Annotated in this window: 108 protein-coding genes, 1 tRNA gene, 1 other RNA gene, 1 pseudogene and 1 CRISPR repeat array (2 of these 112 running past the window's edge); of the genes and pseudogenes, 48 read left to right on the top strand and 63 right to left on the bottom strand. The window is 53.5% G+C overall.

Annotated elements, in window-relative coordinates:
- Positions 1-369, bottom strand: partial view of an ABC transporter ATP-binding protein gene (locus DAQ1742_RS02635; RefSeq protein WP_035339613.1) — the beginning only. Its footprint begins 465 nt before the window's first position; only the first 369 of its 834 coding nucleotides appear in the window; its start codon is at positions 367-369; its stop codon lies off the left edge, out of view.
- A 181-nt stretch (positions 370-550) separates the two neighbouring features.
- Between DAQ1742_RS02635 and DAQ1742_RS02630 the strand changes: the two genes are divergently transcribed.
- Positions 551-793 carry a hypothetical protein gene (locus DAQ1742_RS02630; protein ID WP_371327837.1) on the top strand — a complete coding sequence of 81 codons (243 nt, stop codon included), beginning with the start codon at positions 551-553 and terminating at the stop codon, positions 791-793.
- A gap of 13 nt (positions 794-806) precedes the next feature.
- Here DAQ1742_RS02630 and DAQ1742_RS02625 read toward each other — a convergent pair whose 3' ends face one another.
- Complete coding sequence (locus tag DAQ1742_RS02625) at positions 807-1,433, bottom strand: HD domain-containing protein (protein ID WP_035339609.1); 627 nt, start codon at positions 1,431-1,433, stop codon at positions 807-809.
- Positions 1,434-1,989: 556 nt separating this feature from the next.
- On the opposite strand from DAQ1742_RS02625, the gene DAQ1742_RS02620 reads away from it, so the two are divergent.
- Positions 1,990-2,511 (top strand): 1,2-dihydroxy-3-keto-5-methylthiopentene dioxygenase, encoded by a 522-nt coding sequence (locus tag DAQ1742_RS02620; RefSeq protein ID WP_035339607.1) that lies wholly within the window; start codon positions 1,990-1,992, stop codon positions 2,509-2,511.
- Between the two features lie 95 nt (positions 2,512-2,606).
- Here DAQ1742_RS02620 and DAQ1742_RS02615 read toward each other — a convergent pair whose 3' ends face one another.
- The 8 genes from DAQ1742_RS02615 to DAQ1742_RS02580 form a co-directional block, all read right to left on the bottom strand.
- Positions 2,607-4,325, bottom strand: coding sequence for a methyl-accepting chemotaxis protein (locus DAQ1742_RS02615; protein WP_067487416.1), 1,719 nt, complete (start codon positions 4,323-4,325; stop codon positions 2,607-2,609).
- Positions 4,326-4,698: 373 nt separating this feature from the next.
- Complete coding sequence (locus DAQ1742_RS02610; protein ID WP_035339605.1) at positions 4,699-5,451, bottom strand: SDR family oxidoreductase; 753 nt, start codon at positions 5,449-5,451, stop codon at positions 4,699-4,701.
- Between the two features lie 127 nt (positions 5,452-5,578).
- Positions 5,579-6,298 (bottom strand): 4'-phosphopantetheinyl transferase family protein, encoded by a 720-nt coding sequence (locus tag DAQ1742_RS02605; protein WP_035345693.1) that lies wholly within the window; start codon positions 6,296-6,298, stop codon positions 5,579-5,581.
- 209 nt (positions 6,299-6,507) lie between these two features.
- A complete protein-coding gene (locus DAQ1742_RS02600; RefSeq protein ID WP_035339603.1) occupies positions 6,508-7,311 on the bottom strand; it encodes a TatD family hydrolase in 804 nt (267 codons plus the stop codon).
- 52 nt (positions 7,312-7,363) lie between these two features.
- Entirely contained in the window at positions 7,364-7,552 is a 189-nt protein-coding gene (locus tag DAQ1742_RS02595) for a CsbD family protein (protein ID WP_035345691.1), read from the bottom strand.
- Positions 7,553-7,661: 109 nt separating this feature from the next.
- Positions 7,662-8,285 carry a molecular chaperone OsmY gene (gene osmY, locus DAQ1742_RS02590; protein WP_035339601.1) on the bottom strand — a complete coding sequence of 208 codons (624 nt, stop codon included), beginning with the start codon at positions 8,283-8,285 and terminating at the stop codon, positions 7,662-7,664.
- Between the two features lie 293 nt (positions 8,286-8,578).
- Complete coding sequence (gene prfC, locus DAQ1742_RS02585; protein ID WP_035339599.1) at positions 8,579-10,168, bottom strand: peptide chain release factor 3; 1,590 nt, start codon at positions 10,166-10,168, stop codon at positions 8,579-8,581.
- A 327-nt stretch (positions 10,169-10,495) separates the two neighbouring features.
- Entirely contained in the window at positions 10,496-11,176 is a 681-nt protein-coding gene (locus DAQ1742_RS02580) for a YtjB family periplasmic protein (RefSeq protein ID WP_035339597.1), read from the bottom strand.
- Between the two features lie 129 nt (positions 11,177-11,305).
- Between DAQ1742_RS02580 and serB the strand changes: the two genes are divergently transcribed.
- The 3 genes from serB to nadR all read left to right on the top strand — a co-directional run bounded on the left by serB (position 11,306) and on the right by nadR (position 15,159).
- Complete coding sequence (gene serB / locus DAQ1742_RS02575; RefSeq protein ID WP_035339595.1) at positions 11,306-12,283, top strand: phosphoserine phosphatase; 978 nt, start codon at positions 11,306-11,308, stop codon at positions 12,281-12,283.
- A gap of 61 nt (positions 12,284-12,344) precedes the next feature.
- Positions 12,345-13,733 carry a DNA repair protein RadA gene (gene radA, locus DAQ1742_RS02570; protein WP_035339590.1) on the top strand — a complete coding sequence of 463 codons (1,389 nt, stop codon included), beginning with the start codon at positions 12,345-12,347 and terminating at the stop codon, positions 13,731-13,733.
- Between the two features lie 178 nt (positions 13,734-13,911).
- Complete coding sequence (gene nadR / locus DAQ1742_RS02565; RefSeq protein ID WP_035339588.1) at positions 13,912-15,159, top strand: multifunctional transcriptional regulator/nicotinamide-nucleotide adenylyltransferase/ribosylnicotinamide kinase NadR; 1,248 nt, start codon at positions 13,912-13,914, stop codon at positions 15,157-15,159.
- 7 nt (positions 15,160-15,166) lie between these two features.
- Here the strand turns inward: nadR and DAQ1742_RS02560 are convergent, their stop codons facing one another.
- From DAQ1742_RS02560 to zapA, 3 genes are all read right to left on the bottom strand, one after another.
- Entirely contained in the window at positions 15,167-15,799 is a 633-nt protein-coding gene (locus tag DAQ1742_RS02560; protein ID WP_035339586.1) for a 5-formyltetrahydrofolate cyclo-ligase, read from the bottom strand.
- A gap of 47 nt (positions 15,800-15,846) precedes the next feature.
- A non-coding RNA gene (gene ssrS / locus DAQ1742_RS02555) (6S RNA) lies at positions 15,847-16,029 on the bottom strand.
- An 82-nt stretch (positions 16,030-16,111) separates the two neighbouring features.
- Positions 16,112-16,441: a cell division protein ZapA gene (zapA, locus tag DAQ1742_RS02550; RefSeq protein WP_035339584.1), complete on the bottom strand. Its 330-nt coding sequence runs from the start codon at positions 16,439-16,441 to the stop codon at positions 16,112-16,114.
- A 267-nt stretch (positions 16,442-16,708) separates the two neighbouring features.
- Between zapA and DAQ1742_RS02545 the strand changes: the two genes are divergently transcribed.
- The 9 genes from DAQ1742_RS02545 (at position 16,709) to DAQ1742_RS02505 (ending at position 27,585) form a co-directional block, all read left to right on the top strand.
- Entirely contained in the window at positions 16,709-17,296 is a 588-nt protein-coding gene (locus DAQ1742_RS02545; RefSeq protein WP_035339582.1) for a YecA/YgfB family protein, read from the top strand.
- A 54-nt stretch (positions 17,297-17,350) separates the two neighbouring features.
- A complete protein-coding gene (gene pepP, locus DAQ1742_RS02540; RefSeq protein ID WP_035339581.1) occupies positions 17,351-18,676 on the top strand; it encodes a Xaa-Pro aminopeptidase in 1,326 nt (441 codons plus the stop codon).
- Between the two features lie 32 nt (positions 18,677-18,708).
- Positions 18,709-19,887 carry a 2-octaprenyl-6-methoxyphenyl hydroxylase gene (gene ubiH, locus DAQ1742_RS02535; RefSeq protein ID WP_035339580.1) on the top strand — a complete coding sequence of 393 codons (1,179 nt, stop codon included), beginning with the start codon at positions 18,709-18,711 and terminating at the stop codon, positions 19,885-19,887.
- Positions 19,888-19,909: 22 nt separating this feature from the next.
- Entirely contained in the window at positions 19,910-21,121 is a 1,212-nt protein-coding gene (ubiI, locus tag DAQ1742_RS02530; RefSeq protein WP_035339579.1) for an FAD-dependent 2-octaprenylphenol hydroxylase, read from the top strand.
- A 514-nt stretch (positions 21,122-21,635) separates the two neighbouring features.
- The gene (locus tag DAQ1742_RS02525) at positions 21,636-22,178 is read left to right on the top strand and encodes a YagU family protein (RefSeq protein WP_035339578.1); all 543 of its coding nucleotides are present in this window, start codon (positions 21,636-21,638) and stop codon (positions 22,176-22,178) included.
- Between the two features lie 198 nt (positions 22,179-22,376).
- The gene (locus DAQ1742_RS02520; protein ID WP_035339577.1) at positions 22,377-24,008 is read left to right on the top strand and encodes an ABC transporter substrate-binding protein; all 1,632 of its coding nucleotides are present in this window, start codon (positions 22,377-22,379) and stop codon (positions 24,006-24,008) included.
- The gene (locus DAQ1742_RS02515; protein WP_035339576.1) at positions 23,986-24,951 is read left to right on the top strand and encodes an ABC transporter permease; all 966 of its coding nucleotides are present in this window, start codon (positions 23,986-23,988) and stop codon (positions 24,949-24,951) included. The genes DAQ1742_RS02520 and DAQ1742_RS02515 overlap by 23 nt, the downstream gene beginning before the upstream one ends.
- Positions 24,941-25,837 carry an ABC transporter permease gene (locus DAQ1742_RS02510; RefSeq protein WP_035339575.1) on the top strand — a complete coding sequence of 299 codons (897 nt, stop codon included), beginning with the start codon at positions 24,941-24,943 and terminating at the stop codon, positions 25,835-25,837. The genes DAQ1742_RS02515 and DAQ1742_RS02510 overlap by 11 nt, the downstream gene beginning before the upstream one ends.
- The gene (locus DAQ1742_RS02505; RefSeq protein WP_051123996.1) at positions 25,837-27,585 is read left to right on the top strand and encodes a dipeptide ABC transporter ATP-binding protein; all 1,749 of its coding nucleotides are present in this window, start codon (positions 25,837-25,839) and stop codon (positions 27,583-27,585) included. Before DAQ1742_RS02510 ends, DAQ1742_RS02505 begins: the two co-directional genes overlap by 1 nt.
- Positions 27,586-27,713: 128 nt before the next feature.
- Here the strand turns inward: DAQ1742_RS02505 and rhaR are convergent, their stop codons facing one another.
- Positions 27,714-28,568, bottom strand: a complete 855-nt coding sequence (rhaR, locus tag DAQ1742_RS02500) for an HTH-type transcriptional activator RhaR (protein WP_035339574.1) — start codon at positions 28,566-28,568, stop codon at positions 27,714-27,716.
- Positions 28,569-28,633: 65 nt separating this feature from the next.
- Positions 28,634-29,458 (bottom strand): HTH-type transcriptional activator RhaS, encoded by an 825-nt coding sequence (rhaS, locus tag DAQ1742_RS02495; protein ID WP_035339573.1) that lies wholly within the window; start codon positions 29,456-29,458, stop codon positions 28,634-28,636.
- A 382-nt stretch (positions 29,459-29,840) separates the two neighbouring features.
- On the opposite strand from rhaS, the gene rhaB reads away from it, so the two are divergent.
- The 5 genes from rhaB (at position 29,841) to DAQ1742_RS02470 (ending at position 35,944) form a co-directional block, all read left to right on the top strand.
- Positions 29,841-31,328, top strand: a complete 1,488-nt coding sequence (rhaB, locus tag DAQ1742_RS02490; protein ID WP_035339572.1) for a rhamnulokinase — start codon at positions 29,841-29,843, stop codon at positions 31,326-31,328.
- Positions 31,325-32,581, top strand: coding sequence for an L-rhamnose isomerase (locus tag DAQ1742_RS02485; RefSeq protein WP_035339571.1), 1,257 nt, complete (start codon positions 31,325-31,327; stop codon positions 32,579-32,581). Before rhaB ends, DAQ1742_RS02485 begins: the two co-directional genes overlap by 4 nt.
- A 9-nt stretch (positions 32,582-32,590) precedes the next feature.
- A complete protein-coding gene (rhaD, locus tag DAQ1742_RS02480; protein WP_035339570.1) occupies positions 32,591-33,421 on the top strand; it encodes a rhamnulose-1-phosphate aldolase in 831 nt (276 codons plus the stop codon).
- 162 nt (positions 33,422-33,583) lie between these two features.
- Positions 33,584-33,898, top strand: coding sequence for an L-rhamnose mutarotase (gene rhaM / locus DAQ1742_RS02475; protein ID WP_035339569.1), 315 nt, complete (start codon positions 33,584-33,586; stop codon positions 33,896-33,898).
- 447 nt (positions 33,899-34,345) lie between these two features.
- Complete coding sequence (locus DAQ1742_RS02470; protein WP_035339568.1) at positions 34,346-35,944, top strand: methyl-accepting chemotaxis protein; 1,599 nt, start codon at positions 34,346-34,348, stop codon at positions 35,942-35,944.
- A 151-nt stretch (positions 35,945-36,095) separates the two neighbouring features.
- Here DAQ1742_RS02470 and DAQ1742_RS02465 read toward each other — a convergent pair whose 3' ends face one another.
- Positions 36,096-36,914 carry an IclR family transcriptional regulator gene (locus DAQ1742_RS02465; RefSeq protein ID WP_035339567.1) on the bottom strand — a complete coding sequence of 273 codons (819 nt, stop codon included), beginning with the start codon at positions 36,912-36,914 and terminating at the stop codon, positions 36,096-36,098.
- A gap of 591 nt (positions 36,915-37,505) precedes the next feature.
- Here DAQ1742_RS02465 and DAQ1742_RS02460 point away from each other — a divergent pair.
- Both DAQ1742_RS02460 and DAQ1742_RS02455 read left to right on the top strand, forming a co-directional pair.
- A complete protein-coding gene (locus DAQ1742_RS02460; RefSeq protein ID WP_035339566.1) occupies positions 37,506-38,750 on the top strand; it encodes an MFS transporter in 1,245 nt (414 codons plus the stop codon).
- A gap of 335 nt (positions 38,751-39,085) precedes the next feature.
- Positions 39,086-39,616 (top strand): chorismate mutase, encoded by a 531-nt coding sequence (locus DAQ1742_RS02455; RefSeq protein ID WP_180706223.1) that lies wholly within the window; start codon positions 39,086-39,088, stop codon positions 39,614-39,616.
- A 115-nt stretch (positions 39,617-39,731) separates the two neighbouring features.
- Here the strand turns inward: DAQ1742_RS02455 and DAQ1742_RS02450 are convergent, their stop codons facing one another.
- Positions 39,732-41,069: an MFS transporter gene (locus DAQ1742_RS02450; protein ID WP_067486558.1), complete on the bottom strand. Its 1,338-nt coding sequence runs from the start codon at positions 41,067-41,069 to the stop codon at positions 39,732-39,734.
- A 283-nt stretch (positions 41,070-41,352) separates the two neighbouring features.
- Between DAQ1742_RS02450 and DAQ1742_RS02445 the strand changes: the two genes are divergently transcribed.
- Both DAQ1742_RS02445 and DAQ1742_RS02440 read left to right on the top strand, forming a co-directional pair.
- On the top strand, positions 41,353-42,132 hold the full coding sequence (locus tag DAQ1742_RS02445; RefSeq protein WP_035339562.1) for an HNH endonuclease: 780 nt from the start codon (positions 41,353-41,355) through the stop codon (positions 42,130-42,132).
- Between the two features lie 187 nt (positions 42,133-42,319).
- Positions 42,320-42,946: a LysE/ArgO family amino acid transporter gene (locus DAQ1742_RS02440; protein ID WP_035339561.1), complete on the top strand. Its 627-nt coding sequence runs from the start codon at positions 42,320-42,322 to the stop codon at positions 42,944-42,946.
- A 20-nt stretch (positions 42,947-42,966) separates the two neighbouring features.
- Here DAQ1742_RS02440 and DAQ1742_RS02435 read toward each other — a convergent pair whose 3' ends face one another.
- On the bottom strand, positions 42,967-43,770 hold the full coding sequence (locus DAQ1742_RS02435) for a hypothetical protein (protein ID WP_035339560.1): 804 nt from the start codon (positions 43,768-43,770) through the stop codon (positions 42,967-42,969).
- Positions 43,771-44,472: 702 nt separating this feature from the next.
- Here DAQ1742_RS02435 and DAQ1742_RS02430 point away from each other — a divergent pair.
- Positions 44,473-44,841 carry a hypothetical protein gene (locus DAQ1742_RS02430; protein WP_051123995.1) on the top strand — a complete coding sequence of 123 codons (369 nt, stop codon included), beginning with the start codon at positions 44,473-44,475 and terminating at the stop codon, positions 44,839-44,841.
- 204 nt (positions 44,842-45,045) lie between these two features.
- On the opposite strand, the gene DAQ1742_RS02425 is transcribed toward DAQ1742_RS02430, so the two are convergent.
- The 15 genes from DAQ1742_RS02425 to DAQ1742_RS02355 all read right to left on the bottom strand — a co-directional run bounded on the left by DAQ1742_RS02425 (position 45,046) and on the right by DAQ1742_RS02355 (position 55,447).
- Positions 45,046-45,447 (bottom strand): membrane lipoprotein lipid attachment site-containing protein, encoded by a 402-nt coding sequence (locus DAQ1742_RS02425; RefSeq protein WP_035345685.1) that lies wholly within the window; start codon positions 45,445-45,447, stop codon positions 45,046-45,048.
- A gap of 280 nt (positions 45,448-45,727) precedes the next feature.
- A complete protein-coding gene (locus DAQ1742_RS02420) occupies positions 45,728-46,750 on the bottom strand; it encodes an IS110 family RNA-guided transposase (protein WP_027711197.1) in 1,023 nt (340 codons plus the stop codon).
- Positions 46,751-47,315: 565 nt separating this feature from the next.
- Positions 47,316-47,711, bottom strand: coding sequence for a DUF6088 family protein (locus DAQ1742_RS02415; RefSeq protein ID WP_035339559.1), 396 nt, complete (start codon positions 47,709-47,711; stop codon positions 47,316-47,318).
- Between the two features lie 36 nt (positions 47,712-47,747).
- A complete protein-coding gene (locus DAQ1742_RS02410) occupies positions 47,748-48,023 on the bottom strand; it encodes a type II toxin-antitoxin system RelE/ParE family toxin (RefSeq protein WP_012883161.1) in 276 nt (91 codons plus the stop codon).
- 3 nt (positions 48,024-48,026) lie between these two features.
- The gene (locus tag DAQ1742_RS02405) at positions 48,027-48,275 is read right to left on the bottom strand and encodes a CopG family ribbon-helix-helix protein (RefSeq protein WP_012883160.1); all 249 of its coding nucleotides are present in this window, start codon (positions 48,273-48,275) and stop codon (positions 48,027-48,029) included.
- A 110-nt stretch (positions 48,276-48,385) separates the two neighbouring features.
- Positions 48,386-49,219: a DUF4942 domain-containing protein gene (locus tag DAQ1742_RS02400; RefSeq protein ID WP_180706222.1), complete on the bottom strand. Its 834-nt coding sequence runs from the start codon at positions 49,217-49,219 to the stop codon at positions 48,386-48,388.
- A 115-nt stretch (positions 49,220-49,334) separates the two neighbouring features.
- A complete protein-coding gene (locus tag DAQ1742_RS02395; RefSeq protein WP_180706221.1) occupies positions 49,335-49,655 on the bottom strand; it encodes a TA system toxin CbtA family protein in 321 nt (106 codons plus the stop codon).
- Between the two features lie 25 nt (positions 49,656-49,680).
- On the bottom strand, positions 49,681-50,082 hold the full coding sequence (locus DAQ1742_RS02390; RefSeq protein ID WP_051123994.1) for a type IV toxin-antitoxin system YeeU family antitoxin: 402 nt from the start codon (positions 50,080-50,082) through the stop codon (positions 49,681-49,683).
- Positions 50,082-50,555, bottom strand: coding sequence for a RadC family protein (gene radC, locus DAQ1742_RS02385; RefSeq protein ID WP_035339555.1), 474 nt, complete (start codon positions 50,553-50,555; stop codon positions 50,082-50,084). Before radC ends, DAQ1742_RS02390 begins: the two co-directional genes overlap by 1 nt.
- Positions 50,556-50,628: 73 nt before the next feature.
- The gene (locus DAQ1742_RS02380; protein WP_051123993.1) at positions 50,629-51,096 is read right to left on the bottom strand and encodes a hypothetical protein; all 468 of its coding nucleotides are present in this window, start codon (positions 51,094-51,096) and stop codon (positions 50,629-50,631) included.
- Between the two features lie 28 nt (positions 51,097-51,124).
- Complete coding sequence (locus DAQ1742_RS02375) at positions 51,125-51,691, bottom strand: hypothetical protein (RefSeq protein ID WP_035339554.1); 567 nt, start codon at positions 51,689-51,691, stop codon at positions 51,125-51,127.
- Positions 51,692-51,758: 67 nt separating this feature from the next.
- A complete protein-coding gene (locus DAQ1742_RS02370; RefSeq protein ID WP_035339553.1) occupies positions 51,759-52,469 on the bottom strand; it encodes a transcriptional regulator in 711 nt (236 codons plus the stop codon).
- A gap of 201 nt (positions 52,470-52,670) precedes the next feature.
- Complete coding sequence (locus tag DAQ1742_RS02365) at positions 52,671-53,504, bottom strand: DUF932 domain-containing protein (RefSeq protein ID WP_180706220.1); 834 nt, start codon at positions 53,502-53,504, stop codon at positions 52,671-52,673.
- Positions 53,505-53,594: 90 nt separating this feature from the next.
- Complete coding sequence (locus tag DAQ1742_RS02360; RefSeq protein ID WP_180706219.1) at positions 53,595-54,461, bottom strand: GTPase family protein; 867 nt, start codon at positions 54,459-54,461, stop codon at positions 53,595-53,597.
- Positions 54,462-54,595: 134 nt separating this feature from the next.
- Entirely contained in the window at positions 54,596-55,447 is an 852-nt protein-coding gene (locus DAQ1742_RS02355) for a CopG family ribbon-helix-helix protein (RefSeq protein WP_232046580.1), read from the bottom strand.
- A 705-nt stretch (positions 55,448-56,152) separates the two neighbouring features.
- Between DAQ1742_RS02355 and DAQ1742_RS02350 the strand changes: the two genes are divergently transcribed.
- From DAQ1742_RS02350 to DAQ1742_RS02340, 3 genes are all read left to right on the top strand, one after another.
- A complete protein-coding gene (locus tag DAQ1742_RS02350; RefSeq protein WP_027711459.1) occupies positions 56,153-56,782 on the top strand; it encodes an inovirus Gp2 family protein in 630 nt (209 codons plus the stop codon).
- Positions 56,783-56,902: 120 nt separating this feature from the next.
- Complete coding sequence (locus tag DAQ1742_RS02345) at positions 56,903-57,115, top strand: helix-turn-helix transcriptional regulator (protein ID WP_027711460.1); 213 nt, start codon at positions 56,903-56,905, stop codon at positions 57,113-57,115.
- 79 nt (positions 57,116-57,194) lie between these two features.
- Entirely contained in the window at positions 57,195-57,770 is a 576-nt protein-coding gene (locus DAQ1742_RS02340) for a hypothetical protein (protein ID WP_035339549.1), read from the top strand.
- Positions 57,771-58,073: 303 nt separating this feature from the next.
- On the opposite strand, the gene DAQ1742_RS02335 is transcribed toward DAQ1742_RS02340, so the two are convergent.
- From DAQ1742_RS02335 to lptF, 11 genes are all read right to left on the bottom strand, one after another.
- Positions 58,074-58,988: a restriction endonuclease gene (locus DAQ1742_RS02335; protein WP_012883150.1), complete on the bottom strand. Its 915-nt coding sequence runs from the start codon at positions 58,986-58,988 to the stop codon at positions 58,074-58,076.
- Positions 58,989-59,151: 163 nt separating this feature from the next.
- Positions 59,152-59,874 (bottom strand): M48 family metallopeptidase, encoded by a 723-nt coding sequence (locus DAQ1742_RS02330; RefSeq protein ID WP_035339548.1) that lies wholly within the window; start codon positions 59,872-59,874, stop codon positions 59,152-59,154.
- A gap of 30 nt (positions 59,875-59,904) precedes the next feature.
- Positions 59,905-63,189 carry a type I restriction endonuclease subunit R gene (locus tag DAQ1742_RS02325; protein WP_180706218.1) on the bottom strand — a complete coding sequence of 1,095 codons (3,285 nt, stop codon included), beginning with the start codon at positions 63,187-63,189 and terminating at the stop codon, positions 59,905-59,907.
- A complete protein-coding gene (locus DAQ1742_RS02320) occupies positions 63,186-64,235 on the bottom strand; it encodes a virulence RhuM family protein (RefSeq protein WP_035339545.1) in 1,050 nt (349 codons plus the stop codon). Before DAQ1742_RS02320 ends, DAQ1742_RS02325 begins: the two co-directional genes overlap by 4 nt.
- Positions 64,232-65,389: a restriction endonuclease subunit S gene (locus tag DAQ1742_RS02315; protein WP_035339544.1), complete on the bottom strand. Its 1,158-nt coding sequence runs from the start codon at positions 65,387-65,389 to the stop codon at positions 64,232-64,234. The genes DAQ1742_RS02320 and DAQ1742_RS02315 overlap by 4 nt, the downstream gene beginning before the upstream one ends.
- On the bottom strand, positions 65,379-66,902 hold the full coding sequence (locus tag DAQ1742_RS02310) for a type I restriction-modification system subunit M (protein WP_067486550.1): 1,524 nt from the start codon (positions 66,900-66,902) through the stop codon (positions 65,379-65,381). The genes DAQ1742_RS02315 and DAQ1742_RS02310 overlap by 11 nt, the downstream gene beginning before the upstream one ends.
- Before the next feature lie 6 nt (positions 66,903-66,908).
- Positions 66,909-67,487, bottom strand: coding sequence for a restriction endonuclease subunit S (locus DAQ1742_RS02305; RefSeq protein ID WP_035339543.1), 579 nt, complete (start codon positions 67,485-67,487; stop codon positions 66,909-66,911).
- 576 nt (positions 67,488-68,063) lie between these two features.
- Positions 68,064-69,311, bottom strand: a complete 1,248-nt coding sequence (locus tag DAQ1742_RS02300; RefSeq protein ID WP_035339542.1) for a tyrosine-type recombinase/integrase — start codon at positions 69,309-69,311, stop codon at positions 68,064-68,066.
- Positions 69,312-69,497: 186 nt separating this feature from the next.
- A tRNA-Leu gene (locus DAQ1742_RS02295) sits at positions 69,498-69,582 on the bottom strand.
- A gap of 192 nt (positions 69,583-69,774) precedes the next feature.
- The gene (lptG, locus tag DAQ1742_RS02290) at positions 69,775-70,845 is read right to left on the bottom strand and encodes an LPS export ABC transporter permease LptG (RefSeq protein WP_035339541.1); all 1,071 of its coding nucleotides are present in this window, start codon (positions 70,843-70,845) and stop codon (positions 69,775-69,777) included.
- A gap of 1 nt (position 70,846) precedes the next feature.
- A complete protein-coding gene (lptF, locus tag DAQ1742_RS02285) occupies positions 70,847-71,965 on the bottom strand; it encodes an LPS export ABC transporter permease LptF (RefSeq protein WP_035339540.1) in 1,119 nt (372 codons plus the stop codon).
- Between the two features lie 283 nt (positions 71,966-72,248).
- Here lptF and pepA point away from each other — a divergent pair, with 283 nt between their 5' ends.
- The 3 genes from pepA to DAQ1742_RS02270 all read left to right on the top strand — a co-directional run bounded on the left by pepA (position 72,249) and on the right by DAQ1742_RS02270 (position 77,191).
- Entirely contained in the window at positions 72,249-73,757 is a 1,509-nt protein-coding gene (gene pepA, locus DAQ1742_RS02280) for a leucyl aminopeptidase (RefSeq protein ID WP_035339539.1), read from the top strand.
- Between the two features lie 115 nt (positions 73,758-73,872).
- Positions 73,873-74,322, top strand: coding sequence for a DNA polymerase III subunit chi (locus DAQ1742_RS02275; RefSeq protein ID WP_035339538.1), 450 nt, complete (start codon positions 73,873-73,875; stop codon positions 74,320-74,322).
- Positions 74,323-74,335: 13 nt separating this feature from the next.
- Complete coding sequence (locus DAQ1742_RS02270; protein ID WP_035339537.1) at positions 74,336-77,191, top strand: valine--tRNA ligase; 2,856 nt, start codon at positions 74,336-74,338, stop codon at positions 77,189-77,191.
- Positions 77,192-77,277: 86 nt separating this feature from the next.
- Here DAQ1742_RS02270 and DAQ1742_RS02265 read toward each other — a convergent pair whose 3' ends face one another.
- Positions 77,278-77,763: a GNAT family N-acetyltransferase gene (locus DAQ1742_RS02265; RefSeq protein ID WP_180706217.1), complete on the bottom strand. Its 486-nt coding sequence runs from the start codon at positions 77,761-77,763 to the stop codon at positions 77,278-77,280.
- Between the two features lie 402 nt (positions 77,764-78,165).
- On the opposite strand from DAQ1742_RS02265, the gene DAQ1742_RS02260 reads away from it, so the two are divergent.
- The gene (locus DAQ1742_RS02260) at positions 78,166-78,675 is read left to right on the top strand and encodes a GNAT family N-acetyltransferase (RefSeq protein WP_035339535.1); all 510 of its coding nucleotides are present in this window, start codon (positions 78,166-78,168) and stop codon (positions 78,673-78,675) included.
- Between the two features lie 145 nt (positions 78,676-78,820).
- Here DAQ1742_RS02260 and rraB read toward each other — a convergent pair whose 3' ends face one another.
- On the bottom strand, positions 78,821-79,255 hold the full coding sequence (gene rraB / locus DAQ1742_RS02255) for a ribonuclease E inhibitor RraB (protein WP_035339534.1): 435 nt from the start codon (positions 79,253-79,255) through the stop codon (positions 78,821-78,823).
- 162 nt (positions 79,256-79,417) lie between these two features.
- On the opposite strand from rraB, the gene argF reads away from it, so the two are divergent.
- Positions 79,418-80,434: an ornithine carbamoyltransferase gene (gene argF, locus DAQ1742_RS02250; RefSeq protein WP_035339533.1), complete on the top strand. Its 1,017-nt coding sequence runs from the start codon at positions 79,418-79,420 to the stop codon at positions 80,432-80,434.
- An 80-nt stretch (positions 80,435-80,514) separates the two neighbouring features.
- Here argF and DAQ1742_RS02245 read toward each other — a convergent pair whose 3' ends face one another.
- The 3 genes from DAQ1742_RS02245 to DAQ1742_RS02235 form a co-directional block, all read right to left on the bottom strand.
- Positions 80,515-81,951, bottom strand: a complete 1,437-nt coding sequence (locus DAQ1742_RS02245; protein WP_035339532.1) for a 6-phospho-beta-glucosidase — start codon at positions 81,949-81,951, stop codon at positions 80,515-80,517.
- Positions 81,952-82,169: 218 nt separating this feature from the next.
- On the bottom strand, positions 82,170-82,637 hold the full coding sequence (locus DAQ1742_RS02240) for a YhcH/YjgK/YiaL family protein (protein WP_035339531.1): 468 nt from the start codon (positions 82,635-82,637) through the stop codon (positions 82,170-82,172).
- Positions 82,624-83,037, bottom strand: a complete 414-nt coding sequence (locus tag DAQ1742_RS02235) for a hypothetical protein (RefSeq protein ID WP_145916148.1) — start codon at positions 83,035-83,037, stop codon at positions 82,624-82,626. Before DAQ1742_RS02235 ends, DAQ1742_RS02240 begins: the two co-directional genes overlap by 14 nt.
- Before the next feature lie 92 nt (positions 83,038-83,129).
- On the opposite strand from DAQ1742_RS02235, the pseudogene pyrB reads away from it, so the two are divergent.
- From pyrB to DAQ1742_RS02170, 13 genes and pseudogenes are all read left to right on the top strand, one after another.
- Positions 83,130-84,064: pseudogene (pyrB, locus tag DAQ1742_RS02230) on the top strand (aspartate carbamoyltransferase).
- 14 nt (positions 84,065-84,078) lie between these two features.
- Complete coding sequence (gene pyrI / locus DAQ1742_RS02225; protein WP_035339528.1) at positions 84,079-84,543, top strand: aspartate carbamoyltransferase regulatory subunit; 465 nt, start codon at positions 84,079-84,081, stop codon at positions 84,541-84,543.
- A gap of 99 nt (positions 84,544-84,642) precedes the next feature.
- On the top strand, positions 84,643-85,029 hold the full coding sequence (ridA, locus tag DAQ1742_RS02220; protein WP_035339527.1) for a 2-iminobutanoate/2-iminopropanoate deaminase: 387 nt from the start codon (positions 84,643-84,645) through the stop codon (positions 85,027-85,029).
- Positions 85,030-85,660: 631 nt separating this feature from the next.
- A complete protein-coding gene (locus DAQ1742_RS02215; protein WP_067486542.1) occupies positions 85,661-86,086 on the top strand; it encodes a GtrA domain-containing protein in 426 nt (141 codons plus the stop codon).
- 7 nt (positions 86,087-86,093) lie between these two features.
- Positions 86,094-86,909, top strand: coding sequence for a glycosyltransferase family 2 protein (locus DAQ1742_RS02210; protein WP_035339525.1), 816 nt, complete (start codon positions 86,094-86,096; stop codon positions 86,907-86,909).
- Between the two features lies 1 nt (position 86,910).
- Positions 86,911-87,792, top strand: a complete 882-nt coding sequence (locus DAQ1742_RS02205; protein WP_035339524.1) for a lysylphosphatidylglycerol synthase domain-containing protein — start codon at positions 86,911-86,913, stop codon at positions 87,790-87,792.
- Complete coding sequence (locus tag DAQ1742_RS02200; protein ID WP_035339523.1) at positions 87,785-89,254, top strand: hypothetical protein; 1,470 nt, start codon at positions 87,785-87,787, stop codon at positions 89,252-89,254. The genes DAQ1742_RS02205 and DAQ1742_RS02200 overlap by 8 nt, the downstream gene beginning before the upstream one ends.
- A complete protein-coding gene (locus DAQ1742_RS02195) occupies positions 89,247-89,636 on the top strand; it encodes an HAD family hydrolase (RefSeq protein ID WP_035339522.1) in 390 nt (129 codons plus the stop codon). The genes DAQ1742_RS02200 and DAQ1742_RS02195 overlap by 8 nt, the downstream gene beginning before the upstream one ends.
- 4 nt (positions 89,637-89,640) lie before the next feature.
- Positions 89,641-90,390 (top strand): glycosyltransferase family 2 protein, encoded by a 750-nt coding sequence (locus tag DAQ1742_RS02190; protein ID WP_035339521.1) that lies wholly within the window; start codon positions 89,641-89,643, stop codon positions 90,388-90,390.
- A gap of 312 nt (positions 90,391-90,702) precedes the next feature.
- On the top strand, positions 90,703-92,142 hold the full coding sequence (locus DAQ1742_RS02185; RefSeq protein ID WP_035339520.1) for a circularly permuted type 2 ATP-grasp protein: 1,440 nt from the start codon (positions 90,703-90,705) through the stop codon (positions 92,140-92,142).
- Positions 92,136-93,065 (top strand): alpha-E domain-containing protein, encoded by a 930-nt coding sequence (locus DAQ1742_RS02180; protein ID WP_035339519.1) that lies wholly within the window; start codon positions 92,136-92,138, stop codon positions 93,063-93,065. Before DAQ1742_RS02185 ends, DAQ1742_RS02180 begins: the two co-directional genes overlap by 7 nt.
- Positions 93,062-93,880, top strand: coding sequence for a transglutaminase family protein (locus tag DAQ1742_RS02175; protein ID WP_035339518.1), 819 nt, complete (start codon positions 93,062-93,064; stop codon positions 93,878-93,880). Before DAQ1742_RS02180 ends, DAQ1742_RS02175 begins: the two co-directional genes overlap by 4 nt.
- A 48-nt stretch (positions 93,881-93,928) precedes the next feature.
- A complete protein-coding gene (locus DAQ1742_RS02170) occupies positions 93,929-94,660 on the top strand; it encodes a proteasome-type protease (protein WP_035339517.1) in 732 nt (243 codons plus the stop codon).
- An 82-nt stretch (positions 94,661-94,742) separates the two neighbouring features.
- Here the strand turns inward: DAQ1742_RS02170 and DAQ1742_RS02165 are convergent, their stop codons facing one another.
- The 6 genes from DAQ1742_RS02165 to DAQ1742_RS02140 form a co-directional block, all read right to left on the bottom strand.
- Positions 94,743-95,210, bottom strand: a complete 468-nt coding sequence (locus DAQ1742_RS02165) for a hypothetical protein (RefSeq protein ID WP_145916147.1) — start codon at positions 95,208-95,210, stop codon at positions 94,743-94,745.
- 99 nt (positions 95,211-95,309) lie between these two features.
- Positions 95,310-96,905 (bottom strand): ABC transporter ATP-binding protein, encoded by a 1,596-nt coding sequence (locus tag DAQ1742_RS02160; protein WP_035339516.1) that lies wholly within the window; start codon positions 96,903-96,905, stop codon positions 95,310-95,312.
- Entirely contained in the window at positions 96,898-97,719 is an 822-nt protein-coding gene (locus DAQ1742_RS02155) for an ABC transporter permease (protein ID WP_035339515.1), read from the bottom strand. The genes DAQ1742_RS02160 and DAQ1742_RS02155 overlap by 8 nt, the downstream gene beginning before the upstream one ends.
- 31 nt (positions 97,720-97,750) lie before the next feature.
- On the bottom strand, positions 97,751-98,728 hold the full coding sequence (locus DAQ1742_RS02150; RefSeq protein ID WP_256388386.1) for an ABC transporter permease: 978 nt from the start codon (positions 98,726-98,728) through the stop codon (positions 97,751-97,753).
- Between the two features lie 37 nt (positions 98,729-98,765).
- Entirely contained in the window at positions 98,766-100,292 is a 1,527-nt protein-coding gene (locus DAQ1742_RS02145; RefSeq protein WP_035339514.1) for an ABC transporter substrate-binding protein, read from the bottom strand.
- 94 nt (positions 100,293-100,386) lie between these two features.
- Positions 100,387-101,298: a homocysteine S-methyltransferase family protein gene (locus DAQ1742_RS02140; RefSeq protein ID WP_035339513.1), complete on the bottom strand. Its 912-nt coding sequence runs from the start codon at positions 101,296-101,298 to the stop codon at positions 100,387-100,389.
- A gap of 402 nt (positions 101,299-101,700) precedes the next feature.
- Between DAQ1742_RS02140 and nrdD the strand changes: the two genes are divergently transcribed.
- Positions 101,701-103,839, top strand: a complete 2,139-nt coding sequence (nrdD, locus tag DAQ1742_RS02135; RefSeq protein ID WP_035339512.1) for an anaerobic ribonucleoside-triphosphate reductase — start codon at positions 101,701-101,703, stop codon at positions 103,837-103,839.
- Between the two features lie 92 nt (positions 103,840-103,931).
- Entirely contained in the window at positions 103,932-104,396 is a 465-nt protein-coding gene (nrdG, locus tag DAQ1742_RS02130) for an anaerobic ribonucleoside-triphosphate reductase-activating protein (protein ID WP_035339511.1), read from the top strand.
- Between the two features lie 59 nt (positions 104,397-104,455).
- On the opposite strand, the gene DAQ1742_RS02125 is transcribed toward nrdG, so the two are convergent.
- A complete protein-coding gene (locus DAQ1742_RS02125) occupies positions 104,456-104,911 on the bottom strand; it encodes a YhbP family protein (protein ID WP_035339510.1) in 456 nt (151 codons plus the stop codon).
- 859 nt (positions 104,912-105,770) lie between these two features.
- Between DAQ1742_RS02125 and DAQ1742_RS02120 the strand changes: the two genes are divergently transcribed.
- Positions 105,771-107,462: a methyl-accepting chemotaxis protein gene (locus DAQ1742_RS02120; RefSeq protein WP_035339508.1), complete on the top strand. Its 1,692-nt coding sequence runs from the start codon at positions 105,771-105,773 to the stop codon at positions 107,460-107,462.
- Positions 107,463-107,532: 70 nt separating this feature from the next.
- Positions 107,533-109,330: a CRISPR direct-repeat array (repeat unit 29 nt; unit sequence CGGTTTATCCCCGCTGGCGCGGGGAACAC).
- Positions 109,331-109,414: 84 nt separating this feature from the next.
- On the opposite strand, the gene cas2e is transcribed toward DAQ1742_RS02120, so the two are convergent.
- The 7 genes in view from cas2e to casA are tightly spaced (at most 13 nt apart) and all read right to left on the bottom strand, a layout consistent with a single transcriptional unit that may run on beyond the window.
- Positions 109,415-109,708, bottom strand: coding sequence for a type I-E CRISPR-associated endoribonuclease Cas2e (gene cas2e, locus DAQ1742_RS02115; RefSeq protein ID WP_035339506.1), 294 nt, complete (start codon positions 109,706-109,708; stop codon positions 109,415-109,417).
- Complete coding sequence (cas1e, locus tag DAQ1742_RS02110) at positions 109,705-110,628, bottom strand: type I-E CRISPR-associated endonuclease Cas1e (protein ID WP_035339505.1); 924 nt, start codon at positions 110,626-110,628, stop codon at positions 109,705-109,707. Before cas1e ends, cas2e begins: the two co-directional genes overlap by 4 nt.
- A gap of 13 nt (positions 110,629-110,641) precedes the next feature.
- Entirely contained in the window at positions 110,642-111,289 is a 648-nt protein-coding gene (cas6e, locus tag DAQ1742_RS02105) for a type I-E CRISPR-associated protein Cas6/Cse3/CasE (protein ID WP_035339504.1), read from the bottom strand.
- Positions 111,289-112,026 (bottom strand): type I-E CRISPR-associated protein Cas5/CasD, encoded by a 738-nt coding sequence (cas5e, locus tag DAQ1742_RS02100; RefSeq protein WP_035339503.1) that lies wholly within the window; start codon positions 112,024-112,026, stop codon positions 111,289-111,291. The genes cas6e and cas5e overlap by 1 nt, the downstream gene beginning before the upstream one ends.
- A gap of 7 nt (positions 112,027-112,033) precedes the next feature.
- Positions 112,034-113,095: a type I-E CRISPR-associated protein Cas7/Cse4/CasC gene (cas7e, locus tag DAQ1742_RS02095; RefSeq protein ID WP_035339502.1), complete on the bottom strand. Its 1,062-nt coding sequence runs from the start codon at positions 113,093-113,095 to the stop codon at positions 112,034-112,036.
- The gene (casB, locus tag DAQ1742_RS02090) at positions 113,092-113,826 is read right to left on the bottom strand and encodes a type I-E CRISPR-associated protein Cse2/CasB (protein WP_051123990.1); all 735 of its coding nucleotides are present in this window, start codon (positions 113,824-113,826) and stop codon (positions 113,092-113,094) included. Before casB ends, cas7e begins: the two co-directional genes overlap by 4 nt.
- Positions 113,819-115,343, bottom strand: the 3' portion of a protein-coding gene (gene casA, locus DAQ1742_RS02085) for a type I-E CRISPR-associated protein Cse1/CasA (RefSeq protein ID WP_035339501.1). 11 nt of this gene lie beyond the right edge of the window; only the last 1,525 of its 1,536 coding nucleotides appear in the window; the start codon falls outside the window, past its right edge — the gene reads right to left on this strand; the stop codon is at positions 113,819-113,821. Before casA ends, casB begins: the two co-directional genes overlap by 8 nt.

Genomic DNA, 115,343 nt, shown 5'->3' with positions numbered 1-115,343 from the left:
CCACGCGTGCTGTTGCGCGGCCGATGTGACACCCGCCTGCGGCAGACAGCCAAGCGCAACATATTCCGCGACCGTCAGCGCAAGACACGGCGTATCGTGCTGACTCATCAGCGCCATGTACCTTGCTCGCGTCAGACGCGATAACTGCGCCAGCGGCTTGTCATTGAGGCAAATACAGCCCGCAACCGGCGTTAAATCATGTAATAGCGCACGCAACAGCGTGGATTTACCGCTGCCATTCGGCCCGATAACCGCCAGACACTCACCGGGAGCTGCGTCAAAGTGAATATCTTTGAGCAAGACCTGTCCGCTGGCATCCGCAACGCGCAAATGCGTAACCGTTAATCGTGCAGAGGAAGACGTCCGCATTGATCCTCACTCCTTATGACCATTTTATATGTTATAACATAACAAAATGAAGTAAACGTAGTCATAATGAACTCATACTGGCAATGCGCAACATGATGGGGTGCCGGGTCGGGTGTGGTATAAAACGTGTCCATGACCTCGCTCGCGGATTGGGCAGGTCACAGGTCACTCACAGGGGGTTATGATGAAACTCAAACTGTCACTGGTTTTTCTCTCCTTCACGGCGGTGAACGCCAGCGCCTTTCAGGCCAAACTGGCACCGGCAGAGCCCGTCGGCACGGCACGGCTGGCGCAAGCGCAGGCCTCATTCAGCCACGGTTATAGTGCAACCGGTTTGTCAGCCGGGTTGGGACAGTGTGATGCCGCTTCGGTAAGTGGCTGCCTCTGCCCGTTTTGTACCCAGTTGAGAAGTATTGGCCGATAAAACCTCTCTGTTTCTAGGGGGTTAACGCATGGCGATGCGCCAGCACCGTTTGCAGCGGCAGGTGCGCCTCATACTGCTGCCAGAGGGTTTGATACCATTGCTCATCACCCATTTGCCGGTGAATACGCAAAATCGTGCTCTCGCACTGGCGTGTAGCGATGGCGTATAGCCGTGAGTCGCCCTGCGTCAGCACCGTCAACAACCGGCGCATTTCCACCATATAGCCACGGGCGAATATCGGGTCATGCTCCAGAATGTTGCGGCTGTTATCAATTAAATCGCACAGTTTGATGCTTTGCGCCTGTGGGCAGGCCTGTGCGCTGTGTAGCAAATTGGTATTCTTGCGATGAATGCGCTCACCGCCGGTGCTGCGGGTGAGCACATCGGTCAGCATCTCCACATAGGATGCAACCTGCGGCCCAAACGCCGTGTCGATGTCTGCAAGTGTAACGGCGGTATCCTCCACCGTGTCATGCAGCCAGGCAGCCGCGATCATTTCCGGCGATGGGCCGATGGACATCAGTTGCGCCACCACCGCTTGCGGATGAACAATATAGGGCTCTCCGGTATATTTACGTTTCTGGCCGCATGCGGCATGCGCTTCTGTCGCAAATATTCGTGCCTGTTCAGTCAGGGTCATGTTGTCACTCCTTCACGCAGAAAAGCTTACGGCACCGAACCATATACAGACTCGGCACACATGCGATTCCCTGATAAATAAATGAATATACTGCACGAGCAAATAGACGTTATCAGCAAGCCGACCCACTTAGAAAATATAAGAAATAGTATTTCTCATATTAAGATATAGGTATCTCTTTTCTCTAAATAGCGTTAATGAAGCCAGCCCTGGAAATAACATGAACATTGAATGGAATACACCACCGAAATAGGTATCCCCGCGTCAAAAAAACCATTGATACTTAATGCCGTTAAACAGGAAAACCGCGGTGCGCGGCTGTCGTTATTGTCTTAATACCCGCTGATACCGAATAAGCGTTATTGTCAGTATGGCACAACGTTGTCAGGCCATCGTGATGATCCTCTGTCATCGTGCGTAAAGCAAACGTTAAATATCAATTAACATAATGTATTAATTGAATTATCTGACATAAGATATAAATAATGCATCTTGTTTTTTAACCCTGCAAGTTGAATGGTTAAAGCCTCATTTCATCTCACACCGAGCAGACAAGATGACCACACTGGCAATATTTACCCTGCCCCACACCGCACAACCGCACCAGTTACTGACGGATTTTCACGAAATCAGTGCACGACTGGCCGCCGCCGGTATTTCATTCACGCGCTGGCCGGTCAGCGACCTTCCAGAGCCAGCCACCGAGCCGCACTTACTGGCACATTTTCAGCATGAAATCGCCAGACTCAGTCAGCAGGAAGGCTATCGCAGTGCTGATGTCATTACCCTGACACCCACACACCCGCAACGGGCAGAGCTGCGGGAGAAATTTTTACAAGAACATACACATAGCGAAGACGAAGTGCGTTTTTTTGTGCGCGGCAGCGGCACATTTTTTGTACCGGCAGGGGAGCAGGTGTATCGCCTCACCTGTCAGGCTGGCGACCTGTTGCGTGTTCCGGCACACACCGCTCACTGGTTTGATTGTGGCGAATCTCCTGACTTCACTGCCATTCGTCTGTTTACCAATCCCTCAGGCTGGGTGGGGCACCTGACCGGTCGTGCGACTTTTCACTAAGCGCCAATACCGCAACACAAACAGGTGGCACCAGAGCCACCTGTTTTCGCTGACTCACCGGTCATGACGAGTGACTTACATCGAGCCCCTCGGTATCAAAAGGTCTCCCAGTCGGCCTGGGTGTTTTTGGCTTTTTTGGCTGCCGGTAATGCACCAAGAGAGGTCGGTTGTGCCAGTGCCGATCGCGCCGGAGCACTCACCGCCCGACGCGGCTCCACATTATCGATACGAAACGCCGACACAGCCTCACTCAATCCAGCCGCTTGCCCGGCCAGTGATGCCGCCGCCGCGGTGGATTGCTCGACCAGCGCCGCATTCTGCTGGGTCACGTTATCAATGGAATTAATGGCTTGCCCGACCTGATCGATACCCTTGCTCTGCTCCTGCGACGCCACCGAAATCTCGGCCATAATATCCGTGACGCTGGTAACAGCATTGACGATATCCTGCATGGTTTCCCCGGCGCGGCTCACCTGACCTGAACCGGTTTCCACCAGCGTCACCGATTCGCTAATCAGCCCTTCAATCTCTTTGGCAGCCTGAGCGCTGCGCTGCGCCAGTGAACGCACTTCCCCGGCCACCACCGCAAAACCACGCCCCTGCTCACCGGCACGCGCCGCTTCCACCGCAGCGTTCAGCGCCAGAATGTTGGTTTGAAAAGCGATACCATTGATAATATTCGTGATTTCTGAAATTTTCTTCGAACTTTGGTGAATATTCCCCATGGTTTTCACCACGCCTTCCACCAGTTCGCCCCCCTGACGCGCCTTACCCGAAGCATCACCGGCCAGTTGACTGGCATGGTTGGCGTTTTCAGCATTATGGCGCACGGTTGACGTCAGTTCCTCCATGCTGGCGGCCGTCTGCTCCAGCGCAGAAGCCTGTTCTTCCGTGCGTGAGGAAAGATCGCTATTACCCGCGGAAATCTCCGTAATACCTTGATAAATGGCCTCTACACCGTGACGCACATTGCTGACCGTGCGCGCCAGCGACTGCTGCATATTCTGGAGATAATGCCCCAATTGCCCCACCTCACCGCGCCCCCACTGCGCCAGTGGCATCGTCAGATCGCCGGAGGCAATATGTTCAATACGCGCAACCAGTGAACGCAGCGGTTTGATAATGACCCGACGCAGGCACAGATAGGTAAACAGGGAAACCAGCACCGCCACCACAAAGCTTACCGCCATCACGCTATAGCCAAACACCGACTCCTGCTGTGCCTCGCTATTCAGCGCTTCGGCCCGCTGGGTACGGATAGCCACCACTTTCAGTAATACATCGTTATACGCCAGATCCAGCTTGCGAACGACTTTCCATTCCATACTGACCACATCATCATAGCGACCGGCTTTCACCGCTTCGAGCATCGGCCTGACGCCATTGTTAACGTACTCGTTGTAGCGCTGTTGCAGCGCATCTTCCAGCGCCAGGTCTGCCGGGGTTTTGACTTCCCGGTTCTGGTAGGTGGCAAAGCTGTCTGCCGACTGCTTCAGGCGGCCTTCTGCCTGCTGAACACTGCTGCTGGCGGTGTCTTTATCGCCTTCTTTGGCGGCAGCGGCGGCCTGAATCAACATCAGACGAGCCGTACGCAAATGGTTAGAACTGTTCGACACGCCGAGTCGCACCTGAATTTCCGCCGTCACATCATTCAGCGAGCTGTTGCTGCGCATCAAAAAATGCACCGAAAACCCTATCGCCAACGCAAACAAAATCAGAATGACGCCGATGATGGAACTGAACATCGGCATCAGCCGCCAATGGTGCCAAAAACTCACACCGGATGACGAAGAAGGCACAGCAGTGGTATTCATCATTCTTTTTCCTTTTAGAGGGCACACGATCGTTCAATACAGACAAAACATGACAATTGGTTATCGGCCTGTTAACTCAGGAGATTAATCCGTACAAAAGGGAAAAAATCAGCAGCAGATAAACCAGAAAGAAAAAAAGATCGCGAGAAAAAACAATGCATTGATATTTATTGAAAAAATTAAAATCAACACACATCGAATAAGGAAAAAGCCAGAAAATTAACCTGCAAACCAGGGCAATTGCACAACCTTAAAACATTAAAAAACATCAAATATTACAAAAAAATAAAGTAACAAAACGGAAATATCATAGACAAATATTATGTTACTCCGGTGTAAACAGTCTCATGCCACACAGGACAATGGTATGGGCTTATTCATTATCCTGCTCATTAACACGCTGAAAACGCTCGGCATAAACCCCATCACGCTCAGCAAAGCGCAAGTCACGGGCGCGGCTGACCACAATTTCCTGTGCTTCTGGCTGTTGCGCCAGCACCGAAAGGGTTTCATCAATAAACGCCGCCAGCGGCATGGCGCGCGGGTCAAAACCCCATTCGCCCTGTAAACCGGTTTGCACCCAGGGAGGGATTATCTCAATCACACGCACAGCAGAGTGACGCAGTTGACAGCGCAGCGCCTCGGTATAGGCATGCAGAGCGGCTTTACTGGCGCAATACGTCGGGGTGATGGCCTGTGGCAAAAACGCCAGCTCAGAGGTGACATTGAGTATTGCCGCCTGCGGCTGGCGTAACAAATGTGGTATCAGCGCGCCCGTGAGCCACAATGGCCCGGTCAGGTTCGTGGCCAGGGTATCGGTGATGGCAGGTAAATCAGGATGGGTTAAATCCTCACGCCGCTGAATGCCCGCATTATTAATAAGCACATTCAGCGCTGGAAACGCCTGCGTCAATTCGGCGACGAACGCCGTTGTCGCCGCGGTGTCACGCTGATCGAACACCCGCCAGGCCATGCCGGGAAATGCCGCTGCCGCCTCGCGTAGCGCAGCCTCGCATCGAGAAGCAATAATCACCTGATTGCCGCGCTGATGAAAAGCCTCAGCCAGCCCAAGCCCAATGCCTGTACTCCCGCCGGTAATCAGTATCGTATTACCCGTCATGTTCATGCGTCACCGTCCTGATTTTCTGCACGATGGATTAACAACCGCACGCTACGCCAATCGCCGACTGGCGACAAGCCACACACCGGGATACCGCCAGACGTGATTCTCTCTTCACACGCCACTGACGCGCTCAGACAAATAAAAAGGTGGTGATGTCACGCTCACGCCACAGATAGCGCCCGGCAAAACAGCGCCCGGCAGGGTAATCTGACGACAGGGATGAGCGCAGTTGTAACGTAAAACTCTGCTGTGTGGTGTCCAGGGCAATCATGCGGGCATCAAGAAAATCGAAATAGCACTTCACCTGTGGGTAGAGCGCCTTAAACAGGCTCTCTTTGGCAGAAAAATTCAGTGTCAGCATCTGGGCAAACCCCAGCGGGGCCTGGCTGTGCAGCCAGTCATACTCCATGTCATCGACGATACCGGGCCACAGGCTGTCAGCACGGGATTCATTCATCCAGGTTTCAATATCCAGCCCGACGCCACACACCCGGCTATCGCAGCGGTGTACCGCGCACAGGACGTGGTCTGCATTGTGGCTGATGGAACCCGCCATCCCCGCAGGCCATACCGGGGCGCGATCGGCGCTGCTGGCCAGCACATGTCCATGAATATTAAAACGTGCCAGCACATTTTTTGCCAGATAGCGCCCGGCAAGATACTCTGCCTGACGCTTTGGCACAGAACGCCGCACCTCAGCAGGCATCGCAATACCGGTGTGCAAGAACAGCCCTTCGTGGTAGGCCGCCACATCAAAATGACAGCGGGCACAATACCCAGGATAAGTGCGCTTGCTGCCGGGCATTGAAAACGTCAGCCACTCAATATTGCTGATAAATAAAGAGAACATATCACCACACTCAGTCACCGGATACAGCGCTATCACATCGTCCTTTTGTCTGTTCATATGCTTCCCTGTCTGTCGCTTTCACCTGACGTGCCCTGCCCACGCAAGGCACCTTCTGTTGAGAATAGCTGAATTAATACTAAAGAGAGCTAAATTCGTATTGAGGATAACGCCATACCTGAGAACACCGGCAGCCGGATACTGATGACACATCACTCCATCCCGGCAGGCGGCGACATCCCGGCAAACAGTCGCAAGGTGTTGGCCAACAAGGTTCCGGCAATCACCTCCGGCCACTCCGCACGTAACTCACACAGTGCGGCAAACACCGAGACAATGCGCTCCGGGCGATTCGGTTGCCCCTGAAAACCGCATACCGGCATATCCGGTGCGTCGGTTTCCAGTAACAGCCGGTCAAGGGGCAGACGAGAGATGGCCTGACGGGTTTTATTGGCGCGCGGGTAGGTAATTGTCCCGCCGACACCGATGTAATAGCCCAGCCGGATAAACACCATGGCCTGTTCATAGCTGCCCGCAAAACCGTGGATAACACCGGTACGAGGAACCGGATGACGGCGCAGCAGATGTGCCAGCAGATCGTGGCTGCGGCGCGAGTGCAAAATCACCGGCAGATCGTGGCGTGCAGCCAGCATTAACTGTGCGCCAAGAAAGGCTTTTTGCCGCTCAATCTGCGGCTGCGGCATATACAGATCTAACCCGATTTCACCCACTGCCACCAGCCGGGGGTGAGGCTGCGCCAACCGTTGTGCCAGACAGGCCAGATGAGATTCCTGATGTTGGGCAATATACAGCGGATGCAAACCGAGGGCGGCATATAACGCAGGCCAGCGCTGACTGAGCGTCAGTACCCGTTCAAAATGCTGTTCGGCAACGGCGGGGACAATCAGGTGATGCACACCGGCCTGCGCCGCTCGGGCGAGGCTGGCGTTTGCATCATCAGCAAACAGCGGAAAATCAAAATGGCAGTGGGTATCCACCAGCCTGGTGGCTGCCATCGCGGGATGCGCATGAGACGCGCAGGAAGACGATTCAGGCAAAACTCACCCCTCAGTGCAGCCTGTCATCCTCTAAGGATACCTTGTCTTGTGATTTTCCGTAATATTCCTGCATCACACCGGCCAGAAAATCGTGGTTGCCAGCAAGCCAGGCCGACTCGCTATCAACGTAGTCGGCCCACAGTGCCCACAACCCGCCTTTCCACTGCTTCCAGCGACCAATAACGATATCCAGATTCAACATGGAACCCCCTTGCAGATGTAAATCATGGTGGGATAAACCAGCGAATCCAGTGTAACGGCATAATATGACAGTCGCAGTACAGCAGAACGTCAATGGCAGAGGACGTTTAAGGTTTTACCGTCAGCACATTCTTGACCCGTTTTACACCGCTAACGGCCCTGGCAATAGCCTCTGCCCTATCTGCTTGCTGTTGACTGGTAACCTGCCCGCTGAGCAACACAATGCCATCATGGGTTTCAACCTTCACATGACGTGAGGGCACCTGGCTGTCAGCCAGCAATTTGGCTTTGACGGCACTGGTCGTCAGCGCGTCATCCGTGTATTCCCCTATTGACTGGCTGCGAGATTGTGCAACATCGTCACTTTTGACCTGCAACTGATTGATGACAGACTTCACACCGGGTATCTGGGTAGCAATCTTTACTGCACGCACAACCATCTGTGGATGACTCACGACGCCATTTAGCGACACAACCCCGGCCTCTGTCGAGACAGCGATATCATTACCGTCAATCGTTTCATCTTGCAGCAATGCGCCTTTCACCTGCGCCGTCAACGTGCTGTCATCCACAAATTCAGCCACCAGGGTAATCGAGCGGTCTATTTTTTGGCCTACACTTTCCGCAGCCCACTGTGCGGTTGCCCTCTGTTCCGCCCGTGCCGGTAAAAGAGGCAGGGCAACCGTTAACATCACTGCGCCCAGCCAACATGATCTTCTGATGGGATTCATCGGTAGACTCCTTCTGATGATTCAACTGACATTCACTCCGGCACCACCACCACACCGGAAAAATATTTAACACCAGCCAATAAAATAAAAAAAATATAAAAAACCAAAAATAAACTAAAAACAGCGCCACCAACTATAACTCAGGCGAAAAAAAAGCACAGACATCAGTCAGTAAGAGCGGGTGATTTCAGATTTGTCCGGCGCAGGCAGGCAAGGGATAGCGGATATCCGCATTGAAAGAATAGGGCAGGAAATACACCGCCCGCGCCAAATACGCAGGCGGTGGCGAGAGATTAGTGCTCGCGGGTTTTGTGGAATTTCACGTCTGGATAGCGTTCCTGCGTCAGATTCAGGTTCACCATCGTGGGCGCAACATAAGTCAGGTTATCGCCACCATCCAGCGCTAAATGCAGCTCATTTTTGCGCTTGAACTCTTCAAATTTCTTCACATCATTGCATTCCACCCAACGCGCGGTGGAAACGTTGACCGATTCATACACCGCTTCCACGTTGTATTCGGTTTTCAGGCGCGCAACCACCACGTCAAACTGCAACACCCCGACGGCACCGACGATCAAGTCGTTATTGATTAGCGGGCGGAACACCTGCACGGCCCCCTCTTCAGAAAGCTGTACCAGCCCTTTGAGCAACTGTTTTTGCTTGAGCGGGTCACGCAGGCGAATACGACGAAACAGTTCTGGCGCAAAGTTGGGGATACCGGTGAATTTCAGATCTTCACCCTGCGTGAACGTATCACCAATCTGAATGGTGCCGTGGTTATGCAAACCGATGATGTCACCCGGATACGCCTCTTCCACATGGGAGCGGTCACCCGCCATGAAGGTCAGGGCATCCGAAATCACCACATCTTTACCAATACGGACCTGGCGCAGCTTCATGCCCTTTTCATAGCGGCCTGATACCACGCGCATAAATGCCACGCGGTCGCGGTGTTTCGGGTCCATATTTGCCTGAATTTTAAACACAAAACCGCTGAACTTCTCTTCCCCGGCACTGACCGCACGCACATCCGTCTGACGCGGCATCGGGGCGGGTGCCCACGACACCAGACCGTCAAGCATGTGGTCAACGCCAAAGTTACCCAGCGCCGTACCAAAGAACACCGGCGTCAATTCACCGCTCAGAAATGCCTGTTGCTCAAACTCGTGAGAGGCACCTTTCACCAGTTCCAGTTCATCACGCAGTTGTGCGGCCAGGTCTTCACCCACCGCATCATCCAGTTCCGGGTTATCTAACCCTTTGACGATGCGCACGTCCTGAATCGTGTGGCCCATACCGCTCTGATACAAATAAGTTTCATCTTTATAGAGGTGGTAGACGCCCTTGAACAGCTTGCCGCAGCCGATCGGCCAGGTAATAGGCGCACAGGCGATACTCAGCTCGCGCTCAACCTCGTCGAGCACTTCCATCGGGTCACGAATATCACGGTCGAGCTTGTTCATAAACGTCAGGATCGGCGTATCGCGCAGACGCGTGACCTCCATCAGCTTACGGGTACGATCTTCTACCCCTTTGGCCGCGTCGATCACCATCAGGCAGCAGTCAACGGCAGTCAGCGTGCGGTAGGTATCTTCCGAGAAATCTTCGTGCCCCGGCGTATCAAGCAGGTTGACCAGACATTCGCGGTAGGGAAACTGCATCACCGAGGTAGTAATCGAGATACCACGTTGCTTTTCCATTTCCATCCAGTCTGATTTGGCATGCTGGTTAGAGCCACGCCCTTTCACCGTTCCGGCGACCTGAATGGCCTGTCCGAACAGCAACACTTTTTCAGTGATGGTGGTTTTACCGGCGTCGGGGTGAGAAATAATGGCGAATGTCCGGCGTTTGGCGACTTCGCGTGCGTATTCACTTGGAGACATGTTATTCAGGCTTCTTTAATAGTGAGGCGGGCCCCCATCACACAAGGGAACCACACCCGACAAAACAGAAAATAAAGACAGATAAAGCTGTCTGATGCCAATCAGTTAAGCCATCAGGACGCGCCATGCGCGCGGCCGCTCGGCCAAGAGGTTTAAGCACTTTTTTACACGCATTGTCCCCCACACAGGCTTAAGTGACAGGCATCGTAACGACAGATGGATAAGCGGAGCATTTTCTCCGATTTACCGGCCCGGCACAATCGATCATGAAGTAAACCCCTTCGATCATGACGTAAATCCCTGCGGCAATAACGCAAACCGTACCGCTCAGTTTTTGCGAGTGTTATCGCTATCCGGTGTCACAGGCTCACCATCGTTAGCCGGTTCATCCTCCTGCATTGGCGCATTGGCCGTCAGCAGATAAGGTGACTGCTGCCAGCGGGAGCGGTGGTGCTGCAACAGCGTACGGGCCAGAATGATACCGATGGCCAGCGCCATCATGATCATCAAACGCAGGATATTGGTGGTGTTATCCACCTGACGCGCTTCGGTTGCCAGCACATGGGTATCGAGCGTAATGCGCAAGAAACCTAGCGGCCCCTCTTTGCTGTTGACCGGCTCAACCAATTGGTGGTTGAAATAGCTGCCCGCCCGGCTGCCATCGAGCGCCAGCCGGTCACGCACCGTGATTTGCTCACCGGCGCGCGCCAGAAGTGTACCGTCCTGCTGATAGAGCGCGGCATCAAGGATCCGGTTGTTATCTGTAAGCTGGCGCAGCGTCTCTTCAATTCTGGCGCTGTTATCACCATTGCCCTCCATTAACGGAGCCAGGCTAAATGCCACCTGACGCGCCAGCGTGCGGGCCAGTTCATCAACCTGCTCGGAGCGCGCCATTTGATGGCTAAGGCTAAAGTAGGACGCGCCCTGCAATAACACCACCAGCAGCGCCAGACAGATAAGCACAATAGCCGTACGATGTAAGCGAAATTTTATCCGGGCCCGAACCATGGCAATACCTGCGCGATTTGAAGAGTTTCATGTTGCCAGAAGCAATAGCGATAGGATAGCTTGTTGCGTTGATTTATGACCATCCACCCCACCCGTTTATCACGACCCGCAGGAAAGGATATTTCACCCATGTCGAACCGTTTGACCTATAGCGATCTGCCCGATGAGATCAATTGTTGGCCAAATCTCCCGCTGTCACTCAGTGACGACGAAGTCATGCCGCTCGATTACCGCGCAGGCAATACTGGCTGGCTGATGTATGGCGACGTGCTCGATAAGTACCTGCTCTCCCGGGTTCAGCGCCGTCTGGATGACCCGCTGGTCGTGGTCAGCGCCTGGAGCGTGGAAGAGTATCAGGTCGTCAGGCTGGCTGGTACGCTGACGCCGCGTATCACCAAAGTCGCACACGACCTTGGGCTGGATGTCGCACCGATGGATAACACCCCCAGCCTGCGCGCACCGGGCCTGCTGGTCATGGACATGGATTCCACCGCCATTCAAATCGAGTGCATTGATGAAATCGCCAAACTGGCTGGCACCGGCGAGCAGGTGGCGGAAGTGACCGAGCGCGCCATGCGTGGCGAGCTGGATTTTGCCGCCAGCCTGCGTCAGCGTGTCGGCACCCTGCGCGGGGCCGATGCCAATATCCTGCGCCAGGTTCGCGATAAACTGCCGCTAATGCCGGGGCTGAAAACCATGGTCAGGCAGTTGCAGGAAGCAGGCTGGCAATTGGCTATCGCCTCCGGTGGTTTTACCTATTTTGCCGACTACCTGCGTGAAGAGCTGGGGCTGGTCGCCGCTGTCGCCAATGAAATGGGGATGCGTGACGGTAAACTGACCGGTGAAGTGATTGGCCCGATTGTCGATGCACAATATAAAGCTGATACCCTGCACCAGCTGGCGGAAAAACTCGGTATTGCCCCACATCAGACCCTCGCCATTGGCGATGGAGCCAATGACCTGCTGATGATCAAAGCCGCCGGACTGGGCATTGCCTATCACGCCAAGCCCAAGGTAAATCAACAAAGCGCGGTCAGCATTCGTCACGCCGACCTGACCGGGGTACTGTGTATTCTGAGCGGCAGTCTGCGGCACGAAAAAAGCTAAACCTGAGCGCAAGAGAATAAGAGAAGATGTGCAGTAAAGAGCAGTAAACCGGAGGGAATTCATGGCCAAAGCCGTCAAACGCGCGTTTGTCTGCAATGAATGCGGGGCCGACTACCCACGCTGGCAGGGCCAGTGCAGCGCCTGTCATGCCTGGAACACGATTACCGAAGTGCGCCTTGCCGCTGCCGCAAGCACCTCATCACGCAGTGACCGCTTCTCCGGTTATGCCGGGGACAGTGGCAGTGTGAGCCGGGTGCAAAAACTCGCGGACATCAGCCTGGAAGCTCTGCCGCGTTTCTCCACCGGCTTTCTGGAGTTCGACCGGGTGCTGGGCGGTGGCGTGGTGCCAGGCAGTGCCATCCTCATCGGTGGTAACCCCGGTGCCGGTAAAAGTACGCTGTTGCTGCAAACGTTATGCAAACTCGCCGAACAGATGAAAACGCTGTATGTCACCGGCGAAGAATCGCTCCAGCAGGTGGCGATGCGCGCTCACCGCCTCGGCCTGCCTGCACAGCACATCAACATGCTCTCTGAAACCAGTATCGAGCAAATTTGCCTGATTGCCGAACAAGAGCAACCCAGGCTGATGGTCATCGACTCCATTCAGGTGATGCATCTGGCGGATATTCAGTCCTCTCCCGGCAGCGTGGCGCAAGTACGTGAAACCGCCGCCTACCTGACGCGTTTTGCCAAAACCCGCGGTGTGGCCATTATCATGGTCGGCCATGTGACGAAGGACGGCTCACTGGCGGGCCCTAAAGTGCTGGAACACTGCATTGACTGCTCCGTGCTGCTCGACGGCGACGGCGATTCCCGTTTTCGCACTCTGCGCAGCCACAAAAACCGCTTTGGTGCGGTGAATGAACTGGGGGTTTTCGCCATGACCGAGCAAGGCCTGCGGGAAGTCAGTAATCCTTCGGCCATTTTTCTCAGCCGGGGCGATGAAATCACCTCAGGCAGTTCGGTGATGGTAGTCTGGGAGGGCACCCGCCCGCTGCTGGTCGAGATTCAGGCGCTGGTCGATCACTCGATGATGGCCAACCCACGCCGGGTGGCGGTCGGGCTGGAACAAAACCGGCTGGCGATTTTACTGGCGGTGCTGCACCGCCACGGTGGCCTGCAAATGGCCGATCAGGATGTATTCGTCAACGTGGTCGGCGGCGTGAAAGTGACTGAAACCAGCGCGGATCTGGCGCTGCTGCTGTCGCTGGTGTCGAGTTTTCGCGCCCGCCCCCTGCCACAGGATTTGGTGGTGTTTGGCGAGGTGGGGCTGGCTGGCGAAATTCGCCCGGTGCCAAGCGGTCAGGAGCGCATCACGGAGGCGGCAAAACATGGCTTTAAACGTGCTATCGTGCCGTTTGCCAACATGCCCAAAAAACCCCCTGCCAACATGCAGGTGATGGGGGTGAAAAAACTATCAGATGCGCTGGCAATCCTTGAAGAGTGGTAATTTCTGCCAGATTTCACCGACCCGAGTTTTAATATAGTCACGACGTGAATATCCTCACTGAGTTAATATCACGGCCATGTAAAAGCGTACCTAACCTGATGCGGCGTGCCGCCTGCGCGCCTGCTCGTTGACGTATGGCTGGTATCGCGCCTTATCCGCTGCACCGGAGTAGCAAAGCATGTCTCCCTACGATTACCTGAAAACCGCCATCAGACAAAAAGGCTGTACCCTGCAACAGGTGGCCGATGCCGCAGGCATGACCAAAGGCTACCTGAGCCAGTTGCTAAATGCCAAAATCAAAAGCCCCAGCGCGCAAAAGCTTGAGTCATTACACCGCTTTTTGGGGCTGGAGTTTCCCTATCAGCAAAAGAGTATTGGCGTGGTATTCGGTAAGTTCTACCCATTGCACACCGGCCATATTTACTTGATCCAGCGCGCCTGTAGCCAGGTAGACGAACTGCATGTCGTGCTGGGCTATGATGAGCCGCGTGACCGCCTGCTGTTTGAACACAGCTCCATGTCACAACAGCCAACCGTGAGCGACCGCCTGCGCTGGTTGCTGCAAACGTTTAAATATCAAAAAAATATTCATATTCACGCGTTTAACGAGCAGGGCATGGAGCCGTATCCGCACGGCTGGGATGTCTGGAGCCGTGGCATCAAGCAATTCATGGCAGAAAAAGGCATCGACCCGCGCTACGTCTACACCAGCGAAGAGCAAGATGCGGCGCAATACCGCGAGCATCTGGGCATCGACACCGTACTGATCGACCCGAAACGATCGTTCATGAACATCAGCGGTGCGCAGATCCGCAACGATCCGTTCCGCTACTGGGAATACATCCCGACCGAGGTCAAACCGTTCTTTGTGCGCACCGTGGCGATTTTGGGCGGCGAGTCGAGCGGTAAATCGACGCTGGTCAACAAACTGGCGAACATGTTCAACACCACCAGCGCCTGGGAATATGGCCGCGATTATGTGTTTTCCCATCTGGGCGGCGATGAAATGGCGCTCCAGTATTCCGATTACGACAAAATCGCCCTGGGGCAAGCTCAGTACATTGATTTTGCAGTGAAATACGCGAATAAAGTGGCGTTCATCGATACCGATTTCATTACCACGCAGGCGTTTTGCAAAAAATACGAAGGTCGTGAACACCCCTTTGTGCAGGCGCTGGTTGAAGAGTACCGTTTTGATCTGGTGATTTTGCTGGAAAATAACACGCCCTGGGTGGCTGACGGCTTACGCAGCCTCGGCAGCTCAGCGGATCGCAAAGCCTTTCAGGATGTACTCAAGGCGATGCTGGCAGAAAACAACGTGCCCTATGTTCATGTGACCGAATCAGACTATGACAGCCGCTTTCTGCGTTGCGTCGAGCTGGTGCAACAGTTACTCGGCCATGAGCGGCAGATCCCGAATACCTGAGTGAGGCTCACTCAGGTTCGGCAGACCAGCGCCAGTAGCGGGAGGGGGTTATCACTTCCGGCAATGGAATATCCCAGCTTGCGACGGGGAGCTCTGCTACCTGCTGGCAATCGTGCGCCAGCCCGATAGGGTAAGGCCCGTGAGTACGCCAGTGCTGTAAGGTTCTGTCATAAAACCCGCCACCCATACCAAGCCGCTGGCCGCGGGCATCAAACGCCACCAGCGGTGTGATCAACACATCCAACTGCCAGACCGGCAGCACATGGCGCACATCCAGCCGGGGCTCTTCTATTTTCAGACGGTTTCGCACCAGTTCGGTGTGTTCGCTATAGCGCAAAAACAGCAGGTGTCCGGCACAAAATGGATGCAACACCGGCAGGTAGACCTGTTTTTGTTGCTGCCACAGCGCGGCGATCAATGGCTGGGTATCAAGCTCACCATCAAACGACAAAAACAGCGCGACCCGGCTGGCCGACGCCACTCGCGGATGGGCCATCACCCGGTCAGCCGCCTGATGGGCAAACTCGCGTTGTTGCTGTGGACTTAAGCTGCGCCGCTGCGCCCGCACCTGCTGGCGAATCTGCTGGCGTAACAAAGAGATATTAATACCGGAATCGGAAGAAGCACTGGCTGAGTTCATGCGCAGTCACAGATAAGAAGAGGGAATGAGAACGGGAAAAGAAAGAGGGAATCTCCGAGATGCCGCCGCAGGCTGTAACCCTTGAACCCTTGGTTCAAGGTGAACGCAACGTCGTAGTCTTAAGGCTTCTCGGGCGAACCGAGCGTGCTCACCAACCACGGAGCATTACATTCTAAAAGTTGAAATATCGGCTCAGGGGACTTGCCCGCTGACGAACATCTCAGAGAAATTTTGTTCTTTCACCACTACCTTACCACGTCTGGCAGCGATGTGTTACTCCGAAAAACCGTACTTTTGTCAAAACGAGACGTGCTACTCAAATTGCGCGCCCTGACGCTCGGTAATACGTCCCTGTTCCAGCAACGCCTGTTCAATCGTCTGCTGCAACATACGGATGCGCTGCTCCATATTGGCAGCGTAATCACGGGTTTTCAACCGCTCTTGCGCCAGTTCATGGCACACATTCAGCGCGGCAATAAACACCAGTTGTTCGGTGTTCGTCACCCGTGTACGCACCTTGAGGTCGAGCAACCGCTGGTTAAGATCTTCTGCCGCCTGATTCAGCGCATCCTGCTGTTCTGGCGGACAATTCACTCTTAACGAACGGCCAAAAATCTGAATATCTACCGGTTGTGCAGACATGTCACCTTCCTGCCTTGTGTCATTTCACGCCCGCATGAGGCTCACCGCTGCGTGGCCCGTGACCGGGCCTGAAAAAGCGGGCGCTACTATATATATCCCAAATCGAAGATACAAGCCCTTTATCCCCGTTGCGGCAAACACCGCCACGGCCAGTTTGACGCACGGAAAAAGCGCCGGATGGCTTATCGGGCGATGGAGCTTGCTGGTATCACAACGGAGCTTGGTGGTAGCATAACACGAACCACCCGCCAACGACGATGAATGCGCATGTCCATACAGAATACACTCCCCGGCTACGAAGCCATCGACCAGTTGTTACACCAGCATCAGGTTGCCCTGACGGCCGCTGAAATGCACGGCCTGATAAGCGGCATGCTGTGCGGCGGCAACCATGATGAGAGCTGGAAGACATTAACCGTTGAACTGACCAATGATGGCCTGTCATTCCCGCAAGCGCTGTCGCAGCCCTTACAGCAGTTGTATCAGGCCACGCGCGATACGCTGGAAGAAGAGGGTTTTTTGTTTCAGTTATTCTTGCCAGATGACACGCAAGAAGAGGTCAGTGTGTTTGATCGCGCCGATGCGCTGGCCGGTTGGGTTAACCATTTCCTGCTCGGTCTGGGCGTCGTACAGCCTAACCTTGGCAAACTGAAAGGCGAGATTAAAGAAGCCATTGATGATCTTCGTAATATTGCCCAGTTAGGTTACGACGAAGACGAAGACAAAGAAGAGCTGGCACAATCTCTGGAAGAGATTATCGAGTACGTGCGGGTCGCGGCCATCATGTGCCATAACGAATTTATTCGCCCGGTGATGGCTGTTCCGCCGGAAAAACCCAAACCGACGTTACATTAATGCCTTTATTGTCATACCGATAAATACTGTATTGATGCCTTTCAGGAGCTGGCAATGACCCAACAAGAATATCTCCGCCGCCGTCTTTCCCTGCTGGACAAGATGGCACCAGGCAGTGCGGCTATCCTGTTTGCCGCCCCCGAAGCACAACGCAACGCAGACAGCGAGTATCCGTACCGACAAAGCAGCGATTTCTGGTATTTCACCGGCTTCAATGAACCTGAAGCGGCGTTACTGTTGGTAAAAAGCGATGAAAATCACCACCACAGCGTGCTGTTTAACCGGGTGCGTGATGTTACCGCTGAAATCTGGTTTGGTCGTCGCCTTGGCCAGGAAGCCGCCCCTGCCAAGCTGGGCATTGACCGGGCGCTGCCGTTTAACGACATCGGTGAACACTTGCACCTGCTGCTTAATGGGTTAGATGTGGTGTATCACGCTCAGGGTGAGTACGATTACGCCGACAAACTGGTGTACGCAGCGCTGGAAACCCTGCGTACCGGCGGCTCGCGTAAAGGCTTTAAAGCCCCATCGACCCTCACTGACTGGCGTCCCTGGGTGCATGAGATGCGGTTATTCAAATCGCCAGCAGAAATCGACATTCTGCGCCGCGCCGGTGAAATCAGCGCACAGGCCCACACCCGCGCGATGGAAAAATGCCGCCCTGGCATGTTTGAATACCAGTTGGAAGGCGAAATCCACCACGAATTCAACCGTCACGGCGCACGCTACCCGGCCTATAACACCATCGTTGGCGGCGGTGAAAACGCCTGTATTTTGCATTACACCGAAAACGAATGCCCGCTGCGTGACGGCGATCTGGTACTGATCGATGCCGGATGCGAATACCAGGGCTATGCGGGCGATATTACCCGCACTTTCCCGGTCAATGGCAAATTCACCCCGGCACAGCGCGCCATTTATGACATCGTGCTGGAATCAGAAGTGCGTGCGATTGAACTGTTCGCCCCCGGGCGCAGCATCCGTGAAATCAACGAGGAAGTGGTGAGGATCATGCTGCGTGGCCTCATCCGTTTAGGCATCCTTGACGGTGACGTTGACACGCTGTTCGCCGAACAGGCGCACCGTGCGTTTTTCATGCACGGCCTCAGCCACTGGCTGGGCATGGACGTGCATGACGTGGGTGACTACGGCAGCGCTGACCGGGGACGGGTGTTGCAGCCAGGCATGGTGCTGACGGTTGAGCCAGGCTTGTACATCGCACCAGATGCCGATGTTCCGCCACAATATCGCGGCATTGGCATTCGTATTGAAGATGATATTGTCATCACCGAAAACGGTAACACGGTGCTGACCGCCGGTGTCGTCAAAGACCCGGATGAGATTGAAGCGCTGATGGCGAACGCCGCCAGCAGAGCCTGACATTGCCTAGCACACGGGAGCAGCAATTCGCCATGAGTATCATCATTGTGGGCGGCGGCATGGCGGGGGCCACGCTGGCACTGGCCCTGTCGCATTTATCCGGCGGCAGCATTGCCGTTGATCTGGTGGAAAGCCATCAGCCTTCGCAATACCCGCACCCCGGATTTGATGCCCGCGCTATCGCACTGGCGCAAGGCACCTGTACGCAGCTCGCCGCCATCGGTGTGTGGCAGGCACTGGCACCGGTGGCAACCGCCATCACCGATATTCACGTCAGCGATCAAGGCCATGCAGGCCGGGTGCATTTGCAGGCCGGTGATTATCATCTGGCGGCACTGGGCCATGTCATTGAACTGCATGAGGCCGGTACGCGGCTGTTTTCCCTGCTGCAACACGCTCCCGGCGTGCGCCTGCATTGCCCGGCAACGGTCGTTTCACTCGAGCGTCAGGCGCAAAGCGCCAGCGTACTGCTGGATAACGGCACACGATTGCACGGCCAATTGCTGGTTGCTGCCGATGGTTCGCGCTCGGCGCTGGCGAAGCAGGCGGGCATCCAGTGGCAGTCATCGCCCTATACTCAAGTGGCCATGATAGCCAACGTCACGACGGCCGAGGCACACGGTGGCCGTGCCTATGAACGCTTTACCGCCCACGGCCCACTGGCTCTGCTGCCTATGAGTCAGGGGCGCAGCGCACTGGTATGGTGCCACCCGTTGTCCCGGCAGGCCGACATCGACAACTGGAGCGAGGCGCACTTTCGCCAGCAGCTCCAGCGGGCATTTGGCTGGCGGCTGGGCGAATTTAAACAGATTGGTGCCCGCCACAGTTATCCGCTGGCGCTGGTCAGAGCCAGCCAGCACATCAGCCATCGGCTGGCGCTGGTCGGCAACGCGGCACAAACGCTGCACCCGATTGCCGGGCAAGGGTTTAATCTCGGCCTGCGCGACGTGATGACGCTGGCGCAAACACTGGTAGACGCAGCCGCTCAAGGTGAAGACCCTGGCAGTCAGCGAGTATTGCAGCGTTATCAGCAGCGCCGCTTGCCGGATCAAGACAATACCGTGGCACTGACTGACGGGTTAGTTCACCTGTTCTCTAACCGCTTGTTGCCAATGGAAGTTGGCCGCAATCTGGGGTTGATGGCCATGAATCACCTGCCACTGCTGCGTAATGCACTGGCACGACGTACGCTGGGCTGGATCGAGCGTTAACACAGACAGGAATTCATCTTCTATGCAATCATTTGATGTGGTTATCGCTGGCGGTGGTATGGTCGGTCTGGCGCTGGCTTGTGGCCTGCAAGGCAGCGGTTTACGTGTCGCCGTGCTGGAAAAGCACACCGTCAGCGCGCCGTCCCTCAGCAGTCAGTATGCGCTACGCGTCTCGGCTATCAACGCCGCCAGTGAAGCGCTGCTGCGTAAACTCAATGTCTGGCCGCTGATTGAAGCGCAACGCCTTAGCCCCTACAACGACATGTACGTCTGGGATAAAGACAGCTTTGGGCAGATTCATTTTTGTGGCGAAGACCTCAGTTTTACCCGGCTCGGCCACATCATTGAAAATGACGTGATCCAATGGGCGCTGTGGCAACAGGCGGCACAGTCACGCGATGTCACGCTGCTCGACCATGCCCGTTTGCAACAGGTGGCATGGGGAGAAAATGAAGCCTTCATCACCCTTGAGGATGGCAGCATGTTGACCGCGCGACTGGTCGTTGGCGCTGATGGCGCGCACTCCTGGTTACGCCAACACGCGGATATCCCGCTCACTTTTTGGGATTACGGCCATCACGCACTGGTGGCGACAATTCGCACCGGGCAGCCCCACGCAGCCACCGCCAGCCAGGTATTTCACGGCGACGGCATTCTGGCCTTTTTGCCACTCAGTGACCCGCATCTGTGCTCAATTGTCTGGTCATTGCCGCCCGAGCGTGCGCAGGAAATGCAACATGCCCCGCAGGCTGAATTTGAAAAACAGCTGGCCATCACGTTCGATATGCATCTTGGACGCTGCACGCTGGAAAGCGAGCGCCAGAGTGTTCCGCTGACCGCACGCTACGCCCACAGCTTTGCCGCACACCGGCTGGTGCTGATGGGCGATGCCGCACACACCATTCATCCGCTGGCCGGTCAGGGCGTCAACCTCGGCATGATGGATGCGGCAGAATTAATCACTGAGCTAAAACGGCTGCAAGCACAGGGCAAAGACATCGGCCAGCATCTCTATCTGCGCCGCTATGAGCGCCGCCGCAAACACAGTGCCGCGATGATGCTGGCAAGTATGCAGGGGTTTCGCACACTGTTTGCCAGCCGCCATCCAGTGAGCGGCCTGTTGCGCGACATTGGCCTGAAGCTTGCTGATACCTTGCCGGGCGTAAAACCGACACTGGTGCGCCAGGCCATGGGGCTGCATGACTTACCGGCATGGCTGGGCCATACACGCTAGCGGTATGGTCGTGGCTGTTGTAGCAACGTATTGATCAAAAAGCCTCTTCTGGCAGAGATCAGGAGAGGTTCACTATAACCGCAGGTGAAATAGCACCGTCTTTCTGCATACGACCAGTTAAACACGAATAAAACCCACCCGTTGATAAAATCTGCTCCTATGCACGTCACGCATTTTTCCTGCCATCGTCTGATAATATTTATCAGGGACATTACCTTGTGGTTATTATTCTAAATTAATTATTCCAACCCGAACAATTTTGCTATTTTACGAAAAAAAGATAATTCCTAAAATAAAAATCAGCAATCACATTTTTATCTTATAAAATACAAAGCCATTACAAACACACATATTATTTAATAGTCATAGAAATAGCAAAATTATCATCTGCTTGTCTCGAATATCACATCACAAAAGCGTATGCTGTCACCGAAGGCAATCATAAACATTTATTTATAGTGAATCACCCATTCATTGATTGCTTTCATTTTTAAAAATATCAAGGAGATAAACCATGCAGACTCGGACTGTTAAGGAAAAAATTATACTGGCAGTGCTTATTGGGATTATTGCCGGCATAATTTGCGCCATTGCGAAATTTGGCTGGGAAATACCTTTTCCACCCCGAACTCCGGCAAGAGATCTGACTAATCCACCACAACAGCTATTACAACAACTGGGGATGTCATTTGATCTCTCACACCTGAGTTATCTATTTAATGGCAACCCGCGCCCGATTATGAGCTTTATTATGCACTTTGGTTTTTCAATTACCTTTAGCGTGCTTTATTGCGTGGCGGCGGAATTCTGGCCGCGTATCAAGCTTTGGCAAGGCGCATTCTACGGTTTGGTATTGTGGGCCGTCTTCCATGTTGTGCTGCTGCCGCTGTTCGGCACCGTACCCGCACCGTGGGACCAACCGTTTGCCGAGCACTTCTCGGAAATTTTTGGCCACATGTTCTGCTTCTGGGTCGCGGAGCTGGCACGGCGTGACTTGCGTAACCGCTTCACCCATCAGTCAGAAGACGATACGCTGACGACTCAGCACGCACACTGAATCTGGCCAGGCACTCTCACGTTCAACGCGCCCTTCCGCATGCGGGTTAGGGCGTTTTTTTCTGTCTGAGCGCGTTTTTTTATATTCTTTTAAGAATTAAAAATAATTTTTTATACTTTTACATCTTACCCAGCTCCCCCCTAGAGTGGTGCCATAACCACTATCCTTATTACAAGGTCTAGCTTGAGGACTCAGGGAATGGCAAAACGCTTTTCGGTATCAAAGACACACACACGCTCAACACACACCCCATTATTTACCGCCGGGCTTCTTGCACTGACGATAACAGCCACACCGTCTGTTTACGCGGCTGACACGCCGATACAAGGTGGTACGTTGACCATTGGCCTTGGCAGCGACACCCCGGTTATCGACCCGTCTATCACCGCGTTTTCTGTCGCAGCCCTGGTCGGGCGCAATGTGGTGGACTCGCTGGTCGGTCAGGCGGCGGATAACAGCTTTACGCCGTGGCTTGCCGAGCGCTGGGAGATTACCGACAACAACACCCGTTATACCTTCCACCTGCGTAAAGACGTCACTTTTAGCGATGGCACCAAACTGGATGCCGCCGCCGTGAAATACAATCTTGATCGCATCCTCGACCCGAAAACCACCTCCAGCTACTCCAAGTCGCTGCTGGGGCCGATAGACAGCATCACCACACCGGATGACTACACTGTGGTGATCAGCTATAAAACGCCGTTTGCCGCCTTGTTACAGGGCCTGAGCCTGCCGTATCTGGGCATCCAGTCTGCGACCTATCTGAAGAACACGCCGAACACCAGTAACACCGTCGTCGGTTCCGGCCCGTTTATTCTGGAGTCGTTTGTCAAAGGCAGTGGCAGCCAGTTGAAAAAACGCCCGGATTATCATTGGGGGCCGGGTTACGCCACTCACACTGGCCCGGCATACCTTGATCGCATTGAATTCAAATACCTGCCGGAGTCTTCGGTGCGCCTCGGCGCGTTGAGCAGCGGCCAGGTGTTAGCGATTGACGCCGTACCTCCGGCCAACGCGGGCAGCCTGAAAAGCAACCCGAAACTGGAGCTGATTTCACGCGAGAACCCCGGCGTTAACCGGGTGCTGTACCTCAACACTTCGCGCGGCCCGTTTCAGGACGTAAAAATCCGTCAGGCTTTCCAGAGTGCGGTGGATGCCGCCTCCGCCGCCAAAGTAGCGTTTTTTGGCACGGTGAAAGCGGCCGACAATATTCTCGGCCCGTCTACGCTCTATTACGACAAATCGGTCGCTTCGCTGTGGGGCTTTGATTTAAATAAAGCCAACCGTCTGCTGGATGAGGCGGGCTGGAAAAGCAAAGATGCCGAAGGGTATCGCACCAAAGAGGGCAAACGCCTGACGGTAAACTTCGTCTACAGTACCGCGTCGTCGGAATCCACAGACATCACGCTGTTCCAGGCCGTGCAGTATCAGGTGAAACAGGCCGGTATCGACCTGCAACTTAACCCGGTGGATGCCGGTGGTTTTACCAGCCGCACCAACGGCAATGATTACGACATCGCCTCCAACTACTTTGTGCGTGCCGAACCGGATATTCTGCGCACCGTGTTTGACTCCAACTACATTCCGCCAAATGGCAACAACTTCAGCCATGCCAGCGCGCTGGATGACAAGCTGAGAAAAGCGATTGGAGCCGGTGATGCCGAACGCCAGCAGCTCTATAGCCAAATTCAGCGTGAATTGATAGAACAGGCGTATGCCGTACCGTTGTTCGTACCGGCCTTCCAGTTAGGTCTGTCGAAGAAGGTGCAGGGCATCAGTTGGGCCACTAACGCAAAACCGAACTTCTATGATGTCTGGCTTAAACCGTAATCTGGCCGTCGCGGCCCTCCAGCGTCTTTTCACCATCGTGGCTGTGCTCTGGGGCGCAGCCACCCTGACGTTCATTGCCGTCAAGCTGGTGCCCGGCGATCCGGTCGCTATCCTGAGCGGGGGCGATAATGTGGTGGATGCCGCCTACCGCACCGCGCTGATTAAGCAATTTGGGCTTGATCAGCCAGTCTGGGTACAGTATCTGCACTACTGCGGGCAGGCGTTGCTGGGTGACTTCGGCACCAGCTATCAATACCGCCAGCCGGTTATCGGTCTTATCGGCGAGGCGATGGGGCAGACCGTGCAACTGGCGCTCAGTGCGCTGGTGCTGGCACTGCTGCTGGCTATCTTCAATGCGTTGCTGACAGCAGGCCGCCATCACCGTTTACGCGCACTGTTCTCCTGGCTGGAGCTCACCCTCCTGAGCACCCCGGTTTACTGGGTGGGGATTGTGCTACTGAGCGTCTTCAGCTTTCGCTTACAGTGGTTCCCGGTGATGGGAAATGACGGGATAATTGCGCTGGTCTTACCGGTTATCACCCTCAGTTTGCCGCTGGCTGCCTTACTAAGCCAGGTGCTGCGTGACGGTCTGGAAGAGGCGTTGTCACAACCCTTTGCCCTGACGGTTCGTACCCGTGGCGTGAGCGAAAGCCTGTTGCGTTTGCGTCATGCGCTGCGTCACAGTGCCCTTGCCGCCTCGACACTCACCGGAACGCTACTGGCGGGCGTATTAAGCGGCTCAGTCCTCACTGAAACCGTGTTTGGCCGCACGGGTATCGGACAGATAACGCTGCACGCCATCGAAAGCCGCGACATGCCGCTGGTGCTGGGGCTGGTGATGCTCTCGGCATTGCTGTTTGTGGTCATCAACCTGCTGGTGGATGCGCTGTATCTGATTATTGACCCCCGTTTGCGAAAAAAGGGGAATGCCTATGAGCAGTGAACCGTTAAACACGACCTCTTTCATGAACAATCCTTCACTGGCGCGGATTAACGCCTGGAGCCGCGCATTCTTTCGCAGCCCGTGGCGTGCTCCCGCCACGCTGCTACCGGCCATCGCGGTATTACTGCTGCTGCTGGCCGTGTTCTTCCCAACGCTATTTACGCCACTAAAACCCGACGATATCGACATCAGCGCGGTGCTTCAGCCACCCGGTGCCGGTCATTGGTTTGGCACCGATACGCTGGGGCGCGATGTGTTTACCCGCGTGGTGTACGGCACCTCGCTGTCGCTGAGTATCGGCGTTGGCGCAATGCTGATAGCCTGCGCAGGCGGCATTCTGCTTGGCACGCTGTCGGCGCTGGCTCCGCGTGCCGTGCAACAGGTGCTGGTGAGGCTGCTTGATATCATGCTGGCCTTCCCGGAAATGTTACTGGCCCTGCTGGTCATCGCCGTTCTTGGGCGCGGCCCGGAAAACACGTTACTGGCTGTCGGGTTTGCCGGGATTGCCGGTTATGCCCGACTGGTGCGCTCACAGGTGCTGCAAGTGCGCCAGTCCGGCTATGTGGAGCACGCCATTGCGCTGGGGGAAAGCTCGCTCTATATCGTGCTGCGCCATATTGTGCCCAATACGCTCCGGCCTTTGCTGATTCTGGCGACTATCGGTATCGGTAATGCGGTGCTCTCTGCCTCGGCGCTCAGTTTTCTAGGCTTAGGTGTCGTGCCGCCCACCGCCGAGTGGGGAGCACTGCTGGCTGATGGCCGCAGTTTTCTGGATATTGCGCCCTGGGTTAGCCTGTTTCCTGCCAGTATCGTCGCGCTATCCGTGATTACCATTACCCTGCTGGGGCGACGTATGCAAACCCTGCTGGCCAGAGGAGAAGGCTGATGAGCCAGACCGGCACCCCATTGACAGCGACCACCGCCACATCGCCGCTGCTGCGCGTTGAAGATTTACATGTGACGTTTCCCGGCCCGAGTGGGCCGGTCGAGTCCGTTCGCCACCTCTCCTTTCAGGTCAACCCCGGTGAGATTCTGGCGCTGGTCGGCGAATCGGGCTCAGGTAAATCCGTCACCGCCCGCACACTGGTCGGGCTTGCCGGTGAGCGAGCGCAGATTCAGGCCAATGTCATCGAACTGGTGCGTCACGACGGCAGCCTGTGTAACCTGCGCACCCTGAATGACCGGCAATGGCAGCAGATTCGTGGCCGGGAAATCGGCTTTGTGCTGCAAGATGCGCTGGTTTCGCTCGACCCGTTACGCCGCATTGGTCAGGAGGTGGCCGAACCGCTGCTTACGCACCGGCTGGCAAGCCGCCATGACGTTGCCGCCCGCGTCGCCCAATTGCTCAGCGAGGTCGGCATTCCTGACCCGGTCAACCGCGCCGCCCAGTACCCGCACGAACTCTCCGGCGGGCTGCGCCAAAGGGCATTGATTGCCTCCGCGCTGGCCGCTGGCCCCAAATTGCTCATCGCCGATGAGCCAACAACCGCGCTGGACGCCACCGTTCAACAGCAGGTGCTCAAACTGTTTACGGCGCTGGCCGAGGCCGGTCATGGCGTATTGCTGATAACGCACGATTTGGCGGTGGTCGCCCAGGTCGCCACCCGGGTGATGGTGATGCAAAAAGGCGCACTGGTCGAACAAGGCGATGCGCGCCAGGTATTATCCGCACCACAACATCCCTACACCCGTAAATTGCTGGCCGCCATTCCGACTGCCGCCACCCGCGGCAACTGGCTGGCGGGCGAGAACCCACTGAGCGCACAGGCCTCGGCACAGCTTTCCTCGCTGACAAAAGCGGATGAAACACAGGGGCTGGCATTAGAGGTGGATGGCGTATCAGTCAGTTTCCGACGCCCTGACGGCAGCCGCATGACAGCGGTCAACACCCTGTCGCTGACCGTTGAGCGCGGCGAAACGCTGGGCATTGTCGGTGAGTCCGGCTCGGGCAAAACCACGCTTGGCAAAGTGATGCTGGCACTGCAATCGCCAGATAGCGGCACGGTGCAGCTTGCAGGCCGGCTGTGGAGTGCGCTTAGCGAACGCGAACGCCGCCCGCTGCGCGCCCGCATCCAGACCATCACGCAAGATCCGCTCAGTTCATTCGACCCGCAATTCACCATTGAGCAGATACTGCTGCAACCGCTGCGGCTGCGGCGTGACCTCAGCGCGCAGGCCCGCCAGCAACGCATTGTCACGTTGCTGGAGCTGGTCGGGTTATCGCCCGCGCTGCTGCCACGCCGCCCGCGCTCGCTCTCCGGCGGGCAGCGCCAGCGCATTTCCATTGCACAGGCGCTCGCCGCCGAACCTGATGTGTTAATTTGCGATGAGCCGGTGTCTGCACTGGATGTCACCACACAGGCACAAGTGCTGGATTTACTGGTGGCATTGCAACAAAAGCTCCGCCTGTCGATGGTGTTTATCTCGCACGATCTGGGCGTGGTGCAGCACATGAGTCACCGCATTGTGGTGATGAAAAACGGCGATATTGTCGAGCGCGGTACGGTAGAGCAGATTTTCAATCAGCCGCAGCACCCCTATACCCGACAGCTCCTCGCCACCGTCGCGCCGGTGGTTATCACAACGCAACCGGCCAGTGAGGTGGGTAGCCTGTTGAGCGAAACCCTCGCCTGATATCGGCCTCGTTTATGGCACAGGACTTTCGCCGTGAGGAGAGTCCATAACAATATTGGCAGAGCGGGGATTGAACCGGTGTGGTCGCCTGAACAGGCAGGCTACACCGGGTCGTTATGCAACGTCCGTTACCCCTTCCCGATCCCCTGAAAGCGCTGGCGGTAGCCGCTTGGCGTCACACCAAACGCCTGATGAAACACCACCGAGAAATAATTGCTGTCATCAAACCCGCATTCAGCCGCCACTTCACTGATGGTTTGGCGGTTATAGCGCAGTAATTCCATGGCGCGGCACAGCCGGAGCTGGCGCAAATACTGCGCGACGCTCATGCCGGTTTGCTGTTTAAAGCGGCCGCGCAGGCTGCGCATACTGATGCCATGCAACTGGCAGAAATCCTCCAGCCGAAAAGGGTGGGCAATGCTGGCACGCAATGCATTCATCAGCAGGTCGAGTTGCTGTGCATCAGCCAGTTGGGGACTGTCTGGCGCATAGCGATAACGCAGCGCCAACAGCGCGATTTGCAACAACAGCACTTCACTGAGTTGCAAAGAGAGCGGATCGGACTTCATGCACTCCTGCGCCAGTTTTTCGACCTTTTCACGCAGCATCTCCATACTCTGCGTGGCAAGCCGCCAGTAGCGCTGCGACTGCGGCACGTCAGCGCCCGGCAACAGGTGTTGCCAGTCCGTCGGCAGGGTTAAGCGCTCACGAATGTAGAGGATGTTATCGAGCTCCAAATCGTGTACCGATTCGTAGCTATGGCGATCGCGTGCGGAAACATAAAACAGATCGCCACAGGTAATACGATAGGGCACATCATTCCACAGATGCAGCCCGTTACCGCGCCAGACTATCACAAGCTCGTCAAAGTCATGATGATGCAGCCCAAAAGCAGGCTGCGGGCTGCGTTCTGCAACCGTTACTCTTGTTTTATCGGTAAGAAAATAATCTTCCGTCAGTAATTTCAACCCACGCGATGTCAAGGCGCATACACCTATTGCTCAGTTGCCTATTGCTCAGTCGTTACCCGTATGCGCCTTGGGGTATATCACATCCGTTGGCGCAATGCTTTGGGAGCCAGCGAAAAGGCTTTACGAAACTGGGTAGAGAAGTGATTGCTGTCACTAAAACCACAGTCATGGGCGATGGTGGTGATGGAGTCATCACTCTGTTGCAAACGGCGACGTGCTTCCAGCAACCGTAACCGATTCAGATAGCGCTGAGGCGTCATTCCGGTATGTTGCTTTAATTGCCGGTGCAGCGTGCGTAGCGACAACGAAAAACGGTCGGCCAGTGTTTCCCAGTCCACGTCGTCACAGAAATTATGCTGTAACCAACCCAGCAACGCCTGAATACCCTGCTGTTCACTGCCATCGGCTTCGGTGCGAAAACATTTCTGCCTCAGTAACACCAGAATTTGCAAAAACAGGCTTTCACTGGTGGCCACATGCTCTGCCTTATCGCTCGCCGACAGCGCAGCCAATTGCATAATCAACTGTTTAACCTGTTGCTGCGTGGCGGTATTCACCTGCCACTGCCCCAGCCATTCGCCGTTCGCCCCGTAAGGCAAGAACGGGGCAATATCTGACAGAAAGCGAAAACCACGCGGCGAACGGTACAGCACATTGGTCAGGTGCAGTGACTCCACTTGCTCAAACAGGTGACGGTCATTATCCCGCACAAAAAACACCGCTCCGCTGCACAATGCAAAGGGCTGGTCATTAAAAACATGCACCCCTGCCCCCTGCTCCACCAGCACAATTTCCCAGAAATCATGATAGTGCTCGGGAAAAGCGCCTTGTGGCATCCGGGGTTCCACCGCTACCGTCGCTGCCTGTGAAGCAAAAAATTCATCGCCATGAAGTAGTGCCATGCCGCCTTCCCTCTTTTTTCCGCCACATTCGCCTGCCGATGTTGCATAGCAAGATAGTAGTCAGAAGGGCGACTCCCGCGCCTTAAAATAGCGCCGTGCAATCGCTACGGCGAGGTCATTTTTTCAAGATCGCGCCGCTAAATTGCTGAAATGCGTGCAGGATCACAGGCACAAAAACAAAGTATCACGCCCGTCTCCCGGCGGTTATTCGACCAAACTGTGAAGTACTTCACAGTCAACTTTGCCATTTTGCCAACCCGTTTTTACAGATGGCACTCACCAAAAGGTCATCCCCCGTTATCTTTTCTACACTGCCACTCACAGTCACAACGGGCCCGACAATGGGCACTATCACGAATGGGCACTATCACGGGAGAAAGGCATGGCTTTCAGACATTGTGTAGCTATCGACCTCGGCGCATCCAGCGGGCGGGTGATGCTGGCCACGCTGGACACCGATACCCGGCGTCTGACGCTGGAAGAGGTGCACCGTTTCAGTAATGCACTGCGTCTATGGCAAGGCCACCACCTGTGGGATCTCGATGAGCTGGAGCGCCAGATTCGCTACGGGCTACACCGGGTTGACGCACGCGGCATTCAGCTCACCAGTATCGGCATTGATAGCTGGGGCGTTGACATGGTGCCACTGGATGCCAACGGCAAGCGGGTCGGCCTGCCTTATGCCTATCGCGATCACCGTACCGATGGGCAGATGTCGCAAGTCATCGCCGAGCTTGGGCGTGAACGGCTCTATCAGCAAACCGGTATTCAGTTTTTACCGTTCAACACGCTGTATCAGCTACGGGCACTGCGCCAGCAAAACCCGGATGACTGGGCGCAAATCGCCCACCTGTTAATGATCCCAGACTATTTCCAATATCGGCTCACCGGGCAAATGGCGTGTGAATACACCAACGCCAGCACCACCCAACTGCTGAATCTAGCCCGTGGCGACTGGGATAATTCCCTGCTCGATTACCTCGGTATACCGCCGCAATGGCTGACGACACCGCATCAGCCGGGTTATCCGGTCGGCCAGTGGACTGCCCCCAGTGGTCGCACGGTGCCGGTCGTTACCGTCGCCACCCACGACACCGCCAGCGCCGTGGTTGCTACCCCGCTTCAGGATGCCGACAGCGCCTATCTCAGCTCGGGTACCTGGTCGCTTATCGGGATGGAAAGCCCGCAACCGCTGACCAGCCGCGCCGCGCTGGCAGCCAATATCACCAATGAAGGCGGCGTGGCCGGAAACTACCGGGTGTTGAAAAACATCATGGGGATGTGGCTGTTACAGCGCGTTTGCCAAGAGCAACACGTCACCGATTTACCTGCGCTACTGCGGGATGTCGCACAACAACCGGCGTTTTTAAGCCTGATTAACCCCAATGATGAGCGCCTGATTAACCCGGAATCAATGAGTGTGGCATTACGGACACTTTGCCGTGAACAGGGGCAAGTGGTGCCAGAGAGTACGGCGACTATTGTGCGTTGCATCCTCGATAGTCTGGCGCTCTCTTACCGTCAGAGCCTGATGACATTAGGGCAATTACGCGGCCGCGCTTTTGAGCGCCTGCATATCGTTGGCGGCGGCAGTTGTAACACGCTGCTCAACCAACTGTGTGCCGACGTCTGCCAGATACCGGTACTGGCCGGGCCAACCGAAGCCTCAACACTCGGCAATATCGGCTGCCAGTTAATGGCACTGGGCGATGTTGCCGATCAGGCCGCGCTTCGCCAGTTGCTGACAGAAAACTTTCCGCTGCAAACCTTCCTGCCGCAGCAGCGAGATAACAAACAACAGAGTGATTTTTCTGGTCATTACCGCCGCTTTGAGGCGCTGTGCCAGGTTAATGAGGAGCTTACCGTATGAATACCGCGATAGACACCGCCTGGCAGTTGGCCAGAGAACGTTATGCGCGACTCAATGTGGATGTGGATGCCGCACTGCGTCAGTTAGACAGCATCCCGGTTTCAATGCACTGCTGGCAAGGGGATGATGTTGCCGGTTTTGAGCATAACAGCGGCGCGCTGACCGGGGGCATTCAGGCCACCGGTAACTACCCCGGCAAAGCCCGTAACGCCAGTGAGCTGCGGGCTGACCTCGAACAGGCATTTCGTTTGATCCCAGGGCCTAAACGCCTGAACCTGCACGCGATTTATCTGGAGTCTGACACACCGGTTGCGCGCAACGCCATCGAACCGGAACATTTCCGCCACTGGGTTGAATGGGCCAAAGAGCACCAGTTAGGGCTGGATTTTAACCCTTCTTGTTTTTCACATCCGCTCAGTAGTGACGGCTTTACGCTGTCACACCCGGATGAAAAGGTGCGCCGGTTCTGGATTGAACACTGCCAGGCCAGCCGTCGCATTTCTGCCTGGTTTGGTAAAGAGCTGGGCACGGCATCCGTGATGAACATCTGGATACCGGATGGTATGAAAGACCTGACGGTAGACCGGCTGGCCTTCCGCCAGCGGTTGCTGGATTCGCTCGATGAGGTGATCGCCGAAAAATTCGACCCGGCTCACCACATTGATGCGGTGGAAAGTAAGCTGTTTGGCATTGGTGCCGAGAGCTTTACCGTTGGCTCCAATGAATTCTACATGGGCTATGCCGCCAGCCGCCAAACCGCCCTGTGTCTGGATGCCGGGCATTTCCACCCAACCGAGGTAATTTCCGACAAGATTTCCAGCGCCAGCCTGTTTGTTCCGCGCCTGTTGCTGCACGTCAGCCGCCCGGTGCGCTGGGACAGCGATCATGTGGTGCTGCTTGATGATGAAACACAGGCCATTGCCCATGAAATAGTGCGTCATCAGTTGTTTAACCGGGTGCACATTGGTCTGGATTTCTTCGATGCCTCGATTAACCGCATTGCGGCCTGGGTTATCGGCACCCGCAACATGAAAAAAGCGTTGTTGCGCGCGCTGCTTGAGCCCACCGCCATTTTGCGTGAACTGGAGCAAAACGGCGATTACACCGCCCGGCTGGCCTTGCTGGAAGAGCAGAAATCCCTGCCCTGGCAGGCCGTGTGGGAGCATTACTGCCTGCAACAGGATGTCGCCCCCGGCGGCGAGTGGCTGCAAGTAGTGCGTGACTACGAAAATACCGTTCTCTGTCAACGTTAAGGATTTAGCATGCAATCAATACTCTCCTCCTGGTTTGTGCAGGGAATGATCAAAGCCACCAGCGATATGTGGTTAAAAGGTTGGGATGAACGTAACGGCGGCAACATCAGCCTGCGTCTTGAGCAGGATGATGTCACACCGTTTGAAAGCGATTTTTATCCCCAGCCTCGTCATGAAGTGCTGTCGCAACCCATGCCACAACTGGCCAGCCACTGGTTTATCGTCACCGGCTCTGGCAAATTTTTTCGCAATGTCCAGTTAGACCCGGCAGACAACCTGGTATTGCTTCAGGTTGACCACGATGGTGCGGGCTACCGTATTTTCTGGGGGTTACGCAACGGTGGCCTGCCCACGTCTGAACTGGCGGCGCATTTTCAGTCTCATTGTGTGCGTATCGGTGTCAGCGGTGGGCGCGATCGCGTGATTATGCATTGCCACGCCACCAACTTGATCGCCCTGAGCTATGTGCTGGAACTCAACAGTGCCGCCTTCACCCGTGAATTGTGGGAAGGCAGCACCGAATGCCTGGTGGTGTTCCCCGATGGCGTAGGCATTGTGCCGTGGATGGTGCCCGGCACCGATGCTATCGGCAGCGCAACGGCAGAACAGATGCAACATCACTCACTGGTGCTGTGGCCGTTTCATGGCATCTTTGGCAGCGGCCCGTCACTGGATGATGCCTTTGGCCTTATCGACACCGCCGAGAAATCAGCTGAAGTGATGGTAAAAGTGCGTTCAATGGGTGGGAAAAAGCAGACTATCGCTACCGAAGAGTTAATTGCCCTTGGCCAGCGCTTTGGTGTCACGCCGATGCAAGCGGCGTTACAATACAGCGAATAACACGGCACATCGTTCAGGATGCCGTGTCGGTGGCCGCGATGGCGGGAATGTTATGGTGAATACCCGACAAAGCACCGTCTACCGATACGGCAAACAGGGATGTTGCCACCAGCCTGAACTCACGCCCATCGCCGGTTCAAACCGCAACAGGACGAGATAACCATGTTAAGAAAAGCCTTTGTAATGCAGGTCTTTCCAGACTGCCATGACGAATACCAGCGGCGGCATAACCCGATATGGCCAGAGCTGGAAAGCGTATTAAAAGCGCACGGTGCTCATCACTACAGTATTTTTCTCGACCCGGAACGCCACCTGCTGTTCGGTTATGTCGAGATAGAATCTGAAGAGCGCTGGAATGCAATAGCCCAAACCGACGTGTGCCAGCGCTGGTGGCGATATATGAAAGAGGTCATGCCTGCCAATACCGATAACAGCCCGGTCAGTACCGAACTCAAACCGGTATTTTGGCTGGAATAAGTGACCGGCGGGGAAACCTGCCGATAATCCTTAGCAGGCAAGCAATCATACCTTTATTTTTTTAGTGTGAAAAAACACCCCTGCGGCGCGAGAATTAATATCAAAACAGCGGCTGCTTCAGCAAATGAGGCGCAGTCACCCTCAGCAAATAATGGCCGTCTCAATCATTAGCAGAGTAAATCTCATGGTGATGAGAAAAAGAAAAATGCCATAGCCAAAAAATAATTTATTTAAAATAAAAACAATGTTTTATAAAACCATTGCTATTTAAAAACCACCAAAATCACAGTCAAAGACAAAATTCCTTCACAAAAATCACAAAAATACATCTCAGAAATAAAAAAACATTTTACCGAAATCACGGCCTGCTCTCATGCAAACCGTAAATTTTTGCACTATCCTGCCGTTATTAAAGACACTTTCCCTCCCAGATTAAAGAAAACAACTATGAAGAAATTTTCGCAATTAACCGTTTTCGCCAAGCTCCTGTCCGGGTTTTCGGTCCTCATCGCCATGATGCTGGTGCTTGGTGTCGTCGCTATCTATCAGCTCAATGCCAGCAATGACAATATTGGTCATTTCAAGAATGATCGTATGCCGGGCCTGCGTTACGCGCTGGAAATGCGCGGCGTGCTGTCTGAAATTCGGCTCCAGCAGGTGCAATACATTGCCTCAAAAACCCCGCAGGAAGTGGAAGGGCATCGCGTAGAGTTGCTGCAAAATCAGGATATCTTTCTGAATGCACAGGCTAACTATGCAAAACTGCTGAAAAATGCACCACAGGAGAAACAGGCGCTGTTTAACCAGGTGGTGGATAACTTCAAGAACTTTGTTGACGTTAACGTCAAGGTGATTGATGCCGTTAACGGTGGGCGGCTGGATGAGGCCAGTAAAATCAGCGGTGCCGTTTCGTCCAAGTACCGCACTCAGTTGATGAAAGATTTGGCACAACTGGTGAACAGCGAAATTGCAGCCGGAGAAGAAGCCGGTGCTATTTCGGAAAAAGGCTATCAGAGCGCATTCTATGTGCTGTGTGGCCTGCTGGTGCTGGCGCTTATCGCCACCGTTATCATCGCTACGCTGATAGCCCGCAACCTGTCTCGCCAGTTGGGTGGGGAGCCCACTTACGCGGCAACCATCATGCATGAGGTTGCATCCGGTAACCTGAACGTGCCCATCGAGCTGCGCGCAGGTGACACCACCAGCCTGCTGGCAACCATGAAATTCATGAATGACAAGCTGGCTGAAATCATTCACAGCATTGTCGAAGGCAGTGAGTCGATGTCGCTGGCAGCTGACGAAATCGCGCAGGGGAATAATGACCTGTCGCAGCGTACCGAAGAGCAGGCCGCGTCACTGGTGCAGACCTCCTCCAACATGCAGCAGATAACCGAAACAGTGAAACGTAACGCCGAGAACGCGCATCAGGCCAGTGAGCTGGCACGCCAGACCTCGCAGACCGCGGTACATGGCGGTAACGTCGTCGATGATATGCTCAAGCGTATGCACGAAATTTCCGACAGTTCGCAGAAAATTGTCGATATTATCGCGGTCATTGAAGGCATCGCTTTCCAGACCAACATTCTGGCGCTGAATGCCGCCGTCGAAGCCGCCCGAGCCGGGGAACAGGGTAAAGGCTTTGCCGTGGTGGCCGGTGAGGTGCGTAATCTGGCGCAGAAGAGTGCCAACGCCGCAAAAGAGATCAAAACCCTCATCGAAGGTACCGTGGAGAAAATTACCGATGGCTCCCGCCATGCGGATACCGCCAGCCATGCGATGGATGAAATTGTCAGCTCTGTTACCAAAGTTACGGATATTGTTGCTGAAATCTCGATGGCGTCTAACGAACAGCATCAGGGCATCCGCGAAATCGGCGTCGCCATTGAGCAGATGGACCGGGTGACTCAGCAGAATGCGACACTGGTAGAAGAAGCGGCGACCGCCGCCCAGTCGATGACTGAGCAAAGCGAGCAGTTGCGTGACTCGGTGCGCTTCTTCCAGTTGAAAAGCGCCAGTAACGCCTCATCAAGGCTGCGCCTTAACTAAGCGCTACCATAGTAACGCCACACTGCATTTATGCTAAAGGCCGGGTCAATTGACCCGGCCTGTTTATTTTTCCCCTGGTGTCTTGCTGTCAGTGCCGCCACCCGCATGTCAGGCCGCTGAGCGCGGACATCCAAAAAACAGGCTTATTGCATCAATTGCGACCATCAGGCTGCTGTTGTAAAGCCTGCGACAATGCCAGTGCCGTCTGGCGTAAGGGGTCCAGCAGCCGGGCTTCCCCTACCTGCCGGAGTTTGACTGCCGACATCGACAGCGAAATCGCATAGTGCACTTTCTGGTGCCTATCCAGCACCGGGGCCGCAAGACAGAACACCCCGACTTCATGCTCTTCTCTGTCAAACGCGACACCCTGCTGGCGTACCCATTCCAGCTCCTGGCTCATACGTGCCTGTTCGGTAATGGTATAGGGGGTGAGTTTGCGCAAATGTGGTTGCTGGCGCTGCCAGTAAGACAAGAATTCCGCCTGGGAATCATCTGCCAAAAACAGCTTTCCCATTGCCGAGCTGAACAACGTCATCTGCTGGCCCAGATAAGCGCGGGTGCGCAGCATGCCGGTAGTCGGCTCAAGCTTATGAATTAAAATACAATGATCACCATCACGCAGGGAGAAATTCACCGTCTCACCCGTGCTGGCATTCAGCCGCTGTAACAGCGGCACGGCCTGACTGATGACTGACGGGGGAGCCAGCGATTTTTGCCCGACGGCAATAAACTTGGTCGTCAAACGGTAACTGCCTGCCGCGGGAGCCTGGGTGACATAACCGCAGGCCTGTAGCCCTTGTAACAGACGATGTACCGTACTTTTATTCAGACAGGACCGTTCAGCCAGATGCGCCAGCGGGCATCCGTTCGGATAATTGCTCAGAATATCAATGAGCAGAAATCCTCTCACCAGACTCTGATTGCCGGAAGCTTTATCCTGGCAGGAACTTTCCTTTGTTTGCGCACTCATGCTCGCCTCTTCCTGACACCAAACGCACGCCTATCGATAACATGATTTCGTATTAAATGGCGTGATCTTGCGCCACTCCGCCAGGAAAAATTTACACGCTGTTATCTCCCTCATATTCCGCCACCTGCGGCCTCAGCGTTCAGGCCTGCTCAACCTCGCTCAACCACATACCTTGCTCAGGCAAAATTGCCGATTGCGCCAGATGCCAGCATTGCAGGTAATCCCGTCAGATATTATTTTGATACCACACATTCGGTTGCTGACAAGAAATGCGGCCACCATTAAATAAATATTTACTTTCCTGACAGCCGAACATTATATTTAGCCTGTTCTATTTTCTGGCGGCGTTTATTTTTTATTTATATTTACGTCATTTTTTTAATTTACAAAACGTGACCTGATATATTTTCACTCTGAATAACTCAAGTTGCCGTAATGCCATATCATTGCCACGCGATGTGACGGTAAGTACATACATATTGTCACAATGACATGATGAGCAAACCTGACGCGCATCTTGCGCTGTGTTCAGCCGGCGGTAGCACCGCCTTTGTAACTTGCAGAATGACAGAGATATCGGGGTATTATTCAATGAACCCTGTTCTGCTTTTTTTTCTTGCACTGGTATTTATTGCCGATGGCCTGATGGTGTTTCTGATCCCCGTCATGGTTTACGCCGAAACCCATAGCCTGACCTATTCTGGCTTCTCCTATGCGTTATGGTGGTTGCCGCGTATTGTGCTGATCCCGGCGCTGGGATCGCTCATTGACCGGCTGGGAATACGCCCGGTGTCGATAGCGTCAGATGCCACCAAAGCCTTTGGCTGCCTGCTGTTATGTCTGGTACTGAATTTTGCAGACCAGCCAATGACGCTAAGTATTGCCGCCGGTTTACTCGGTGCCTGTATTTCGATTGGTAATGCCCAAACCCTCACCGCTATGGAAAAGCTGATTGCATTACGCAGTCAACAGCTTGACCGCGATGCTAACCTGCTGACCCGGCTGGATCTGCTCGGTATGGTACTGGGGCCCATTATCGGGATGCTGCTATACGAATACAGTTTCATAACGTTATTATATATCGCTGCAACGCTCTATCTCTGCAATGCCTATTATTTCCTTACTTCACGTCTGTTTACTTCCACACCAGAATATTCACAGGATAATAAAGAAACCACACCCTGTTTAGCATCTGGCTCCCTATTCTCTTCCCTGATGATGCTAAAACGCCCGTTTATTATTTTGATGATCCTGCTGGCGATGGGAAATAATCTGTTTGATGGATTAGTCGAATCCAGCGGTGCTGCATTAATTGAAAATCAAATGGGCTTGTCAGTGAAATATTTCGGCTTTATCGATCTCTGTGCCGGTATAGCAGGATTTTTATCCACATTAATATATGCCCACGCGCTCAAACACATGCGCCGGGAAAGTCTGCTGGCTCTGGGTCTTGGGTTAATCGTTATCTCATCGCTGTTACTGACTCGAGCCCTGACACAGCCAGCGCTGTTTATCAGCTGTTATGCTTTGGGTATTGTTGGCAAGGTTTTTACCGGCAACATCATGCGCAGCCTGCGATTAAGGCTTATCCCCACCGATCGTCTGGCCAGCGTCTCTTCTCTGATAGCTATGTTGAATCAATCGGTGTTGCCATTGGCTGGCGGGTTGCTGTTTGTCTGCGAGCGCTATGGCTGGCCGCTGACCGGTTGCCTGTATTTTGCCATCGTGCTGTCGCTGCTGGCAGGCAGCGGTTTGCTGATTGGTTTGCGGCGCACACTGGCCGTAACCTCACTATCAGCAAACCGGCCAGACCATGCCGCAGAAAAAGGCGCGTGACACGTATCCATTCATGTCCCGGCGTATGAGGGTTTCATCCCTGCGCCCCCGCCCGGTCAGTGCGCCATTGACCGGGCGGGGGGCGCAGCACAGCCGCAAGCGCATCACGACAGGCAACCAGAAAAGTAACCAATAGAAATAAAATCAATTAGTAAAATAACCAAAATAAATCACTTAACGAAATGCAAAGAACCGCTACGTCTGGTTACGAATCTGTTATCGCCATTCCCCCCTCTGCGCTGCATACAATAGGAAGCCGTCACCACCGGGTTTAGCCTCATCAGCTATACGCCGTTTTTCTCTCGTACTGCACCTTTCTATTATCTGGAGACACTATGTTACGGACAATCTGTCTTGCCGCCTGCCTCATCAGTACCAGTGTGCTGGCCGCACAAAGCAACGATTTGGCCTCGCTGGTCAATCAGCGACTCGGCTATATGAAAGATGTGGCAGGCTATAAAGCGGCCCATCATTTGGCCATCGAGGACTTACAGCAGGAAGACAACGTACTGAAAGCCAGCCGCCAGCAGGCAACACAGTATGGGCTGGATGCAGACTCGGTCACACCGTTTATTCAGGCGCAAATGGACGCGGCGAAAGCCATTCAGTATCGCTACCGCGCCGACTGGCTCGCCACACCGGAAACAAACTGGCAACCCCGCCCGCTGGACGAGGTTCGGGCCAGCATCGCCACACTGAACGCCACCCTGCTACAGCAACTGGCTGATGCGCTGCACCAACAGGGGGTGGATTTAAAGCAGCTCAATCACACGGCCTTTATCCACGCCGTGACACAAAAACACCTCAGCGTTCATGACAAGGAACGCCTGTTCACCACGCTAAAGCAAGCTAAATTACAAAAATAACCCGTCGGTGCGCCAGGGTGGCGCACTGCATGTTCGCCGCCTTTCTCATCCCCGGGTGGCAAGCCGTTTTGTCATCATCCCGATAGGTACAGGCAGGATATGCCCGCAGCCACCGTTAACGTGGCGACAAGCGCGCAATGCGTTGCCCACTCACCAGCGCGGCCAGCGCGGCAAAACTACCCGCCGCCATCAAGGCAACCTGTGTGCCTTGCGTACTGAACAGGTTAAACATCAGCGCCACCAGCGCAGCGCCACTGGTCTGCCCGACCAGACGCGCCGTCCCCAGCATTCCGCTAGCCCCACCGCTGCGATGGCGCGGTGCCGCACTGATAATGGTGTGATTATTGGGTGACTGAAATAAACCAAACCCCGCGCCGCACAGCATCATACGTAACGCAATATCCCAGTAGCCGGGCGATTCAGGCAGCCAGGCCAGCGAGTAGAGCCCAAGTGAAAACATCATCAGACCAAGCGTACACAACACACCGGCATTAACGCGTTCAATCAGGCGACCGGCCAGCGGGGCAACGACCACCGTCGCCAGCGGCCAGGGTGTTAACAGCAGCCCGGTTTCAATCTCATTAAGATGCAGCATGTGCTGGAAATAAAACGGCAGCGACACCATCGCCAGCATCTGGGCGCAAAAGGAGCTTATCGAGGTGGCAACAGAGAGCGCAAACACCGGGATTTTCAGCAAATCCACCGGTAACAGCGGGGCATCCTGGCCGAGCTGGCGGCGGAAAAAGACGTACCCTACCAGCAACGCCAACAGCAGTTCACCCAGCGTCAGCCAGCCACTCTGTTGCTGGGCAAAACCGCCCAGGGCGATAAAGAACAGCCCAAAGGTGACTGCGTTGAGCAATGCACCAGAGGTATCAAAACGCTGAGCTTTAAGCCCCTCATTACGTGGCAAGAAGCACCAGCCCAGCCCCCATGCCACCAGACCTAACGGCACATTGATGGCAAACAGCCATTGCCATGACGCCACACTCAAAATACCGGCGGCAAGGGTTGGCCCCGCAGCGCTCGACACCGCTACCACCAGCGAATTAATCGCCATACCGCGTCCGAGTTTATCTTTTGGGTAAATGAGCCGAATCAACGCGGTATTCACACTCATCAGCGCCGCCCCCGCCAACCCTTGCAGAATGCGGGCAATCGTCAATGTAAGCAGCGAATCGGACAAGGCACAGATGAGCGAGGTCAGCGTAAACAGCACCAGCCCAACCAGATAAATACGGCGATAGCCGATGCGGTCGCCCAGTGAGGAGAGGGACAGTAGCGTCATGGTGATCGCCAGTTGATAGGCGTTCACAATCCAGATAGATGACGCCGGACTGGCGTTGAAATCAGCCGCAATACTGGGCAGCGCCACGTTCACAATCGTGCCATCCAGCACCGCCATGGCAATACCGAAGGCAATCGTCAGAATCGCGCCGATACGCGCTGGCATTGGCAAGCCATCCGCCGCCACGGAGGAGGCTTGTGAAGACGTCACAATAGTCAAGATAGAATCCAAAAAAACAGACAGAAAAGGGGATGGTTACACGTTATTGCTGCGTGTGTTGTTGTTTCGCTACCCTACTGTGTTTGCACCGATGAGGCAATTGATGCAGAACGCAATTTGTGCCTTATCACGTTGATGAGTTGCATGATTTTTTCTGCCTGACCTGGCATAGTTAACACCTCACAATAACGCGTTGTGTTAACAAACAGGGTTAACGAGCAGGAATAACATGGCCGCCACTTCACGCTGGACGCGCGAACAGCTCTTGGTTGCATTTACGCTCTACAGCCAATTACCGTTCGGCAAAATGCACGCCCGTAACGCCGAGATTAAGCAGTATGCCGCGCTTATCGGCAGAACCCCTTCGGCGCTGGCGATGAAGCTGGTGAATCTTGCCAGCCTCGACCCGATGATAATCGAGTCCGGCCGCAGTGGATTAACACAGGTTTCCAAAATGGACCGGGAGCTCTGGCAAGAAATGGACCGCGATCCCGATGCCTTCGAGCTGCAATGTCAGCAGGCGATAGCCGCACTCCCACAGCACTCGCCCTTATCCTGCACACCATCGGCCCAGGAAACGCCCGCCGACTATTACGGTCAGGAGCGTCAACATACGGTCAAAACCCGTATCGGCCAGCAACTGTTTCGCAAACGGGTATTGAGCGCTTACCACGAACGCTGCTGCATTACCGGGCTTGCAGAGCCCTCGTTATTGGTTGCCAGCCACATACTCCCCTGGCGCGACGCGCCAGAACACCGGCTTGACCCGAGCAACGGCTTGTGTCTTTCCGCCCTGCACGACAAGGCTTTTGATATCGGCCTGATTACGGTGAATGACCATCTGGAACTGATACTGTCACCACGGCTTAAAAAGCGTAAAGACCGCGCCACCACATCGCTGTTTGAAGCATATGAAGGCAAGCCACTGCAACTGCCACCAGACGCGCGTTATGCCCCCAACCCGGCTCACCTGCGCTATCACCGTGAACAGGTTTTCGTCAAACGCTAAGGGACGCTGTCTCGTTCTCCTCATGTTTCTTTAGCGATAAATGACGATCATTTTAAATTAGATATTCTAATAATATATTAAATTTATTGATTGGCCTTATACTAAAAACCCCGCCATTATCCACGCCGTGCTGCAATAACAGGCACCACACCCACTTCCGTGTTACCGCGTTTAGAGATAGCCAATCATGTCGATACCTGTTTTTATCACCGGCTTTATGAGCAGTGCCGGGCTTATTGTTGCCATCGGTGCCCAAAATTCGTTTGTGCTGCGCCAGGGGATGCGCAAGGAACATGTGTTCTGGGTCAGTTCGGTGTGTTTTTTATGCGATATGGTATTGATGACCCTTGGCGTACTCGGTCTTGGTGAAATGATCAACAGCAGTAAACCAGCCCTCGTCACCCTGACTCTGGCAGGCGTTATCTTTTTACTGTGGTATGGGTATAACGCGCTGAAAAGCGCCTGGCGCGGCAACAATCAACTGACGATGACCCCGGCCGGTGGAAATCTGCGTCAGCGGCGTAGCGTTATTGGCACCACACTCGCCGTCAGCCTGCTTAATCCCCATGTCTATCTCGACACCGTAGCGATTATCGGCGGTATTTCTTCTGCCATCGCGCCAGCACTGAAGCTGTTTTATCTGGCCGGAGCCGTCAGCGCCTCATTCGTCTGGTTCTACACCATTGGTTATACCGCTGCCGCCTGTGCGCGTTATTTTGCCAACCCGACCACCTGGCGCATTATCGACAGCCTGATTGGCAGCTACATGATTATCATGGCATTACAGCTTTGCCGTTTTTTGTATCAGGCATAGCCGATTGCGCCATAAGCGGTTTATGGATTGCCGGAATAGGCCGCAGCCCCCATCGTACTGACATAAACATTATGCGCCTGCCCGGTGTGTTTCATCGCCAGCCAGAAGGACGGCTCAGCCACAAGCACCGATAACGGCCGCCATTGCAGCACCGCCTCATCCGCGCCGGGGTAGCGGTATAAGCCAAACCAGCCGTCGAACCCTGTTCTGTCGGCAACGGGAGCCAAGACAACAACCGTGGTTTCAGGCTGACCATGAAGTTGCAGCATCCGCTCCAGCCAGCCGGTCAATTGCGCGCGTGACAGCGCTGCCCCGGCATGGCCGTGCAACACCCCGGCATACAGGCAAACTGGCTGGGGTTTCAGCTCCAAAAATTGGCTTGCAGACAGCGCTTTCCCGGTCAGGTGTGTATCGGCCCACCCTTGCGCGGCAGTACGCAGTGACAGTGCATCGCTGGCAGCGAAGAGATCCAGCCCCAGCAACAGGTAATGGCGGTCATCCAGAGGATGCTGCTCAGAGGCTATCACCGGCAAAGCCAGATCGGCACCTGACAGCCACTCTGGTGTAAACGCCTCTTTTTCTGAGAAAATCTTCTCAATCTGATGAATATTTTGCCGGGCATTGAAGTCACAGCGGTAGAGTATATCGAAAAAAGTTTCCCCTTCAATTTCACGCGTCATCACTGAAGGAGACACCGGCATCGACAATGCCAGCGCATTTAACAAATCCGGCAAGTAGCGCAACGCCGCCACTTCAGTATCGGTGCTCTCACTGCGCACCCAAGACTTACGGTGGTACTGTTCTTTTATATGGTAACCCTTCATGGTGTTCCTCCCGTCAATAAATGTCTTCACACCATAATGTCCGGCAGGAAAATCCCTTTGGTGCTAAAGCGGGAAAAACAGGCGAGGGATCGGAGATTACTGAAGCAAAGATTAAACCAATATTAGCGGCGGCCTTGGAATACAGGCCAGAAAAAATGGCAATCAGTAATTGGATTAACCGGACTACAACCCATATCAGAATACTAAAAAGCAAGAATAAAGTTAGTCCATCTCCAGAATAAAAAGAGAGAGTAAAACTAATCGAAAACATCAATGTCGAGTCAAAAAAAGCCGCATATATGCCGATTTAAATGACAATAATTTCATGATAACAATCAACAGCACCCTACTCAGAAAGTTACATGTAAAACGGGGGCCCACAATGGAGTATTGCTCTGTTTTGCGAGCAGTATTCCAAAACGCGCCACAACTCTACTGTAAATTTATCCAGCCCATTTCACCCAGTGAGCAGCTGGCGTAGAGTGTGTGTGCTGCGGCCATATCTGCAACCGGGCGTGGAACCCTGGATACCATCAATATTGAATCAGGGCTGTGGCACACTCATTGCGGTAGCTCAGGCAGGGAAACCGCTAGGTTGGCCGGTTTATGATGTGCCGGAGTTCCAACCCTTTCTGGGCTACCACCAAAGTCTGGAACTCTTTGACGATGGTTGATAACCATCCTCTTTAAGGAATGACGATTATGACAGACATCTACACGACTCCCGCTGACAGCAGCATCACCATTTTCCGTGACCTGATCGCCAGCCTGCCGCTCTACCAGCTCGATGAGGTTCAATTGTGTGATCTGGGTGCTATCGCCGCTGAAACTGTTTCCGGGCTGTGCCACGGCATCGGTGAACTCGGTGAGAGACTGCAAGACGATACCGACTTCAGCCATGAACAGCGCTACCAGTTCGGTGCCAGCCTAAATGCTGCCGCACACCTGATCCCGGCGCTGTTGGAAATCTGTGAACAGGCGGAACGCTATACCCGTGCGGTGCAGCAGGCGAAGGAACCCATCCCGCTTTATGCAAGAACGGGCACAATAGTACGCTGGCAACATCGCTGAAACACATTCGCCGCTCAAGGCAGGGTACATTATTGACATCGCTCAGTCCGATTGGTGATCGGTGACATTCGACGATAAATCCTATTGTTCACGTCGGACTGAGCGATTTTCAGGCTATTTGCATTTGTCGCGCCTGTTTATATTTTCTGAAGGGAAATAACAATGAGAATAGTGCATAACCGCTTCTCATCATGTACATATAAATTACGGCACACGCGTAATATTTACTTTTTCTTTTAGAGTGGGAAGCTCATGATATTGTCCATTAGAATAAATCATCATTACTTTCGTCGCACCCGCATAAGCACCAAATCCATTTTTAGCATTCACTGATACCGGAATAATCCAGCCAAACATTAATTGTTCTTTATCAACCGGAACATTCATTACCCACGAATAACCTTTGTAAGGTTCGAAAAATTTATAATGGGCACTGTAGGGATCTTTTAAGCGGTAATAAAAGTGATTTTTAACACCCTGTTTATAATCCTCGGGCAGCTTTCCATAATTTGCAAGCTGAACCTGTAACGGATCAGGTGCCTGTGATTTTGTTATACAGCCTGTCAACATGATTATCATGAAAAAAAACAGAATATACTTTCGCATGGATGACATCTCGATCAGAATAAAGGCCACAAAAAAATTTTTATTGCAGAGTTATGCTAAATAGCATATATGGACACCGACCCAGTGCAAGCACGGGCTGGTTTTTTCTGACAACGTAGTCACACACATATATCCGGCTTCGTGAGCCCTGATGAACATCCGTACTCTCTGGCCTCATTAACGCCATGGCCTGCTGTGGCCGAGCTATTTGCCAGGTTGACAGAGAGTCGGTTCTACCTGTCAGTACATCAACGCTTTGGACTTCTTATCAATCAGATTGTTACTGAATCCTATACTCTGTTCTCTGGTTTACCAATGCCCAGGCCACCCGGGCATTTTTGTTCGCCAGCGCCACAACGGCTTTATTCACGCCGCCGCGAACAATAATACCCTTCAGCCATCTCTGGAGGGCACTACACCGCTCATCCGGGAGGTTAACCGTACGATAAACCACGGAGCGGGCACCATGGATAAGCAAGCCGCGCAGATAACCATCGCCACGCTTCGTTATTCCCAAAAGTCTGGGTTTACCGCCGCTGCTGTGCTCACCGGGCACCAATCCCAGATAACTGGCAAAATGTCGGCCATTATTAAAACTTCGGCTGTCACCCAGCGCTATCGTCAGTGCTGATGCCCCCAGTGGCCCGATACCCGGTATATTTACCAGCCGGGCTGTATCCTCGTTCTGTGTACTTATCTGCTCCAGGCGTACATCCAGCGTTTTGATACGTTGCTGGCAGTCCTGCAGTTCCAGCCATATTTCGTGAAACAGTTGTCGGCTGAGAGCGGTAAGTTCATTCTCCGCGTCTTCCAGATAATCGGGCAGACAGGTCATGATTTTGTGTGCACCTTCCGGTATCGCAATACCGTATTCCAGACCCAGCCCCCTAATCTGATTAATCAGCGCCGTTCTGTTTTTCATCAACCGCTGGCGAACCCGGTGAATACACTGAATATCCTGCTGCTCAAGACTTTTTTCTGGTACATAGCGCATTCCCGGACGACTGTCAGCCTCGACAATAGCGGTGGCGTCATTTTTGTCGTTCTTATTTCCCATTCTGAAGGGCGACACATACTGCGGGCTGATTTGTCTGACGTCATGCCCGAATGTCTTAAACTGGCGGGACCAGTAATTGGCACTCCCGCACGCTTCCATCACAATTCTGGACAAGGGTTGCTGAGCAATAAAAGCCATCAGCTTTTCACGAGTGATCATTTTGTTCGCCTTTTTCTCGCCTTGTGCAGAAACGATATGAACCTGAAAAACTCGCTTTGCCAGATCAATTCCGATAATTTGTTCCATGGGACACCTCTTCATTGTGCTGTTGGATGACACTTACAGCATGGTTCACTGAAGCCAATATGGGGAGGTGTCCATTTCATTAACATCAATACTGCTACACCTGTCATTTACGGGCATTCAGCAGCCGAACAACATGCAACAAACCTGATGTCATGCCGCCTGACGGCGAAAGCGTCCAATCCCTTGTCTTAAAAAAGATGACTAAAAAAGTCGCACCATTCTGCTACGTCATTTAATACCACGCATCGGGCATAGTCTATATACCATTGATAAACAGATTGTTTATCGTCAGAAAAAATCATCACATCTCTCGCTATGTATCCTCACACAGGTTGATGAGGGGGTATCCAATTGTCTTCCGCTGACAGAAAAAGCCTTGTATGGTGCGAAGGCCGGACTCGCACATTGCATGTAACCTCATGATTTAATATTAATTAAAATAAAGACTAAAGACATTATACCAACACAGATACCAACGCTTGAAATTGTTAAATTTGGGACTCGAAGCCGCGCAGATGTTTTAGAAGGGAAGATTGGCACCTGACAATATCATTGCACCAGAGCATCATGCATTTAATTTACTGTTCCCTACGCTAAGCACTCTTTTAAAACTCAGCGGGGTTTCTATTTCCAGAGACACAGGAATCTGCGTGGATTTCCCGCTGTTATACGCTGCCGTTGCACCAACGAAACGATAAGGGACATTTAAACACTCTAAAGTTTCAATAATCACGGCTGAAGATCCCCCTGGTGCGGAAGGCATGATGTTGCCAGTAATACTATTTTGACGAGCTTTGGTGTATACCCCGTAGCCCACCTTCAGTAATACACCTTCACTGACCAGATTACGTAATACTTTGCCAACTTGGGCATAGCTGCCAATATCCTTGAAGTCATCACGAGTGAAGACATAACGCGTGGAACTCTTCAGCCTAGACTGAATACGATCTCTCATCGTCATGTTCTCCTTCATATACTTATCGAAGATAACGATAATTCAGCGATCTTCTCGTGTATGCCACAAATCGACGATATAAATAGTGTTGTGCTGAATTTCATAGTGAACCTCGTAATCATCAAACAGAATTTTTCTCACCTCACGGGGTTCATATCTTGTCTGAGATACACCGATTCTTGGATGATCAACAAGCTCTGTTGTTCCGATGAACAGGCGATCTAACACATCGTCAGCATGCTGCCGACTGTACTGGCTGGCAAACCGATAAATGCGCTCTAGGTCATCCTGTGCCTTTTGTGTCCAAAGTATTTCCATTGATTACGACTTTTTCAGTTTATTGGCAAAATCGAGAACATCAGCATGGTTTACCACCCTTCCAGCATCAACATCAGCAAGGCCTTGCAAAATCCGTTGATGCTGACGTTCTCTCTCTTCGATCATTGCGGTCAATGCTTCTTTAATCACCCAACTTTTCGACCTATCCAATTCAATAGCCAGGCTTTCAACCGCAGCAGCAAGCTCGGCGGGTATCTGAGCACTAATAGTCTGTTTTGCGGGCTGTCCCATGGAAATCACCTTTTAATAAAAATTAATAACACTTATTAAAATAGCATAATTTTGTTAGTACCACTACCAGTGACAAGTACAGCATCAAGCATCCCTGCTACGTCATACGCTCACCTCGCCGCCAACATCCCCGGATAATGTTTGGCAATAATGTCGTTCATCTGATCGATCAAGTCAGGGCGTTTAAAGATGAGGTGCCCGGTGCCTTTCTGAAAGTAACGCACACTAAAATACGCATCTTCGTATTCTTGCTGATGAGGATTATCGCGAATATGGTTCATCAGCCGGATAGTCACATCGCCCCGGTTATCAGGAATGGGTTTGCCATCCAGCAAGGACAGCATCCGCTCCAGATCGGCCAGTTGATCGCGTCGCCAGCCCCAGTTCAGGCCAAAACCCCAACGGTGGTACGTCACCAGATTACTGATGATGATTTTCTTACCGAAGTAGCAAGGATGGTTGGTTTTGTAATCCCATGATAACCCTTTGAATACGTTAATCACCCCGCGTTCGAATACCTCCCGCTTGCTCTGGTGAAGCTGTTCAAACGTGCTGAGAATATTGGCCTCGCTGATGGTCGGTAGATCGCCCTCGTCCAGATTCTTATGCCACTGGCTGCGGGCTTGTGCGTCCATCAGTGACAACATGCCGGATTTCAGCATCAGGTCGCGCCAGATATGGCTGTCCAGCGTGCGGATAATGGCTGGCATCGCCTTGTCAGGCGTTTCTGTCAGCCAGCAATCATAGCGATGCCCTGGCTTCAATGCCCAGTCTTCAGCGGTGCCGCCACCGATAGTCGCCGTTAGCGTTGAAATAGCCTGTAACCGGGTAATGAGCTGTTCTATCTGTTGCAGCGCGGCATCACGTCCAGTGACGATACGCGCAATGTTGGTCGAGCCAATCAGCTCGGTGTGGCCGGTTAACACCTCGGGTTCAGTTTGCATAGTGTGTTGTCCATACATCACAGCCAATGCGCCAGCCGGTAAGGCTGGCGCATTATGCATCGGGGGAAGGATTAATCGGTTTGGTGTTGTGTGACTGGAAAGCTGCTCGCAGTCTTTATGGCTTGAGCAGGCCGGTGGCGCGTCTGGCGCGGAGAATATCGACCGCGTTCAGAAACGGTTTTTGCTCCTGCCAGCTAAAACCGCTGCGATCGATACGCACCAGTTCATAGCGCTCCACCAGAAAGTTCACGGCGTCCGGCAGCGAAACTCCGGCGTCGAGGTGGGCCTGGATCTCGGCTTCCTCGCAAAACGGCGTGTCGTTGAGCGTCAGCCCGTAGTGCTTGTCCAGCAGGTAAGTTAATAACTGTTGCCAGACATTTACAGGTGACAGGCATGACGATGCCTCCCGCGCCGGGGAGGGGGATGGTGTTTCCATGGATAGGCTCTCTTAAGATAAACGATTAAGGTGAAGGGAATGCAGTTGCCGGTGTGGCCACCGTGGTCGGGTAAATCGTGATATAGACGTAGCCCGCACTGCCCAGTGTATCGGCCTCGCAGGTCAGTATGCCGTCATGCAGCGTGACGCGTTGCTGTCGGTAGGGATCGAGCTCACCGGTCACAAGCTTTTGCTCCAGTTGTTTCACCATCAGTGGGAAACGGTGTTCCAGATGGCAGGCCACGGTTGCACTGAAGGTGCCAGTCACACCGGCACGATCGGCGAGAAAATGCAGGTGACACCCTTCCTGTACCAGCCGGGCTCCAAAGCGCGGTTTCAGGGTGTGTTCAAGCCCCCATTCCGGGGCATCCGATAATGACAAGGTACTTTTCTCCTGACAGGTTAATGGAATGACAGCGAAAGGCATTACAGCCAGCCGCGTTCGGCGAACGACACCACCTGATTGCCGCCAATCACCAGATGATCCAGCGTGCGGATATCCACCAGCTCAAGAGCGCTTTTTAGCCGTTCGGTAAGCGCCCGGTCTGGCGTGCTCGGTTCGGCATGGCCGGATGGGTGGTTGTGCGCCAGGATCACCGCTGCCGCGTTGTGGCGCAGGGCCGCCTTGACGATTTCTCTGATGGGAATATCGACATGGTTGATGCTGCCCAGCGCCATGATTTCCCGGTCTATCAGGCGATGCTGGTTATCGAGAAACAGCACCATGAACACCTCCCGCTCCAGCGGAGCCAGATGCAGTTGCAGCCACATTCGGGTATAGGAGGAGGCGGTAAACTGCTCGCCCGGCTGGCGCAGGTGGCGCTCCAGCAGGCGCTGGGCCCGGCGTATAATCCGTTGTTCGTGCTCAGACAACGGCGAACTCGGTGATAATTCAGACATAACGTGATCCCTAAAAACAAAATGCCCCTGTTGCATGAGCAACAAGGGCACCATCGGGGTAGGCAAGTGACGTTTAAGCGGCAGTATTGATACAGTGGCGAATACCCTCCAGCTCCTGCTGTGTATTTTTAAGCCCTGGATTAAAGTGGCCTATTTTTTGGTCATTAACGTAAACATCAAACGTTGCGGCATGACTTAACGCGGTAATAAATCTCTCCCATGCATTATCTGCGTTACGCCACCCCAGAGAAGAAGGGAGCGGAAATAGCCGAGAGTCCACCACCACGGTTATAACTGTTTTCTCGTCATGCGAATCCGCCCCTCTACCATCAGGCAGCGTGATAAGCACATGGTGTTGTAATACATTTTGATTGTCTGGATTAGTCGTACAGTTGAGATTAAAAACGACCTTTTCCGGGCTGGTGATCATGTATTCTGAAACGCCCATCCCAAAGCCGCTGGTCCACATATTTGGTATGGCCTGAGCCGTTGTTGCAATACAAGATAATGCAAACAGCAGCGCGTGATGTTTATATTTCATATTTCCCCCAGATTTGAAAAAACTAATATCAACAATTTCCGTTACGACGACAGAGTTCTTTCATACTCTGTTGTGCTACCCATTGCTGTAACTGGCGATCCCTTTCTGATTGTCGGGCTTTAATGGCTGCCAGTTGTTTTTTATCAATGCACTGTTCAGGAAGGACCATTAACACCTGGGGGGTTGCTTTTTGATTGATGAGCTCAAGCTGGGCTTGAGTATCTATAACGCTGAAATAGCAGCCTTTGCCGTTATCCTCTCCCTGATACACCACATCAAGGTCAGAATTATAACCACTGGCCGTTTTGAGATTCAGGCGGCGAACAGTTTTGCTTTTTTTGTCAGCCAGGAACAACGCTGTATCGTAGTCCCTGCGGATTAAAAATGTATGAGTCCACGGATAATAACCAATCATGGCGGCATTAAAACCCAATGCATTCATCATCCTGTCATCGTCATAACCGTCAGCGGAAGTCCAGCCGCTCTCTTTCATTGCCATCCAGTGTTTCACATTACCCGTAATATCGTAGGCATGAGCGTTGCCAGTTAATATCAGGCTACCGGCCAGTATCATCGTACCCAGTATTTTCTTCATTGTGACATCCTTAAAATGTATTAACTTTTATTATCATCTACAGATATACCCCAATAAGGATTCAGACTTAACTGGCTGAGTCCTCATTGATTTTTTCAGATGGTGCCGGTGATAGAACGGTACGAATAAAGCCAAAGTGCGGAAGTGCCTGGATAAAACCCGCTTGTGTGGTTAAGTGGCTCAGGCGCTTTCGTGGGATAAAGGTGGTGTTCAATACCGTTACAGCATGAATGGCCGTCAGCAGGTGAACAGTGATATGCCCGTTCAGTTCGCCGGTCAGATACCAGCGACCATCGAGGGATATCAGGCGGTACGGTGCCAGTCCGTCACAGCGTTCCCCGTCGGCCAGAAGCAGAACCCGCTGAAACGCGATAATGGCACTAACCAGCCGATAAAACACCAGTGAGCTGCCGGGGGACATTGCCTGTGGTGGCTGCCAAACCAGACAGGGCATCCCTCCGGCAGTCAGTAACGTACCTGCCAGACGCCGGTCCAGCCCCGGAAAAATATCGGCAAGTCCGGCCCGGTGTGCAAAGGTCAGGGCATCCAGCGCCCCCTGTACTCCACCACCCAGGGTGCGCAGGCGGCAATGCCCCTGACTGTATTCCAGGTCCAGATACATCAGCCGCTCGCGAAAATCCCGCCGCAAGGTGCGGATTGACACGCCAAACTCGGCAGCCAGCCGGGCCATATTCAGCGTTTCACCGGCAACCAGGCGGCTGATTATCAGTGACAGCCTGACAGCCAGCCGGTCATGGCGGCGCTCTGCCTGTGTCATATGTAAATCTCCGTGATGATTAACCGACAGAATATGAAGGTGATTCTAAAGAGGGGGGCGGACAGGATATGGACAGTTCAACGACTATTTTTCACTTACGGATAAACACAGATATCATGCAGGTTTCCGTTGATGTTGGTGAAGAAACAGACCTTCAAACCAAAGTGAAACGGACAGGGTGTGTCCAATTTTAACTCGCGGTTAACATGCTCCCCCCTGACACTGCGTCAGCAGACTTTCCGCCAGCACCCACAGCGCCCGGTTGAGCCGCACATCGTTGTCGATGCTGCTGACGGCACGGGTGCGGGCCCGTTTCCCCTGCGGGTTGCGACCGGGCAGCCCGCCCTTTATCAGGTTCTCCTGAATACGCTGAAAGGTAGTCCACAGGTCTTGCCGGTCGTCCTGCCAGCGGCGCGGCGTCAGGATTTGCGCTGCCGTCACCGGCTGATGCGCCTCACCAAAACGGTACGTCAGGGCGGCGTTTGCCAGCGCGGATTGCGCCGGAGGCGGTAACAGCAATGACTGCATGGCATCGCGCTTTTCCCCGATGCGCTCAAAGGTATCCAGCACCTCATACGCGCCTTCAATCACCCGGCCCACCACATCGCCTTTATGGGGCACCCGCACCTCACCAAAACTTTCGCCGCAAATCAGCCCGTTCTGGCACACCTGCCGGAACATCCCCGGCAGCATCTGGTACGAGCTGGAGCCGTCATGACTGTTGAGCAGGATGATTTCCGGCACCTGATGGCCGGTGATTTGCCCTTCCCGACGCAGGCGCAGCATGTGTTTGGTGTGCTCGCGGCGGCTGTCGTCGCGCACGCGGGTCTGGCAGGCAAAGAACGGCTGGAAGCCTTCACGTTGTAAATTATCCAGAAGGGTAATCGTCGGAATGTCAGTGTATCGGTCACTGCGGGACTCATGCTTTTCCTCACTGAACACGCTGGGTACGGTGCGAAACAGCTCTTCGCGGGTTAACGGGCGGTCACGGCGGATCAGGTTTGCCGCGCCAAAGCGCGAGGCCAGACGGGTCATGGCAGACTCCTTGAGATAGCTGAAAATAAAAAGCCCGGACGCACAGGCGACCGGGCTCGGAAAACGGATGGGTAATGCAGAATTAACGGCTCAGAAGAACACCGCCCACAGGGCGCGGGCCACGGACACCACGGTATCGCGCAGCGTCTGGATAAGCGTGCGCACCGTGGCCGGTATCAGCGGCAGACGGCTGACGGTATCGAGCGTGCTGCCCACCGTATCGGCAAAATCATCGCGGGCTTTTTGAGTGACACGTTCGCTACGAAGGGGCGGCTGTAGCTGTGTGACCAGCGGGCTGCTGGCTTCGCGCGGCAGGCTTGCCACCATCAGCGCCGCCATGTGCGAACAGCCCCAGCGTAACCGCACCGAAACCGCACAGACCGGATGCACCGGCAAAAACAGGGTGTGCAGCAGGGTGATTTTGCGCGCAAGGCTCTGCCGCTGTGTGGCAGACAACGCCTTCACGCCGCCCTCAGTGGGTTCAATCTTGTCCGCCTGACTGACCACAAACAGCACCTTGTGCCGCCAGGCTTCGCCAATCACCTGATGGTAAAAGTGCTCATCCACCGCCAGCGCCCGGTCATCGGCCTTGATAAGCCACAGCACCAGATCGAGATACGGAAGTTGCTGGCAATACATCGCGGCATACTCCGCATCACGCCGTTCACTTTCACCGACTCCGGGCAGGTCTACCAGCGTCATACAACGCTCACCCACGTTAAGGCGAAAGCGCAGCGGCCCACGGGTACAGGCCGCCACATCGCTGACCGGCGACACCTCACCGGCAAACAGCGCATTACACAGGCTGCTCTTGCCTGCACCGGTCTTGCCCATGATGCCGATAACCGGCTCGTAGTGGGTCAACTGCCGGATATGCTGCCAGATTTGCGCTGTCACCCACTCCGGCAACCCCGACAACGCCTGACGCAACGGCGCAGGCCCATCCTGATGATTCATATCATGTCCTCGGTAAACACAAACGGCAGCACCGTGAGGCGCTGCCGTTAAGGGGAAGGTTCGGGGAGATGATATCTGTCTGAAAATATTTTAAAGCAGGGCTTTGGGTTCACCGTCACTTTTAAAGCCCGGTATTATTTTCTGTTCTTTTTTACGCGTATTGCCTGGTTTGTTACCATTATCACATCATCGATTTTCACGAGCGCAATGGCCTGGTCAGATAACGCGCGTCTTCTCACGCCCATAACAAGCATCTTGTTTTGAAAAATCGTGATGGGCATCCAGTAGAGATAGCCTGGTGCTAACTGTTTATTCTTTTTCCTCACCAACGTACTCAGTGGTGCCCGGCCAATTTCCCTCACATCCAATACCTGAATAGCGTGATAATCCAGATAAAAATGATCTTTTGAATGCGTATTTTCTTTGACATTGACCAGCGTGACCGCATAAACGACGTTGCAAACTGGCCCCACCCCTGGAATATATTCCTGCGTCCCCCGTACCCTTACCGCCAGGATTTTCACATCATCACTTTTAATAGCCCCAATAAATGTTCTCGCCAGATCTGAATCTTTTCCCAGTTTCACATTGAGATCGTTTATCAGCCCCTCATAAAACTCGTTAAGCTTATCAACAAGGCTGTCATATTCTTCGATCTCCCCCTCCTCAGATACGCTAATACCGTGAAGACGAATCTCAAACCAGCAATCACCGGAATAAAAATAATCCCGTAACGAGTTAAAATACAGAGACTCATACCATTTAATGCTTATTTTTTCGGGAATGATGCCATCACCGGGAATGTTCTCTTCATCATGCTGGTGCCTTTTCTGGTCAATGGCAAAATCAAGCAATTCACTGACAAGCTCGGATCGCGATCGTTTACCACGGGCAGCGGCGTACCCATCCAATGCCTCCAGCGTGGTTTTCCTGATACTGAATGAACAAATCCTGGTGTGCTTTTCCATCGTAAAAAATTCTCCCACCGTTTTCCCTATCACCCACGACTCAAGGCGTTCACCCGAAAGCAGCCAGGGTGCTTTCCGCACTGCCGCATGTGGGCGTCACCAACAAGAATAGGTTATTAACCTTAACTAAAAATAAATTAAAAACAAAATATTGAAAGAATAAAATTTTGATGACCATAAACAACGGGAAGCATCACAAAGAGGCCGTGGCAGGGCGTTATGGGAAGACTTCATGCGGAGAAAATCGCCTCTCGGTAAGCCGAGAGAACGGCAAACGCCAGTATGGTGGCGAGGTGTGGTCAGGTATGCCGGTCAGCCGATTATCCACATGAACCGTCATTGACGGTTTTCACCATATGGGCAGTGATTCGGGGCGAATGCACGGAGTCAAAAACCAGCAACCGTCGTAATATCATGACAGTTGGAAAAGTAAAAACACTGTGCAACCCTTAACTTCAGAGTAACCATCCGAAAATTTATCTCCAGATTATCTGCTAACCGTGGTGCATCTGATAAGGCTTTTATTGAACCGGGGGGATAAAAGGGAGTAATCATAATTGTCGGATTGGTAATATATATACTTCCATTCTTCACTTCATATCAAAAACAGTATTCGAATAACACCCTAAGACAATACCCCTCGCATTTACCAGAACAGTCTCCTGATAATATTTTTACATCATCTCCGCTCACTATGTCTTTAACCCAAAGAAGTGATGAGAGATGAACAGAGATATCATTGTTGATGAAACCTATGGGCCGCTATGTCGTCATTATGTCGCCCGAATCGAGGAAACCCTTCACAAAGCGCTAAGGGCACACCCCCGTACACTGGCGCTGAGAATAGATTTACACATTCCTGACAGGGACGATATATCAGGCATGGCAATACGCAATAACGTTATCAGCCGCTTTATGGCGTCATTAGCGTCTCAGCTCGAAGCACAAAGGTATCGAAAAATGCAGTCAGGCATTCGGGTGCACCAAACTGATTTGCGCTATATCTGGTGCCGTGAATTTGACTGGTTTGGTAACAAACCCCATTACCATGTGGTGCTGTTACTGAATAAAGATACTTACCAGTCACCAGGGCACTACCTGTCAGATGACACCAATCTGGCAACGATGATCATTGCGGCCTGGAACCGGGCATTGGGAATGAAAGTTGCGGACACCCCACTGGCCCGGTCACTGGTGCATTTTCCTGAGAACCCCTGCTACTGGCTCGATGTAAACAGCGAAGAGAGTGAGCGGGCCTATTCCAGCCTGATGTTTCGGCTCAGGTATATGGCAAAAAACGCAACCAAGCACCACGAGGACCATCTCCGGGCTTTTGGTTGCAGCCAGCGCTGACGGAGATTTTCCTGCACCGAAGATCTTTTTTACAGCGTGACCGGTTGGTATGGCGGAGTCGGCTGGAGCATCAGATAACCACCGACTCTGGTATCCATCACCCAGCCGGAGAATACCACCATGACCAGTGAACCCAGCCTGCTCAAAGATCAATTCGTCGATATGGCGTTTATCACCAAATTGACCGGATTAACCGACAAATGGTTTTACAAGCTGATTCAGGACGGCGCATTTCCGCCCCCCATCAAATTTGGTCGCCGCTCCCGCTGGCTGCAAAGTGAAGTGGAAGCCTGGCTCCAGCGCCGTATAGAACAATCCCGAGTATCACAATGACCTCCATTTTACTTTCTGAACCATGCTGCGCGTGTCCGGCACGGTGCCAGAGGTGGGTAAACCTTCAAGGATTCTTAATATGCAAGAGACAAAAACACGTCATCACAGCCTGTTGACCCATTACCAGCGCTGGCTGAACGGCATTACCAGACTCGCCATACTTAATGGCATGTGCCACCCGAACATTCAGGCCAGCCATCACCTGATGATTGCCAGCCTGTATTACCCAACCATCGGCCAGGTGAATGCCGTTGTGCCACAATCTCTGTATCGCCTGATTTACCAGCAGCCCTCTCCGCCCTCAATATCAATCGCTACCGATTTGAACATCAGCCTGGAGACAGAAACACTATTGCTGCTGCGACATCCAATGCTGGAAGGTATTTTACTGAGCGAGTGCATTCGCCTGAAGCAGCGCTCGCTGGCGAATAAGCTAATTAGCCTGTTTCAGCAATTCAGCTCACCGGAATACCGATACAAACTCGTCTGGCTGTGCTGGTACGATTTAATGCTAGGCGCGCCGCTGGAAGACTGGCAGGAGAATCTGAAGCGTAAAACACCGGGGGAGCTTGGTGTCTGGCTGAACAAACGTCAGGACGAGAATGCCCTGCTGACACACATGATGGATGAGTATCTTCTGTTCATTGGGGAATGATGTTGATGAAATTTTAGGAACAAAAGATGTGAGGTATTTTCGTGTATTTTTGTTAAACCCGGATGTCTCCGAAAGAAAAGCTCGAGCAGGCAAGCCCGTTATCAACCTTGAGATATCAAGCCTGCGACAATTGACAATTTACTACGAACTTAATTCCTCTACGGAGGGTAATCCTCCATCGACACATGCAAGCAGTTAAAGCTTGACCTGGAGGCATTAAACCAAGGTCAACCATTCAGAAAGCACTCAAAAAAGCCGTCTAAACCAATAGCCGGAGCCATCGCTCCGGCTCAGATTCACTCATTACTCAAAATAATCCATATCCAGCTTGGGCACTTTAACCAAGCGTGAAGAAACACCGACTTCGTTTTCAATCATCAAATGAACCAGACGTTCACCATCAACCAGAACCATGCCTTCAACGGAATGGGCAAAATCTCGCGCCTGAGAAGTAAAACCGGAAGTGGTGATAAACACACCACGTTTCGCCTTTTGTCCGGCCAGCGCACCATAGAACGCTTGCAGTTCTGGACGGCCAACGGTGTTTTGCCAGCGTTTAGCCTGTACGTAAACCTTTTCCAGCCCCAGCTTATCAAGCGAAATAATACCGTCGATACCACCATCACCGGTGCCGCCTACGCGTTGCAGGTCATCCCGATGCCCGCCATATCCCAGACGATGAAGGACATCCAGAACGATAACCTCAAAACGTGTCGGGGATACTTGTAACAGATTTTCCAACAGCTCATCAGCAACTGCGTCTCGCAGCTCTTTTAACGCCTGATCAAGACGATCGTCCGGGCTGCTTTTTGCCAGCTCTTCCTGGTTCAGTATGGCTGGTCTTGGATCAAGATCGACAGCATCAGGTTGCTGCTTAAGCTTCACGTTCATAAAATCAAGCGCCAGATAGTTCACTTCCTCTTCAGTGAGTGGCAGAGGATGGGCATGTACCCAATTAACTCCTTCTGGCGTTAAGCACCACTTGCCTCTGGATAAGCTTTGCGATAACCCGGCTCGCTTCAGGCGGTCATGTGCCCAACCAGCCCGATTTTTATAAACTAATTGACCGCTGGCAATTGCTTCTGACCGCTGATTATCATCAAGATTAAGTGCTTCAGCAGCGGCTTCGTGCGCATCACGAGCCGGTACGCCATCAGGTTTACCTGCCAAATAGCGGAGTACTGGCTCAATAAATTTATCGTAGGTAGGAACGGCCATGGAAACATCCCTGATAATGTTTTTATTGGATTGGTTATCAAACCAATCAGCTATAAATTAGTTGGTTACTCAGCAACCAAGTGTACTTCCAACTTATGAGGACGGTGAACATATACACCACTGTTACCCATTTTGCTGCCCTAGGGAAAATCTCATCCCCACATCATAAATCAGAAAAAATCACCCCGGCCATCCCATCCAGACGTGTTTTTACTATTTCCCATGCAGGCATCACCTGTCCCATTAGCCGATAAAAGCGTTCGCTATGGTTATGCTCAGCGATATGACACAGTTCATGTAGAATCACATAATCAATGCATTCACGGGGGGCTTTGACCAAATAGGGGTTGAGCGTCAACCGACCATGAGGAGAGCAACTTCCCCATTGGGTTTGCATCGTTAAAAGGTGTAGTTGCGGACGTTCACTTACCCATAATGCCTGTTCCAGCATCGCCTCTAATCGCCTGGAAAAAACCTCTTTAGCTCGGGTTTTGTACCAATCCACAAGCAACTGCCGAACCTTTGCTGCGTTTCTCTGGTGTAGCGTCACCTCCAGTTTGCCGCGCAACATCTTGACGCCCTGTATCCCTGATGGCTCTTCAAGAACCTTTAGCAGATATTGCTTACCCAAGTAATAATGACTCTCCCCGCTAATGTACTGCCGTGGAGTGATGTATTCACGCTGCTGGCGAAAATCACGTAGTTGTTGATATATCCAACGACCACGCTTTTTCACCGCATTCAGTACTGCATGATCGTCAGCATCCTTGGGTGCTGAAACAACCACCCTGCAATCTGGGTGTACTTTTATCAGCACGCGTCCAACTGACTGGAGACGCGAAACGCAGTCAAAACTAATTCGCTCATCACCGTAAAAAAAACACATTGACCTATGTGGACGTTGAGCAGACACGAATTAAACCCCACTCAACCCGACTCGGGTGATTTGTACGATCATCTCCACCATCTTTTTTGCTTGATCCATACCACCGCCAATCGCCTTGCATTCTTTAAACAGCATAGGTAGCAGTTTCTTACGGATATCCGCTTCAATGTTTTGTGGATTAATCGAGTTTTCCGCTACCGAAACGTCGACAAGCTGATCGAGAGTAAATGCCAGTTTTACCCATTTGTCCTGTACCTGTGCATCAACAATCGCAAAAACCTCCGGCAGAATTTTTCTGAATACACCAAAATAAGCTTGAGCATGTTGATTACCGGCAAATGCATCAGGGATATCATTCAGCCGACGTTCTTGTACTTGCTCTTCAAACTCACGAAACAGCAGGTATTGCTTCAACGGATGATCAAATAACTTCTCCGCTTCTTCAATCGCCTGACGCAATAGCTTAGAAAAAGCCTCCTGTGCGTAAGGGTCGTCACGCAGTTGCTGTTCAATCATCCGCGTGACGCGTGTTTTGATGATGTCTGTTTCGTTGCGAGTTTTCTCATCGCTCCAGTCTTCGGGTTGCTGGAACTGCCCCATCTGGCTCACTTCATATACGCCATCGGGCTCTCGGACCTCAACACCCACCACGTGTTTATCCAGCAGTTTTTTCACCTGAGCAGCGTACTCATCGTAGTCGATACGCTCGCCCGCATCCTGCTGAACTAACTGGCGTAAGCTAGAGAACTGACTCACCGTTTCTTTATAGTGATAACGATCATCATCACTGAAGCTCTTATCTTCAAAGAACGTAGCAGATTGCAATGCTACTTTCAGGCAACTGGCAAACGCCGTCAGCGCTTCGTAGAAGTCTTCACGCACCCTCAGATGAATATCGACAAGTTCGCCGTTTCGCTCTTCAATACGTGGTATTAGCACCTGGCGCAGTTGCTGGGTGTCATTCTTATTTTTCACACCAGCAAAAATTGCCCACAGATTTTTATAAAGCTGAGGGAGACGTTTGTACTCCGTGCTCATCTGGCCGTAGAGACCAACAAGATCGTTGATGTCGTAACCGCCTTGGGTACGGGAAGCGAGCTTTTGGTAGTCCTGAATGGTGGTATCCAGTTCGCGGAGAATGCCGCGATAATCGATCAACAATCCAAATTTCTTTTTCGGATGTAAACGGTTAACACGAGCAATCGCCTGGATCAGGTTGTGTCCTTTAAGCGGCTTGTCGATATAGAGCACGGCGTTTTTCGGCTCGTCAAAGCCTGTCAGCAGCTTATCGACCACAATCAGGATTTTGAGCGAATCATCTTTATCAAAACGCTCGATAATATGCTGGGTATAAACCTGTTCATCCTGCGAGCCAACATTCTCTTTCCACCACTGCGCCACTTCCGGCATGGTGGATTCATCGATCTCAGTATTACCCTCACGGGTATCGGGCGAGCTAATAACCACCGCTGATTCAAATAAGCCTGCTTCATCAAGATATTTTTTATACTTAATCGCAGAGACCTTACTGTCACAGGCGAGCTGGCCTTTTAAGCCATCATCAATATTCTTGTCGAAGTGGTTAGCAATATCCAATGCGATAAGACGGATGCGATCGTCTGTGCTGTATATTTGCCCTTTTCTGGCAAACTTACGTTTGAGGTCTGTTTTTTGTTCGTCGCTTAATCCTTCGGTAATACGTTCAAACCAGCTATCAATCGCACGTTCATTAACATCAAGGTCAGGAATACGCTCTTCGTATAACAGCGGCGTTACCGTTTTGTCTTCCACTGCCCGCTGCATGGTGTAGGCATGCACAATCGGGCCAAACTTATTGGTGGTTTTATCGTCTTTTAGCAGCGGGGTGCCGGTAAAAGCGACAAACGCGGCATTAGGCAATGCCTGCTTCATGCGGATATGGTTTTCACCGCCCTGGCTACGGTGGCCTTCATCAATCAAGACGATAATATCTGAGCTGGTATTAACGCATCCCGGCAGCCGAATCGCGGTATTAAACTTCTGAATCAGCGAAAAAATAATGCGTTCAGTCCCTTTGCCAATCTGCTCCGCCAGCCGCGTACCAGAGGTCGCGATAGCAGATGCTTTATCTCGTTTCCCAGACAATTCGCCGCCAGAAATAAAGGTACGGCTGAGTTGTTTTTCCAGGTCAATACGGTCAGTCACCACCACAATGCGGCACTGCTTTAGGGTTTCATGCAGAATTAGTACCTTGCTCAGAAAAACCATCGTGAATGATTTACCAGAACCGGTGGTATGCCAAATCACGCCACCTTGGACGCCCCCATCAGGGCGTTTGGTATTAATACGCTCAATCAGACGCTTGATGCCAAACACCTGCTGATAGCGGGCAACAACCTTTCCCACTTTCTTATCAAACAGCGTAAAGTAGCGAGTCATCTCCAACAGACGAACTGGCGACAATAGGCTAATTAACAGCTTATCTTGCCCGGTAACGGCAAGTTCACCGCTCGTTATTAACTGTTGATACCAATCCACAATGGCTTGAGAACGATGGCTGAACAACGCAGTGAATTGTTCGGTGGAAAGTGAGCGATTCTTGATGGCATACATCTCAGCATCCGAGATATCCTCTTCACGCCAGTTCGCCCAAAACTTCGCTGGCGTGCCGCAGGTGCCGTAACGGCCATCATGACCATTAATGGATAACAGTAGCTGGCTGTAAGCGAATAAACGCGGAATTTCATCGTGCCGCTGATTACGCAGGCTTTGCGAAATTCCTTCATCAAGGGTTGGGCCTTTTTTGGCATTACCATCTGGACGTTTGGCCTCGATAATCGCCAGCGGAATACCATTCACAAAACAAACGATATCCGGCCTGCGCGACTCAATACCATTAGAGCGAGTCACACTGAATTCTTCAGTAAAGACAAAACTGTTATTCACCGGATTGTGCCAGTCAATCAACGCTATGGTGGGGTTAGCCTTTTTACTATCAATAAACTCAGTGACAGAAATACCGTACATCAAGTGGTTATAGAGTCTCTCATTGGCGGTGAGCAAACCTTCATTCAAAGCCGGGCTGTTTACTTCGGCAATAAGGTTATCAATCGCTTTATCGGAGAGCGGATAGTCCCGTCCTGCAAAAGTGAAGGTACGCTTTTGCAATTGCTCACGCAGAATCTGGCTTAATACCACCTGATCCAACTTATTACCACGTGCCTCCTGCGCCTGATCAGGCGTAATATATGACCACCCAAGACTGGTGAGTAATGTTAGTGCCGGTATTTTAGCGCTGTACTCTTCCTGAAATTTTGGCACATGTTGCATACTCATGGCGCATCCTTAGTTTTTGGATTAGTTTGCCACTGTAATAGCTCAGTGATATCCCGCTCACCCTCTGCTTCTTTTAAACGACGCTGTTGCTCGGCGAACTGTTCATATTCAGCCTGAGCCTTATCATCCGCCATTTTCTTGCTGATCGTACCTGCACCTTTTAATACATCACGATCGTTGAATTGCAAGAATTGATCTAATTTTTCCTGCCAGTCGCGTAAAAATATCTGCTGGCGTCGTCTGGCCTGATCTTCAGCAAAATCCAGCCACATATTGACCACGCGGTTCAGTTCATCAACTTCGCTTTGATTGAGATAATTTTTGGCGACGGTGACATCCCCTTTACGCACTTCATCACCCTTGAAGCTGGTCAACCCCATATGCGGAAGACTGGCATCGGCGCGTTGGTGAATAAGTTCAGCCGCCGTTTTCCCGGTGCAAGCAAAATGCAGTTTATTCTGGATAGTCTGGAAAAAGAGCGTGGTCTCTTTCAGTGAAGGCTGATAATCCGCTGCGAGAGCAAAGATTTCTCGTACCCGTAAATAGACGCGCCGTTCGCTGGCACGAATATCTCGGATGCGCTCCAGCATCTCACCAAAGTAATCGGGCACCACTGACGGGCCGACCGGCGGATTTTTCAGCCGCTCATCATCCATCACAAAGCCTTTAATCAGGTATTCCTGCAAGGTTTGCGTGGCCCATTGGCGGAACTGGGTGCCCCGGGTTGAACGAACACGATAACCAACGGCCAGTACCGCTTCAAGGTTGTAGTGATCGATCTCTCTTGCCACCTGACGCTTACCCTCTAAACGAACTATCCGGAATTTCCGGATAGTTGAATTTTGAGCAAGTTCGTCTTCAGCAAAGATGTTGACTAGATGTTCGTTAATGGTTCGCACATCTTTACCATACAGCTCCGCCATTGAAGCCTGCGACAGCCAAAGCGTTTCCGCTTCAAATCGGCATTCAACCCGAGCACGGCCATCATCGCTTTGGAACAGCAGGAATTCACCTGCCGGGGCTTGAGGTAAGTGCTTATCCGTCATGCCGCCTCCGTTTTCACCCGACGTTTACCAGTGAGCAGTTGCTGCATCAGGGCTTTTTTTTCTTGTTTTAGGTGGTTGAGCTTTTGTTTTAGGGTTTCGATTTCTTGGTCTGCAATAGAGAGCGTAGTAGCAATTTTCTTTTGCTCGATTAATGTTGGTAAATGTAACCTCATCTTTTGAAACATGGGTAAACGCAGAGATTTAACCGTGGAGCCTACTGCTTGGGATAAAAAATGCCCCCTGAAAAAGTGGATAATATAAAAAAGAAATTTTCCATCACACGTGGGGAAATCCATGATTGCATACGTCCTTTGGTGAAGATCGAATTTTCCAGAAAAATATTTTGGAATAAAATCTTGCCCTTCACCTGGAACAATTATTGCCTCACAGTCAAATAAATATCTATCGCTAGAACGGACATCTTCTGAACGATCGAAAAAAGTATATTTACCATAAAGATACGAATCCTGCCGATTAGAGCTACCAGTTGTGATCCTTGCTATATCGCCCAGATAAAAGTCATCCCACTTCCCACTAAACCCCGGTAAACGTTTCTTACCGGTGAGCAATTCCTGCATCAAAGCTTTTTTCTGCTGCTGGCTATTGGCGAGCAGTTTTTCAGTGGTGGTAATCGCTTTATCCCATGTAGAAAGTATGTGGGCGATTTTTTTTTGTTCTTTTATATTTGGGAGTAGCAAAGGTGTCTTTTCAAGAATTCCTTTATTAATTTTTACCATTGTGGCGCTACTTCCAGCAGCACAACTTGTAAAGTAAGATCTTACATCAGAATTTTTTAATTTTTGCTCGATAAATTCAGGCTCTGCTTTATTCTCATCAATCCTAAATTTCATCATGAGATCCGGGTAAGAACAGTTTTCAATTTCACCCTGAAAACGAATTGAGCGGCCTACTTTATCTGGTGTATTAGAACGACTAACGAGAAAATCTCCATGGCTAAGCTGTGTTTGAAGTACTCTATCTATTGGTTCAACAGGCTTTATTTCAGTAACGTTTATCCCTTCATCACCAAGAGAACCAAGACTCAGAATCCAAAAACCAGTTTCCTTATCAGAGGCAACAGGTGAAAAGCCATTTCTAATAGGCCCAGATAAAATATCTTTAAGATATTTTTTTTCCCACCCCTTAGGCACCATAACCCAACTCCTCCAAATACTTCGCCATTTCCACTTCAAGCTCAACTAATTGAGCTTGCAGTTGCTTACGCTCAGCACGGACCGCCAGCAGGTCGATTTCCTCTTCCTCTTCAAAGGTATCGACGTAGCGAGGGATGTTCAGGTTGTAGTCGTTGTCACGGATCTCCTGCAGGCTGGCAAGATAAGCATATTTGTCAACGTTATCGCGATCTCGGTAGGTTTTGACGACTTTAACAATGTTTTCCGTACTAAGGTGGTTCTGATTTTTGCCTGAATTAAACTCACGGCTGGCATCGATGAACAGTACGTTATCGTCAACTTTCTGCTTTTTGAAAATCAGAATAGCAGCAGGAATGCCGGTGCCAAAAAAAAGTTTTTCCGGTAGGCCGATCACCGCATCCAACAAATTTTCTTCAATCAGTTTCTGGCGGATTTTCCCTTCGCTGGAGCCACGGAACAGTACACCATGCGGTACTACCACCCCCATGCGCCCACTTTTCGGTTTCAGCGTTTCGATCATATGCGAAATAAAGGCGTAGTCACCCTTAGTTTTCGGCGGTAGGCCGCGACGGAAACGGCTGAATTTATCGCTTTCCACGTCACTGTGCCCCCACTTATCCAGCGAGAATGGCGGGTTAGCGGTGACGATATCAAACAGCTTAAGATTACCGTTCTTATCCAGCAGTTTAGGGTTACGAATGGTATCGCCCCATTCGATCTTGTGGTTATCTTCGCCATGCAGGAACATGTTCATTTTCGCCAGTGACCAGGTTGAACCAATCGCTTCCTGACCATATAACTCATACTGCTTACTACCATGGTTTTGTACCACTTTACGGCCGCATTTCATCAATAACGACGCAGAACCACAGGCAGGGTCGCAAATGGTATCACCAGGTTGCGGATCGAGTAATTCCGCCATCAAGTCGGACACTTCCGGTGGGGTATAGTACTCGCCTGCCTTCTGGCCGCTATTAGCAGCAAACTTACCAATCAGATACTCGTAAGCATTGCCGATCACATCTAATCCACCGATACGGCTAGGTTTTAGGTCCAGATCTGCACAGGAAAACTCTTCAAGGAGATCTTTTAGAATCCCGTTCTTTTGCTTCTCTTCACCCAGCTTGTCGGTATTAAAAGAGATATCCTGAAACACGCTTTTTCCCGCGTCTTTCAGTTTTGTGCCGTTAGCTTCTTCAATCGCGTGCAGAGCTTTATCGATGCGCTCTCCATTACCCGGTTCATTGCGATGCTGAAAGAGCGTGTAAAAACTGGCCTTTTTTGGCAGAACAAAGCGTTCGTTCTTCATCATTTCTTCGATCAGTTCTGGCTCATCGCCATATTCAGCCACATAACCGTCGTAGTGATCCTGCCAGACGTCCGAAATGTATTTAAGGAACAGCATGGTAAGAATGAAGTCTTTATAAGTATCGGGGCTGATGGTGCCACGGAAAATATCGCACACACTCCATAACACACTGTTGATACGATTCTGGTCGATCTTGTTACTCATAACACATTAATCCTTAAGTAATTGTTGTAAAATACCAAGTTCAAGCTGATGGCGGTTATTCTGTAACTGACTTATAAGTAGTTCTTCTTTCTGCCAGACTCGTTGAAGCTCAATAATTTTTCGCTGTGTTTGTATCGATGGAACAGGAATCTTTACATCCAGCAATGCGGCTTTAGTAATGAGCTGAATGCCCGTACCACTACGATTAAACATTTGTTGCGTCATAGGGTGGTTTAGTACCCAGCACAGATACTCTGGTGCGATCGCATTCATTTTTCGTAGAGGTGTAACGATCAAAAACTGGCTCGTAGCTACCACTGGAATATCGCTACGATAGATAACAGCGACGTTTCGGTTACCTCTAGCGGCAACGACAATATCATTTTGTTCAAGGAATGGCGGTTTAACGCGCTGCTCCCAACTTATTGCTGGTAAAACAGCTTGATCTCCCTGCCAATCCTGATCAAGGTCCTTAATTTGTAATATGCGCACATCCCCGTCAGGTACTGGTTCTATTGCCCCCCGGAAGGTGTAGCCTGAGCGGATGTCAGCCATATCAACTAGCTTAAATAACTGTATTGGCATAATGGCCTCAGTTGAGTACACCACTCCTGGTGTACTTGTCTTAAAGGAGGATTTAAGGGTCTAGCTTTGAGCTAATAAGGACCCTCATGTCAATAATCTGCATCCCTACCATTTTATCTGTGCAGCCAAAGAAACATCACCATAACCAGAACAACCCAGCGAACTTACGCAGCAATTTGGTTAGTGACAATGACCCATGTAAAGTCATAGAGTTAGCATTAGGCTCTGCCGGATTTAATTCTGTTGTTACGCGAAGTGTAATAATCTTCTTTTGCAGATCGTAAGAAATTTGGTAAACTGCCATGGTTCAACTCTCCTATCCTAGTTTAGACGCTTTGGGTTTGAGACAACGCGACAGGTTGCAGCCTGTCGCAAAAACCCCCCTCTCATCTGTAGAAGAAGTACTGTAAGAAAAGTGATTTGATAAACATATTGTTGATCGTGGAAGCACGTTCGTCAATAATTATTTTCTATACAGTAGAAACTCTACAGAAATTAACTTCATCTAAAAGTATAGGCACGGTAATTGATTGTCACCTGGCTGTATTTTTCTTGATAATAATCAGTCTGTTACTATCAGTAGTTTTTAAAATCAAACGCACTAACTGCCTTCTCCCGATTCGCATCGAGGAAATCCGCCCACCATTGCAGCATCAGTTTACGCTCGTCCAGGTGCTCGGCTTTGTGGATGTAGGCCGCTCGTACCGAGTTACGCTCCATATGGCTCATCTGGCGTTCTACCGCATCACGAGACCATAGGCCCGACTCGATAAGCGAGCTACAGGCCATGGTGCGGAAACCATGGCCGCAGACTTCTACCTTGGTGTCATACCCCATCACCCGCAGCGCTTTGTTCACCGTGTTCTCACTCATCGGTTTACGCGGGTCGTGGTCGCCAATAAAGATAAGCTCATGGTCGCCGCTAAATTGCTGGATTTGTTTCAGCGTCGCCAGTGCCTGTCGGGAAAGCGGCACCAGGTGCGGAGTACGCATTTTTGAGCCACGGTGAGAGTGTTTTACGCCGTCGATGGGTTCGCGCTCCGGGGGAATGGTCCACAGGGCGGTCTCAAAATCTATCTCTGACCAGCGAGCAAAGCGCAGTTCGCTGGAGCGAATAAAAATCAATAACGTCAGCTCGACCGCAAGACGGGTTAATGGCCTGCCGGTGTAGTTATCGATACGCCGGAGCAGTTCGGGCGTGTGCTTGAGATCCAGTGCCGGGCGATGCTGCCGATTGCTGGACGCCACCGCGCCTGCCATTTCCTGCGCCGGGTTGTAGTCAATTAATCCGCTTTGTACGGCGTAGCGCATTATCGCGGTTGTGCGTTGCTGGAGCCGTGAGGCGACTTCAAGGCGGCCTGACTGCTCCACCGCCTTGATGGGCGCTAGCAAGTCACGGGTTTTAAGCTCGGCGATGTTGCGTTTGCCTATTGCAGGGAAAAGGTTATCTTCCAGGCTTTTCAGCACACGATGGCTGTGCTCCTGCGACCATTTTTTATTGGTGGAGTGCCATTCTATTGCCACCTCTTTAAAGGTTAACGCTTCGCTTTGTTCAATCTTATCGGATTTCTTTTTGTCGCCGGGGTCAGTGCCGTTTGCCAATAACTTCCGCGCCTCATCACGGCGTGCTCTGGCATCAGCCAGGGAGACATCAGGATAAACCCCCAGTGCCAGCATCTTCTGTTTACCGCCAAAACGGTACTGTAAGCACCAATACTTTGAGCCATTGGGATGAACCAGCAGATGCATACCATTGCCATCGGTCAGCTTGTATTGCTTATCCGAAGGCTTGGCTGTTCTGACTTTGATATCAGTGAGCGCCATACTTACCTCCTCCCCGTTGGTACAAGCATTATCGAACCGAAAATACCATCATCTGTACCAACAACTGTTGGTAGATGTACATGGATGTCGGTTGACCTTGAGAGAATGAATATAGCGGGAAAGGCGTGTAAATACTGGATTTCAGGCATAAAAAAAGACGTCGGTTGACGTCTATTTATATACTGTTGGTGCCGAAGGCCGGACTCGAACCGGCACGTATTTCTACGGTTGATTTTGAATCAACTGCGTCTACCGATTTCGCCACTTCGGCACGAAGTAGTACTTTGCGGAAAACGTGGTGGATTATACCGAGCTACGCGTTGGGTGCAACCAGAATCATGATGTTAACGTTGTGAGTGCTGAAAAAATCGTCTTTATCTTCAATAAACAGACCATAAAGGCGGTTTCCGAGGCGATGTCATGTGACCGGCGGGCTTTTCCCGCCGGTTGATTCGAAGCGGTTTTATCGGCGCTTTAACAACAACATGATACTGATAAACAGGAACAGCGCGCTTGGCAGCAACGCGCCCAGTATTGGTGGCATGTGATACACCAGGCTGAGCGGGCCAAATATCTGATCCAGTACGTAGAACAGGAAGCCGAAACTGATGCCTATCACAATACGTACCCCGGCGGGCACGCTGCGCAGTGGGCCGAAAATAAACGACAGTGCCATGAGCATCATCACCGCAACCGATAGCGGCGCAAACAGCTTGTTCCACAAATTGAGCTGGTAGCGCCCCGCTTCCTGACCACTCTGGCGCAGGTAGCTAATATAGTCATACAAGCCACGAATCGACAGCGCATCGGGGTCCAGCGCCACCACACCGAGCTTATCGGGCGTCAGGTTGGTTTTCCACTCTCCGCTCACGGTCTGGCTGCCGCCTATCTGCTTTCCATCAGACAGTTCAGACTGTTCAACCTGCGACAATTTCCAGCCACCGTTGGCATACACCGCCGAGGAGGCGTAGCGAATCGACAGCAGTTTACTTTGGTTATCAAAATGGTAAATGTTGACACCCGCTAACTCGTTGTCGCCCACGACGCGCTGAATGTAGACAAAATCACTGCCATCTTTCGCCCATACGCCGCCCTGGGTCGAGAGCATCGAACCGCCATACATCATCTGCGAGCGATAATTGCGTGCCATCTGTTCTCCCGCCGGAGCCAGCCACTCGCCAATCGCCATCGTTAGCAATACCAGCGGGATTGCGGTTTTCATGACGGCCGCCGCTATCTGCAAGCGGGTAAAGCCGGAAGCCTGCATCACCACCAGTTCACTGCGCGTTGCGAGTTGCCCAAGCCCGAGCAGTGCCCCCAGCAACGCCGCCATTGGGAAGAAAATCTCAATGTCCTTTGGCACGCTGAGCAGTGTATATAACCCGGCTCCGGCAACCGAGTAACCGCCCTGCCCCACTTTGCGCAACTGATCGACAAATTTGATGATGCCGGAAAGCGACACCAGCATGAATAACGTCATCATGATGGTGTTAAAGATAGTTTTACCGATATAGCGGTCCAGTACACGAAACATCTCAGGCCGCTCCTTTTAGACTCTGGCGATGACCGGGCTTCAGGCTGGCACGTAATTTACGCACCGTAACGCTGTCCCAGACGTTAAATAACACCGCCAGCGCCAGATAGCTTAGATTGACTAACCATATCCACAGCAGCGGGTCGAGCTTGCCTTTACCGGCATTAGAGCGCAGCGAGCTTTGCAACAGGAAAAAAATCAGATACAGCAGCATGGCGGGCAACATGCTGAGCACACGGCCCTGACGAGGATTGACGACGCTGAGTGGCACTACCATGATGGCCATAATCAGCACGGCGAAGATAAGTGTCAAACGCCAGTGGAATTCAGCCCGAGCAGCAATATCCGACGACTGCCACAAAGTTTTCATGTCCATCTGGTCGACATTGTTGGGATCAAGGGCAACCGGCTGATAACCGATAATGGCCTGATAGTTCGTGAAATCCGTAATGCGAAAATCACGCAGCATGGCTGTGCCTTCGTAACGTGTTCCGCTATTTAACGTGACCACCTGAGAACCGTCAGCACGCGCCATAACGTTACCACTGTCTGCCACCACCACTGACGGGCGGGTATTTTCACGCGGGTGCAACTGCGCCAGAAAAACACGCTCAAAATTGCTGCCATCGGCCTTGCCGACAAACAGCACCGAGTTGCCGTCCTGGGTTTGCTGGAACTGGCCTTCCGCCAGCGATGCCATGCCAGGGTTGGCACGGGCTTCCGCCAGCACTTCATCCTGATGGCGTGATGACCACGGGCTCAGCCACAGCACGTTAGCCGTCGCCAGCATCGCGGTCAGCAGCGATAGCAACAGCGCGGCTTTTAACAGCACGGCTTTGCTGAATCCACAGGCGTGCATCACCGTGATTTCACTTTCCGCATACAGCCGCCCAAAGGTCATCAGCAAACCGAGGAACAGACTCAGCGGCAGAATCAATTGCGCCATTTGTGGCACGCCCAATCCCAACAGAGACAACACCAGATTTGTTGGGATATCGCCGTCTACAGCAGCCCCCAGTATCCGCACCAGTTTCTGAGAAAAGAAAATCAGCAGCAGAATAAACAGGATAGCCACCTGGCTTTTGAAGGTTTCCCTTACCAGATATCGAATGATGATCACGCTTAATTACGCCTGTGAAAACTTGTATTTTTGCAGGAAAGCCGATAGTTTTTTCGCTAACTCGCCATTTACACTCATTTGTGGCAACCTTCGTAGCTAAAACGTTATTAAAGCACCCCGATTGACCGGGTGTTTATCAGAACCTGCTGAGAATACGCTATGCAGATTCGCTACGTCGTTTAGATTAACACAGGTTATGTTAACGCAACGGCGGGAAAACATTACGGAGTGTCATATTCTAGCCGTAGCGCCCGTCTTTGTCTTTAAAGATTCAGGAGAGTACATGGAGTTCAGCGTAAAAAGCGGTAGCCCGGAAAAACAACGCAGTGCCTGCATTGTCGTCGGCGTGTTCGAACCGCGTCGGCTGTCCCCTATCGCAGAACAACTCGATAAAATCAGCGACGGTTACATCAGTGCATTACTTCGCCGTGGCGAACTGGAGGGCAAGGTCGGGCAGTCCCTGCTTTTGCACCATGTACCCAACATTCTTTCCGAGCGCATCTTGCTGATTGGCTGTGGTAAAGAGCGCGAGCTGGATGAGCGCCAGTATAAACAGGTGATTCAGAAAACCATCAACGCCCTCAATGAAACCGGCTCGATGGAAGCGGTCTGCTTTTTGACCGAGCTGCATGTCAAAGGGCGCAACACCTACTGGAAAGTGCGTCAGGCGGTTGAAACGGCTAAAGAAACGCTCTACACCTTTGACCAGTTGAAAACCAACAAGGTCGAGCTGCGCCGCCCGCTGCGCAAAATGGTGTTCAACGTGCCAACCCGCCGCGAACTGACCTCCGGTGAGCGCGCCATCCAGCACGGTCTGGCCATCGCCTCCGGCATCAAAGCGGCCAAAGATCTGGGCAACATGCCGCCGAATATCTGCAATGCCGCGTATCTGGCTTCGCAGGCGCGTCAACTGGCGGATGGCTACAGCCAGGTAACCACCCGCGTTATCGGCGAGCAGCAGATGAAAGAGCTGGGCATGAATGCGTATCTGGCTGTCGGCCAGGGCTCGCAGAATGAATCGCTGATGTCGGTTATCGAATACAAAGGCGACCCGGACAACAACAGCAAGCCTATCGTGCTGGTCGGCAAAGGTCTGACCTTTGACGCTGGCGGCATCTCCATCAAGCCGGCGGACAGCATGGATGAGATGAAATACGACATGTGCGGTGCTGCCAGCGTATACGGTGTGATGCGCGTTGCCGCCGAGCTTGCGTTGCCGCTCAACATCATCGGCATTCTGGCCGGTTGCGAAAACATGGTCGATGGCCGCTCTTATCGTCCCGGCGATATTCTGACTACCATGTCCGGCCAAACGGTGGAAGTGCTGAATACCGACGCCGAAGGCCGTCTGGTGCTGTGCGATACCCTCACTTACGTTGAGCGCTTCGAGCCGGACGTGGTGATTGATGTCGCCACCCTGACCGGTGCCTGCGTGATTGCGCTCGGCCACCACCTGACCGGGTTACTGTCCAACCACAATCCGCTGGCGCACGAATTACTGAGCGCATCGGAACAGGCGGGCGATCGCGCCTGGCGTCTGCCGCTGGGTGACGAGTATCAGGAACAGCTGGACTCCAACTTCGCCGATATGGCCAATATCGGCGGGCGTCCAGGCGGGGCGATTACCGCCGCTTGCTTCCTGTCGCGCTTTACCCGCAAGTACAGCTGGGCACATCTGGATATCGCGGGCACCGCCTGGCGCTCCGGCAAGGCCAAAGGCGCAACCGGTCGCCCGGTTGCCCTGCTGTCACAGTTCCTGCTCAACCGCGCCGGGCTGAACGACGCCGAGTAAGCGTGGCTGAATGCCGCGCCAAAACGGGCGGCATCGTCACTCCTTTCCGATTTAATCCCCGCACCAGCGGGGATTTGTTATTCTGTCTGTGACCTTCATCGGTATGCGGAGCATCATGAAACACGCCCTTTTTTATCTGCTGGAACACGATAACCACAGCGGGGAACTGAATGCCTGCGAGGCGCTGGCCTGTGATATTGCCGCCGCACGCTGGCGGGCCGGGCAACGGGTGCTGATTGCCTGTGCTGACCAGCAACAGGCCTTCAGGCTTGATGAAGCGTTGTGGCAGCGAGAACCGCACGCGTTCGTGCCGCATAATCTGGCCGGAGAAGGCCCGCGTCAGGGCGCGCCGGTGGAACTGGCGTGGCCACACAAGCGCGGCAGCGCGCCGCGCGAACTGCTCATCAACCTGCAACCCCAATTCGCAGATTTTGCCACCGCTTTCCATGAAGTGATAGACTTCGTTCCTTACGAAGAATCCCTGAAACAGTTGGCGCGCGACCGCTATAAAGCCTATCGCAGCGTCGGCTTCCAATTGACCACGGCGACGCCGCCAACTCACTGAATTTTTGAGCATAATGGAAAAGACATACAACCCGCACGATATTGAGCAGCCGCTGTACGAGCACTGGGAACAACAGGGCTATTTCAAGCCCCATGGCGACACCAGTAAAGAAAGCTTCAGCATCATGATCCCGCCGCCCAACGTCACCGGCAGCCTGCACATGGGTCATGCTTTCCAGCAAACCATTATGGATACGATGATCCGCTACCAGCGCATGCAGGGGAAAAACACCCTGTGGCAGGCGGGCACCGACCATGCCGGTATCGCCACCCAGATGGTGGTCGAGCGCAAAATCGCCGCTGAAGAAGGCAAAACCCGCCATGATTACGGCCGTGACGCCTTCATCGATAAAATCTGGCAGTGGAAAGCGGAATCCGGCGGCACCATTACCCGGCAGATGCGCCGCCTGGGCAACTCGGTAGACTGGGAGCGCGAGCGTTTCACCATGGACGAAGGCCTGTCCAACGCGGTGAAAGAAGTGTTTGTGCGCCTGTATCAGGACGACCTGATCTACCGTGGCAAACGTCTGGTGAACTGGGACCCGAAACTGCGTACCGCCATCTCCGACCTGGAAGTGGAAAACCGCGACGTCAAAGGCTCGATGTGGCACCTGCGTTACCCGCTGGCGGACGGCGCGAAAACCGCTGACGGTAACGATTATCTGGTGGTCGCCACCACCCGTCCCGAAACCGTGCTGGGTGATACCGGTGTGGCGGTCAATCCGGAAGATCCGCGCTATAAAGATCTGATCGGCAAGTTCCTGATCCTGCCGCTGGTCGGCCGCCGCATTCCGATCGTCGGCGACGAACACGCCGATATGGAAAAAGGCACCGGCTGCGTGAAAATTACCCCGGCGCATGACTTCAACGACTACGAAGTCGGTAAACGCCATCAGTTGCCGATGATCAATATTCTGACGTTCGACGGCGATATCCGCCAGGAAGCGGAAGTCTTTAATACCAATGGCGAAGCCAGTACCGCCTACAGCAACGAGATTCCAGAGGCGTTTCGCGGACTGGAACGTTTCGCTGCCCGCAAAGCGGTGATCGCGGCGTTTGACGCGCAGGGCCTGCTGGAAGACATCAAAGCGCACGACCTGACCGTTCCCTACGGCGACCGTGGCGGCGTGGTGATCGAGCCGATGCTGACCGACCAGTGGTACGTCCGTGCCGCTGTGCTGGCCAAACCGGCGGTGGAAGCGGTGGAAGATGGCCGTATCCAGTTCGTACCGAAGCAGTACGAAAACATGTACTTCAGTTGGATGCGCGACATTCAGGACTGGTGTATCTCCCGCCAGCTGTGGTGGGGCCATCGCATTCCGGCGTGGTACGACGATAACGGCAAGGTCTACGTCGGCCGTGATGAAGCGGAAGTACGCCGCGACAATAATCTGGCGGCCGATGTAGCGCTGCGTCAGGACGACGACGTGCTGGACACCTGGTTCTCCTCTGCCCTGTGGACGTTTTCCACACTCGGCTGGCCGGAGCAAACGCCGGACCTGAAAGCGTTCCACCCCAGCAGCGTACTGGTCAGCGGTTTTGACATCATCTTCTTCTGGATAGCCCGCATGATCATGATGACCATGCACTTCATCAAAGATGAAGATGGCAAGCCACAGGTGCCGTTCCATACCGTCTACATGACTGGCCTCATCCGCGATGAAGAAGGCCAGAAGATGTCCAAATCCAAGGGCAACGTGATCGACCCGCTGGATATGGTGGACGGTATTTCGCTGGACGCGCTGCTGGAAAAACGCACCGGCAACATGATGCAGCCGCAGCTGGCGGAAAAAATCCGCAAGCGCACCGAAAAACAGTTCCCGAACGGCATCGAACCGCATGGCACCGATGCGCTGCGCTTTACGCTGGCAGCGCTGGCGTCCACCGGCCGCGACATCAACTGGGACATGAAACGTCTGGAAGGCTACCGCAACTTCTGTAATAAGCTGTGGAACGCCAGCCGTTTTGTGCTGATGAACACCGAAGAGCAGGATTGCGGTTTTAACGGCGGTGACAAAGTGTTGTCACTGGCAGACCGTTGGATCCTGGCGGAATTCAACCGCACGGTGAAAGCCTACCGCGAAGCGCTGGACAGCTACCGTTTCGACCTGGCCGCCAACGTGCTCTACGAGTTCACCTGGAACCAGTTCTGTGACTGGTATCTGGAGCTGACCAAGCCGGTGATGAACGGCGGTAGCGACGCGGAACTGCGCGGCACGCGCCATACGCTGGTGACAGTGCTGGAAGCGCTGTTGCGTCTGGCGCATCCGATCATCCCGTTCATTACCGAAACCATCTGGCAACGGGTGAAGGTACTGAAAGGCGTCAGCGCCGATACCATTATGCTGCAACCGTTCCCGGCCTTTGATGCCGCGCTGGATGACGAGCAGGCATTCAACGATCTGGAGTGGATCAAGCAGGCTATCATCGCGGTGCGTAACATTCGTGCTGAAATGAACATCGCCCCCAGCAAGCCGCTGGCGCTGCTGCTGCGCGATGCTTCTGCTGATGCCACCCGCCGCGTGCAGGATAACCTCGGCTTTATTCAGACGCTGGCGCGTCTGGAGAGCATCACGCTGTTACCGGCAGGCGACAAAGGCCCGGTTTCCGTCACCAAACTGGTGGAGGGCGCTGAATTGCTGATCCCGATGGCTGGCCTTATCGACAAGGCGGCCGAGCTGGACAGGCTGGCAAAAGAAGTGGCGAAGCTTGAGGTGGAAATCGGCCGCATCGACAGCAAGCTCTCCAACGAAGGCTTTGTCGCGCGCGCACCGGAAGCGGTGGTTGCCAAAGAGCGTGAAAAACGCGACGGCTACGCCGCCGCCAAAGTCAAACTGCTGGAGCAGCAGGCCGTTATCGCCGCGCTGTAATCCGCTCGTTTTGCCGCGACAATACAATGGTCGCGAGAAAAAACCGCACACCACGGCCGCTGACGCCGTGGTGTTTTTTTATGCCATCAGCGCAGCGATAAGTGCAGGAATTGATTGAATTCGCTGGCGGTGTAATCGGCAAAGGCCTCGCCATTCACAAAACCATAGCGACGATAAAGCGCCAGCGCCGGTTCAAACGCCGCACCGGTGCCGGTTTCCAGGCTGACCCGTGTGACACCGCGCTGCCGGGAGTGTATCAGAATATGCTCCAGCAAACGCGCCGCCACGCCCTGGCGCAGATAGTCTGGATGGGTGCGCATGGATTTGAGCTCACCACCGCCATCCGCCAGCATTTTCAATGCGCCGATACCGGCAATTTTCTCACCCTGCCAGACACTCCATACGGTGATATCCGGCGTTTGTAACCCGCTGAGATCCAGCGCAAATACCTGTTCAGGTGGTGAATTGTCGTGCATCCCCGCAACATGCAAGGCCACCAGCGCCCTTGTCGCGGCACTCGTCAGGTCATCCATGCGGATAACCCACACGTCCTGTCGGGGTGTCGTGCTCATACTGTTCAGTTCCGTCGTTAAACGTTCAGGGGGAGGCTATCAGGTAGTGCGCCTGATGCGGCGATGCCGCGCCAGATAGGCGAGTGACCCGCCTTGCTCACGACGTAAGCTTGCCAGACCTTCGTCGATATCAGAAAGTTCAGGCTCCATTCTTAACCTCAAATCGCATTATTGAACAATAGAAAAAAGATAGCCTTTCTCCCTTTTGGGCTATTTCGGGCTGGCGTATCACCGGTTGTGAATTCACATTGCCTTTTGCACGCGATGCCGTTATGAATAACGGGGTTTTTGGCCCGTGCGAGTCCCGGTATAATCCGTCGCACCGTTTTTTTGCGTATCAGCCTGATGTCATCAACAGCACCCGGGCTGATACAACACTGCTGCCAGGCAAGAGTGAGTAACATGACAACGTCTGCGTCCCCGTCTTTGCTGATCCGCCCCATTACCACAGCGGATAATGCGGCCATTGCGAGTGTCATCCGCCGGGTTTCCGCTGAATTTGGTCTGACTGCCGATAAAGGCTACACCGTTTCTGACCCCGATTTAGATCGGCTGTTTGAACTCTATAGCCGCCCCAACAGCGCCTATTGGGTAGTGGAGTGTGACGGTGAGGTGGTCGGTGGCGGCGGGCTGGCACCGTTGGCAGGCGGCGAGCCGGATGTGTGTGAATTACAAAAAATGTATTTTCTTCCAGAGGCCAGAGGCCAGGGTATCGCCCGTCGGTTGGCCGGGCAGGCGCTGGCGTTTGGTCGCGCCTGTGGCTTTGCCCGCTGCTATCTGGAAACAACCGCACACCTGACGCGCGCCGTCCGTTTGTATGAAACGCTGGGTTTTGTCCACATTCCTCACGCCATGGGCCACACCGGCCACGTTGATTGTGAGGTCAGAATGCTGAAAAACCTGCTCCGTTAATACACAGCCTCTTCAGGCGTGGTACACCCGCTCGCGGCAAAACATCACGACGGATAAAAAAAATCGCCCGGAAAACCGGGCGATGCGTCTTAGCAGGGCGTGTTAAAGGCACGATAACGGTATCAGTCATCAGCCAGTTGAACGATTAATGACGTTTACCGTCGTCATCCTCGTCATAGAAGTCTTCATCTTCACCTTCACCGAACTCGTCATCATCTTCACCGTTCGGATCTTCGAAGTAGGTACCCCAGCCGTCGTAATTAACACCGTGGCGTTCCGCCAGCGTTAACAACTGTTCGACTTGCTCGTCGATAAGCTCGGCATTCAACGCCACTTCGCTAATCGCATCACAGCACATCAGCACCACACCGTCTTCCATTTCCATCTCTTCGGCATCGGTGACTTCATAGCCCAGTTTAAACGCCTCTACCGCGACTTTTTCCAGTTCTTCAAACTTCCCAGCCGAGAAATGGTGCTCAATGGTGTAAAGCGCATCGGGATCGCTGCCATCTTCCAGCAACTCCTCAATGATTAAGCGGGTTTCTTCACGTTGTTCTTCCAGCAGTTCACGGTTTGCCATGTCTCAGTCCTCGTTAAAGCGGCAAAGATATGTTTATTTTCACACAGGCCGCTCGCGCTCTCCACCATAAAGTTTGAACACGGCACTTGAATTTGAATATTTACACATATAAAGTGAATTTTAATTCAACCAATAGCGTTGAGCCATATGGAGATAACCCGCATGAACCCGTTTTATAAACGTCATTTTTTACGGTTGATGGACTTTACACCGGCTGAAATCAACCAACTGCTGACGCTCGCTGCCACACTCAAAACGCATAAGAAAAGCGGCACCGAGCACCGCCACCTGCAAGGTAAAAACATCGCACTCATCTTCGAAAAAGATTCGACCCGTACTCGTTGCTCTTTCGAAGTTGCTGCATACGATCAAGGGGCGCAAGTCACCTACCTCGGCCCCAGCGGCAGCCAGATTGGTCATAAAGAGTCCATGAAAGACACTGCCCGTGTGCTGGGCCGCTTGTATGACGGTATTCAATACCGTGGCTACGGTCAGGAACGGGTGGAAACGCTGGCGGCGTTCTCCGGTGTGCCGGTGTGGAACGGGCTGACCAATGAATTCCACCCGACCCAGTTACTGGCGGATTTACTGACCATGCAAGAACACCTGCCGGGTAAATCGTTGTCCGATATGAAACTGGCTTACGTCGGCGATACCCGCAATAACATGGGTAACAGCATGCTGGAAGCGGCGGCGATAACCGGGTTGGATCTGCGCCTGATTTCCCCGAAAGCCTGCTGGCCGGATGCCGGTCTGGTGGCAGAATGTCAGGCAGCGGCGGCAAAAATCGGCAGCACGATTACGCTCACGGAAGATCTTGCCACCGGCGTCAAAGACGTGGATTTCATCTATACCGATGTGTGGGTGTCGATGGGCGAAGCCAAAGAGGTGTGGCAACAACGTATTGACCTGCTGCGCCCCTATCAGGTGAATAGGGCGATGATTGCCGCCACCAGCAACCCACAGGTGAAATTCCTGCACTGCCTGCCCGCCTTTCACGATGACCAGACCACGCTTGGCAAGCAAATGGCCCAGCAATATGGTTTGCATGATGGCATGGAAGTCACCAATGAGGTGTTTGAATCCGCCCACAGCATCGTGTTTGATCAGGCAGAAAACCGCATGCACACCATCAAGGCGGTGATGGTCGCCACACTCAGCCCACACGTTGAGGCATAACCACTGCGCCGACAGTCAAAGACACGCGCTGATGAATTTTATTCTTTTTTCATCAGCGCGCGGAGATCCGCCGGATAGACTCAGAGCTGTTCACCGTTAGAGGCAATCACCCGCTGATACCAGTAGAAGGATTTTTTCGGGCGACGGGCCAGCGTGCCGCTGCCGTCATCGTGTTTATCGACATGGATGAAACCGTAGCGTTTTGCCATCTCGCCGGTGGTAAACGACACCAGATCGATACAGCCCCACGGAGTGTACCCCAGCAGTTCCACGCCATCTTCCCACACTGCCGCTTTCATCGCTTCAATGTGTGAACGCAGGTAATCGATACGGTAATCATCCTGACAGACGCCGTTTTCATCTGGCTCATCCAGCGCGCCAAGTCCGTTTTCCACGATAAACAACGGTACTTCATAGCGCTCATACAAACTGAGCAACGCATAGCGCAGGCCGGTTGGGTCGATTTGCCAGCCCCAGTCACTCGCGGTTAAATGCGGGTTGGCTATCGAATGCTCAGAGCTGCCATCCATGCTGGCATCAATACGGTTGTGTACATCGTGTTTAACCACATTGGACATGTAGTAGCTAAAGCCGATGTAGTCCGCCTTGCCTTCACGCAGGATCTGCTCATCCTGTGGCTCCATGACTATCTCGTAGCCTTTGAGCGCCCACTCCCGTTTGGCGTAGGCTGGGTAGTGGCCACGTACCTGAACGTCGGTGAAATAGAAGCGATCGTGCATTGAACGGGCGGCCAGCATGACATCATCAGGATGGCAGGAGTACGGGTAATAGGGCACGAACGCACACATGCAGCCAACCTGGATATCCGGGTTGATGTCATGGGCCTGTTTAACGATTAACGCGCTGGCAACGAACTGATGATGCACCGCCTGATACATCGCCTGTTCCGGTTGCGCCTTTTGCGGGAATTTCACCCCGGAGCACATCCAGCCAAAAATCTCTGCCGAGACATTTTTCTGGTTGTTAATCTCATTAAACGTCATCCAGTATTTCACTTTGTGGCGATAGCGGGTAATCACCGTGGTCGCAAAATGCACAAAGCACTCCAGCGTTTTGCGGCTCATCCAGCCGTCATACTGCTGCGCCAGATGCAGCGGCATTTCGAAATGGCTCAATGTCAGCACCGGTTCAATGCCGTGTTTGAGCAGTTCGTCTATCAGGTCATCGTAAAACTTCAGCCCCGCTTCGCACGGCTGCGCGTCATCGCCGTTGGGGAAAATACGCGTCCAGGCGATGCTGGTGCGAAAACACTTAAAGCCCATTTGCGCAAACAGCGCGATATCGTCTTTATAACGGTGGTAGAAATCGATGGCCTCGTGGTTCGGATAGGATTCGCCGGGAATAACCCCATCAGTGATGCGCCGCAATTTGCCATGCGCGCCGGCGGTCAGCACATCCACGACGCTCACGCCTTTGCCGCCTTCATTCCAGCCGCCTTCAAGCTGATGGGCGGCTACCGCACCACCCCATAAAAACCCTACGGGTAATTGACTCATCTTTTTTCCTCTCACAGAAACTGAAACCGGTTTCAGAATACAAGAACACGTCATAACTGCAACCGGTTTCATTAAAAAGACAGGATAAAATATCAGCAGTGCGGCACGAGCAACGACAGCACCCATCGCTATTTCAACACAAGGCGTATAACGAGGAGGCAGGGAGAAGGACACAGACTTCTCCCTGCTGAGGGCAGGCGCTTAACACGCCAAAACGATCAGATAACTAGCGCAGCATCAATCTTCACCACGGCTTTACGCACATGGGCAGGTTCTCCCACGGCGCACAGCGGTTTGTGCACTTCACCCGGGAAGAACACCACAAAATCACCGCTATTGAGTACGAACTGTTTTTCCTGCTCGCCTGCGGCCAGAAACGCGATGTCTTTATCCGCCAGCCAGTCTACATCCGGTTTACCGGCAGGCAGGCTGCTGAAGGTCATGCCTTCTGTGCCATCCAGCACAATCTGGATGTCCAGATATTTAGCGTGGTATTCGGCGCGGCGTTTTTCAAACGGCTCGGTGCTATCATTAGAAATCAGCACAAACACGTTATTGCCATCGATATCGTGCTTACCCAGCGGGGTATCGGCATTGATGTGCTGCTTCACATACTCAATGGCTTCACGCAGTTTGGCAGGCAGATACGGCACCAGCGCCAGTTGGTTGACATTACCGGTAATCATCATCGCTCCTTATTAAAATGAAATAAAAAATGAAACAACGTTTTGCTTCCTTATACTCTTGTCCACCACAGGCCGCCAGCCGGTGAAAGCAAAAAAGTGATCCGACTTGCGCGCCAGTGTCGTGAACCCAACTTTTGGCATTCTTCGCCTCATCCTTTCCGGTGAAAAATCCTTTGCCGGTCAGGCCTGAGGCGATATCTGACAAAGCGCTATCCGCAACCGATTGCCAGCCACTAAAACACGGCACGTTTCTGCTTGAATTCACGTTCTCGGCGCGTATAATTCCCGACAATTTGCCGGGAGGAAACATGTTCAACACAACCGTTTTTGTGGGTGCCAAACCGCAACTGCCTGCTGGCAGCATGACGGCGTTTTTTCTTCCGTTGCCTGACAGATTCACAAAAAAAGCCCCTCGTTGAGGGGCTTTTTTTTGCCTGTCGCCAGCCGTGATACCGTTTGTTTACCGGGCCTAACCGAGGGGAGCATAGCCACATGGTCAATCCGCTATATAAAAGACACATCATCTCAATCAACGATCTCAGCCGGGACGATCTGGAACTGACGCTCAAAGTGGCCGCCAGCCTGAAAGCCAACCCGCAGCCGGAATTGCTCAAACATAAAGTGATCGCCAGTTGTTTCTTTGAAGCGTCCACGCGCACCCGTCTGTCGTTTGAAACCGCTATTCACCGGCTAGGGGCATCGGTCGTTGGCTTTGCTGACAGCAGCAACACCTCGCTTGGCAAAAAAGGCGAAACGCTGGCTGATACCATTTCGGTTATCAGTAACTATGTCGATGCCATCGTAATGCGCCACCCGCAGGAAGGGGCAGCCAGGCTGGCAACCGAGTTTTCCGGCAGTGTGCCGGTGTTCAACGCGGGTGATGGCGCTAATCAGCACCCTTCGCAAACGCTGTTAGACCTGTTCACCATTCAGGAAACCCAGGGCCGCCTGAATAACATCAATATCGCCATGGTCGGTGACCTGAAATATGGCCGCACCGTGCACTCGCTGACGCAAGCGCTGGCCAAGTTCGAGGGCAACCGTTTCTTCTTCATCTCCCCGGATGCGCTGGCAATGCCGGATTACATCCTCAATATGCTGCAAGAGAAAAATATTCCCTATAGCCTGCACACCAGCATTGAGGAAGTGGCACCGCAACTCGATATTCTGTACATGACGCGTGTACAAAAAGAACGACTGGACCCGTCTGAATACATCAATATCAAATCGCAGTTTATTCTGCGTGCGGCTGATCTTGGCCATGCCCGCGACAACCTGAAAGTGCTGCACCCACTGCCGCGTATCGATGAAATCACCACGGACGTGGACAGCACCCCTATGCCTACTACTTTCAGCAGGCAGGCAACGGCATTTACGCGCGCCAGGCTCTGCTGGCGCTGGTTCTGAACCGCGAACTGGTTCTGTGAGAGGAACATGCAACATGACGCACGACACTAAATTACAGGTAGAAGCCATCAAATGCGGCACCGTCATCGACCATATTCCGGCGCAGGTTGGCTTTAAACTGCTCACCTTGTTCAAACTGACGGCTACCGACCAACGCATTACCATCGGCCTGAATCTGCCCTCTAACCATCAGGGGCGCAAAGACCTGATTAAAATTGAGAACGTGTTTCTGACTGATGAACAGGCCAACCAGCTGGCAATGTACGCACCGCAGGCCACGGTTAATCAGATAGATAACTACGAGGTGGTACGTAAACTACGGCCACAGTTGCCTTCACACATCGAAGGCGTACTGACCTGCCCGAACAGCAACTGCATCAGCCGTATTGAGCCGGTCAGTTCTTCGTTTAGCATCAAACAGCGCGGCGTTGAAGTACACCTGAAATGCAAATACTGCGAGAAAGAGTTTGAACGTCAGGCGGTACTCAACAGCCATTAAGCGTGCCTTGCCGTCAGGGTTCGGCTAACAACGTTGGCCTGACGGCGCACTTTTTGAAATAATGCAGCGCTCGCCATTTCAAAGACCAAGGAGATAACCATGTCACACATTATCAGTACGGAACACGCCCCTGCCGCCATCGGCCCTTACGTGCAGGGTGTTGATCTTGGCAGCCTGATCATTACCTCAGGCCAGATCCCGGTCGATCCGAAAACCGGTTTGGTGGCAGACGACGTCACCGCGCAGGCTCGCCAGTCACTGGAAAACGTGAAAGCCATCGTGCAAGCCGCTGGCCTGAAAGTGAGCAATATCGTTAAAACCACGGTGTTCGTAAAAGACTTAAACGACTTCGCCACCGTCAACGCAGCCTATGAAGCCTTTTTCACCGAGCACAACGCGCCTTTCCCGGCCCGCTCCTGCGTGGAAGTCGCTCGCCTGCCAAAAGATGTGAAAATCGAAATCGAAGCGATTGCCGTGCGCGGTTAAGCCCCCTTTTGCATCGCCCTCTTACCCACCATCATCATTGGCAAAATAATCGCTGATGGTGGGTATTTACTCCTGATATTAATTACACATTCCGGGCTGAAAAACAGTCTTCTAGTCATTTTATTAATAACCACTGCAATTCAAAAAATAAATTATTTACCAGAGGCACCACTTTCCTTATATCCGGCAATCACTAAAATGATAAGAATGCATGTAATAATTCCTCACCTTTTTAATGTAAAAAATAAAATTGATTAACAACTCCCGATGACAGACTTAGATTTATTAATTTTTCACTCGAATATCAATATAAATGACTATCTTTTATTCAATGTTATTGAATGAAAATCAAGGCCATAATATCAAGCGGCTTTCATGACAATAATGACACCGCAGCATGTTATAACCAGTTGATATTAAATTGATTTATAAATTAACCGGCACATAGTTATTCGGTTTAATATTGGTTAATGGATAAATTTGATTCGTCTTGCAAGGTGTAGTAAAATATTAGCTATGTGGTTATTTTTATTGAGTTTTCGATTCCTGACAAATTACCATTAAGTGAAAAATGAAACAGTAGCAAATATAAAGATAAAATGGCCACTATGTTATGAAAAATGATATATTAATGAGTAAAATAAAAAAATTCCTTGTCTTTTCAGCGATATCTGGAGTTGGCTGGTTGCTGGATTTTTCTACTTTTAGCATGCTCGTTCTGTTTGGGGGCATTCAAAGCCATATCGCAAACTTTATCTCATCTTATGTTGGCGTAACCTTTGTATGGTTTGTATCGCTGGGTAAAGTTTTTCACTCCACAGATAAATCCGTTTCTTCCAAGATTATTATCTACTGGGTTTTCCAGTTCTTATCCATTCTTTTTTATTCAAAAATCATTCATGAGATAAGTGTACTTCTCACACAGGTTCAGTATGTTTCATATTATGGTAAATCACTAGAGATAATAGCCAAAATCATCGCTACTCCACTGAACCTGATTACTAATTTTATTTTTATGCAACAACTGGTCAAGTTGTTCAAATCAAAGTCAAAATAGAGAATCCATGATGAAAGCACTGGTATTCATTCCAGCCTACCGTTGTGAAACCCAAGTAAAACGTGTGATCAATCAATTTACGCCAGACGTTCAAAAATGGATTGATACCGTGATGGTGGTGGATAACCGCTCACCGGATCAGACGCTTGAAGCCGCAATCGAGGCGGGAAAAGAGGTTCTGACCGAATGTAACTTTATTGCATGGCGCAATGATGACAACTACGGCCTTGGTGGTTCTCATAAAGCCGCCTTCCGCTACGCCATTGAACACAATTTTGATTATCTGATCGTCCTGCATGGTGATGATCAAGCGGATATTCGTGATCTGCTCCCTTTTCTGGAACAAGGGGCTCACAATAATGTCAGTTGTTTCCTTGGAGCCAGATTTATGCCAGGGAGTCGGCTACAGGGTTATTCCCGATTCAGAACATTTGGGAATTATATTTATAACCTGCTGTTTTCTCTGGTGGCCTGTAAATCCATTTATGATCTCGGCTCTGGTTTAAATATGTATCGTCTCGCTGATTTCAGAGACTTCTACTACAAAAAATTCCCTGATGATTTAACCTTCAATTACGTTATGCTGCTTGGTAGCTATTATCAAAAACAGAAAGTGAAGTTTTTCCCTATTAGCTGGCGAGAAGAAGATCAGGTATCAAACGTTAAACTTTTCCATCAAGCCGTGAAAGTATTACGCCTTCTCAGTGGGTATCTTTTCCATCGTGGTAAGTTTCTGTCTACAGAGATGAGAAATACATCCTTTGAGCAGTACTCCGGGAAAATAATTTACTCGGGCAAAAAAGGAAATACAGAGGCTAAATGATATGCAAAAACTGTATTGCTACATTGGATTACTATTCTTATCCATAGCACTGTGGATATGGCATAGTACCGATAACCTGATCATCACATTTAGTGATAGTCATATTTGGGGGTTATTAGGTATTAGCCTGCTTTACCTGTGCTCTCATCTGTTTCGTATGATGCGTTTATTTTTGCTCACACTGGATGAACGAGATAAGGCGTTTCCGATGTTGAGTGCTCATGTCTTAACCGCATTCCCCAGTATTTTCTTGCCGTTCAAGATAGGCGAGATAATTCGCCTTTATGCATTTTATCTGGTTTATGATCGACGCCAGAAAGCATTTGCTGTATGGATCGCTGAGCGGTTTGGCGATATTGCCGTTATAACCATCTTCATCCTGGGTTTATATTTCCTTAACGTCCCCGTTCCCAAGGAAATGCGCAATGTTTGTCTGTTTTTCGTTTCAGCCAGTAGCCTTGGTTTAATGGCGTTATTTGCTATTTCCAGAGTATCTATTTACTTAAATCGGCATCTGGTATTAAACAGTCATACCCAAAGAGGATTGTTAATCCTTAAGATAAGTTACAGATTGCGCCAATTCGAACTCGATGTTTATAAGTCACTGGAAGGGCGTCGTAGCGGTTTTTTATTGCTTTCAGTGCTGATCTGGACCGTCGAAGTCCTTGCGCTCTCCTTGTTTACCAATATTTATGTTATCGGTCAGCCTGACTGGGCAACACTGTTCTCCAGCGGCCTGTTAGCCAGTCTTCAAGGCAACGCCTCTATCGCGCCCAATTTTGGCTTATATCAATCAATAGCAATTATTTTCCTGACATATATCTTTATCGGCCTGGTGCCTCTTATTGCTCGCATGAAGACATTGAAGGTTAAACATGACTAATCCACAAGAAAAAATATTTATTATATTCGATGATCGTGAGCTGGTGAGCGGCGAGGTAAAAAGCATTGTCGGTCGCCGTCACTATGGCGAAATTACCTTCAAACGCCGCCAGTTGTTCTCACATTTGAAAGATGCACTGCCAGAGTGGGCGCAAAAAAGATTACTGTTCTTAAGAAACAGTGAGGATTTACCCGCCATTAAGGCAAAAATTATTGCGAAAGCGGATAACGCCTCCGTTTGCATTATTGCTGGCAGAGCTGGCTTTATTGATTTATCACGCTTAGTTCAGCTTATTGAACGCCTTCCTTACGCTGAAGAGAATTTCACTGACAGGCTGTATAAACCCCTGCTGGTATTCATGAAGAACACCCACGAATTGATTAATCGTTGGGGCGATTTTTGTGACTCGCCGTTACATTTGTGGGATCAAGTCTGGCAGGATACTCAGCGGGTACAATCTGTAGAGCCATTAGATCTCTCTAAAATCCGTGACTTTTTAAGTTTTACCAGTGGTTCCACAGCGACACGACATTTTAATGAAATCAAAGGTGACGCTTACTACTACACAAAATGCTCGGCTGATAAGAAAAAAATGCTGGCTGAATATTCGTTTTATAATCTCGTTCCAGAAGCCATGCGCCCCTGGCTAATTCAAACCTTTGGTTATGAAGAAACCACGGATCAAGCCTCTTATAAAATGATGCGTTATTACCTTGCCGACGCCGCATTACAGTGGGTTCATGGTGCATTTGATTTCGACACATTCGTGCCTTTTGCCGAACGTCTGCTGTTTTTCATCGCAGAACGACCGCAAAAAACCTGTTCTATTGAGCAATCGGCAAAAGATGCGCACAATTTGTTTGTCAAAAAATTGAATGAGCGAATTGATGCATTACTGGACATGAAAGAAGGCCAGAGGATCAATAATCTGATGGTCAGTGCCAATGAAGAACTGGATATCCGTTTCCTTCGTGATAGGTATCTGAAACTGTATCAACGTCATGAAAAAGCTTTCGCGTTTAACTATCAGGTTGTTGGACATGGCGATCCCTGCTTCTCGAATGTCCTTTATGACCAACAGCGTTATTTAATGAAATTGATTGACCCTAAAGGTGCCATTACTGAAGAAGGTTTGTGGACTCACCCGTTGTATGACCTGAGTAAGGTTTCCCACAGCGTCATGGGCGACTATGACTTCATTAATAATGGGCTTTACAACGTTGGGTTCACTGATGATAACCGTATGCAGCTCAACATTAAGCATACTAATCATGAAAAACTGAAGTCAGAATTCATCCGACAGGTTATCTCGATGGGGCATGACCCAAAAATTATGCGATTAGGCGAAGCCTCACTGTTTCTGTCTATGCTCCCGCTGCACATTGACTACCCGAATAAGGTCGTTGCGTTTATCCTGACGGCTAAGCACATTCTCGATGAGATTGAAGGAAACTATGTCTAAGCATATTGATGGTACGCTCGTTGTCGATATCGATGGAACGCTCTGTGATATCAAGAAAAAAGATCAGAGCTATTCTGAACTGGTTCCTTATCAGCCGATGCTGGATAAGTTACGCGAATACCAGAGCAAGGGGTATACCATCCTGCTTTATACCGCGCGTAACATGAAGACCCATGAAGGAAATCTGGGCCTTATCAACCGCCACACAGCCCCTGTGTTGCTGGAATGGCTGGAAAAGTGGAATGTGCCTTACGATGAGATCCTGTTTGGTAAACCCTGGCCAAGAAAGCACGGTTTTTATATCGACGATCGCGCTGTCAGGCCAAATGAATTTTTAACCATGAGTGAAGATGAAATTCACACATTGTTGGGTCAAGAGTAAAGATATGAAGAAGACGAACATCGTAATCACCATGGCAGGCCGTGGATCACGTTTCTATGATGCAGGTTATACCGTTCCCAAATATGAAATCGTCGCTCACGGCCGCAGTTTGTTTGACTGGTCTATGCTCTCTTTGTCGAATTTCATCACTGAGAATGCCCGGTTTATCTTCGTGTGTTTGGCGGAAAATCACTCTGGCGACTATGTGCGGGCACAATGCGCCGCACTGGGTATTGAAGATGTGCATGTGCTCGAACTGGACGCGCTGACCGACGGGCAGGCAACCAGCGCCTATCTGTCAAAACATCTTTGGCACCAGGATGCACCGCTACTGGTGTACAACATCGATACCTTCGTTGAACCCGTGGCTCTGAATCCACTGGATATTCAACCGGGTGCAGATGGCTGGGTGCCGTGCTTCCAGGTTCCAGGCGATCACTGGAGTTTCGTGAAAGTCGGACACGATGGCTGGGCTACGCAGGTCGCTGAGAAAACAAGAATTTCAGACTACGCCTCAATCGGCCTTTATTGGTTTGCCAATGCAACGGAATATGTTGCCGCGTACGATACCTTCTTTGCAGACCCGGCGAATCTGGTTAAAGGTGAGCGTTATATCGCCCCGCTCTATCAGCAGTTGATCGCCGAAGGTAAAAAAATAGCCATCGCCGACTTACCGATTGAACGAGTGCATGTTTTGGGCACTCCGGCAGAGCTTGATATTTTTCTGGCCAAGAAAGACATTGCCAGTGCATAACAGCCACTGGAATTGATGACAATCGGTGACAGAGAATAACGCTGCACATGCCAGCTACCGACAGGTTTAATCTGGATTGATTAAACCTGTTTTCTTTATAAACACAATCACCTTACCGGGTCGCCGCCTCCCCCACTGATTTGCGCGATATCGTCCTTATCGTCGTGGATATGCCCCCCTCTTAAGGCACAGCTTGCACTAATTTGATGCAAGCGGTCGCGAAAATCAGCGATAAGTACCTCATTTACCACGTTGGCATAATTTCTGCATCACTCCATACATCTTCTATCAAGCGGAATGCAGGGGATGACAATGATAAAAATGACGCTTCCGGGTGCGTCTTACTATGATGAGATGCTCACCGCAGCGGGCCAGCAACGCCAGCACTATGATGCCTACTGGCAATGGTTGCAGCAGACTGACCAGCACGCTATCCGCCAGAAGAAAGAGCAGGCGGAATTACTGTTTCACCGGGTGGGGATTACCTTTAATGTCTATGGCGAAGAGGGCGGCACCGAGCGCCTGATCCCATTTGACAGCGTGCCGCGGATTATTCCGGCCCATGAATGGAAAATGCTCGACCTCGGCATTCGCCAGCGGGTCAAAGCCCTGAACGCCTTTCTCTACGACATCTACCACCAGCAGCACATACTGAATGCCGGTATCGTGCCCCGTGAACAGGTACTGGCGAACGAGCAGTACCAGCCCTGTATGCAGGGTGTTGATCTGCATAATAATATTTATGCACACATTACCGGTATTGACATGGTACGTAACAGCGACGGGCGCTATTACGTGCTGGAAGACAATTTGCGCACCCCTTCCGGCGTCTCTTATATGCTGGAAAACCGCAAAATGATGATGCGCCTCTACCCCGACCTTTTCGCCAGCCAGCACATCGCACCGGTTGAGCGCTACCCAAGCTACCTGTTGCAGACGCTGCGCGAAAGCACCCACGTTGATGACCCGACGGTGGTGGTAATGACGCCCGGCCGTTTTAACAGCGCCTACTTTGAGCACAGTTTTCTCGCCCAGCAGATGGGGGTTGAGCTGGTGGAAAGCGCCGATCTGTTCGTCAAAGAAGGCGGGTTATACATGCGCACCACCGAAGGCCCGTGCCGGGTGGATGTCATCTACCGCCGTATTGATGATGCCTTCCTCGATCCGCTGGCCTTCCGCGCTGATTCGATGCTCGGCGTGCCGGGCCTGCTGTCCGTCTATCGGGCTGGCGGCGTGGTGCTGGCCAACGCCATTGGCACCGGCGTGGCCGATGATAAATCCATTTACCCGTATGTACCGGAGATGATCCGCTTTTATCTCTCCGAGGAGCCGATTCTCGGCAATATTCCGACCTGGCAATGCCGCAAGCCTGACGATCTCAGCTATGTGCTGGCGCATCTCGACAGCATGGTGGTCAAAGAGGTGCACGGTGCCGGTGGCTACGGCATGCTGGTCGGCCCGAAATCCACCCGCCAGCAGATTGAGGAATTCCGCCGACGTTTGCTGGCAAACCCTGGCAACTACATCGCGCAAGACACCCTGGCGCTCTCCACCTGCCCGACGTTCGTCGAAGAGGGGCTGGCCCCGCGCCATATCGACCTGCGCCCGTTTGCGCTGTATGGCGAGGAGATCCGGCTGGTGCCGGGCGGCCTGACCCGCGTGGCCCTAACTGAAGGCTCACTGGTGGTGAACTCCTCGCAAGGGGGCGGCACCAAAGACACCTGGGTGATGGAGGAGGACGAATCATGTTAAGCCGTACCGCCAGTGAACTGTACTGGATGGCCCGCTATCTCGAGCGCGCCGAGAGCTTTGCCCGGGTGCTGGATGTCACCTACAAACTGTCGATGATGCCGCGCCACAATCAACAACAAAACGATCTGGCGCTGCCGCTCAACCTGACGTTTACCCACGAGCTGTTTCAGCAGCGCTATGCCCGTTTTACCATGAACAACCTGCTGAATTTCTTTGCGCTCGACAGCCACAACCCCAGCAGTATTTACAGTTGCATCGAAACGGCGTGGAACAACGCCCATGCGGTGCGCGGCAGCCTGTCATCAGAAGTGTGGGAGTGCATCAACACCACCCGCATCGATATCCGTAACCTGCGCCAGTCGGGGGTGGATAAAATCGGTATCGACGCTTTTTTTGACTGGGTAAAAGAGCGTGCCCACCTGTTTCGCGGTGCCATGTTCGGCACGTTGCTGCGTAACGATGCCCAATGTTTTATCCGCATCGGCACGCTGATTGAGCGCGCCTATGCCACCGCACAGCTACTCTCGGTCAAGGACCAGCAGCTCAACAATGATCCTGATCCGGTGCGCGAGTATTACCGGCTGGATACCCTGCTGCGCGCCGTCAGTGCCCGTGAGGCCTACCACAGTATTTATCGCCAGCCGATTGACCGGGAAACCGTCACTGAGCTGTTGGTATTACGTAACGACGTGCCGCGATCGCTGCACGCCTGCGTCGGGGATTTGGTGCAGCAACTGGAGATGATCGCCAACGAACGGGCGCGGGTACCGCAGCGACTGGCCCACTTGCTGCACGTTGAGCTGCGCTTTGGCTCGCTCGATGAGGTAATGGCTGATGATCTGCAACCCTATCTCAACCGCTTTATGATGAAAATCAACGAACTGGCTGACAGCATTCGTCATACCTATCTGGAGGCGCTATGAAACTGACCATCAATCACCTGACTCACTACCGCTATGATGAAGAAGTGAAATTCAGCACCCAGTACCTGCGACTGACGCCACAGAGCTCGGCGCGCCAGCATATCAGCGAATGGAAACTGACGCTGCCAACCGCAGCGGTCACTACCACCGATGCCTATGGCAACCTGATGCACGTTCTGACGCTGGATAACCCGCATCACGACATTATGATCCACGCGCAGGGCGTGGTGGAAATCGCCGATAATGCCGACGAGCTGGCAGACGATGACGATGGCCTGTCACCGCTGGTGTTTTTACGCAGCACCGCGCTGACCGAAGCCGATGAGGCTATCCGCGACTTTGCCCGGCGTTATTATCAGCAAGATGATCCGCTCGGCAGTCTGGACACGCTGATGGCAGAATTACAGCTGAAAATGCCGTATACTCCCGGCGCAACACTGGTGCAGGACACCGCCTGCGTGGCTTTCGCCAAGGGCAAAGGCGTCTGTCAGGATCACACCCATGTGTTTCTGGCCTGTTGCCGCAGCCTGCGCATTCCGGCTCGCTACGTCAGTGGTTACGTCTACAGCCAGGATACCACCCATGTGGCGATGCACGCCTGGGCCGAGGTGTGGATCAACGAGCGCTGGCACAGTTTTGACATCACCAATAATACCCGCAGGCTCAACCAACATTTGCGCCTGGCGATAGGGATGGATTATCTGGATGCCTGCCCGGTGCGCGGCAGCCGCCTTGGCGGCGGGTGTGAAGAGATGTTCTCGCAAGCCGCAGTGAGCCTGTTCGAACGCCAGCAACAGGTACAACAGCAGCAATAACGGGAACGGTGAACCCTATTTTCGTTTAGTCGGTAGAAAAGGTACTGTATGACCTACTGTGTGGCCATGCGTCTGTCTGACGGGCTGGTTTTCGCTTCTGACTCCCGCACCAATGCGGGGGTTGACCACATTGCAACCTTCAGAAAGCTTCATGTCTTCCATCAGGAAGGCGAGCGGGTTCTGGTTATCCAGTCAGCGGGTAATCTGGCGACCACGCAGAGCATCATCAGCCTGCTTAAGGCGCGCATTCACGCCCAGCACACGCCGAACCTGATGCAAACCAGTACCTTGTATGAAGCCGCCACGCTGTTGGGGGAAACCGTGCGCGAGGTTATCCACCGCGACAGCCTGGCGCAACAGAGCGGCAGCAGCACCAATTTTGGCTGCAACCTGCTGCTCGGTGGCCAGATTGGCGATGAAGCGCCGCGGCTGTTCCATATCTACCCGGAAGGGAATTTTATCGAGGCCACCAACGACACCCCCTACTTCCAGATTGGCGAAAGCAAGTACGGCAAACCGATTATCGACCGGGTGCTGACGGCGGACACGCCGCTGGAGCAGGCGATGTGCTGTGCGCTGATTTCGATTGACTCCACGCTGCGCAGTAACCTGTCCGTCGGCCTGCCGCTGGATGTGATGATTTATCGCACCGGCAGCTTTGATGCCAGCGAGCAACGCCGCATCACGGAAAATGACCCCTACTTTGTCACCATTCGCAAAGCCTGGTCAGAAGGGTTGCTCAATACCTTCCGCCAGTTACCGCCATTTCCGGGGCAGTAAACCCAAAACGCACAGCCGGGCCGCGTCTTGATATGCCCGGCGTTGCGCGATGATTAGCCAAGACGGTTATTGGCCAAGACGATTATTGACTGAGACGATCGCTCTTCACCCAGCCTTCGAACATACCACCGGCTTTGTTGTAATAGGTGATGGAATAAAAGCCCTTCCATTCACGATAGGCAGTGACACGATCGCCCGGCACAATAAACACCCGTTTGTTCAGGCACTCGTCGTTCGGCCCGAAATAAAAATAGAGCCGGTCTTTACCTGAGACGGTATACGCCGACGTATTACCGGTAATCACTTTGCCGTTGTCTGCCGCATACAGGTTTAACCCTTCACACTGGGTCGATGCCATCGGCACCGTGGCATTTTTGCTATTCGCGCTGGTATTGGCGCTGGCATTCGCACCTGGAGCGGCAGTGGCGTTGTTGCCGGTATTCGCCGCCAGCGTGGTTGCAGGCACACACCATGCCGCCGCCAGCAACATTATCAGGTTGAGAACACGGTTAAATCCCCGCACACCGTTCTCTCGCTTTACGTCCTTCACGCGCATACGTTCCTCATCAATACTTCAGTTAAGGTGATTAAACGCCCGCTATCTTATCAGTAACCTTTTGTTTTTGCTGTATGGGCTTTGTTTAACCGGTTAGCTCCACTGCGCCATCACCTCTTGCAGCCAGCCGCAGCGCATTTCCGGCACCGCCAGCAGTAACTGCCGGGTGTAATCATCGAGCGGCGCAGACAACGCCTGCGTGACCGGCCCCTGACGGACTATGCGGCCCTGACGCAACACCGCCACGCTATCGGCCACTTCGCGCACCACATGCAAATCATGAGTAATAAACAAGTACGCGACACCGGTTTCCTGCTGAATTTGGCGCAACAGCGCCAGCACCTCGCGGGCCACCAGCGGGTCAAGCGCGGAGGTCGGCTCGTCGCAGACGATCACCTGCGGCTGCGCCGCCAGCGCACGGGCAATACACACGCGCTGTTTTTGCCCGCCGGAGAGCGCCGTCGGGTAGCGCCCGGCAAGCTCTGGCGATAAACCAACCTGATGCAGCAAATCATGCAGCCGCGTGCGCCGCTCGGCACGCCCCAGCGAGGTCAGGCACACCATCGCGCGTTCAATCTGCACCCCAACGGGCAGACGCGGATTGAGCGCGGTATCCGGGTGTTGATGAATCATCTGGATGGACTGCAACTGGGCACGACTGCGCTGGGCCAGCCGGGTTGGCAGCGGCTCACCGTTAAGGTGAATTTCACCACCGGCCGGGGCCAATAACCCGCACAGGGTGCGCCCCAGCGTCGATTTACCCGAACCGGATTCACCAATCACCGCCAGCGTCTGCCCACGGGCCAGTCGCAGCGAGACATCCTGCAACACCGGCTGCTGCTGGTAGTGTGCGCCCAGATGGCGGATGTTAAGCACCCAGTCATCGGTAGCCGGTTGCGGGGTTTTCGGCTCGCCGCGCGCCTGTAACAAATCACGGGTGTAGGCTTGCACCGGGTTCGCCAGCACATCGGCCGTCGCGCCGGTTTCCACCTGTCTGCCGTGGCGCAACACCATAATACGATCGCTAATTTGCGCCACCACCGCCAGATCGTGGCTGATATACAGCGCCGCCACCCCGCTGAGCCGGATAATCTCGCTGATGGCATTAAGCACGCCAAGCTGGGTGGTCACATCCAGCGCCGTGGTGGGTTCATCAAAAATGATCACATCCGGTTTGACGCACATCGCCATCGCTATCATCGCGCGCTGCAACTGCCCGCCGGACACCTGATGGGGGTAGCGCTGAAAAAACGTCTGCGGATCGGGCAGCGAGAGCTGGCTAAACAGCTCGATAGCGCGGCTGATAGCCTGCTGGCGCGACAACACCCGATGACGCACCGCGCTTTCAATCACCTGCTCGCCAATGCGCTGCGCCGGATTAAACGAGGCGCTGGCAGACTGCGCCACATAAGCAATCCGCCGCCCGCGCACCTCGCGGAGCTGTTTTTCCGGTAACGCGGCTAAATCCTGCGGCGCATCGCCACCGCCAAACCAGATATGGCCGTCGGCAATGCGCATCCCGTGACGGCAATGGCCTAAAATCGCCTGACCAATGGTGGACTTGCCCGCGCCCGACTCACCAATCAGCCCCAGCACTTCGCCCTGATGCAGGCTAAAACTTATCTCTTCAACCAGCGTGCTATCACCGGCGACGACACGCAGCTTCTCCAGCCGCAATAACTCATCCATGGCGGCCTCCGCGCCAGTTGCGACCGTCTTTATCAAGCAACCAGTCCGCCACCACATTGAGCGACACCGCCAGCAGCGCGATTGCCGCTCCCGGCACCAGCGCCGCCCACACGCCAAACAGAATGCCGTCTTTGTTATCACGCGCCAGCCCGCCCCAGTCCGCCGTTGGCGGCTGGATGCCAAGACCCAGAAACGAGAGTGCCGAGAGAAACAGTAAAATGAAAATAAAGCGCAGCGCGAACTCCGCCACCAGCGTGTTACGCGCATTCGGTAAAATTTCACGCCACAAGATCCAGCGCATCGACTCACCGCGCAGCCGGGCCGCTTCAATAAATTCCTGCGTGGCAATCTCCACCGCCAGCGAACGCGACACCCGCAACACGCGGGTCGCCTCCAGCACGCCCAGCACCAGAATGATGATAAAGGTGCTTTTCGGCAGCATCGCCAGCACCACCAGCGCCAGAATCAGGGTTGGGATCGCCATCAGCACATCGTTAATGCGGGAAATCAGTTGATCGACTGCACCGCCGCACACCCCGGCCAGAAAACCAAGCCCGGTGCCGATAACAAACGCCAGCAGCGCCGCCAGCGCCGTGACCGCCAGCGAGGTACGGGTGCCCCAAATCAGGCGCGAGAACAGGTCGCGCCCCAGATTATCCGTGCCGAGTAAGGCATGTGGCATCGGCCCAAGCCAGGCACCGCCCACGACGCGATCGGCCGGATACGGCGCAAGCCAGGGGGCAAACAGCGCCACGCCAATAAACACACTCAGCCCCAACAGGCCGAGCACCACGGAAGGTTTCACAGCAGGCATCTACAGATATCCATTCGGTTGACGGCCGTTATCACCGTCGGGCATGACGCAAACGCGGGTTAGCCATCAAAGAGACCACATCCGCCAGCAGGTTGAGCAGAATATAAATCGCCGCCAGCACCAGCGCACAGCCCTGAATCACCGGCATGTCACGCTTACTGATGCTATCAACCATATACTGCCCCAGCCCCGGATACACAAACACGTTCTCCACAATCACCACGCCCACCATCAGGTAGGCGAGGTTAAGCACGATAACGTTGATAATCGGCCCCCAGGCGTTAGGCAACACATGGCGCAACAGAATCGCCGAAGGTGACAGCCCTTTTAACAGCGCGGTATCCACATAAGCCGCATTCTGCGCACTGATTAGCGCCGCGCGCGTCATGTTACTCATGTGTCCCAGCACCGCCAGCACCAGCGTCAGGCACGGCAGCGCAATCGCACCAAGGTGCGCGCCCAACGACATCCCGGCGCTGACACTGCTATTACTCGGCAGCCAAAACAGCGTGATGGAAAAGATCAGAATCAGCAAATAGCCGGAGAAAAACTCCGGCAATGCCACCGCAATACGGGCGAGAAGATTGAGCAACCGGTCAAGCAGGCTGCCCTGAAAACGTACCGACAAAAACCCCATCAGCAGCGCCAGCGGCACGGCAATCAGCGCGGTACAACCGGCCAAAAACAGCGTATTTTCCAGCCGCCAGGCCAGCACCGGCGCAATCGCCTGGCGTCTGGTAAAGCTCTGGCCAAAGTCGCCCTGTAACACGCCCCACAGCCAGCCGACATAGCGCGCCAGCGCCGGTTTATCCAGCCCGAGCTGGGCGTTGAGCGCACGCACCGCCTCCGGCGTTGCCGTTTGCCCTAAAATGGCGGTCGCCGCATTGCCGGGCAGCAACTGGATCCCGGCAAAAATCAGCAGCGACACCACCGCGACCATCACCACGCCCGCCAGCAAGCGCTGCAAGGTCAGCCCCAGCAGCGGGTGGTGATCACGCCATTGACTCACAGCCGTGCGTCGGTACAAAAATGTCACAGTATCCGCCTTAGGCCAGCCACACTTTTTCCGCTGCACGGTTGCCGCTGAGCGGGAAGCCCGGAATGGCCGTCAGGCCTTTCACCTTGTTGCTGCACGCATCCAGCGCATCGGCATACAGCGGGATGATTTCACTGCCTTTATCCACCAGCATCACCTGAATGTCGTGGTAAATCTGGCGGCGCTTCTCTTCGTTTTGCTCACCGCGTGCCGCGCGAACGAGCTGGTCAAACGCCTCGTTCTTCCACGCCGACTCGTTCCACGGGGCCTGGCTGGTGAACACCAGCGACAACAGCGCATCGGCCGTCGGACGAATCGACCAGTTGGAGGAGACGAACGGTTTTTTCATCCAGACGTTATCCCAGAAGCCGTCATCCGGCACACGCTCTACATTCAGGTTGATACCGGCTTTTTGCGCCGCCACCTGATACAACTGCCCGGCATCCACCGCGCCCGGGAAACCGGCATCAGCCACCGAGAGCGTCAGTGGGCCGTTAAAGCCGGACTTCTGCCAGTGCCATTTGGCTTTTTCCGGGTCATACGGGCGTTGCGGCAGGTCTTTGGCGAAATAGCGGTTAGACGGGAAAATCGGATTATCGTTCGCCACGCTGCCGTATCCGCCCAGTACGGTGTCGATAATTTGCTGGCGGTCGATGGCGTATTTCAGCGCCAGACGCGCGTCTTCGTTATTAAACGGTGCGACGTCGCCCAGCCCGGCGAAGGTGAAAATCTGGCTGTCGCGCGAGCGCAGCAGTTGCAGCGTCGGCATTGCCTGAATACGGCTGACGATACGCGGGTTGACACGGTTGATGATGTGGGCTGAACCACTCACCAGCGCCGCCACACGCGCGGTAGAATCGTTCATCGCCAGCGTTTCCACCGAATCAACATGGCCGCGCGCCGGGTTCCAGTGGTTCGGGTTACGTTTCACCAGCGTGCGCACGCCCGGCTGGAAGCTGTCCAGAATGAACGCACCGGTGCCAATACCTTTATCGAAATTCTCATTTTCCGGGGTGATAGCGAAGTGGACATCCCCCAACAGCGCGATAAATTCCACGTTCGGTTCATTAAGGCGAATGGTCACTTCATGGCTGTCGGTCGCGTCTATGGCCGCGACCGGGTCAAGATAGCTTTTTACCGACGAGCTCGATTTCTCGCCGCGATGGTGGTTGAGTGAATAGATGACGTCTTTGGCGGTCAGCGCACGGCCATCGTGGAACTGCACGCCTTTGCGGATCTTGAGCACCCAGGTGCGCCCGCCCTCTTTGCTCTCCCACGACTCCGCCAGCGATGGCGTCAGCTCGCCTTTCTCATCCAGTTCGACCAAATTGTTAAACAACTGGGAGCCGACAAAATACATGTAGGTTTCAAACCAAAAAGCCGGGTCGAGGCGGTCAGAACTGGAGGCGTTATCCACCCCGACAATCAGATGACCGCCCTTTTTCGGCGTGTCTTCTGCGCCAAAGGCCATACCAAACGGCAGGCTGGCCGCAACAGACAGGGCGCAGGCGCTCTTAATAAAATGACGACGATTCATGTTGTGTTCCCTTTGTAAGTGCCACCGCAGCCGGTGGTCATTATCGTTATGTTTTTACACTGTCATACGGTTTTTATACGGCGAGTGTTTACGGTTAGCCGTCGTGGCGGCTAAACGCCTGCGCCAGGCGCGCAATGTGTTCCGGGCCGATGCCACAACAGCCACCGACCAGCGTTGCGCCCTGCGCCACCCACTCCTGCGCCCATTGCAGGTAGCCCTGCGGGTGCGTGTCGGTACGTAATTGACTCAGGCCTTCATTGGCACCGCGCTGATTATCTTCCGGCTCGAATGCATTGGCATACACCCCAACGCCCGGTGCACCGGCCTGCTCACCAAAATGCGCCCGTGCCTGTGCCACCGCCGACGCCATCACTTCCGGGCGGCTGCAATTAAACAACAGGTTGGCCGCTTTCAGCCGTAGCGCTGCCGCCGCCGCATCGCTCACGCTTTCACCGGAGCGCAGCCGGGCGTTACCGCTGGCATCCAGCTCATCTTGCAGCGTAAATGACAGCCACAGTTCACGCGGGTCATCGGCCAGCAGCTCGCGCACCAGCGTGACTTCCGCCACCGCGCTTTGCGTTTCCGCCAGCCATACATCCACATACGGGCTTAACGCCGTAATCAGCGTATTGAGGATCGGCGCGGCGGCGGCGGCATCAAACAAATCCGGGCGATAAGAGCCCAGCACCGGCGGCAGCGAACCGGCAACCCGCACGGCATGGGGCGCGGCATCCGCCGCCTGACGCGCCAGCTCACCGGCAAGAGAGGCCAGCGCCGCGCCGCGCGCGTCAAACACCGCATCGCCGATATGAAACGGCACCACCGCATAGCTGTTGGTGGTAATCACCTGCGCGCCAGCGGCGATAAAGCTGTCATGAACCTGACGAACATGTGCAGGCGACTCCATCAGCGCCAGCGCTGACCACTCTGGCTGACGAAACGGCGCACCGATTCGCGCCAGCTCACGCCCCATTCCCCCATCCAGAATCAGAACATTCTCTGCCATTGTCTTTCCTTCCCGTTGCGTCAGCGCGATGCATCATTGTTTCCCGCCACCATACAAAAAGCAGTTATGGATGTCTAGATGCCTTGATAGCTAAAAAAAGAGAAATCACTGCCATCAGCGCGATAACACCCTTGCCTGTCGCCCAAATTGCTTACTGTTTATACAAGACTGATTTCTCTACGATGCTCAAATTTCATTGAGCCAGGTCAATTTTGGCGTGATAAAAGCAGGCACACCACCGGGCAAATTCAATATATAGTGTCTATCCTTTTATCGTGACCTACATATTGTGTTTATCCACAAACCATCCACAGCCACCGCATCCGCTGTCCGGTGCGGATTTCGCCTGTGGATAACCTCAACAACCGTTGCTGGAAGACGGGAAACACACCGAGGAACAACATGAAACCAGTAGTGATTAAACGGGATGGGTGCCAGGTACCTTTTGACGAAAACCGCATCAAAGATGCCATTATTAAGGCATCTCAGGCTGTCAACGTTAATGATGAGGATTACTGCGCTACCGTGGCCTGTGCCGTCGCTCAACATATGCAAGGAAAAGCGCGCGTTGAGATCCACGACATTCAGCATACGGTGGAAAACCTGCTGATGTCAGGTAAGTACAAACAACTGGCTCGCGCCTATATCGAATACCGCCACGACCGCGATGTGGCTCGTGAACGTCAGGGCCGCCTGAATCAGGAAATTCGTGGCCTGGTAGAACAAAGCAACATGGCGTTACTGAACGAAAACGCCAACAAAGACAGCAAAGTTATCCCCACCCAGCGTGACTTGCTGGCCGGGATTGTCGCCAAGCACTACGCCAAACAGCATATTCTGCCTCGTGACGTAGTGCTGGCGCACGAACGCGGCGAAATCCACTATCACGATCTGGATTACTCCCCCTTCTTCCCCATGTTCAACTGCATGCTCATAGACTTAGGCGGCATGCTGACACAAGGGTTTAAGATGGGTAATGCGGAAATTGAGCAGCCTAAATCGATTTCTACCGCCACGGCGGTAACAGCACAGATTATCGCGCAAGTGGCCAGCCATATTTACGGCGGCACCACCATCAATCGCATTGATGAAATTCTCGCGCCATTCGTCAGTGCCAGCCATGAGAAACACAAAGCCGTCGCCCTCGAATGGCAGATACCGGATGCCGAAGGCTACGCGCTCAGCCGCACGGAAAAAGAGTGCTATGACGCCTTCCAGTCACTGGAGTATGAAGTCAACACCCTGCACACCGCCAACGGCCAGACGCCGTTTGTCACCTTCGGGTTTGGCCTCGGCACCAGTTGGCAGTCACGGTTGATTCAACAATCGATTCTGCGTAACCGCATCGCCGGGCTGGGTAAAAACCACAAAACCGCCGTGTTCCCGAAGCTGGTGTTCGCTATTCGAGACGGCCTCAACCACAAACCGGGTGACGCGAACTACGACATCAAACAACTGGCGCTGGAGTGTGCCAGCAAGCGCATGTACCCGGATATTCTCAACTATGACCAGGTGGTCAGCGTGACCGGTTCCTTCAAAACCCCGATGGGTTGTCGCAGTTTCCTTGGCGTGTATGAAGAGAACGGCCAGCCTATCCATGACGGGCGCAATAACCTTGGCGTCATCAGCCTGAACCTGCCGCGCATCGCGCTGGAAGCGGGTGGCGATGAAGCCCGCTTCTGGCAGTTGCTGGACAAACGGCTGTTACTCTCGAAAAAGGCGCTGATGACGCGTATCGCGCGGCTGGAAAATGTCAAAGCCCGCGTAGCGCCTATACTGTATATGGAAGGGGCCTGCGGGGTGCGCCTGCAAGCTGACGATAATATCGCCGAGATTTTCAAGCATGGCCGCGCCTCTATCTCTCTGGGGTATATCGGGATTCATGAAACCATCAACGCGCTGTTTGGTGATAAGCAGCACCTGTTTGATGACGAAACCAAGCGGCAAAAAGCCGTGGCGATTGTCGCCCGACTGAAAGCGGCAACCGATAGCTGGAAAGAGGAAACCGGCTACGGCTTTAGCCTGTACAGCACACCGAGCGAAAACCTGTGTGACCGCTTCTGCCGTCTGGACACGGCTGAATTTGGCGTGGTTTCCGGTGTCACCGACAAAGGTTACTACACCAACAGTTTCCATCTCGACGTGGAGAAAAAGGTTAACCCATACCAGAAGATAGACTTTGAGGCCCCTTATCCGCCGCTGGCTAACGGTGGTTTTATCTGTTATGGCGAGTACCCTAACTTGCAGCATAACCTCAAGGCACTGGAAGATGTGTGGGATTACAGCTACACCCGCGTGCCCTATTACGGCACCAATACCCCCATTGACGAGTGCTACGAGTGTGGCTTTACCGGTGAGTTCGCCTGCACCAGCAAAGGCTTTGCCTGCCCGCAGTGCGGCAATCACAATTCGGCGCGCGTGTCTGTCACACGCCGGGTCTGTGGTTATCTGGGCAGCCCGGATGCCCGCCCGTTCAACGCCGGTAAGCAAGAAGAAGTCAAACGCCGGGTAAAACACTTAGCTAGCGGTCAACTGGGCTGACAGTCTGCCTCGCCCCAAGCCAAGGGGCGACACATTCAGCTCTGACGTTACGCGATGCCGCCCGATGGGCGGCCTTTTGAGCGGTTATCACTATGAACTACCATCAATACTACCCGGTGGATGTGGTCAACGGCCCCGGCACCCGCTGTACGCTGTTTGTCGCGGGCTGTGAGCACCAGTGCCCCGGCTGCTATAACAAAAGCACCTGGCGGCTCAACTCAGGCCATCTCTTCACCCCCGAACTGGAAGACCGCATTATCGCGGATTTGCAATCCACCGAACTGCCGCTGCAAGGGCTGTCGCTCTCAGGCGGCGACCCGCTACATCCGCAAAATGTGCCTGACGTACTGCGGCTGGTGACGCGGGTGCGCAACGAGTGCCCTGGCAAAAACATCTGGATGTGGACGGGTTATCAGCTCGATGAACTGAGCCCCGCCCAGCAAGAGGTGGTGGGAAGGATTAACGTGCTGGTCGATGGCCGCTTCGTGCAAGAGCAACGTGACCTGACGCTGGTGTGGCGCGGCAGCCGCAATCAGGTGATTCATCACCTGCGTTAAACGGCTGCCGGTTTCTGCCTGTCGTTCTGGCAGCCATACGGCCAGCCAGCGCGACAGGATCACACGGGCTCGGCCACCACCGCACGGCGTGACCACAGGTGTTTTTTACCAAATCCCAGCGCGTTATCGGTCATCTTGATTTCGTTGAGCGACAACTTCCAGACAGGTGCACTGCTGCTACGGGCAATCGGGAAACGGGTGATATAACGATGGCGTGCCAGGTTTTCCTCTTCGCCGCTCAGGCAGTGGATTTCCCCCATAAACTGCACGCCTTTAATCAGCAGCACGCTTTTGGGCTGGCCATTGACCGTACCCGCGACTCTGGCACAACGACGCATAATGACGCCGTGCCGGGTGTCCGGTTCCGTCATCAGGTAAAAGGCGACCTGTTCATCGTCAAACACATAAAAGCAGTTGGCACACCATAAATCGTCATCAGCGCTGACACATAACGTCAGCACATGCAATTTTTTCAGATAGCGGGAAATGACTCCCAGGGTATTCTCTGCTTCCACGGCCTCTCCCCCGGTGGAACCTCGTTAATCCATGGCCGACTGAGTCTCTCAGCCTCCTTATCACGAACTGCACATAATGCCACTTCCCGTGCAAAATAAAGACCTGTTGCGCGGCTATTTTGCCGACCCTAAAGCGAAAAAAGGGATAACACCTTCACAGAAAAGGTATTTCCGGTGGTGTGACCAGTTACGGCATCCGCCAGAATGCGGCTTCACCGCCGTTATTCTGAGCACCTGCGTGTGCAAAACCATTGCGGCGAACCAGCCCTGGCTAATAAACAGGCAAAAGCATGGGCGCGAGCTGAAAAAAAACCGAATAAAAAAACAGGGACACGGCAGCGATACAAAGCCTGTTGGCTCACACAGACCGCGGCTTTACCGTAAATGAATTGAAATAATGTGAGGTGAATAAAACATTACTTAATGAAGCTTTGATTTCCCCGCTACTCTGTATCCTAAATACCCTCACTACCCAGAAAACAGGAAACGTGCACAAAAAAGTATATAACGTGACTATAACCCGATATATCACAACCTTTTATTGCTAATGATAATAAGTATTAACATGCTGAAAATGAATTGAATTGCAGTATCTGGTGATTAACTATAATTAACACACAGCACAACTCTGTACAGCATCCCCGTTATGAAAAGACGGTATGTCATCCTGCACCAGCAGCATGGCCTGAAAGACTGAGCAACTCGTTGATTTTTTTATGCATAAAATCAACAGACATGCTACGAAGGTAAAATTCAACCCGGGCCCGGAGAGCCTGTTCATATCACGCACTGAATATAGCCATTACGTCGAACATATAGGGAATCTGAAAACCATTTGCAGAGAAACCCAGGAGAAAAAATGAAAAATTACAAAATTGGTACCCGGCTATCCGTAGGATTTGGAATATTGATCGCGTTTTCGTTAATCATGCTGGCCAGCGGTATTTACCAACTGCGCCAGATTAGCCAGAACGCAGAACAAATCATGCAAATACCGTTGCGCAAAGAGCGTCTGGTGGCGGACTGGGCAACCACGCTCGCCGCCGGTATCCAACGGGCGACAGCCACGGCTCGCAGCAGTGATGCCTCGCTGGCACAGGTTTTCGCGGCAGATAATACCAACGCCACCAAAGAGAACAACGAACGGGCCGCCCAATTTACCGCACTGGTGTCATCCAATGAAGAAAAGGTGCTGCTGGATAAGTTAAACCTTGACCGTCAGGCTTATATCAAGGCGAGAGACGATATCTTTGCAGCCAAATCCGCAGGTAATGCCGAACTGGCCAAACAGCTGTTTGAGCAAAAACTGCAACCGGTATCCGTGGAATACCAAAAAAGCATGAGCATACTGCGCGATTATCAACGTACCGGTATTGACCGTATGCGCACAGAGATTGCCGATCGTGCCAATAACAGTTACCTGTTCCTCGGTGGGCTGGGGGTATTGATTACCCTCATCGGCTCACTGCTCGCCTGGATGCTGACACGCAGTATTGTGCGGCCGTTGCAAAAAGCGGTGCAGGTAACACATGCTGTTGCCAACGGCGATCTGACGGAAACCATTATCCCGCAAGGGCGCGATGAGCTGGCACAACTGCAACACGCGCTACAGGAGATGACAGTGCAGTTACGCACCGTGGTCGGTGAAGTGCGTGAAGGCGCGGAAGCCATTGCCGGAGCCTCGTCACAGCTCTCGGTCGGCAATCAGGATCTCTCCAACCGTACCGAGGAGCAATCCGGTGCGCTGCAAGAAACGGCCGCCTCAATAGAGCAACTGACCTCCACCGTGCGCCAGAACGCCGATAACGCCAGACAAGCCAGCCAGCTGGCGCAAGACACCGCCAGCCAGGCACAATCCGGCGGGCAACTGGTCAGTGAAGTGGTGCAAACCATGGGCGCAATCGACAGCTCTTCGAAAAAGATTGTCGATATCATCGGTGTTATCGACAGCATCGCCTTTCAAACCAATATTCTGGCGCTTAACGCGGCGGTTGAAGCCGCGCGTGCCGGTGAACAGGGCCGGGGCTTTGCCGTGGTCGCCAGCGAGGTGAGAAATCTGGCGCAGCGCAGCGCCTCTGCGGCCAGAGAAATCAAGGAACTGATCGGCCATTCGGTACAAACGGTGGATGCCGGTAACCGGCTGGTGGAAAAAGCCGGGGTCTCCATTCAGGGCATTGTCGATGGCGTGCGCAAAGTCAGCGAACTGGTCGGTGAAATCAGCGTTGCCAGTCAGGAACAGTCACTGGGTATCGAGCAGGTCAACCAGGCGATTAATAAAATGGAACAAACCACGCTGCAAAACGCCTCGCTGGTGCGAGAAGGCACCGATGCCACCCAAGCCTTGCAGCAACAGGCCGAGCAGTTAAAACAGGTGGTTAGCCTGTTCCATCTGGAAGAAGCCGGGCACGGCGCTTATCGAGCCTCCGGCAACCGGCCAATGCTTGCCAGTACCCCGGTAAAACCGGCCTCCGCCACCAAAACACTGGCGTTAAAACCGGCCGCCTCATCGCGTAAAACCGCAAACAGCGAAGATGACTGGCACTCGTTTTAATCGTCAGCCTGCGTAACGCAGTTCCATAAGCAAAAACCCGATGACGCGTACCGCCCGTCATCGGGTTTCTCTTTTTTACCCCGCTGGCGCGGGGAACACTAAATGGCATCAAACGTCTGGCCATAACGTGACGGTTTATCCCCGCTGGCGCGGGGAACACGACATCGTGCCAGTTGAAACCGATAGCGTACCCCGGTTTATCCCCGCTGGCGCGGGGAACACGCGCTATTGAAGCGGTACAAACTGCAATCGAGCGGTTTATCCCCGCTGGCGCGGGGAACACTTTTCTGCCCCCAACGGCGGTACTAACCCGAACGGTTTATCCCCGCTGGCGCGGGGAACACTGCCAGCGCTCGTTATCCGTTATGATTTGCACCGGTTTATCCCCGCTGGCGCGGGGAACACTAGGCATCAGCGATAATATCCTGGAGCCGGGACGGTTTATCCCCGCTGGCGCGGGGAACACTTTTTGACAGCGATTGACCAGTTCCACCGTATCGGTTTATCCCCGCTGGCGCGGGGAACACTTATCGCTGGCAGCCTTAATATCAAACTCGATCGGTTTATCCCCGCTGGCGCGGGGAACACAGCATTGTTTACTGCAATTATCACCGTGCTCACGGTTTATCCCCGCTGGCGCGGGGAACACTGGTCAAGACCGAGGGAAAAAAACGATATGACCGGTTTATCCCCGCTGGCGCGGGGAACACATACCGCGCCACCACTCACCCTGGCCTATCATCGGTTTATCCCCGCTGGCGCGGGGAACACAGTGCAGTCTGCGGAGATTGCATCATCACAACCGGTTTATCCCCGCTGGCGCGGGGAACACATTGGCGCGGCGCTTGATGCGAAGTCCTATACCGGTTTATCCCCGCTGGCGCGGGGAACACTCCGATCCCAAACAACGGGAAAAGCAGCACCGCGGTTTATCCCCGCTGGCGCGGGGAACACCGTCGATGTGTTTTCGTCTGATGAAGCTGAAACGGTTTATCCCCGCTGGCGCGGGGAACACCCGAAGCGGAAGAGTTGATGTTTTCTCGTGAACGGTTTATCCCCGCTGGCGCGGGGAACACATACCGCGCCACCACTCACCCTGGCCTATCATCGGTTTATCCCCGCTGGCGCGGGGAACACGCGTTTTTCCGCCTTCGTCCGGCTCATGGGCGCGGTTTATCCCCGCTGGCGCGGGGAACACCGTCCAAAGCGCGGGTTGCCTGATAGCTGCATCGGTTTATCCCCGCTGGCGCGGGGAACACACGACGCAGGGCCAGCACCGCACCAGTGTTGACGGTTTATCCCCGCTGGCGCGGGGAACACGGTCGATGGTCTGGCGCAGTAAATCGGGAGCGCGGTTTATCCCCGCTGGCGCGGGAACACGGAAAATTCCGCACCGGCGGCGGGTGAATCTGCGGTTTATCCCCGCTGGCGCGGGGAACACCTCAAATGTGTCCTTTCTGTCGTCATCTTTTCCGGTTTATCCCCGCTGGCGCGGGGAACACGATAGACGAGGCGCATATCGTCACGACCAACCCGGTTTATCCCCGCTGGCGCGGGGAACACTGACAACGCATCCAGGCCGATGTAGACGATGCCGGTTTATCCCCGCTGGCGCGGGGAACACAGAACCAAATCCGACATAAAGCCCGGCAGGAACGGTTTATCCCCGCTGGCGCGGGGAACACGTTGAACTGCTGGACATTACCCTTCCGTAACCCGGTTTATCCCCGCTGGCGCGGGGAACACTGCCCGCGTTTTACCAGAAATCCATCCGGCTACGGTTTATCCCCGCTGGCGCGGGGAACACCAACCACGGCGGCAAACTGACACCTTCATACACGGTTTATCCCCGCTGGCGCGGGGAACACTCTAAAAGTAGATACCTGTTTTATAAGGTATTTTAAAGACTGGAAAATTCTACCGATTTTTCCCGGTTGTTAAAGAGCGCTAACTCACTGATTTTCAACCGGGTGAAAAGAGACTAACCGCAGGCCATCGAGATCCACCGGCATCCGGCGGTTTTCACCGTAAGTCTGGAACCCGAAACCGGATTCGGTGTTGGTGGCCCAGGCCATCACCACATTGCCCTGTTCGGCCAGTTCCACCACCTGTTGCCAGATCATCTCCCGTACCCGGCGCGAGGTGTCGCCCACATACACCCCGGCGCGCACTTCCAGCAGCCAGACCGCCAGCCGGCCGCGCAAGCGCGGCGGCACGTTTTCTGTTACCACCACCAGCATGCTCATCCGCCATGGCCCCGGTGCCCGGCGTCGCCAAAGGGCGTCGGTTCGGGAATGGCGGGCGGTTGTGCGTCCGGCGGTGCCTGCGGCGGTTCAATTTCACCAGCGGCCAGCACGTCTTCAATCAGGGGGATCAGTTTCGCCAGCGTTTGCTGGCTGCGGAAAATATCGCGGCATGCCACCCGCACGTCACGATCGGGCTCCAGCGGGTGGCGGGCGGCAATCTCGAACGCTTTGGGCACCACACCGTCAAACTTGATGATGTCGGCAATGTCGTAGACAAACGACAGCGGCTTGCCGCTATGGATAAAACCGATAGCGGGTGCGTAGCCCGCCGCCAGTATCGCCGCTTCGGTAATACCGTAGAGGCAGGCGGTGGCAGCGCTAATACACTGGTTGACCTTGTCGCCACGCGCCCAGTCTTTCGGGTCATAGCGGCGGCCATCCCATTTCACGCCGTACTGTTTTGCCAGCAGGCTGTAGGTCTGGCGCACCCGCGCGCCTTCAATGCCGCGCAGTTGCTCGACGGAGCGGCGGCTCGGTGCCGGTTCGCCAAAGCGCAACTCGAACATGCGCCGCACCACTTTCAGGCGCAGTTCTTCATCCAGCGCCAGCCGCGCCTGATACAACAACCGGTCAGAACGTGCGCCGCCCGGCTGCCCGGCGGCGTATAACCGCACCCCGGCTTCCCCCACCCACACCAGCAGCGTGCCGACGGTGGCCGCCAGCTTGGCCGCCGCATGGGAGACGCGAGTACCCGGCTCCAGCATGATGCAGGCCACCGAGCCAACCGGAATATGGGTGCGCACCCCGGTTTTATCGATCAGCACAAACGCGCCGTCCACCACGTCAATCTGCCCGTATTGCAGGAAGATCATTGAGGTGCGGTCTTTGAGCGGGATCGGGTTTAACGGAACGAATGACATAGCCGCCTCCCGCTCAGGCACGACGCAATAGCAACAGCCCGCACCCCAGCGCCCGGCTTTTCCCCAGCCCCTGGCTGACCGCCTGTGCAAAACGCCCGGCGTCGGTGATGCGCAGCAAGCCGTCAAAATCCACCGAGCTGAAGCTTACCGGTGCGCTCTGGCGCGGTTTATACAGTTGATGACGCTGGTAGCCGTCAACGCGACAGGCATTGACCTCAAACCCCCACTGCTCGCCCTGACGCACCAGCCAGTCGGCTGCCGCCTGCTGCTGGCGCGGCCAGATTTCCGCCGGGCTCGCGCCCTGTGCTTTGGCCTGATGTTTGGCATCCATCAGCACATCGCTGCGCTTTTTCTGGCGCGTCACCACCGGGTTGGCGCGCAGGGAAAACGCCAGTTGCATCCCGGCGTTCAGTTGCGGTTGCCACGGCTTGGTGTCCACCACAAACAGGTTGTGATCTGGCCGGGGCGCGCAGGCCGAAAGCAGGTAATAGCGGCTGGCCCCAGGATGGGAGTCCTGGCGAAACAAAAAGCGGCGCTGCTGCTCCTGCGGGAACAATTGCCACAACCACTGGTGGCTGGCATACACCGGCGATGTCAGCCATTTCGCCGCCATCGCCGACGGCAGCGCCGCCGGTTGCAGCGTGACACGGGAAAAGAACATTACTGACCTCCTTTCAGTACGCCGTGGCACTGTATCCGAGTGGTGAACTGCCAGCGCCGACGGCTGGTGGGCTGGTCGCAGCGATCTACCGCCATCACCGCCCCCTCTGCGTCAACATCCTCACCCGGTTCCCAGTAGCAACTGCCGTCAGGTTGGTTGATAAACGCCAATGCCGGGTCGTTGAGCAATGGCGTATCGTCAACCTGCCGCCACACCTCGGCCAGCGACCCACGCAGCAGATGCGGCGCCAGCGGCAACGCCAGCGGGCAACTTTTGCGACCGAGATAGAGCGGGAACACCGGGGTGCGCAGCGCCTGCGCCAGTTGCGAGAGGGTGACGGGCGCGCCCTCGGTCACACTCACCGCCACGTGGTAATACGCATCACAGCGGTATTCACGGGCGCTCAACAGCGTTTCCAGCCCCTGCTCCGGGTCAGAGCACAGCTCATCACGCCGGGTATGGCGTACCCGTTTGCGCTCTTCGCGCGGCATCTGCACAGTGTGGTAATCACGCAGCCACCCTTCCCGGCGAGAAAGCATTCGCACCGCGAAACGGTAGTGCGCGTTAAACTGTGCCAAGCGCGCGTCTTCCTCGCGGCGGATGCCGAGTGCCGCCGCCAGCAACCCCAGCAGCGCAGAACGGCTCGGCACGGGTGAGGTATGGCGCACCTCACCCACCGCCGGTTCCCCCCAGGAGGCCAGCGGCGCGTACAGCTGAAATACCAGATACTCGGTCATGCCAACCTCACTGGCTGATGAAATCCAACAGTTGCGGCAGGCTGCCGACACCGGCTTCAACATTCAGCACGTAATCGCTCATGCCGTCAGCGCCGTAAGCGCGGTTGAACTTCTCCTGTTGGCTTTTCAGCGCGGTGATGGCGGTTTCCAGCGGTTCCTCGCCACGCACCGGTTTAAAGAATGCCACTGACAGCGCACGCGGCTGTGCCGCCCCCCGTTCTGCCAGCACGTAAGAGGCGTAGGCGCGGGAGGCAAAGCTATTTTGCTTGCCGGTCGGCGACACGGTCAGCGCCGTTTCGCCCAGCGCCCGCAATGTGCGCTGCACTAACGCGTCATCACCGCTGAGGTTTTCCAGCAGCCGATCGCGGTCGATGCAGATGTACTGATAGAACAACGCCGAGGCAAAGCCCTGCTCGCCCATGTGACCAGAGCCGCTGTTGTCATCACCGGTGTTAAGGTCATCCACCGCCGTGAAAAAGTCATCTTCTACCGTGACTGCGCTGACGCCCAGCGCGTGCGCCACCTGACAGGCCGCTTCCACGTTGAACTCCGGGCTGGAAGCCAGCATGCGGCCAAACAGCGCAATATCGACGCTCGCCACCGCTTTGCGCAGCAGTTTCAGCTCTTCGCTGTTGGGTTTGCGATTTTCGGCAATCAACGTCGCCACCAGTTGGTCTATATGCGCCCGCTCCGGCACGCTGATGTGCGCCAGTTGCTCGATGTCGTATTTTTCCAGCGGATCCTTGCTGTTTTTTTCTTCTTTTTTCAGTTTGCCGAACTGCCCGGCAATCTCTTTCGCCGCTTCTTCGGCGGTTTTGGTGGTGACGCCACCATCAATCAGTTGCTGATACACCTCGCGCCCCAGCCGCCGGGTGCGCTTGCCGATGTGCTCGCCCAGCGCGTTTTCAAACACCGCCGAAGTGCGCCAGGCGCGCTTAAGGCTCTGTGATGACACCCGCAGCCGCTCCACGCCGCCGACCAGCGCGGTTTTCGGGCGACCGGCGTCGTCGCGGTTAAGGTTAGCGGGTGCGTAAGCCGTCAAAAAATGCAGTTGAATAAAGGTGGTCATGCCGGTTCCTTGTTGTCGGTCGGGTGGTTTCCGTTAGCGTCTTGCGGGGAGGAGGGTGCCTCGTCCGGTGCGGGCTCCTGCGTTATCTGGTTGTATTCGCACGCCCAGCGCACCGCATTGCGTTTCAGTGGGTTGTGCTGTGCAGGCAGGTTATGTTGCCGGGCATGCCATTCATCCATCCACAGCAGGATGCCGTCTGCCAGCGACGGCAGATTCACGCCTGCGTCGCCGCGAATCGTCACCGCCCGAATCAACAGGCGGCACAGTTCTTCCGGCGTTTGCGCACGCAGCAGCCGCTCAAAACGCAGTTCAGACAGGTAACGCCGGTCGTTGCCCGCACTGACCGGCTCACCCAGTTGCGCGGCGAAACTTTTCTTGTCGTCACTCTTGTCGGCATGGGCCGCCACCGCCGCGAAGATCGCCACACCGAGCAAGCGATGCTGTTTGTCGCCAATAACCTCGGCCAGCATATTCGACAGGCGCATAAACCCCTGACAGGTCAGCGCGCCATAAGGGGCGGCGGCGCGGCGCAACGCCGCCCGCTCCGCACGGCCATTATGGGTGTCGTTATGCCGGTTTTGTAATGCGCCAAACCACGTCTCTATCTTCTGCGCCGCTGGTGGGTTTATCACCAGCGGCGTTGCGGTGCTATTCTTGTAACCTTTCTCGTTGTGGCCATTCTCCTTACGACCGCTCTCCTTGTTACCGTTCTCCCTGCTCCCTTTATCCATTCGCCGGTTCCTCTTGCGGTTGTAATCCTTTGAGCTGTTTCATTGATTTCTGGATGTGGAACAGCTTCACCATGCTGCCGCGCGCCTCGACCGCCTGCGTCAGGTCGCCTTTCTGGTCTGGGTTGCCGAATGTCAGCCGGTCAAACGTGCCGATAAGGTACATGTAGAGCTGGTTGCGCCAGGCGTTAAGCGCCGCTACCGGGCAGCCGCCCCCGGCGATAGAGCGATAAAGCTGCCGGAAAAACTGTTCGGTTTCCTGCCAGAACGACACATCGATGAAGCTGAAATCGCCCCCCACTTCTTTCGGACGGCTAAACCAGGCTGCTTTTACCGACTGGCGCAGCAGTTGTTGGGCGTCGTGCGCCATCTGCAAGCCCAGCGGCAGGTAGTCACGCACCGCCGGGGTAATGTCTTTCCACACCGGCACGTGGTGTTCGTACCAGCAGCGGGCTTTCATGTTGTCCATGTCGTAGCCAAAGCACCACAGCCCGACTTTATGGCGCAGCGGCACGCGCTGATGACTGAGGTTCACTACATAGGCGGGGAGCGTTTCATTGAGTGTATCCTTCGTCCCCAGCACCAGCCCCAGCCAGTCGCGGTAGGACAACCCGCCCGGCTGACCTTTTACCGACAACACCACGCCATCTTTCAATGATTTACGATAGGGCGTCAGCGGGTGCTGCCAGTGTTCATACTGCACGCCGTAGTTTTTGGTGCGGTAGTGCGTCAGTAACTGCCCGGAGTGATCGCCACACAGGTCACAATGGCCGGATTCAGTATGGCTGAAATCAAGCTCGATGCGGCGCGGCATGCCCCAAAACGCCTGCAATGGGTGCGCGTTTTCCGGCGTGACCTTGTCTCTGTCACCTTCGCTGGTGCGGGTGGCCTTGAGCCAGGGGAATACCGACGCATCGCACCGCCCCCGCTCGCCGGAGCTGACGTTGGCCCACAGTTTGCGCCACAGCGGTACTGGTTTTTGCGCATCGTAGGGCATCAGCAAGGTGGTGATCGGGCCGCCGCCACGTAAACCGACGCGATGGCCAACGCCGCCCGACGGCGCGTTGGTTTGCAGTGTGTAAAGCGCCAGTGCCGCACAGTGCGGGCAGATGGCGTTTACCGTGCCGCGCTTGACGAAGTGATCTTTGTTGAGCTTGAGGGTGTTGCCACCCGGCGCATCGATCAATAAACCGGAAATCGGGTTGTTGTCGGCCTCAAGCGATGAGAAATCCTGCATAAACGCAGGCTTCTCAGCACCAAACTGAAATGCCGGTGCCAGGCTGTCCAGCGCCTGTATCCAGCCGTCGCCCAGTCCATCACGCCAGATGTCCTCCCAGCACTCTTCATCCGGTGGTGAGTAGGCGGTTTGCAGCAAACCAATCAGCAACTGCCAGGCCGCGCCCTGAAAATCAGGTCGCGGGCACGCCAGATTGATAATCCGGTCGTCAGTCAGTTGCCGTGGAGAAATATGGGTGCGATGCCCGTCCGCGCCCACTACCGGTAACCAGGGTGTGTCAATC

The sequence above is a fragment of the Dickeya aquatica genome (genome assembly GCF_900095885.1).
GTDB classification, from domain to species: domain Bacteria; phylum Pseudomonadota; class Gammaproteobacteria; order Enterobacterales; family Enterobacteriaceae; genus Dickeya; species Dickeya aquatica.
The sequence above is the reverse complement of the archived record's forward strand: the minus strand, read 5'-3'. Positions and strand labels throughout refer to the sequence as shown.

Excerpts from the sequence above, each read along its gene's own strand:
- DAQ1742_RS02630 (WP_371327837.1), top strand. The coding sequence starts at position 551 with ATGATGAAACTCAAACTGTCACTGGTTTTTCTCTCCTTCACGGCGGTG.
- DAQ1742_RS02625 (WP_035339609.1), bottom strand. The coding sequence starts at position 1,433 with ATGACCCTGACTGAACAGGCACGAATATTTGCGACAGAAGCGCATGCC.
- DAQ1742_RS02620 (WP_035339607.1), top strand. The coding sequence starts at position 1,990 with ATGACCACACTGGCAATATTTACCCTGCCCCACACCGCACAACCGCAC.
- DAQ1742_RS02615 (WP_067487416.1), bottom strand. The coding sequence starts at position 4,325 with ATGAATACCACTGCTGTGCCTTCTTCGTCATCCGGTGTGAGTTTTTGG.
- DAQ1742_RS02610 (WP_035339605.1), bottom strand. The coding sequence starts at position 5,451 with ATGAACATGACGGGTAATACGATACTGATTACCGGCGGGAGTACAGGC.
- DAQ1742_RS02605 (WP_035345693.1), bottom strand. The coding sequence starts at position 6,298 with ATGTTCTCTTTATTTATCAGCAATATTGAGTGGCTGACGTTTTCAATG.
- DAQ1742_RS02600 (WP_035339603.1), bottom strand. The coding sequence starts at position 7,311 with ATGGCAGCCACCAGGCTGGTGGATACCCACTGCCATTTTGATTTTCCG.
- osmY (WP_035339601.1), bottom strand. The coding sequence starts at position 8,285 with ATGAATCCCATCAGAAGATCATGTTGGCTGGGCGCAGTGATGTTAACG.
- prfC (WP_035339599.1), bottom strand. The coding sequence starts at position 10,168 with ATGTCTCCAAGTGAATACGCACGCGAAGTCGCCAAACGCCGGACATTC.
- DAQ1742_RS02580 (WP_035339597.1), bottom strand. The coding sequence starts at position 11,176 with ATGGTTCGGGCCCGGATAAAATTTCGCTTACATCGTACGGCTATTGTG.
- serB (WP_035339595.1), top strand. The coding sequence starts at position 11,306 with ATGTCGAACCGTTTGACCTATAGCGATCTGCCCGATGAGATCAATTGT.
- radA (WP_035339590.1), top strand. The coding sequence starts at position 12,345 with ATGGCCAAAGCCGTCAAACGCGCGTTTGTCTGCAATGAATGCGGGGCC.
- nadR (WP_035339588.1), top strand. The coding sequence starts at position 13,912 with ATGTCTCCCTACGATTACCTGAAAACCGCCATCAGACAAAAAGGCTGT.
- DAQ1742_RS02560 (WP_035339586.1), bottom strand. The coding sequence starts at position 15,799 with ATGAACTCAGCCAGTGCTTCTTCCGATTCCGGTATTAATATCTCTTTG.
- zapA (WP_035339584.1), bottom strand. The coding sequence starts at position 16,441 with ATGTCTGCACAACCGGTAGATATTCAGATTTTTGGCCGTTCGTTAAGA.
- DAQ1742_RS02545 (WP_035339582.1), top strand. The coding sequence starts at position 16,709 with ATGTCCATACAGAATACACTCCCCGGCTACGAAGCCATCGACCAGTTG.
- pepP (WP_035339581.1), top strand. The coding sequence starts at position 17,351 with ATGACCCAACAAGAATATCTCCGCCGCCGTCTTTCCCTGCTGGACAAG.
- ubiH (WP_035339580.1), top strand. The coding sequence starts at position 18,709 with ATGAGTATCATCATTGTGGGCGGCGGCATGGCGGGGGCCACGCTGGCA.
- ubiI (WP_035339579.1), top strand. The coding sequence starts at position 19,910 with ATGCAATCATTTGATGTGGTTATCGCTGGCGGTGGTATGGTCGGTCTG.
- DAQ1742_RS02525 (WP_035339578.1), top strand. The coding sequence starts at position 21,636 with ATGCAGACTCGGACTGTTAAGGAAAAAATTATACTGGCAGTGCTTATT.
- DAQ1742_RS02520 (WP_035339577.1), top strand. The coding sequence starts at position 22,377 with ATGGCAAAACGCTTTTCGGTATCAAAGACACACACACGCTCAACACAC.
- DAQ1742_RS02515 (WP_035339576.1), top strand. The coding sequence starts at position 23,986 with ATGATGTCTGGCTTAAACCGTAATCTGGCCGTCGCGGCCCTCCAGCGT.
- DAQ1742_RS02510 (WP_035339575.1), top strand. The coding sequence starts at position 24,941 with ATGAGCAGTGAACCGTTAAACACGACCTCTTTCATGAACAATCCTTCA.
- DAQ1742_RS02505 (WP_051123996.1), top strand. The coding sequence starts at position 25,837 with ATGAGCCAGACCGGCACCCCATTGACAGCGACCACCGCCACATCGCCG.
- rhaS (WP_035339573.1), bottom strand. The coding sequence starts at position 29,458 with ATGGCACTACTTCATGGCGATGAATTTTTTGCTTCACAGGCAGCGACG.
- rhaB (WP_035339572.1), top strand. The coding sequence starts at position 29,841 with ATGGCTTTCAGACATTGTGTAGCTATCGACCTCGGCGCATCCAGCGGG.
- DAQ1742_RS02485 (WP_035339571.1), top strand. The coding sequence starts at position 31,325 with ATGAATACCGCGATAGACACCGCCTGGCAGTTGGCCAGAGAACGTTAT.
- rhaD (WP_035339570.1), top strand. The coding sequence starts at position 32,591 with ATGCAATCAATACTCTCCTCCTGGTTTGTGCAGGGAATGATCAAAGCC.
- rhaM (WP_035339569.1), top strand. The coding sequence starts at position 33,584 with ATGTTAAGAAAAGCCTTTGTAATGCAGGTCTTTCCAGACTGCCATGAC.
- DAQ1742_RS02470 (WP_035339568.1), top strand. The coding sequence starts at position 34,346 with ATGAAGAAATTTTCGCAATTAACCGTTTTCGCCAAGCTCCTGTCCGGG.
- DAQ1742_RS02465 (WP_035339567.1), bottom strand. The coding sequence starts at position 36,914 with ATGAGTGCGCAAACAAAGGAAAGTTCCTGCCAGGATAAAGCTTCCGGC.
- DAQ1742_RS02460 (WP_035339566.1), top strand. The coding sequence starts at position 37,506 with ATGAACCCTGTTCTGCTTTTTTTTCTTGCACTGGTATTTATTGCCGAT.
- DAQ1742_RS02455 (WP_180706223.1), top strand. The coding sequence starts at position 39,086 with ATGTTACGGACAATCTGTCTTGCCGCCTGCCTCATCAGTACCAGTGTG.
- DAQ1742_RS02450 (WP_067486558.1), bottom strand. The coding sequence starts at position 41,069 with ATGCCAGCGCGTATCGGCGCGATTCTGACGATTGCCTTCGGTATTGCC.
- DAQ1742_RS02445 (WP_035339562.1), top strand. The coding sequence starts at position 41,353 with ATGGCCGCCACTTCACGCTGGACGCGCGAACAGCTCTTGGTTGCATTT.
- DAQ1742_RS02440 (WP_035339561.1), top strand. The coding sequence starts at position 42,320 with ATGTCGATACCTGTTTTTATCACCGGCTTTATGAGCAGTGCCGGGCTT.
- DAQ1742_RS02435 (WP_035339560.1), bottom strand. The coding sequence starts at position 43,770 with ATGAAGGGTTACCATATAAAAGAACAGTACCACCGTAAGTCTTGGGTG.
- DAQ1742_RS02430 (WP_051123995.1), top strand. The coding sequence starts at position 44,473 with ATGACAGACATCTACACGACTCCCGCTGACAGCAGCATCACCATTTTC.
- DAQ1742_RS02425 (WP_035345685.1), bottom strand. The coding sequence starts at position 45,447 with ATGCGAAAGTATATTCTGTTTTTTTTCATGATAATCATGTTGACAGGC.
- DAQ1742_RS02420 (WP_027711197.1), bottom strand. The coding sequence starts at position 46,750 with ATGGAACAAATTATCGGAATTGATCTGGCAAAGCGAGTTTTTCAGGTT.
- DAQ1742_RS02415 (WP_035339559.1), bottom strand. The coding sequence starts at position 47,711 with ATGACGATGAGAGATCGTATTCAGTCTAGGCTGAAGAGTTCCACGCGT.
- DAQ1742_RS02410 (WP_012883161.1), bottom strand. The coding sequence starts at position 48,023 with ATGGAAATACTTTGGACACAAAAGGCACAGGATGACCTAGAGCGCATT.
- DAQ1742_RS02405 (WP_012883160.1), bottom strand. The coding sequence starts at position 48,275 with ATGGGACAGCCCGCAAAACAGACTATTAGTGCTCAGATACCCGCCGAG.
- DAQ1742_RS02400 (WP_180706222.1), bottom strand. The coding sequence starts at position 49,219 with ATGCAAACTGAACCCGAGGTGTTAACCGGCCACACCGAGCTGATTGGC.
- DAQ1742_RS02395 (WP_180706221.1), bottom strand. The coding sequence starts at position 49,655 with ATGGAAACACCATCCCCCTCCCCGGCGCGGGAGGCATCGTCATGCCTG.
- DAQ1742_RS02390 (WP_051123994.1), bottom strand. The coding sequence starts at position 50,082 with ATGCCTTTCGCTGTCATTCCATTAACCTGTCAGGAGAAAAGTACCTTG.
- radC (WP_035339555.1), bottom strand. The coding sequence starts at position 50,555 with ATGTCTGAATTATCACCGAGTTCGCCGTTGTCTGAGCACGAACAACGG.
- DAQ1742_RS02380 (WP_051123993.1), bottom strand. The coding sequence starts at position 51,096 with ATGAAATATAAACATCACGCGCTGCTGTTTGCATTATCTTGTATTGCA.
- DAQ1742_RS02375 (WP_035339554.1), bottom strand. The coding sequence starts at position 51,691 with ATGAAGAAAATACTGGGTACGATGATACTGGCCGGTAGCCTGATATTA.
- DAQ1742_RS02370 (WP_035339553.1), bottom strand. The coding sequence starts at position 52,469 with ATGACACAGGCAGAGCGCCGCCATGACCGGCTGGCTGTCAGGCTGTCA.
- DAQ1742_RS02365 (WP_180706220.1), bottom strand. The coding sequence starts at position 53,504 with ATGACCCGTCTGGCCTCGCGCTTTGGCGCGGCAAACCTGATCCGCCGT.
- DAQ1742_RS02360 (WP_180706219.1), bottom strand. The coding sequence starts at position 54,461 with ATGAATCATCAGGATGGGCCTGCGCCGTTGCGTCAGGCGTTGTCGGGG.
- DAQ1742_RS02350 (WP_027711459.1), top strand. The coding sequence starts at position 56,153 with ATGAACAGAGATATCATTGTTGATGAAACCTATGGGCCGCTATGTCGT.
- DAQ1742_RS02345 (WP_027711460.1), top strand. The coding sequence starts at position 56,903 with ATGACCAGTGAACCCAGCCTGCTCAAAGATCAATTCGTCGATATGGCG.
- DAQ1742_RS02340 (WP_035339549.1), top strand. The coding sequence starts at position 57,195 with ATGCAAGAGACAAAAACACGTCATCACAGCCTGTTGACCCATTACCAG.
- DAQ1742_RS02335 (WP_012883150.1), bottom strand. The coding sequence starts at position 58,988 with ATGGCCGTTCCTACCTACGATAAATTTATTGAGCCAGTACTCCGCTAT.
- DAQ1742_RS02330 (WP_035339548.1), bottom strand. The coding sequence starts at position 59,874 with ATGTGTTTTTTTTACGGTGATGAGCGAATTAGTTTTGACTGCGTTTCG.
- DAQ1742_RS02325 (WP_180706218.1), bottom strand. The coding sequence starts at position 63,189 with ATGAGTATGCAACATGTGCCAAAATTTCAGGAAGAGTACAGCGCTAAA.
- DAQ1742_RS02320 (WP_035339545.1), bottom strand. The coding sequence starts at position 64,235 with ATGACGGATAAGCACTTACCTCAAGCCCCGGCAGGTGAATTCCTGCTG.
- DAQ1742_RS02315 (WP_035339544.1), bottom strand. The coding sequence starts at position 65,389 with ATGGTGCCTAAGGGGTGGGAAAAAAAATATCTTAAAGATATTTTATCT.
- DAQ1742_RS02310 (WP_067486550.1), bottom strand. The coding sequence starts at position 66,902 with ATGAGTAACAAGATCGACCAGAATCGTATCAACAGTGTGTTATGGAGT.
- DAQ1742_RS02305 (WP_035339543.1), bottom strand. The coding sequence starts at position 67,487 with ATGCCAATACAGTTATTTAAGCTAGTTGATATGGCTGACATCCGCTCA.
- DAQ1742_RS02300 (WP_035339542.1), bottom strand. The coding sequence starts at position 69,311 with ATGGCGCTCACTGATATCAAAGTCAGAACAGCCAAGCCTTCGGATAAG.
- lptG (WP_035339541.1), bottom strand. The coding sequence starts at position 70,845 with ATGTTTCGTGTACTGGACCGCTATATCGGTAAAACTATCTTTAACACC.
- pepA (WP_035339539.1), top strand. The coding sequence starts at position 72,249 with ATGGAGTTCAGCGTAAAAAGCGGTAGCCCGGAAAAACAACGCAGTGCC.
- DAQ1742_RS02275 (WP_035339538.1), top strand. The coding sequence starts at position 73,873 with ATGAAACACGCCCTTTTTTATCTGCTGGAACACGATAACCACAGCGGG.
- DAQ1742_RS02270 (WP_035339537.1), top strand. The coding sequence starts at position 74,336 with ATGGAAAAGACATACAACCCGCACGATATTGAGCAGCCGCTGTACGAG.
- DAQ1742_RS02265 (WP_180706217.1), bottom strand. The coding sequence starts at position 77,763 with ATGAGCACGACACCCCGACAGGACGTGTGGGTTATCCGCATGGATGAC.
- DAQ1742_RS02260 (WP_035339535.1), top strand. The coding sequence starts at position 78,166 with ATGACAACGTCTGCGTCCCCGTCTTTGCTGATCCGCCCCATTACCACA.
- rraB (WP_035339534.1), bottom strand. The coding sequence starts at position 79,255 with ATGGCAAACCGTGAACTGCTGGAAGAACAACGTGAAGAAACCCGCTTA.
- argF (WP_035339533.1), top strand. The coding sequence starts at position 79,418 with ATGAACCCGTTTTATAAACGTCATTTTTTACGGTTGATGGACTTTACA.
- DAQ1742_RS02245 (WP_035339532.1), bottom strand. The coding sequence starts at position 81,951 with ATGAGTCAATTACCCGTAGGGTTTTTATGGGGTGGTGCGGTAGCCGCC.
- DAQ1742_RS02240 (WP_035339531.1), bottom strand. The coding sequence starts at position 82,637 with ATGATTACCGGTAATGTCAACCAACTGGCGCTGGTGCCGTATCTGCCT.
- pyrI (WP_035339528.1), top strand. The coding sequence starts at position 84,079 with ATGACGCACGACACTAAATTACAGGTAGAAGCCATCAAATGCGGCACC.
- ridA (WP_035339527.1), top strand. The coding sequence starts at position 84,643 with ATGTCACACATTATCAGTACGGAACACGCCCCTGCCGCCATCGGCCCT.
- DAQ1742_RS02215 (WP_067486542.1), top strand. The coding sequence starts at position 85,661 with ATGAGTAAAATAAAAAAATTCCTTGTCTTTTCAGCGATATCTGGAGTT.
- DAQ1742_RS02210 (WP_035339525.1), top strand. The coding sequence starts at position 86,094 with ATGATGAAAGCACTGGTATTCATTCCAGCCTACCGTTGTGAAACCCAA.
- DAQ1742_RS02205 (WP_035339524.1), top strand. The coding sequence starts at position 86,911 with ATGCAAAAACTGTATTGCTACATTGGATTACTATTCTTATCCATAGCA.
- DAQ1742_RS02200 (WP_035339523.1), top strand. The coding sequence starts at position 87,785 with ATGACTAATCCACAAGAAAAAATATTTATTATATTCGATGATCGTGAG.
- DAQ1742_RS02195 (WP_035339522.1), top strand. The coding sequence starts at position 89,247 with ATGTCTAAGCATATTGATGGTACGCTCGTTGTCGATATCGATGGAACG.
- DAQ1742_RS02190 (WP_035339521.1), top strand. The coding sequence starts at position 89,641 with ATGAAGAAGACGAACATCGTAATCACCATGGCAGGCCGTGGATCACGT.
- DAQ1742_RS02185 (WP_035339520.1), top strand. The coding sequence starts at position 90,703 with ATGATAAAAATGACGCTTCCGGGTGCGTCTTACTATGATGAGATGCTC.
- DAQ1742_RS02180 (WP_035339519.1), top strand. The coding sequence starts at position 92,136 with ATGTTAAGCCGTACCGCCAGTGAACTGTACTGGATGGCCCGCTATCTC.
- DAQ1742_RS02175 (WP_035339518.1), top strand. The coding sequence starts at position 93,062 with ATGAAACTGACCATCAATCACCTGACTCACTACCGCTATGATGAAGAA.
- DAQ1742_RS02170 (WP_035339517.1), top strand. The coding sequence starts at position 93,929 with ATGACCTACTGTGTGGCCATGCGTCTGTCTGACGGGCTGGTTTTCGCT.
- DAQ1742_RS02160 (WP_035339516.1), bottom strand. The coding sequence starts at position 96,905 with ATGGATGAGTTATTGCGGCTGGAGAAGCTGCGTGTCGTCGCCGGTGAT.
- DAQ1742_RS02155 (WP_035339515.1), bottom strand. The coding sequence starts at position 97,719 with ATGCCTGCTGTGAAACCTTCCGTGGTGCTCGGCCTGTTGGGGCTGAGT.
- DAQ1742_RS02145 (WP_035339514.1), bottom strand. The coding sequence starts at position 100,292 with ATGAATCGTCGTCATTTTATTAAGAGCGCCTGCGCCCTGTCTGTTGCG.
- DAQ1742_RS02140 (WP_035339513.1), bottom strand. The coding sequence starts at position 101,298 with ATGGCAGAGAATGTTCTGATTCTGGATGGGGGAATGGGGCGTGAGCTG.
- nrdD (WP_035339512.1), top strand. The coding sequence starts at position 101,701 with ATGAAACCAGTAGTGATTAAACGGGATGGGTGCCAGGTACCTTTTGAC.
- nrdG (WP_035339511.1), top strand. The coding sequence starts at position 103,932 with ATGAACTACCATCAATACTACCCGGTGGATGTGGTCAACGGCCCCGGC.
- DAQ1742_RS02120 (WP_035339508.1), top strand. The coding sequence starts at position 105,771 with ATGAAAAATTACAAAATTGGTACCCGGCTATCCGTAGGATTTGGAATA.
- cas2e (WP_035339506.1), bottom strand. The coding sequence starts at position 109,708 with ATGAGCATGCTGGTGGTGGTAACAGAAAACGTGCCGCCGCGCTTGCGC.
- cas1e (WP_035339505.1), bottom strand. The coding sequence starts at position 110,628 with ATGTCATTCGTTCCGTTAAACCCGATCCCGCTCAAAGACCGCACCTCA.
- cas6e (WP_035339504.1), bottom strand. The coding sequence starts at position 111,289 with ATGTTCTTTTCCCGTGTCACGCTGCAACCGGCGGCGCTGCCGTCGGCG.
- cas5e (WP_035339503.1), bottom strand. The coding sequence starts at position 112,026 with ATGACCGAGTATCTGGTATTTCAGCTGTACGCGCCGCTGGCCTCCTGG.
- cas7e (WP_035339502.1), bottom strand. The coding sequence starts at position 113,095 with ATGACCACCTTTATTCAACTGCATTTTTTGACGGCTTACGCACCCGCT.
- casB (WP_051123990.1), bottom strand. The coding sequence starts at position 113,826 with ATGGATAAAGGGAGCAGGGAGAACGGTAACAAGGAGAGCGGTCGTAAG.